Origin of the sequence: Aeromonas sp. s3 (genome assembly GCF_040907805.1) — a bacterium.
Lineage (GTDB): Bacteria > Pseudomonadota > Gammaproteobacteria > Enterobacterales > Aeromonadaceae > Aeromonas > Aeromonas dhakensis.
In genome coordinates this window covers 1-115,018 of the sequence record NZ_JBFOCQ010000021.1, presented here as the reverse complement: position 1 = coordinate 115,018, position 115,018 = coordinate 1, and the positions used below count along the sequence as shown (strand labels likewise).

The following is a 115,018-nucleotide window of genomic DNA, read 5'->3' as shown; positions in this document are numbered from 1 at the left end:
AACGTGGTGGGGTCGCGCGGCTCGGTCGTGCCCTTCTTCCAGAAACGGATCGATCAGGGCGCCACCACCCTGCCCATCACCCACGCCGAGATGACCCGTTTCTGGATCACCCTGCAGCAGGGGGTCGACTTCGTGATGAACAACTTCCCGCGCATGAAGGGGGGCGAGATTTTCGTGCCCAAGCTGCCCTCGGTGCGGATCACCGACCTGGCTACCGCCATGGCCCCTCAGCTGGAGCAGGAGATCATCGGCATCCGCCCGGGTGAGAAACTGCATGAAGTGATGTGCCCGTGTGACGACTCCTACCACACCTTCGAGTTCGACGACTTCTTCATCATCGGACCGACCATCAACTTCAACAATCGCAACAATGACTTCTCCGTCACCGCCTCGGGTGAAAAGGGAACCATGGTAGCCCAGGGATTCGAGTACAACTCCCGTGACAACGCTGATTTTCTGACGGTTGAACAGCTGAAAGCATTGAACAGCAAGGTGGTAATGGAATGATCCCGTACGGCAGACAGTCGATCAGCGAAGCGGATATCGAAGCCGTGGTCGAAGTATTGAGGTCAGATTTTCTGACCCAGGGACCCGTGGTGCCCCGCTTCGAGCAGGCAGTGGCGGATTACTGCAGAGCCCGCTTCGGGGTGGCGGTCAACTCAGGCACGGCCGCCCTGCATATCGCCTGTCTGGCACTGGGTGTGGGCCCGGGTGACTGGGTCTGGACCTCCCCCATCAGCTTTGTCGCCTCGGCCAACTGCGCTCTCTATTGCGGGGCTCAGGTCGACTTCGTCGACATCGAGCCCGATACCGGCAACATGTGCGCCATGGAGCTGGAGCGCAAGCTGGTAGCCGCCAAGGCTCAAGGATGTCTGCCCAAGGTGGTCATCCCGGTACACTTCGCGGGCCTGCCCTGCGACATGCAGGAGATCCATCGCCTGGGACAAGAGTACGGCTTTCGGATCATCGAGGATGCCTGCCACGCTCTCGGCGCCCGCTATCACGGCGAACCCACCGGCAACGGCCGCTACAGCGACATCACCGTCTTCAGCTTCCACCCGGTGAAGATCATCACCACCGGCGAGGGTGGCATGGCGATGACCAATGACCCTGCGCTCGCCAAAACCATGAGCATGTTGCGCAGCCACGGCATCACCCGGGATCCGGCCGACTTCATCAATGAGCCGAACGGCCCCTGGTACTACGAGCAGCAGATGCTGGGCTTCAACTACCGCATGACCGATATCCAGGCAGCATTGGGATTGAGCCAGATGCAGAATCTGGAAAGCTGGATCGCCAAGCGAGGCGAGATTGCCCGTCGTTACTTTGAAGCATTGGCCCCTGAACGTCTGCCCCGTTATTTCGGCGAAGAGCGGCGCAGCGCATTCCACCTGTATGTACACCATGTTGCCCCCGAACAGCGCGGTAACCTGTTCCAGCGACTACGCGATCAGGGCATTGGGGCCAACGTGCACTATATGCCGATCTACAAGCAGCCTTGGCACCAAGAAGGCCACCAGTCAGCCCTACCGATGGCAGAGACTCACTATTACGGAGCCATCACTCTCCCGCTTTTCCCTCATTTAACGACAGCGGAACAACATCAGGTATTTACATTGGTAACTGCCGATGCATAGCAGTACATAGATGCATAGCAGTACATAAAAGAACAAGCAGGCTCTGAGCTTGCCGTCAAAAGGTCCAGATACTCGATATACAGAGAGATAAAATGACGGATACAGCAATCTTGCCAGTTGTGATGGCGGGGGGATCAGGTAGTCGGCTCTGGCCTCTTTCTCGTGAGTTATATCCAAAGCAGTTCATGCCGCTGTTGGGTGAAACCTCAATGCTGCTGGATACCATTGGCAGGGTCAAAGAACTTGCCGCTCACCCCTTCACCGTGGTTTGCAATGAGACCCATCGCTTTATTGTCGCGGAGCAGTTGCGGGCAGCCGGAGTCCAGAACCATATTCTGCTGGAGCCTTCAGCACGCAATACGGCCCCAGCTATCGCTGTGGCAGCCCTGCATGGTATGACGATCGCTGATGACCCCGTGTTGTTGGTGCTGGCTGCAGACCACGCAATCAAGGAGCCGCAGGCCTTCCGACAAGCCATAGAGGCCGCATCCCCCTTTGCAGCCAATGGCAAACTGGTGACATTCGGCATCGTCCCCCAAACACCTGAAACTGGTTATGGCTACCTCAGAGCAGGGGAATCTCTTGGGGGAGGCGTTTCTCGCGTCGACGCCTTCATCGAAAAACCGGATCTGGACACGGCAAAACAGTATCTCTCCTCTGGAAAATACCTCTGGAACAGCGGCCTCTTTATGTTCAAGGCCAGCCGCTATCTTGAGGAGCTTAAACTTTATCGTCCTGATATCTTGGCCGCTTGTGAAAAAGCGTTCAGCACCAGACAACATGACCTCGATTTTATCCGTGTCGGTAGCGCGGCTTTCGAAGAATCGCCGAGCGAATCAGTAGATTATGCGGTGATGGAAAAAACGCATGATGCCGTCGTCGTTACTATGGATGCAGGATGGAGCGATGTAGGCTCTTGGTCCACCCTGTGGGAGGTCCATGAAAAAGACCAGCAGGGGAATGTACTGGAGGGAGACATATTGGCCTTGGAGACGACAGATTGTTATATCAAAAGCAGTAACCGGCTAGTGACCACCATTGGATTGGACAAGCTAGTCATAGTGGAAACCAAGGATGCCATACTCGTTGCCGCGCACGACAAGGTTCAAGACGTCAAGACGCTAGTATCACATCTCAAGAGTATGCATCGCCCGGAAGTCGAGCTCCATCGCGAGGTTTACCGTCCTTGGGGCAAATACGATGCCATCGATACCGGAGAGCGTTTCCACGTCAAACGCATCACAGTCAAGCCTGGTGCCAAGCTTTCTCTGCAACTGCATCACCACAGGGCCGAACACTGGATAGTGGTCTCCGGAACAGCCAGGATGACAATGAACGGTGTCGAGCGTTTCATCACGGAAAATGAGTCCGTCTATATCCCTATTGCAACCGTTCACTCGTTGGAAAACCCGGGTAAAGTCGACTTGGTACTTATCGAAGTTCAATCAGGCTCCTATCTGGGGGAAGACGACATTGTAAGGCTGGGGGAGCACTATCACAAAGATGGGAGCGAGCCATGCTGAGTACCAAGACGATTATCCAGCACAGTGGTTTAGGCTTTGGTACAAGCGGTGTAAGGGGCTTGGTCAGCCAATTGACGCCGGAAGCCTGCCAGGCATTTACGCATGCCTTCATCTCAGTCATGCATGAGCGCTATGCCTTTAACAAGGTAGCGCTAGGCATAGACAACAGGCCCAGTAGCCTCGGCATGGCAAGCGCCTGCGCCGCCGCCCTGCAACAACTTGGCGTTGAGCCCCTCTTCTATGGGGTACTACCAACACCTGCCTTGGCATTACAAGCCATTCATTGCCGCATTCCGGCCATCATGGTGACCGGTAGTCATATCCCACATGACCGAAATGGTCTCAAGTTCTATGGCCCTGGTGGAGAGATCACCAAAACTGAAGAACGACAGATCCTAGAAGCGGATATAGTGTTCTCCAAGATAATGGCACAGCCCACGCTGCGGCCCTCCACAGAGGCAGCAGTGCGCTATACAGAGCGTTACTTGCATTTTTTCAACGAAAACGCACTGGCACATAAACGGATTGGCATTTACGAACACAGCAGTGCCGGACGAGACATCTACCCTACTATTTTCAAGGCCCTCGGAGCAACGGTGATACCATTAGGGCGTAGCAATGATTTCGTCCCCATCGATACAGAAGCCCTAAGCCAGGAAGATGAACAGATAGCCATCAATTGGACCCGCCAATATGGTCTGGATGCTCTTTTTTCCACCGATGGTGACGGTGACAGGCCCATGCTCGCCGACGAGCAGGGCCATTGGATAAAGGGAGACATATTGGGGCTACTCTGTTGCCAATACCTAGGCATACAGAGCGTGGCCATGCCACTTAACTGCAATAGTGCCGTTGAACGATCGGAAATTGTCACACAAGTCATACGCACTCGGATTGGATCTCCTTATGTATTGGAAGCGATGGGGGCCCTCGCAGGCAAAGTAGCCGGTTTTGAAGCAAATGGAGGCTTCATGTTAGGCAGTAGCATTGATCATAAAGGGCGGCATCTTTCGGCCCTCCCCACTCGTGATGCCCTGCTACCAGCATTGGCTGCATTGATCCAGGCAAGAGAAAAAGGGCTTGCTGCCATTTTGGCCACGCTACCAAACCGCTTTACTCATAGCGACAGGATCAAGGTTAATCCGACGGCCTTGATGCAAAAAGCCAGCAATGAGCCCACTTGGCTTTTTCAGTTACTGGGGCTGGCAACAGATACGTATCTTGATATAGATCTGACTGATGGTATAAGAATCCAGCTTACGGGTAACAATATCTTACACTTGCGAGCTTCCGCCAATGCGCCGGAACTTCGCTGTTATGCAGAGGCTAATACCCAAGCTCAAGCTATAACATTAGTAAATAACAACCTGAAGCTTATTAAAAGACTGATCGATATGGAATAGAGATATATTCTCTCAACAAGTCTTAAGTAATTGGTGACTTCGTCGATGATTTTCTAAACTTTTCGACCATAGCCTCACATTAATTTATATTTTCATCAGATTTCAGACAGGGCAAAGGATCATGAATAACATTTTTGACTTTTTGTTAGCTGAAGACCTAATTTCACCAAACAGAAGTATAATTATAAGCCCAGCGTGCAGAGACCTGCATATAGCCGTATACAAAGATACATTAACTGGCATAATCTATCTAGACCCTACTGATGCTGGAAAAACAGCACATTATTATACACAGAAAAACTCGATGGGATGTGGAAAGTATCGCAGTGAAGTGGACTTGCTTGATGCAGAAAGAAGAACGAAAGTTTTATCCTCTCTGATACCTGGACGTCGCTGGCTAGACTTTGGATGTGGCCCTGGTTACCAGTTACGCAAAGATGCTCATCTTTGTTTGTCTGCAATAGGTATAGAGATAAACGAAGGAGATAGGGATCAACTCCGGCAGGATGGCTTCCATATCGAGTCATCTTTGGAACAAGTTACTAATTTTCAGCCTGAAGTGATTAGTCTCTTTCATGTTTTAGAACATCTGCTTTCCCCTCAAGATATATTGGAAGAACTAAAATCGATAGCATCCAAAGGCTGCCAACTAATCATTGAGGTTCCGCACGCCAAGGATTGGTTGTTGTTGAATGGCCCTGAAGAATATCGTCAATTTACTTTCTGGTCAGAGCATCTTGTCTTACATACAAGGGCATCGTTACACCGATTACTTGAAAAAAGTGGTTGGACAGTACAATCGGAAGTAGCTGTACAGCGTTATCCCATATGGAATCACCTGTATTGGCTGACTGATAAAAAGCCCTCTGGGATGGGCAATACGATAATGGATGAATCGGCACGTATACTGCATGAGGCTTATGGTAATTATAATGCCATAAGAAATTGTACTGACACTTTATTGTTTATTGCTCGTTGTTAAGCTTCAGGAAGAAGATAAATGAAATTCACTGCACTTATCCCTGCAAGGGGAGGCTCAAAAGGTGTCATTGATAAAAACATCAGACCTATCATGGGGGCGCCACTCATCAGTTGGAGCATCCGTCAAGCCTTGGCTTGTAACCAGATTAGTCGAGTGATTGTTTCTACTGATTCAGTACACATCGCCAATGTCGCCCAGAGTTGGGGAGCTGAAGTACCAGAACTCAGACCCTCTGAGCTTGCTCAAGATCACACTTCAACTGAAGAAGTCATGCTCCATGCCATGGAGCATTGGTTAGACGCTGATAATGATGAAGTTGTCGTGCTGCTTCAGCCTACCTCACCTTTACGCATGCCGGAAAGCATTGCCAACGCCATAGATCAGTTCTGCCGCGAACGAGCTGATTCACTCGTATCCGTTTGCGAGAGTCATGCTTTTTTCTGGAAATCTCCTTCTTCACCTAGAGCGCTTTACGATTATGAGAATCGCCCCAGAAGGCAGGATATTCGAGAAGCAGATCGTCAGTATCGTGAAAATGGGTCCATATATCTTACTAAAATCCCCTTGCTAAGAGCGAAGAAAAATCGTCTTGGGGGTAAAATAGCTATGTACTCTATGCAAGAATATGAGTCTTGGGAAATAGACTCTCTAACTGACTTTGCTATTGTAGAAACTCTGATACGGGAATATCTTTAATGATCATTGATAGAAATGTTACTCGTTATGTTGTTTTCAGCGATGAAACCATAATGCATGCATTACAAAAAATGAGTCTGAACAAGAGTGGTATCGTTTTTGTTTTGACTCAAAGTGGTGTTCTCGAAGGAGTAATGACAGATGGTGACTTAAGACGCTGGTTACTAGAGGAAACTAACTTCGACTTGTCCTTACCAGTTGCCATAGTTAGCAACCATAATTTTACGAGCGCAGACATAGAAAGTCCTCACGAGAGTATTTCCGCTCTGTTTTCAAGTCGAATTAAATATCTCCCTCTACTCGATAGACAACATCGCTTGATGGCAGTTGCTACACAACACAACCAGCCAATCCAGATAGATAATTTCGTAATAGCAGAAGAAAGTCCGACCTTTATAATAGCCGAGATTGGCAACAACCATAACGGTGACATTGTATTGGCAAAAAAATTGGTAGACTTGGCTGTTGCTAGTGGGGCCAATTGTGCCAAGTTTCAAATGCGCCATTTAGCTTCCATGTATCGTCAAAATACACCCCAAAAAACGGCTGGAGAAGATCTCGGATCAGAGTATACGCTTCAGTTGCTAGAGCGCTTCCAGCTGACTACTAAGGAACTGATTGAAGTATTCGATTACTGCAAAGAGAAAGGCATTATCCCTCTCTGCACACCTTGGGATGCAACCAGCCTTGATGAATTGGAAAACTATGGCATGCCGGCGTACAAAGTAGCCTCGGCAGACCTGACAAATCATGAATTCCTAGAAAAACTGATCCTTACACGTAAACCACTGATTTGTTCTACTGGTATGTCCAGTGAGCAAGAAATAAAAAATGCTATTGCTCTCTTTCAGAGAAATGGTACCCAATTCATAATTTTACATTGCAACTCGACTTACCCTGCGCCCTTCAAAGACATCAATCTAAAATACATAAGTCGCTTACAGGAACTCATTCAAAGTGGCCATGTTGGTTATTCTGGTCATGAACGTGGAATGTCGGTCGCTATGGCAGCAGTTAGTTTGGGAGCAAAGGTTATTGAAAAACACTTCACTCTGGACAGGAACATGGAAGGCAATGACCATCGAGTCAGTTTGCTGCCAGATGAATTCACTATGATGGTTCAGGGGATTCGTGAAATAGAGCTCGCTATGGGACATCGCAAAGCTAGAGAAGTCACTCAGGGAGAAATGATGAATCGAGAAGTGCTTGGAAAGAGTCTAATATGTACCAGGGATCTAAAAATTGGAGAAATTATCACGTCGAACGCTGTAGACATACGTAGCCCCGGAAAAGGATTGCCTCCATATGAAAAAAATAAACTCATAGGTATGGTTGCTCGACGAGATATCGCTGTTGGTGATTTCTTCTATCCATCTGATCTTAATGAAAAGACCACACATGCTCGTCAATATTCATTCAATCGTCCTTTTGGTATCCCAGTCCGCTACCATGACCTGAAAGATATGCTTGGGAAGACCAATCTAGATTTAGTTGAGTTTCACCTTAGCTACAAGGACCTAGATCTTGATCCTGCAGATTATTTAGCATCTGAAGGCTATGACCTTGATGTAATAGTACATAGTCCTGAGTTATTTTATGGAGACCATATAATGGATCTCTGTTCAGAAGATAAAATATATCGTGAACACTCTATTAAAGAATTGCAAAGGGTTATTGATAAAACTCGTCAGATAGCCTCTTACTTTCATCGCGCGACTAAACCTCTAATCATCATCAATGCAGGTGGATTCACTTTAGATAGTTTCATGCCACGTTCAGAGCGCGAGGTTAAATATAAGTTAATCGCGGAAGCTATAAAAAAGCTTGACAGCCAAGGGGTCGAAATTATTCCTCAGACAATGCCTCCTTATCCATGGCATTTTGGTGGGCAACGCTATCACAATCTATTCATGGAGGCCGACGAGATTTCTGACTTCTGTGAAAAACAGGGGATGAGAGTATGTTTGGATATATCACATTCAAAACTTGCCTGTAACCTGAATAAGGATTCCTTTGCAAGATTTATTCGACAAATAGCTCCATATACGGCTCACTTGCACCTTGTTGATGCTAAGGATGTTGATGGCGAAGGGCTGCAAATCGGTGAGGGAGAGATAGACTTTGACGAAGTCTCTGAATTATTGAAGCAACACGCACCAACAGCATCCTTTATTCCTGAAATATGGCAAGGGCACAAAAATAACGGCGAAGGATTCTGGATAGCACTAGAGAGACTCGAGCAATTTAAGCTTTAATGAGGCGGTAGCTATATTACTTCCCAGCGAAACATAACAAAAATCATCTTTTTTTGATATACCATAGATTTATCAAAATCTGATCATTATCCTAATTACTATAGTATGAAAAAAATAGATCTGGGTTCTTAATGAGCCCAGCATTTTCTTGAATCTGCTCATCATCCCAATCCCACCAACATATTCTTTTCAATATTGAAATTTGTTCCTTATTAAAGCGTTGACGAATAACTTTAGCCGGGACTCCCACCACGATGGCATAGTCAGGTACATCACGAGTCACTACAGCACCAGCCCCGACCACAGCACCATCGCCAATTGTCACCCCAGGTAATATAATTGCATTAGCACCAATCCATACATCATTGCCAATCGTAATCTTTTGATTGGAAGACATGTTATACAAATCCAATAGATCGTCATTCTCCCAGATACCAGGAACACCTTCATAACCTAGAATATCATGTTTGGATATATAGAGTAGGGGATGGGATGTAATACAATCGAGAGGGTGATTGAACTCGCCGATTTTAACTGACTCATTAATGGAACAGAAAGCACCAATGCTTTCAAGTAATGAACCTTTGAAACAATGGCGTTCATAGCCGTATGTATACTTTCCAACCTCAACGCCATTGATGCTACGTTTTGAGGTTGTCGATACATCTACATTTTTAAAGACCTGAATGAAGTGTTCCCCCTCCTTTAAGCCAATATCACGCAAATATTGGCTTATTTCTATAAAAAACGAACTAACAATTACTATAAAAGCCTCATTAATGGGCTGTGAATAACTATCCGGAGTAACAACTTCTTTGCCAAGAAAGCACTTTTTCTCAGGACGTGTAGTCATAAAAAAAGTCACTTGTGAATACAACCAAGAATTTTTATTAATAAAATCCTCTGCCGCAGACCCAGTACCATAGATGATTAAATTTCTACCACGAGAGAGTTTTTCTTCAATCATAAGGCGATGTAACATTAGCATAAAGGCTTTCCTTATAGAAAAAAATCTGCCTTCTTATTAACAAAACAATCTAGCTCACCAGACGTTATATTGTATATCTTCTGCCCTCTTCTTTCGGCAAGTCGACGAATATAACCATACTCTAACTTTTGTCGTTCAATAGTTTCTCGCAGTCCATGAAAACCCAATTCCTTATATGCATCGAGTGATATTTTATCATCCACCGAAGTATGTTGGTAAACATGCGGAATAACCTTTCCAGACAATATATCCTCCTTAGTAAAAGCCCACCAAGTATGATCAAATCCAACCAAACAAATTTCTTCATATCCAATATAAAGGGCCAGTAGTATCGCAGGACATAATACATTCTGAGCACAATGCTGCATTTTCGCACTAAAGTCACAGCTTATTATCTCATCTGTAGCAAGCCCAGATGACATATCATAGAAATAGAGGTTCTCCATTTCCGCTTTTTGCCTGTCAAAATAATGTAAAGCATCAGCATTGACTACTAATCTGGTATCAGGAAGTTTAGTCGACAGCACGTTAATTATTGGTTCTAGTAATAAATCACTTTTCAACCAAAAGAGAGGGTCTGCCAATATCCAGAATTTAGGTAATAATTTAACAATCTCATGGCTTTTATAGGCATGATTAACCGCAATACAGTCAAACTGGGCTAACTTGCTTAAATTTATAGTTTTCAGTGAAGGTCCATTGCCAATGATAAAACAACGATCAGTTTTTCGCTTATCTTTAAGTTGCTTATTCTTGTTCAACACATGGCTAGAAATAATACTATCATATGTACTATAATCCATGATGGTGTGTTTAACACCCAACTCACTTAGTTGGCACTGGAGCTCTGTCACATAAGATGACGTAATGATTATCTTACTATCACTCTGCAAATATTCATTTATATTCGTGACCAGATCAATCGTTATACCATTAAACAAGCGACCACTTTTCTTTGGATCATTATCCAAAATAACTCTAGGGACTGTATCACCATAAATACGAACCCATTTATTAAAAAGCTTTTCAGCCAAGCTTGAAGCACCAATCCACACAACACTCATAAAAAACCTTATTCTTTTAAATTAACATTATTAACATACCAGTCCCACGCATTTCGCATGCCTAACTCCAATGTAGTGGTTGCCTGCCAACCCAATTTATTCAATCTTGTTACATCCAGTCTTTTTACAGGAGTACCCTCAAGTTTATTCTCATCAAAACAAAACTCTCCGGTGAAACCACTGATAGCTTTAAGAAGCTCTGCCACTTCACGAATAGAGCAATCAATACCAGTTCCAATATTAATATGAGAACATCTAGGATCAGTCAGTGACTGTAAGTTTTGTTTAGATATAGACATAATATGTAAGCATGCTGCCGCCAAGTCATCGACATGCATGAATTCACGACGGGCGTTGCCACTACCCCAGATCTCTACAAACTTATCGCCTTGTTCAATGGCTCGATAGAACTTTCCTATTAAAGCAGGGATAACATGACTGTACTGAGGGTGAAAATTATCATATGGGCCATAAAGATTGGTCGGCATGGCACAGCGATAATCTCTTCCATATTGCCTATTGTAACTTTCACACAGTTTAATACCGGCAATTTTGGCAATAGCATAAGGTTCATTGGTCGGCTCCAATGGGCCGGTAAGCAGTGCCTCTTCCGAAATGGGTTGTGGGGTCAACTTTGGATAAATGCAACTAGATCCCAGAAATAACATTTTCTGTACATCAGCAAGATGTGCACTGTGAATTAAATTAGCTTCAATCATCAAGTTTTGGTAGATGAATTCGGCTGGGAAACTTTCGTTTGCATAAATTCCTCCAACCTTGGCAGCCGCCACATATATTTCATCTATTTGTTGATGCATCAGAAACCGTTTTACCGCTTGTTGATCTGTCAGATCTAGCTCACCTCGAGTAGCGGTCACCAGTTCAACTGAATCCAGCATCGTAAGTTGCCGACACAAGGCTTGTCCTACCATGCCGAGATGTCCAGCAACAAAGACTCTCTTCTTAGCCATATATTCAGTCCCCCATGGACTCACCAATCTCAAATCCGTGCTTTTTCAACAAGGCATGGCACTGCGCTACTTTCACATCAGCAGCAACCATTTCGGCACACATTTCTCTGACTGTAATACTGGGTTTCCAACCCAGTTTTTCTCGTGCTTTACTCGCATCACCTAACAAAGAATCAACTTCTGCAGGACGGAAATACCGGGGATCAATACGAAGGACCACATCACCAGGACGAACTGCCGGAGCCAACTCTCCCTTGGCTGATACCACCACTGCAACTTCTTCAACACCCTTGCCTTCGAAACGTAATTGCATACCTACATCTTCTGCTGCCCAAAGAATGAACTGACGCACAGAATACTGCTCGCCAGTCGCTATCACAAAGTCTTCAGGTTCTTCTTGCTGTAACATGAGCCATTGTAGTTGTACATAATCCTTTGCATGACCCCAATCCCGTAGAGAATCAATATTCCCCATGTAGAGACAACTATCCAAACCTTGGGCAATATTGGCCAAACCTCTGGTAATCTTTCGAGTAACAAAAGTTTCTCCCCTACGGGGAGATTCATGATTAAAAAGAATACCGTTGCATGCATATAAACCATAAGCCTCACGATAGTTCACCGTGATCCAGTATGCATAAAGTTTGGCAACGGCATAAGGAGAGCGTGGATAGAAGGGGGTGGTTTCTCTTTGCGGTATCTCTTGGACCAGGCCAAACAACTCTGACGTCGAAGCTTGATAAAACCGGGTTTTTTTCTCCAATCCCAACAACCGGATCGCCTCTAGCAGGCGCAGTGTGCCCATAGCATCCACATCGGCCGTATATTCCGGAGACTCAAAGCTGACGGCTACGTGAGATTGAGCCCCCAAATTATATACCTCATCTGGCTGAACCTCTTGAATAATACGGGTCAAGTTAGAGGAGTCCGTCAGATCACCATAATGCAGTACAAAGTTTTGATGTTCAATATGAGGGTCTTGGTAGATATGGTCTATACGTTGAGTATTGAACGATGACGCTCGACGCTTGATCCCATGCACCTGATACCCTTTTTCTAACAGAAACTCGGCCAAATAGGAGCCATCCTGCCCGGTTACACCAGTGATAAGTGCGACTTTCTTATTCATAGATTTCATGCCACTTGATGATCCGTGCTACAGGAGCCTTGTGTTGTAACTTCAAAACTATTTCATCACCATGCTCTCCCTCTACAGAGTTAAATAAAATTTCCACATTGGAGGGGAAATCATGTAAAGACCAGACTTGTCTACCATTAAAGGTACTATCACTCCCCAGAGAGGTAATAAAGAAGTCTGTCACAATACCCGATTTTTCAAGCAGCATGTATATTATGTTAGCCATAATACCGGTACCAAAGATACCAATACGTCTTCCTTTCAGTACTGAAACATCTTGCTCCTTCTCCAAATAACTATGAAAAAGCCGCTTCAATAACGTCATATTTTTATTTGCCAATGCCAAAGCTACGTCTTGTTGGTTTACCCTTTCCAAATCAAGAAGTTCGTAAATAATCCTGGTTTCCCGATTGATTAGGTTATAGTTTTCAATATTACTGCTCAGCCCACCAAGATAGAAATGGGCCACTGTTCTGTCAGAAAAATCCCCACGCTTAAAAAGAATGGTCTTCAACATAATATAGGAATCAGCAGCTATATTAAAAGACCGGGGAAAACCACCATATTCCTGCAGCAGGGCTCGCTTCATGAAAAAGCCTTGATGATGAGGATGGCTAAATTCCTGTTCACCATTACGCAATTCATTTCCATGCAAAATCCACTCAGCATTGGTCGCAGGATCCTTTATAATAACTCTAGCAGCCAAATAATCTAGAGAATCGTCTTTTACAAATTCGGCCAAAATATCATAAATAACATCTGAGTCACAGAGATGATCATCTGAGCTAAGATAATAAATAATTTCACCCGTTGCAGCAGCTAATCCTTTGTTGAAAGCATCATAAACACCGTTATCTGCTTCTGACACTACTTTCGCTATATGTGGAAATGTAGACACTAGGGTAAGTGTTTGATCTGAAGAACGGCCATCGATAATAATATGCTCTATCTGGGAAATGGCTGTTTGTTTAGCCACACTAGATAAGCATCTTTCGATAGTTGCAGCACTATTATATGTTGCTGTAATGATAGAAACTTTCATTCAATTTTCATCCATTAGACCAGTATAAAGTGCATTCTAAAACCAGAGGTCAGCCATGAACACCTGCCGTTTTTCTCAATACACTGATACAATCCATATCCTTGCACTCCCAATCGATGAGTGTTTGCTCCACCACCTCGAAATCATGGTGCTGGGCAATGAAAGCAACATCATCTTTTGAGATCCTGCTACGTCCGGCCGGATTCAGATTCCATTGGTCGAATACTCTCATATTATCCACCAATGCACCAAGATTAGAGTGATGCATTACAACATACCCATGATCTTTCAGTACACGATTGAACTCGCCGAGATAGAAATCCAAGCTTTTATAGGAAAAATGAACCATCGCATCCCAAGAATATATCAGACTTAGAGAGCTGGTTTGCTGAGGTAACTGATCTGTACCATTACATTGCATACTGACATTTGAATATTTAGCAAAGCGCTGGCGGCAGAACTCTATTGCGTCAAAGCTGGCATCAACCAATTGCAGATACTGACAACGTGTATGCACTATCTCTGCAATACGTCCCTTACCACAGGCAAAATCAAGGACATTGCTATAATCCAACACACCTTCCAGCCGGCTCAATACAGGTTGAATGAATCTATTATATTGGGCTTGGGCTGAATTCTCTGCCAATTTATAGTAGGCATCCCATTCATCATCTGCCGGGGTAGCACTCAGTCTGGTTTGAATCAGGTCTAGCACATCAATTTTCTGCTCAGCTCCGATACCTACAATTCTCGTAGGATCAACGCCCTCACTAACAAGATACTCTGTTATCTCTTCTTCAAATAATTGAGACGCAATAATAATTTGCTCAGGTTGTTGCCAATTCATCAAATCCGGTGGTAGAAAAATGAGTTGTTGCTGTTTTTCCAAGGACTTAAATTTTCTATCGACCAGCCAAGATACATGACAAAAAGGAACTGCAGCCAACTGGCGAAGGAAATATTCACCAATTTCTCCAGCACCATAGATAGCAATGTTTGCTCCCTTTATGACGCGATCGAAGGGAAACAGTATGAGATTCATGAGTCAACCCTATTTATTGTAGTTCAATACGGATGGTGTATTGTACAGCCAGGTCACGGGGCGAAACCCAAACAGACCATTTTTCTTATTCACATGCCCATTCAACGCACAAAGCCTGGCCCAACGTTCAGATATCACACCAAAATCATCCGTCCAGTCAGCCCTGATACTGCTGCTGAGTTTTTCTAGCCATAAATAAATGCGTTCTAACTCTGCATCACTTAAATCACTTCGTAGGTCACAGCACCATTCATGTGCCTCAATATCTATGTCCACGACGCCGAGAGTTTGCATGTATTTGATCATTATCTGCCGATACAAGGTCATTTGACGAACACGTTTTATTTTTGAGACTTGGGCATCATGAACTCTGTAATGGACCAATACTTCCGGGATGTTGGCAAATTTAATTCCACGACAAAGCGCCATTCTGGACCAGAGCTCAGTATCCTCAACATCTTCATAATGTTTGTCATATGAAAATTTCTGAAACAACTCGATTTTGCCCATGATTGAGCTATGGCTGAACCCTGATGAACGAAACAACAGCATGAATTTAATAAATGTATCTTCCCGGCGGTGATGCCAAATCTCGCTGCGAGCCCCGAAAAGCTGCACCCAGCTTCCAACAATATCTATTTCTGGGTGAGCGTTGAGAAAAGTCAACTGACAAGAGAAACGATGAGGCTCACAAATATCATCGCCATCCATGCGGGCCAACCATCTGCCCTGGGCTAATGCCACCCCTTCGTTAAGAGAATCTACAATTCCGCTATTTTCCCGGGAAATGATCTTTATCCGTTTATCATGACAAGCTATCCGCCGAACAATTGCAGGTGTCTCATCACTGCAACCGTCATCGATCACCAGCACTTCAAAGTCTGTGAAAGTTTGAGCCTGGATACTAGCAAGTGCTTCTTCGATATATTCTGCACAGTTATAGACAGGCATTAATACAGATAACAGTGGTTTGGTCACGGCATGTGTATCCAAGGTTCAAAGAGTTGTCGTGTGCTTGGCAAAGTGATTCAACGCATTATTCACCGCATCATCCATATCAAAATAGCGATACTCGGCAAGGCGCCCCAAGGCGATCAGTTGTGGGAAATTGGTCAACTCACCACGGCACGCTTGATAATGCTGTTTGGCTGTATCGGTAAATAGCGGGTAATAAGGTTCGAGCCCCCGTTCCGGCTGATAGTCACAGGGATATTCGTAAACGATGCTGGTACCGGGATGTACCTGCCCGCTGAAGTGCTTGAACTCGGTGATCCGCGTGAAGGCTTCTTCATTCGGATAATTGACGGTGGTAACCGGTTGGAATTGTTCCTGCGCCAGATGGCGATGCTCAAAACGCAGTGAGCGGTATGGCAGGTAATTCCCCTCTGCCGGCAGCAGATGATCCAGCATCCCGGTATAGATCAAGGGGCCGTCAAACGGCGCTCCATCCAGCAGCACCCACTTATGTTGCCAGTCCAACCTGACATGCTCTGCCATTGGGGTCGACAGCCTCACTTCAATCAGCGGGTGCGCGAGCATGCGCTCAAACATGGCGGTATAGCCTGCGGCCGGCACCGCCTGCCAGGGGTCGGTGAAATAGCGATCATCCCGACTGACCACCACGGGAACCCGCGCCGTCACCTCGGGGGAGATCTGCTCGGGCGGTACCCCCCACTGTTTGCTGGTGTAGTTGACGAAAGCTTTCTGATAGATGAAATCTGCCAATTCACCCAGCAGGGGATGCGCCTCTTTACGCAGTTCCAGAATAGGCACTCTGGCACCATCACCAAACCGGGTTCGCAGGGCCTCAATCATGGCGCCGGCCTTGTCGGCGGGGAAACAGCGCTCGATGCTGGTCAGGTTGAACGGGATAGGCACCAACTGCCCGTCGATACGTGACAGCACGCGATGCTCGTAAGGCAACCACTCGGTAAACTGCGACAGGTAATCCCACACCTCCTTGCTGTCGGTATGGAAGAGGTGCGGCCCATAGCGATGGATCAGCACGCCATGCTTGTCATACTCGTCGAAGCAGTTGCCCCCTATGTGGTCGCGCTGTTCCAGCACCAGCACCTTCCAGCCAAGCTGGCTGGCCATGCGTTCAGCCATGACGGCACCAGACAGCCCGGCACCAATGACGATTGCCTGATAACTCACGCCGCTTCTCCAAACAGTTGTTGCACTACCCGGGCGGGATGGGCCCGCTGCGCCCACGCCAGTTGATGGCGCTCGTCGAAGAACCAGCCAGGCGCCAGCCCCGCAACCTCTGCCGCCGACAGCTCGATGAGCTGCGTGAAACGGACGACGTCATCCTGCCGCAAAAAGTAGAGCGCGGCAGAGTAGTAGTGATGGGCACGCCCCTGGGCAATGACCACCGGGTCTGCACCGAATGCAGCCGCATTGTCACAGGCGCGCAGCAGGTCGCGCAGCGACTGCTCACGCCGCTCCGCGGATTTGCGGGTCTGCCCACCGAAGCTCTGGGTATGGAAGCGATAACGCCCCAGCAGCTCGGGGATGAAATCCAGGGAGCCCGGATTGAGGGAGAGATTCAGGATGTGCCAGGGATAATCGAGAATGATCTTGCACCCTTCATCGATGGCATCGGCCATGCCGTCATAGCGGCGGAACATGATGGAGCTGGCATTGACGAAGACCCCGAAGCGGATCAGCGCCTCCCGCGTCATCACGGGTTCGAGGTAACGGGCATTGTAGTAATCGTGAGTGAAGAGCTTGATGCGCGCATCAGTCTCATCGTCAAACATCTCCGCCTCGTGATAGCAAAGCGTGCAGCCGGGGTGCGCGTCCAGATAGTCGGCCTGACGCTGCAGCTTGCCCGGCAAGGCCAGGTCGTCGCCATCCACATAGGCAAGGTAGGCCCCTTTTGCTTCGCCAAGCAGCCGCTTCTGGGTTCTGGCCAACCCCATGTTCTGTTCGTTTTGCAGGGCCCGCAGGGCCGGCCACTGCCCTGCCAGCCGCTGCATGATGGACCAGGAGTCATCACTCGAGCCGTCATCGATGGCGATCACCTCGAACTCGAAATCCGTCTGCTGCTCGAGCAGGCTGAGCAGGCAGGGTTCGATGAAGCGCGCCAGATTGTAGACGGGCACCAATACGCTGACTTTCATAGGGAAATCCAAGGGAAAATGAATAGAAAAGAAGCGGATGGGAGAAAATGGGCAAGGCTACCGCACGGTCCCTGTCAACCCTTCTCCCTCTCTGTCAGGTTTTACTGCAAGAGGTATGCCTGACCAAGCTAATCCATTGAAGCTGCTGGATTTATGTGAGCCACACCCGATTATTCACGTCGACTGAGACCACGGCTGCACAGTTGCAGCATGTCGATGCCATCCCAGTGCCATTCGAATGCGAGCGCCTGTCCCGGCGCCACCACCCGGTCAATCCGGCAGGTGGAGGCTGTCGGCAGCGCTGCCTCGACCCCGGCCCTGTCACAGCCGACCCAGACGCAGGTCTGCATGTCCCAGGGCTGCGCCAGCAGCTCATTCAGGGTATCGGCCACAAATTCGGCAACTGTACCTCCTCCGACGTGTGCGAGCCGCAGCGTGCTGGTCGGAGTCAATAAGGTGACGCCGGGCAAGCTGGTCACCTTCATTCCCCCCAGCTCGGCGGCATTTTGTTGACTGTGGATGAGTCGTTCCATCGCCAGGGCGGGATCGGTGGCAAAGGGGGCAAACAGGGCTTCCAGCAGGCGGCGGCGCAGCCCCTCGTCGGGCTCACCCAGCCAGCAGAGGGTGGTTGGCGAGGCGCAGGCCTGCTGGTTGAAACGGGTGCAGTCCTGCTGCAAGGCATCCAGCGTCCGTTGCCACTCTTGCGGATCCAGCCCGGCCAGCCAGCGGCTGTCGAGCACCGCCATCGAGCGGCGATCCGGAAACACCACCTCCTGCGCCGTTGGTGCCAGGGGAATGGCCCGCACCTGGCGAATGGTCTCGTCGCCGCCCCAGATGATGCGCAGCCGGCAGCGCGCCGACAGCCAGGCGGTGATTCCCTCGTCGTGGTCATAGCGAATGAAGCGGGTACGGGCGGCGATCTCTTGCCATTCACCGAAGCTGAACAGTTCGCTGAGGATCGCCAGCATGGCCTCCTGCTGCGGATCGCGGCGTGACGACAGCCGCACCACGCAGGGGTTGCCCATCAACAGAGCCATCAACCAGGAGTAGAAAGCCACCGTCGGCACGTTGGAGGGCACCAGGTGAAAGGTGACCCCAAGCGGCCCCCGTCCCTGCAAGCGCTGTTGTTCTCTGGCCAGCTGGCGGGGCCGCAGCCAGAAACCGAACGCGACCAGATCAGGGTGACGACGACCCTCTTGTTGCAGGCGGGCCGACAGCGCCGCCACGAAGTCGCAGATGACGGGGGCAAAGCAGGGCAGCGGCTGCGGGCAGAAAGTTTGCCAGCCCGCCGTCGGGGCCACGAAGCCGACCGCCGGCCCCTCCTGCCAGAGCACTGTGGTCGCCCCGGACAGGGTCATTGGAAGGTGTCGCTGCATCCCCTCACCTCGGCGCCGTGCTGGCGTCCCGCTACGTGAAAATAACGGCCATGGCGGCCACAAGGGCAGTCATCCTCTCCCAGCAGCACACCGAGATCCTCGCTCAGCAGGCTGTGGCCGGGATAACTGCCGGGGATGGCGGAGAGCACCTGCAGCAGGCCTGGGCTGCCAATCCCGAGTGGCTGATGGGTGAGCGGATCGCGCACCTGTACATCGGCAAACACGGGAGCATGCAGGTGTCCCTGCTCGCACTCGACGAAGATGGAGCCCACCTGCTCCACCATGCCGTAGAAGTTGTGTACCCGACCCAGCCCCAGCTGGTCACGGCAGCGGGCCTTGAAGGCGGGATTGTCCACCGCCAGGTGCTGCAGCTTCTTCCAGCCGCCGCTGTGAAACAGAATGCCTTGTGTCAGCGGCAGTTGCAGACCGCGCTCGCGCAGCGGCTCCAGCAGGCATTGCCAGACCATGAAGGTGAAGCCGAACAGCAGCACCGGCTGGCCGGCATATTTGTCACAGAAGGCCTCGATGACGGGCCAGTTGGGCCGCATCTGCTCGTCAAGGGCATAGGTATGGTCACGGCCGAGGAAGGAGAGCCCCAGCGCACCCGCGCCGCGCGCCGAAAAGCCGCTGCGGTTCTGGATGAGGGCGGGTTGCTCCACCAGCAGCATGGGCAGGCGCTGCTTGCCGACAAACTCCTGCAGGATCTTCACCAGCACCTTGCTCTGCAGGGCGGCGGTCTCCCGGTCCAGCACGATCCGTGATGGTGAACCCGTGGTGCCCGACGAGGTGAGCACCTTGAACACCTCGCTCTGCGGCACGCTCTGCCATTGGGCCAGTTTGAACAGCCGGGCTGCCAGGTAGGGCAGCGCAGCGTAGTCGGTCGCCGCGGCCGTCCAGCCGAAGGCTTGCAGCACATTGTCATAGGCCGTGCAGTGCGCCCGATGGTGCGCAGTCAGCGCGTTGAGCCGCGCCAGCAGCAGCGCCTGTTTGGCGGCCTGGGGCAGCGCGAAGACCGGCGTGCTCAGCAACTGCTCCATCACGCCTCCCCCGCCAGTCTGGCCAGGGCGGCATAGTCAATCTTGTGATTGGCGGTGCGCGGCAGTTGTGTCACCTGCACCACCTGCACCGCCCGCGGCGGGGCCTGCAGCCACTGCGCCAGCTCGCGCTGCAAGCCGTCGGTCGTCTGGTCACTACGGGGTTCGACGGCCACCAGCAGGCAGTCGTCACGCCCGCCGCAGGCCCCCGCCCAGCCCCAGCGATGGAGCTGGCTCTCGACCTCCGCCAGGCTGACCCGCTTGCCGAACAGCTTGAGAAAACGGCTGAGCCGGCCGCAGATGTAGTAGCGGCCCGTCTCGTCACAGCGGGCCAGATCGCCGGTAGCCAGCTCCTGCAGCTGGGCGCCCAGCGCCAGATCCTCGGCCGCACCGGCGTAACCCAGCATGACGTTGTCGCCGCGATAGACCAGCTCCCCCTCCCCGGGCTTGCCCCCCTCCAGCGCGCGCAAGGCGAACTGGCCGCCGGGAATGGCGCGACCGATGGCATCGGGATGAGCGGCCACCTCGGGCGCCGCCAGCCAGGCCATGCGGGCGGTGGCCTCGGTCTGGCCGTACATGACAAAGAAGCGCCGCTCCAGCCGCAGGGCCTGCTCGGCAAACTGCTGCGCCAACGCGGGCTCTAAACGCCCGCCCGCCTGGGTCAGGGTCTGCAACGAGGGGTAACGGGCCCAGTCAAAGCGCAGTCTGGCCAGCATCTGATAGGTAAAGGGCACCCCGGCAAAGCTGCTCACGCAGTGCAGATCGACTTGCTGCCAGAAGTCGCGCTCCAGCACGCTCCCCTCGTGCTGCACCAGGGAGGCGCCCACCAGCAGATGGCTGTTGAGCACCGACAAGCCGTAGGAGTAGTACAGCGGCAGGCTGGTGATGGCCCGCTCGGCCGCGGTCAGCGCCAGATAATCGGCGATGGAGGCGGCGTTGGCCGCCAGATTGCGCCCCGACAACCGCACCCACTTGGCGCTGCCGGTGCTACCCGAGGTTGGTAGCATTACCGCCAGCGCCGGGTGCAGGGCGGGCGTCGCCGCGGCGAGCCGCTCCAGCTGGCCGACATCATTGACCCGCCAGCTCACGCCAAACTGCCGGCAGCTGGCATCGTGCTGGCTCGCTGGGAGGGCCGGGTCTGCCAGCATCACGACATGCCCCAGCTTGAGCGCAGCCAGATAGTGCAGCAGGTGGACGGTGCGGGTGAAAAAGGGCAGATAGATCAGGCTGCGCTCGTCCGGATAGCTGGCCGCCAGCCGCGCCACCCGCAGTGCCAGCTCGCCGTAGGAGAGCCAGCCCTCTTGCGGGTCGCGCCAGGCCGGTGACGGGTTGTCTTCCCGCAGGTGGGCGAGCAGTGCGTGCGCGTGATCCATCAGACCGTCATGCCTCCATCCACACCGATGACCTGACCGGTCACATAGCTTGCCAGGTCGGAAGCGAGGAACAGCGCGACCTTGGCCACTTCGTCCGGGGTGCCGATGCGCCCCATGGCGATACTGGCGAGTCGCTCGGCAAACTTGTCGTCCGGGATGGCGTGGGCCATCTCGGTGTCGATGAAACCGGGGGCGATGGCATTGACCCTGATCCGGTTGGCGGCCAGCTCCTTGGCCAGCGACTGGGTGATGCCGATCACCGCCGCCTTGCTGCCAGCATAGCTGCAAAGGCCGGCAGCACCCACCCGCCCCATCAGGGAGGCCAGATTGATGATGCTGCCGCCACCGCTGCGCTGCATCAGGCGGGCGGCATACTGGCTGCAATAGACCACGCTGAAGGTGTTGTGGCTGAAGGTCTGCTCCAGCTGAGCCTGATTGACCATGCCGAGCAGCCCCTCTTCCAGCATGCCGGCATTGTTGACCAACACGTCCAGCGTTCTGGTCTGGACAAACAGCTGCTGAAAGGCCTGCTTGACTGCTTGCGGCTGCGCCACGTCGACACAAAGCGAGTGACAAGGCACGCCGAACTCGGCGCCGAGCTCATCTGCCAGCCGGCTCATGGCCGCCTCATCGCGCCCCGCCAGCCACAGCTCGGCCCCCTGCGCGGCAAACAACCGGGCAATGGCGAGCCCGATGCCGCGCCCGGCGCCGGTGATCAACACCCGCTTGCCTTGCAGCAGCCCCTGCATCAGAGGGCGACCCCGTATTTGGCGAGGATCTCCCGCGCCTTGGCGACCGAGCTCATGTCGATGATGTCATCGGTATCGAGCAGCACGCCGTAGCAGTCCTCCAGCTGGGCAATCAGGCCCATGTGGGCGACGGAGTCCCACTGGGGAATGCTGTTGTAGGCCAGCTGGTCGCTGACAGTGCCGACGTCGATGCCGAGGGCATCGGCAAAAACCTGTTCCAACGCTGTAGTCATCTGAAAAATCTCCGTAGCCGTTCTCGGGCGGCATAATAGTCGGCGGGCTGCAGTTCGAGGGCGATGAAGTCGCCCTGTTGCCCCTGTTGGCGATAGCCGAGCTGTGCATTGAGGCGCAAAGCGGCGTCGTTGCCGGTGCGCACCAGAGTGCGGATGCAGCCGAGCCCGAAGGTATCGAAGCCCTGATCGAGCTGTGACAGGGCGGCGGCGACAGCCAGCATGGGGTGGCGTACGCTGGAGCGGCCCAGATAGAGGCCGGCATCGGCCACTTGCTGCCCCTGCAGCGATTGCCTCATCTCCCCTTTCAGGTTGACGTAGCCGGCCCGCAGGCCACGGCACCAGAGCACCCAGTGCTGCTGGTCAGCCCGTTCCAGGGTGCTGACGAACCACTGCCGTTGCTGGCGGGGGGAGATGAGCGCCTGCTCCACCATCTGCAACCGCACCTCGTCCAGGTTGCGCCAGCGTCGCAGGGTGGGCAGATCCCAGGGCTGGAGCGGGCGCAATTCGACACCATAACTCATGTTCAATACCAACGACGTCCCATCACTTGCCCATGTTATCGACCATCACCGGGCAATTCCGTAGCAAAGCTCAATAATATAAGATGAAAACTCGGTATAATCTCAAAAATAATCAACGAGTTGTCATCAATTATCCGGCTCGGCGACCACGTCGGGCTCCTCAGGGAGAGAGCATCATGGCCATCGCCATCATCCCGGCACGGGGCGGCAGCAAGCGCATTCCCCGCAAGAACATCCGCCCCTTCTGCGGCCTGCCCATGATTGCCTACGCCATCGGGGCAGCCAGAGACTCGGGCTGTTTCAGTCGGGTGGTGGTCTCCACCGATGACCCGGAGATCGCCGAGGTGGCCCGTCGCCTCGGGGCCGAGGTGCCTTTCCTGCGCGGCGCGGCGCTGGCCGATGACCATACCGGCACCACCCCTGTGGTGATCGACACCATCCAGCGGCTCGACCAGCTTGGCATCCAGGCAGAGCACTACTGCTGCATCTATGCCACAGTGCCACTGATCCAGGCCGCCGACATGCGCGCCGCCCACCACCGCCTGCTCGCCAGCAAGGCCCCCTTCGTCTACACGGTGGCCGAATTCGGTTTCCCGATCCAGCGGGCGGTACGCATGGACGCGCAAGGCAGAGTCACGCCGTTCTGGCCGGAGCAGATGGCGAAACGCTCCCAGGATCTGGAGCCCGCCTATCAGGATGCCGGCCAGTTCTACTGGGGCAGCCGCGCGGCCTGGCTGGGGGGGATCAGCCCGGTGGGGGGAGAAGGGATCGGCCACATACTGCCAAGGCACAGGGTGGTCGACATCGACACGCCGGAAGATTGGCACCTGGCCGAACTGCTCTATCAAGTGCTGGCCCAAGATGACGTTTAAGGTTGCCTTCCGGCTCGATGCCGGCGCCGAGATCGGCTTGGGCCACCTGATGCGCTGCCTGGCCATCGCCGATCGGCTGCACGCCGCCGGGGCCGAGTGCCACTTCCTCTGCCACGATCTGCCGATACACCTGCTGCCGCTGCTGCGACCCCATCACCACCATCCTCTGAGCGCGCTCGATGACGCCGGCCCGCTGCCCGGCTTGCAGCCCGATTGGCTGGTGTTCGATCACTACCAGATTGACCACACAATCGAACACAAACTGGCGGTCCACTGCGGCCGCGTGCTGGTGATCGATGATCTGGCCGATCGGCCGCACCACTGCCAGCTGCTGCTGGATCAGGGGCCCTTGCGCCGCGCCGCCGATTACCAGCCGCTCACCCCCGCCGGCTGCCGGCTGCTGCTCGGCACCGACTATGCCCTGCTGCGCCCCGCCTATCGCCAGCTGGCGCGGCAACATGCCAGTCAGTGGCGACGAGGCCTTGTCTGCTTTGGCGGCGCCGACCCGGCCGGCGCCTGCCTCGTCACCCTCAACAGCCTGGCCCGGCTGCCCTGGGCCCGCACCATCCAGTGGACCCTGGTGGCGGGCGGGGCCAATCCCTTCTGGCCCGAGCTGGAGCAGAGAGTGGCCGAGCTGGCCGACCTCAACCTGGTGCTGCTGCGCCAGAGCGACCAGATGGCCGACCTGATGAGCCGGCACGACTTCGCCATCGGCGCCGCCGGCGGCATGACCTGGGAGCGGGCCTGTCTCGGTCTGCCGACCCTGGCGCTGCCCATCGTCGACAACCAGCAGTTCAACGACCAGGTGATCGCCCGCTTCCAGCTGGCCGAGCGGCTGACCCTGAGCGAGCTGGCCGAGCCTGAGCGGCTGCTGCAGGCCCTGCAACGGCTTGAACAACAATCAGACGACTACCGCCGCCGCGGCCAGCAGCAGGTGGACGGGCTGGGGCTGGATCGGCTCACCGCCCGATTGCTGCAACAATTGGATTATCAGCTGTTACCAGATGGCCAACATTGGCAACTACGCCATGATGGCAAACTGCTGCTCACCCTGACCCTGAACGACCAGCGGCTGACATGGCAGGCCGCCCGACCACTGCAACCAGCGGAGTGGCAAGAGCTGGCACATCGCTTGCAAACAATTTTCTCCCAATTTCCCCTCTATCTTGCCGAGCCACCGCAGATAGCGCCCCCTGCCCCCTGGCAGCCGGCGCCGCAAGGCTGGCAACTTGGCACAGGAGTCTGAACACAGATGCAGATCGCCCATCAATCCATCGGCCCGGCGCAGGCTCCCTACGTGATCGCCGAGCTGTCGGCCAACCACAACGGCAACCTGGATCGCGCACTGGCCATCATGACCGCCGCCAGGGAGGCCGGGGCCAGTGCGGTCAAGCTGCAGACCTATAGGCCCGACACCATCACCCTCAACAGTGACAGGCCAGAGTTCCAGATCCACGGCGGTCTCTGGGATGGTCACAACCTGTACGACCTCTATGAGTGGGCGCACACCCCCTGGGAGTGGCATCAGGCCCTGTTTGCCAAGGGGCGCGAGCTGGGACTGACGGTCTTCAGCAGTCCGTTCGACTTCAGCGCGGTGGATCTGCTGGAATCCCTCGACTGCCCGGCCTACAAGATCGCCTCCTTCGAGCTGGTGGACTTGCCCCTCATCCGCTACGCCGCCCAGACCGGCAAGCCGCTCATCATGTCCACCGGCATGGCGAACGAGGCCGAGATCGCCGCCGCGGTCGAGATGGCGCTCAAGCACGGCAACGGCCAGCTGGCCCTGCTGCACTGCGTCAGCGGTTATCCGGCGCCGGCCGCCGAATACAACCTGCGCACTATCCCTATGTTGCGCCAGCGCTTCGGGGTCGAGGTGGGGCTCTCCGATCACACCCTGGGGTCGGCCACGGCCATCGCCGCCACCGCGCTCGGGGCGACCCTCATCGAGAAACACTTCACCCTGGCCCGCGCCGACGGCGGGCCGGATTGCGCCTTCTCCATGGAACCGGCCGAACTCACCGAGCTGGTGGCCTCGGTCAATACCGCCCATGCCGCCCTCGGGGTGGCCGATTACCAGCTCACCGCCAGTGAACAGGGCAACCGCGCGTTTCGCCGCTCCCTCTATCTGGTCAAGGAGATGGCAGCCGGCGAGGTGCTCACCGCAGAACATATCAAGTCGGTGCGCCCCGCCCTCGGCCTGCCTCCCGCCGATTACGATCGGATCATCGGCAAGCGAGTCAACCGCAGCCTGAGTGCCAATCAACCGCTGAGCTGGGAGTGGATAGACAAGGATGAGTGATGATCTGTTCAACCAGCACGGCAGACTCATCAGCCAGCGCTGGCCCGCCCTCTGGCCCCGCCTGCTGGCACAGGACGTGGAAAGCCTGCCGGCCGAGTTGACCGAAGGGCTCGGCTCTACCCTCAGCCTCCACGGCATCCAGCTCACCAGCCGGCACGACCGGGTGAAAGAAGCCGAACTGCAGGCCGCCAGCCTGCCCGAGCAGCCGGTGCTGCACCTCTACGGCACCGGGCTTGGCGATCTGCCGCGCGCCCTGCTGGGGCGCAGCAGCCTCAAGCGGCTGGAAGTGAAGATCATGAATGGCGCCCTGTTTGCCCTGGTGCTGCGGCTGCTGGATCAGCAGGACTGGCTGACGGACCCCAGGGTAGAGCTGATGATGGCCGGTGACGAAGGCGAGGTGCGGCTGCCCTTCTTCGCCCTACCGCCCGAGCTGCTGCTGGTGGAAGATGCCGCCGCCCGCATCCGCGACCGGCTGGTGAGTGAAATCGACTTGCCGTTCGCCCGGGCCAGGTTCGACGCCGAACACCCCGACGTCACCCGGCGGCTGGCCGAAAACCGTGAACTGGTGGCCGGCGACGGCGACGTGGCCTCCCTGTTCGGTCTGGCCCAGGGCAAGCAGGCCCTGATCGTGGCGAGCGGCCCGACTCTGCAACACAACCTGGCCACCCTGCAGGCCCAGCTGCAGAGTCGTCGGCAGGACTACCTGCTGATCAGCGTCGATACCGCGCTGGCCTTCTTGCTTGACCACGGCATCCGGCCCGACATCGTCGTCACCATAGATGACGCCATCCACGGCAACCGGCTACCCGCCGCCCAGTCGGCCCAGACCACCCTGGTCTATTACCCCACGGTTCCCACGGCAGCCCTGCTGGCCTGGCAGGGGCCGCGCAAGACCGCCTACTCTCGCAGCCCCATGTATCAACAACTGCGACAGACGCTCCCCAAGGGCGTGCTGCACTCGGGCGGCAGCGTCATTCATCCCGCCGTGGATCTCGCCGTGCAGATGGGTTGCCGCCAGGTCATCCTGCTGGGCACCGACTTCGCCTTTCCCGGCGAGCTCACCCACTCTGGCTGGGCCGACGGTGCGCTCGGCCCCAGCGCCGCGCTGGCGCTCAGCTGGACCCTCGACGGCCATGGCCGGCGGGTCAAGACCAATCCGAACTTTTCCGCCTACCGCACCGAGCTCGAGCGCTACATAGCGCGCCACCCCGAGGTGCAATTCTGGAACTGCAGCAGGGAGGGGGCGGAGATCGCCGGCTGCCACTATCACCCGGAGTACGTGCAATGAAAAACGGCCAGATCACCCGCCTCACCGCCCTGGCGCACCAGTTTCGGCTGGGGCAGTCGGTCGCCGCGAGTCAGGCACTGCCGGAACTGCTGCAAGAGGTGCTCACCGAGCAGGGCAACCTGCCGCCCGGACTGGTAGCCGCCCTGCTGCAGTGCCAGGAACGCCAGGACTGGCTGGGACTGGCCGACTACCTCGAATATGAAGTGGTGCACTGCCTGTCGACCCCGGCCGGCGACACCACCACAGGAGACCATTGATGATCAAGGCCATGTCCAACGCCTCCGAGCAGGAGCTGTCACGCCGTCAGACCTTCAGCGAGTTGCTGCACGCCAGCCCGCTGCCCGCGGCAGAGCTGCAGAACAACCTGGGTCTCTACCTCAAGCGCCAGTCGCTCTCCCGCATCCTGTTCATGCACGAGCTGTATCAGAAGATCGTGCCGGTCCACGGCGTCATCATGGATTTCGGCACCCGCTGGGGTCAGAACCTGGCGCTCTTCTCCTCGTTTCGCGGCATGTATGAACCCTACAACTACAACCGCAAACTGGTGGGGTTCGATACCTTCAGCGGCTTCCCTTCCCACGCCCCGCAAGATGGCAGCGACGCCGCCATCCAGCCCGGCGCCTACGGGGTGACGCCAGGCTATGAACAGCATCTAGCCCAACTGCTCGCCGCCCATGAGGCGGAAAGTCCCCTGGACCATATCGTCAAGCATGAGCTGGTGAAGGGGGATGTGACCGAGACGCTGCCGGCCTATCTGGCTCGTCAGCCGGAGACCATGGTCGCGCTGGCCTATTTTGACTTTGATCTCTACGAGCCGACCCGCCGCTGCCTCGAGCTCATCAAGCCGCACCTGACCAAGGGATCAGTGCTGGCATTCGATGAGCTCAACTGGCCCGCCTTCCCGGGGGAGACCCTGGCCCTCAAGGAGGTGCTGGGGCTGGATCGCTACGCCATTCGCCGCACCCCGCACAACCCGGGCCCGGCCTATCTGGTGATCGAGTAGTCCGGTTGCGGGCTGAGGCGACGCAGCAGCCCAGCCTCCAGCAGCATCCGCGCCAGCGGCTCCACCCGCCAGAATGGCGCTCCTATGGTCTCGGCAATCTCGAACAGGGTCAGCTTGCCGTCACTGTAGGCCAGCAGATTCATCATCTCCCGCACCTGCCAGCCCGAATAGCGGGTCGACAAATCCGGGTAGAGCCCCCGCTTGCCGAGCTGGGGCTCGCCCAGCACTGTGACCTCGCAGCGCTCGTCCCGCTCCAGACACTCGATGGCCCGGCGCAGCGCCAGGAAGCCGCCGGCCAGACCGGCCGGCGTCACCAGCGAGAGGTCATCGAGCGAGGTGTGGTACTCGGCATAACAGCCGTATCGGCTGCGCATCACCGAGGTGACCGGCAGATCGATGCCGGGCGCGCACAGCTGCCGCTCGTTGGAACCCCGCTCCAGGAAGCTGTACGCCTTGTAGCCCGGCGCCAGATGGCCGAGCACATGGCGACCGATGCGGTCCGCCAGCGTGTTGCCCTGGCGGGAAGGCAGGAAGGAGTAGCCGCGGTCATCGCCAAGACAGGTCAGGTTGAAGCCGGCCAGGGTACGCTGCTTGAGCTGATCCAGGTGGCGGGAGAGATAGACGATGGCCCCCAGGGTTTCAGGCACCAGCATCAGCCGATAGCTGTAGCGACGTGTGGGCAGTGACGCAAGCCAGGCCATCAGGAATACACCGACACAGGGGCCGGAGAGCTCGTTGTTGGCCATGGAGGGGTGGCAGGTGTAGCTCGACAGCAGGATCTCCTGCTCGCTTTCTCCCGGCAGCACCCAGTCACCATAGGTGAGCGAGCCCGGGGCCAGGGTGGCATCGATCACCACCTGATATTCTCCCTCCGGCAGCGCCTCTCGCAGCCGATGGGGCAGACAGAAGCCCCAACGGCGCTTGTAGTAGGAGGTCACATAGGGAATGGCGTCCGGCTGCTCGGGCAGAGAGTGAAGATGGGGCTGCAGCTCGGCCAGCGAGAGGGTGCAGCGTACCGGCTCCGAGTAACCGACCAGATGCAGGTTGTGATCCTGGAAGTCCACCACTCTGCGTCCATCCGGCCCCATAATGTAGGCCTCCCGCACGTTCCACTCGTCAGGCACGGTCCAATCGAAGCACTCGGTGCCGCTGGCTACTTCATGGATCTGCAGCTCGGGCAGGCAGTGCTCGCGCCACAGGGCCAGCGACTGCCGAACCCCGTCCCCGGTCAGGCTGCGGTTGAGCGGAAACAGCAGGGTGAGCAGCCGATGCAGCTGTTCACCGACTTGTGCCTGGTCGTCCCAGTCGGTGGGCAGATAGCCGCTCTTGGGTGAAAAACTCATGGGGTGGGTGCCTCGATCAATTCGACAATGTGGCCAAGGGGGCTCAGGAAAAACTGGACGTGGACGCCGCCAAACGCGATGGCCGGCTGGCTGGGCCCGAGGGGCAGGTGGCGCTGCGCGCGCAGCCGTTCGGCGCTCTCCTGCAGGTGGCTCACCCGATAGGCAAGGTGGTTGATGACGTTGCGCCGGGTCTTGAGTACCTGGGCGACCGGGCTCTCCTCGCCGGCCGGAGCGACCAGCTCATAGCAGATACCATGGTCGTCGTGCACGAACTGCACCCAGACCCGTTGCAGCGGATCTTCCACCGCCGCCGAGAAGCGGCTCAGCCCCAGCACGTCGCGGCAATAGGCCACACCGCTCGCCAGGTCCGGTACCACCAGTCCGATGTGATCAAACTGCATGGGACTCTCCTCCCGCCCGGATCAGGGCGTATGGGGCTGCCGCCAGCAACTCGCTGGCGGCCAGGATGAAGTCGCGGCACGATACCGCCCAGACCGGCACCCGCTGGCACAGCGTCTGGCGCCAGGCACCCCGCTCCTGCAGCAGGGCCACCAGCCGGGAGAGGTCGATTTCGCTGGCCAGCGACAGGTCGCGCACATAGTAATCCGCCTGCCACTCCCGCACCTGGCCGTCGACGAGCACCCGGCCCGCAAACATCTTGTGATAGCGGTAGGGGACGGCCAGCCGCTGCTCCACGTAGTGGGTGAAGGTGATGCGGTCGGGGTGGCAACCCAGTCCCAGCAGCCAGCCGTCCTGCTCCGCCAGCCAGCCGAACGGGCTCTCCTGACCGAAACAGTCGTGGCACTCCCGGGCCACCAGCGCAGGTCCCTGCGGGCCGCTGATCGCCATGCTGAAGACGGGATCCCGCGTGCGCACCACCCCTTCGCGCTGGCGGAACAGCTCCGTCATCAAGCCCACCTTGCTCGGGGTCTGCGCAGGGTCGAAGCATTCGTCCGCCATCGGGCTGTAACTGAAGGTCGGCACCAGCAGGTGCCCGCCCAGCCACTGCTCGAGGCATGTCCAGAAAGCCGCAATGCCCGCGGCGTTGCCCATGCCGGCAAACTGGGCCACCACCATGGCATCCGAGTGCACCATCAGGGCGCCGCCTCTGGGGATCCCCAGCTCGGTCAGCGCCTGCTCGAGCGCCTGTTTCACACGGCAACCCCTTTGCGCAGCAGGGCTTGCTGGATGTCGGCCAGGCTCTTCAACTCGGCCAGCTCCTGCGGCTCGAACCGCACGGCATAGTGCTGCTCGACCAACAACAGCAGGTTGAAGTGACCCAGAGAGTCCCACTCGGGAAAGCTGCCGAGGGCAGATTGTGCGTTGATGCTGGCCTGGGGGAACTGCTGGTGTGCCAGCGCGATAAGGTCATTCATTGGCATAGAACTCCAAAAACGGGAGAGAAAGAGAGCAGAGATCAAGCGTGAGGAACAGCTCATCCGCCAGCGGCAGCAAGCCCGCTGGAGTGGTTATCGGCCGGGTTGGCAGGCTCGCCAGAAAATCCCGCGCCGGCTGGTTGCGGGTGGTGGCAACCAGGCTGATGACCAGCTCGGTCACGCCTTGCGCCCGCAGATGGTTTGCCAGTTGCGCCAGCAGCCAGTATTCGAAACCGCGCCCCAGCACCCGGCAGCTGATGGCCAGGGTATCCAGCAGCGCCCTACCCTCATCGAGCGGGCGCACCACCAGCAGCGCCGTCATGCCGTGATCGGCAAATCTGTCTCGCAGACTGGCCAGCCAGACCTCGCCCCCCTCGGCGGCCAGCCGGGCCAGCTCCGCCGCCTGATAGCGGCGGCCGGAGAGGTTGAACTGATTGGTCTTCTGGCTGAGCTGTTCGGCTCGCAACTGGTTGCCCGGGGAGAGCATCTGCCAGTCGGCCTGCAGCGCCAATTGCCGCAGGAAGGCGTGCTCGTCGCCCAGTTGCCGGCGCACCGCCTCGGCCTCGGCCTGGGCCTGATAGGAGTGCTGCCGCAGGCCGTCATCCCGGCTCTGGTGGCGACTGCACAGGGCCGGCAGCGTCAGCAGGGCATCCGGCCAGCTCCAGAGGTCAGCCGGCGGGGTAACCACCATCACCTCGGGGCAGTTGGCCTGCACCTCGGCCCGCTCCAGCTCGCTATCATCCCAGAAGACCAGGCTGTCCAGCCCGACATTGAGGCGGGCGGCCAGCCGCCGCAGCCCCTGGGATTTGGGCTCCCAGCCGATTTCGGCGGCGGCGATCTGCGCCCGTGTCAGCACCATGCCCGGATGCTCGTCAAACAGCCGCCACACATCGTCCGCCAGATTCTTGGAGCAGAGCGCCAGCACTATACCCTGCCCGTGCCAGTGGCTGGCTGCCTGCTGGAAGGCCTGGTAGAGCCGGCCCATCCCGTCCTGCCCCAGCAGGACGCCGCCGACACCGTCTTCACCGACCACGCCGCCCCACAGGGTATTGTCGCAGTCGAGCACCAGCACCTTGTGGGCGGGTTGCTGCAACCGCTGCAGCAAGGGGAGAATCCACTGCGCCAGGCTGGCCAGACCGGCCATGGAGAAGGGGCAGGACATCAGATAGAGGTTGCGCCGATCGAAGCAGTGCTGGCGGCCATGCTGTTGCAGCCAGTGCGGCAGGTGCAGGTCGTCTAGGCCGGGTTGCTGCAGGCGCAGGCGGGCCATCTGCTGTTCGAACGCACTGGCCAGCACGGCGAGCACGGCAGGGGCCGGGCCATAGACACAGAGCGGAGCATGGCTGCAGGCCCCCACCAGCAGATGATCCTGCGGGCGGCGCTGCAGATGCTGCAACAGAGGCTGACAGAGCGCGTCGACAAAGGCGGCGACCGCCAGCTGCTGCTCGTCCTGCGCCAGACGGCCCCACTCCTGCAGGGTCCGGGCGGGCACCAGATCTTCCCACAGCCAGATGATGATGTGGGTCCCGGCCGCGGCATCGGCGCCCTGATTCATCAGGGTCTGCAACCACTGGCCATGGGGGGCCACCTGCACTTCGCCATATTCAGCCAGGGGGCGCCAGGCGAGGTTGCCCGGCATCAAGAACGAACTGCCACTGAGATGAAGCATGGTCATGACCTTCCCCCTGCACTACCGGGACCATCCCGGCAACCGACAAATGGGATGATCGTGTTTGATCTTCATGAAAAACAAAAGCTTTTTTGGCCGTATTCAGTAGTTGATGCTGACGTAGGGCACCTCCTCCACCTGCCACAGCTGCTTGAGGTAGACGGTCAGCACGAAGAAGAAGTTGGCCAGCAGGTTGGCGAACCGATAGAGGATGGGGTCGAAGCACACCCCGCTCTCCTCCAACCGCACCAGCAGCCGCACCACCTTCTTGCTGCCGCAGCGGCACAGATGCAGGGTCGGGATCGGCTGCGGCCCTTGCGGCAGCACGAAACCGGTGACCCGGCCGCGGCTCGCCTCGTTGTAGTGATCGTAACGCCCCTTCAGCCACGCCAGATCCTCCTCGAAGATGCCGAGCCGGCCGCGCACCGAGCCGTTGAGGTTGTAGATAAGCCGCTGCAGCGCCGCGAGATCCGCCTGCATGGGCGCAAGCTCGGCATCCGGTGCCAGGAGTGACAACACGGCGCCCACCTGGCAGCAGAGCTCGTCGGTGGCGATCTCGTAGTCACACTGGAACTGGGTTTCGAAGATGAAGGGGTAGCAAAGCTCGCGCTTGTCTCTGGGCTTTTTCGGGTTCATGGGGCAGCCGGATCGGGAAAAAGGCCAGTTTGCCAGCCCCCGCAGGAGCTGGCAAACGGCCGGTCATGGTCCTCGATTCGAAACGGTTCAAACGCTCTTGCTGCTGGCATCCGTCGCCGGCTGGAACTGGCCGATCATCCGCAGCGCATCCAGCATCCGCTGGTTGAAGCTGGTGAAGCTGCCCACCTGGGCCGGATCGCTCTGGCCACGGGCCGCCAGCACCGCCGGCGTCAGCGCCTGCTGCTGGGATGCCGGCAGCAGAGAATCCGCCTGCTGCTGCACCTGATCCAGCTTGGGCAGGTAGTCGGCCAGCGGCTTGAGCATCTCCTGCAGGGAGTGCGCCCCCTGATAGGTCTGGCTCAGCTTGAGGCTCTGCTTGAGCTTGAGCGAATAGGAGGCCAGCTGGCTGTCATCCAGCTTCAGCTCGCCCGCCTTCTTCAACAGGTCGTCGAAATTGCCGGAGAAGAAGCTGCCGGCCAGATCGTCGATCCCCTTGACCAGCTTGCCGATGGAGTCCATCTCCTCGCTGCTCAGGTTGCCCTCCAGCGAGAAGCTGAAGCTCTGGCTCGACTTGAGGCTGAACTGGCTGCCGCTGTCATCCTTCTGGGACTTGGTCTGCCAGCTGTCGTTGAAGCGCAGCACCACCTTGTCGCCATCCTTGGTCTGGATCTCCAGCGAGCCCTGCTGGCGGCTGGCCATCTCGGCCTGCCCCATGTCGGTGGTGGAGACCTTGCCGAAGAACTCCTTCTCGAACTGGTCGAGCCCCTCCTGGATCAGCTTGTAGCTCTGATCCATGCCGGTCTTGATGTCTTCGTTGTCCGCCCAGTCGCCAAGCTGTTTCCTGGCGTCACCAAAGCCCTTGTCCACCCCCTTGCGGGCCTGCTCCATCATGCCGGTCAGGCTGTCGTCCGACTTGCCGTCGGCCCGGGCAGCCCCCAGCCGGCCGGTGACGAACTGCAGCACGTTGTCGGCCACCGACTGAAAGTCGAACAGGGTATCCGGGGTCACCGCCTCCGGCTGATCCTGTGCCTTGGGCGCCTTGTAGCCCTGGCCGTTGATCTCCAGCGCGAACTGCAGCGCCTGCTGCACCAGCACTTGCGCCCATTTCGGCGCCTTGTGCAACGAGACTTCATCCTCGTTGTTGGTCTGCTTTGATTCCGCCTGCTGGGGCGATTTGGGAGCAACACCCACTCCCTTGGGTTGGGCCGCGCCCACTCCGTCGATCTGCATAATGTGTCCTCCCACCATGCCTGTAGATCAGCTATCGGCCTGACTGCACACTTCTTGACCACAAAATGCTGGACAATCCGCAGCGGCCTTTTAAAATCGGGCCCCTTTGGGTGGCCGCAGGCTTCCCCCGATTTCGTCCCGGCCAGACCGGTGTGCATGTGAGGTAAATCATGACCCAATCCCAGCAGGTTTCCGCCGACCCGGCGCCCCTTCGAACCCCGGCCGACTATCAGGCCCAGCTCGACGAGAAGCGCGAGCGCCTCTGCGGGTTGTTTGCCGACTTCACCCTGCCTGCGCTGGAAGTGCACGCCTCCCCCGCCGAACACTACCGGATGCGCGCCGAGTTTCGCATCTGGCACGACGGTGACGACCTGTACCACTGCATGTATGCGCCGGCCACCAAGGAGATCATCCGGGTCGACCAGTTCCCCACCGCCAGCCGCCTCATCAACCAGCTGATGCCGGTGCTGCTGGAGGGGCTGCGCCCGCACCCCGTGCTGCGCCGCAAGCTGTTCCAGATCGACTACCTCTCCACCCAGTCCGGCCAGATCTGCGTCAGCCTGCTCTACCACCGCAAGCTGGAGAGCGAGTGGCAGCAGGCCGCCGAGGCGCTGCAGGCCGACCTGCGGGCTCAGGGGTTCGAGCTGCAGCTGATTGGCCGCGCCCACAAGCAGAAAATCTGCCTGGGGGAGGAGTTCGTCATCGAACGGTTGAATGTGCAAGGCCGCGAGCTGATCTACAAGCAGGTGGAAAACAGCTTCACCCAACCCAACGCCGCCATCAACGAACAGATGCTGGGCTGGGCGCTGGACGTGACCAGGGGGAGCGAGGGTGACCTGCTGGAGCTCTACTGCGGTAACGGCAACTTCTCCATCGCGCTGGCGCAGAACTTTAGCAAGGTGCTGGCCACCGAGATCGCCAAGCCGAGCGTGGATTCCGCCCAGTTCAACATCGCCGCCAACGGCGTCGACAACCTGATCATCCTGCGCATGTCGGCCGAGGAGTTCACCATGGCGATGCGCGGCGAGCGGGAGTTCAACCGCCTCAAGGGGGTGGATCTCTCCGCCTACCAGTGCAACACCATCTTCGTCGACCCGCCCCGGGCCGGCCTCGACGACGCCACCGTCAAGCTGGTGCAGGATTACGACAACATCCTCTACATCTCCTGCAACCCCGAGACCCTGCAGGCCAACATGGCGGTGCTGGGCGAAACCCACGAGATCGCCCGCTTCGCCCTGTTCGATCAGTTCCCCTGGACTCACCATATGGAAGCCGGCGTCTATCTCAAGCGCAAGGCGGGTTGATGCCACAGGGGAGAGCACGTCGCCCTGTCCGAACCACTTCCCCCTGGGTTCACGACATGGAAGCCGGGGTCTATCTCAAACGCAAGGCGGGTTGATGCCGCCGGGGCAGAGCCCCCGCTTGACCAGCAAGACAAGACAGGGCCCGCGGGCCCTGTTTGATTATTTATCCCAGTGCATGGGGCGGCCGGAGCCGCTATGCTGGCGGCACGCGCATCCGCGCCACAGTCTGGGTGTCATGCCGCCATGCAACGCATTCTTTTTGTTGAAGATGATCCCGAGATAGGCCAGCTCATCAGCAGCTGGCTGGCCCGCCACGACATGGAAGTGCTGCTGGAGCCGAGGGGCGATCGGGCGCTGGCCAGGGTCGAGGCCGAGCAGCCGGACCTGGTGCTGCTCGACATCATGCTGCCGGGTCAGGATGGTCTCTCCCTGTGCCGGGATCTGCGCCCGCGCTTTGCCGGCCCCATCGTCATGCTCACCTCCCTCGACAGCGACATGAACCAGATCCTGAGCCTGGAGCTGGGGGCCAACGACTACATCCTCAAGACCACGCCGCCCCCCGTGCTGCTGGCCCGGCTGCGGGTCCAGTTCCGCCAGCAGGGGCAACAGGCCCCGCAGCCCGTGGTCGCCGGTACGCCGCCCCAGCGCCTGCAGTTCGGCCGGTTGCAGATCGACGGGCCGGGCCGGGACGTGCGCCTCGACGGCGACAGTATTCCCCTCTCCACCGCCGATTTCGATCTCTTGTGGGAGTTGGCCTGCCACGCCGGCCAGATCCTGGGTCGCGAGGCGCTGTTTCGCAGCCTGCGCGGTCGTGACTACGACGGCCAGGATCGCAGCATGGACGTGGCCATCTCCCGTCTGCGCCGCAAGCTGGGGGATGACACCAGCAACCCGACCCGCATCAAGACGGTGCGCCAGAAAGGTTATCTACTGGTACCCCAGGCCTGGGAATAAGCCCCGCCGAATGACCTTGATGCTCTCTGCTCCCTTCTCCCCTTGCGGGAGAAGGGTTGGGGATGAGGGGGCAACAAGGCAATGCCCAGACGCAATCCAGGCAAGAGGAGAGCCCGATGCGACGCCTGTTTATCCAGTTCTATCTGCTGCTGATCGGCTGTTTCACCCTGGCCATCCTGCTGGTCGGCATGGTCTATCAGGTCACCGCCGAGCGGGCGGGAGATCGCTATCTGGAGCGGATGATGCAGGGCTCTCTCGGCCTGCTCACCGGCGAGCTGGCCCGCTTGCCGGCCGAACACTGGCCCGCCCGCATGGCGGAGCAGAGCCGCCAGCTCACCCTGCCGCTGCAGATCGGCGCCCTCGCCAACCAACCGCTGGCCAGCGAGGATCAGGCCTTCCTGGAGGCGGGCAACATCGTCATCGTCGAGGAGGATGACACCTTCCTGCAGCGCATTCCGGGCACCGATCAGGTGCTGATCGTCGGCCCCGTCCCCTATCTCTCCTACCTGCACGAGCTGCACTGGGTCGACGTGGGGCTGCTGCTGGCCATCGGCCTCTCGCTGGGGCTGCCGATCCTGCTCTGGCTGCGCCCGCACTGGCGCGGCCTGCAGCAGCTCGAACAGACCGCCCGCCGGGTCGGCGACGGCGATCTCTCCTGCCGCACCCGTTTGCCGCCCGGCAGCAGCCTGGGCCGGGTCGGCCGCACCTTCGACCAGATGACCGAGCAGCTGCAGGCCATGCTGGCCAGCCGCAAGCAGCTGACCGACGCCATCGCCCACGAGCTGCGCACCCCGCTGGTGCGGCTGCGCTATCGGCTCGCCATGCTGGATCCCGCCCCCTCGACCGACGAGCAGCAGGGGCTGGAGCGGGATCTCGGCGCGCTGGACGCCCTCATCGAGGAGATGCTCACCTACGCCAGGCTCGATCGCCCCGAGCTGCCGCTGCAGTGCAGCGAGCTGGAGCTCGGCAGCTGGGCCGGCAGCCGCCTCGCCGACTGGCAGGCGCTGCGACCGGACAAACGGCTCGACTTTGTGCGCCCAGCCATGGCCCTGCCCTGGCGCGGCGACATCCGCCTGCTCGATCGGGCGCTGGAGAACCTCATCGGCAACGCCCTGCGCCACGCCGCCGGCCGGGTGACCCTCAGCATGACGCGCCAGCAGGATCACTATCTGCTGGAGGTGGCCGACGACGGCGCCGGCATCGATCCCGCGCTGGCGCCGCAGATCTTCGAGCCCTTCGTGCGGCTGGATCAGAGCCGCGACCGACGCACCGGCGGCGCCGGGCTGGGGCTGGCCATCGTGCGCAGCATAGCCCGCCACCACGGCGGCGAGGTGCAGCTGTTGCCGAGCAACAGCGGTGCCCGTTTCTGCCTGATGCTGCCTGTACATTTGGATACAAACCGTCACCAGTCACTCACTGAACCACAGGCGGAACAGCCCTAGGATGAAGTCATGGAGAAACGCTCCATGTCATCAACCCGAATGAGGAACTGGAATATGAACAAGCTGATCCCCCTGAGCCTGGCTGCTGTCTTCGCCCTGACCTCCGGCTTCACCATGGCTGCCACCCCGACCAAGGCTGCCGCTCCCCAGGCTACCCAGACCAAGGTCGTGAAAAAACACCACAAGGCTGCCCACGCCAAAGCGCCGGCCGTCAAGGTTGCTCCCAAGACCAAGTAATCGACCAGCAAGCTTCCCGTAATAAAAAGGGGCCCCGACATGGGGCCCCTTCTGTTTTCTGCACGCTTGCCGTGACTCAGCCCAGCATGTAGTCCGCCGGCAGGGCGATGCGGGCAACGCCGGATTCCACCGCCGCCAGCGCCACGGCGCGGGCGACGCGCGGCAGCAGACGGGCATCCATCGGCTTGGGAATGACGTAATCCTTGCCGAAGGCCAGCTCGCTGACGCCGGCGGCGGTCAGCACCTCGGCCGGTACCGGCTCCTTGGCCAGACCACGGATCGCCTCGACCGCCGCAATCTTCATGGCATCGTTGATGCGGCTGGCACGGGCGTCGAGGGCGCCGCGGAAGATGAAGGGGAAGCAGAGCACGTTGTTGATCTGGTTCGGGTAGTCGGAGCGACCGGTCCCCATGATGAGGTCACCACGTACCCCGTGGGCCAGCGCCGGCTTGATCTCGGGGTCCGGGTTGGAGCAGGCGAAGATCACCGGGTTGGCGGCCATCAGCGCTACCGCCTCGGCAGGCAGCACGTCCGGGCCGGAGACGCCGACGAAGACGTCAGCCCCGTCCATCACCTCCATCAGGGTGCGCAGAGGGGTGTCGTTGGCGAAGCGCTGCTTGTACTGGTTGAGATCGGTGCGACCGCTGTGGATGACGCCCTGACGATCCAGCATGAAGATGTTGTGGGGCTTGGCGCCACACTTGATCAGCAGGTCCATGCAGGCGGTGGCGGCGGCGCCGGCCCCCATGCAGACGATGCGGCTGTCGCCAATCTGCTTGCCCTGCACTTCCAGCGCGTTGAGCAGGCCGGCGGCGGTGACGATGGCGGTGCCGTGCTGGTCATCGTGGAACACCGGAATGTCGCAGCGCTCGATCAGCGCCTGTTCAATCTCGAAGCACTCGGGGGCCTTGATGTCTTCCAGGTTGATGCCACCGAAGGTGTCGGCGATGGCGGCGACCGTGTCGATGAACTGGGCACTGGTGTCGTGCTTCACCTCGATGTCGATGGCATCGATGCCGGCAAAGCGCTTGAACAGCAGGGCCTTGCCCTCCATCACCGGCTTGGAGGCCAGCGGGCCCAGATTGCCCAGCCCCAGGATGGCGGTGCCGTTGGAGATGACGGCCACCAGGTTGCCCTTGCCGGTATAACGGTAGGCATCGGCCGGGTTGGCGGCGATCTCGCGCACCGGCTCGGCGACGCCCGGGCTGTAGGCCAGTGCCAGATCGCGGGCGGTCTCGGCGGGCTTGGTGAGGGCGATGGCGATTTTGCCCGGCACGGGCTGGGCGTGATAGTCGAGTGCCTGTTGGCGGAGATCGTGCTGCTGATCGGACATGGGGGACCCCGATACGGTAGTGAATGAGTGGTGCATTGGCTCGCCCACGGGCGAGGGCTGGGGATCATAAAGAAAACCACCGGGCTTTCACAGAGGAAAGTATCGCCAACCCGCCAATGACAAGCCAGTAATTAGCATGTCATACCACTTACCACTACCTATTTAGTTATAGATATGGTTTCAATCCATGACGGGGATTCCCGCCCTGGCCTCCGCCTTCCGGGCGATCGCCTCCGTCATCCCCTGGAAGATGAAGAGGTGGAACGGCAGCATGGCGAGCCAGTAGGCCAGCCCCCAGGCCCCCTGCGGATGCCAGTGGGCCGTCACCTTGAGCCGGGTCAGCCCCGACTCCTCCGGCAGTATGTTGAACTCCAGCCGACCGACACCGGGGGCCCGCATGTTGAACAGCAGATCCAGCCTGCGCCCCTCGTCCACCCCGAGGATCTGCCAGGAGTCCAGCATGTCCCCCTTCACGAAGCGATCCGGGTTGGTGCGACCGCGGGTCAGCGCCGGGCCGCCGATCAGGTGATCCATCCATTCGCGCACCACCCACAGCTGGTTCATGTAGAAGTAGCGCTGCTCGCCCCCCAGCTGCTGCAGTTCCTGCCACACCACCTCCGGCGAGGCGAGACTGAGGGCATCGCCGCTGGCGGTGCGGTCATAGAAGCCGTACTCGGGATGACGCCAGCGCAGGCCGAGCGGGGTATCCTCCCCCTGCTGTTCGGCGCCGAGCCGCTGCTCCAGAGAGAGGCTCTCGGCCAGCGCCTCGTCGAAGCTGAGCAGGGTTTGCGGCAGCAGAGCCCGCAACGGGCCGTCGTCGGCCGGGATGTCGTGCTTGAGGCCGCCCACCAGCGCCTTGGCCACAGGTTGCGGCACCGAGGTCACAAACTGCAGCCACCAGGCGGAGAGGCGCGGGCTCAGGAAGGGGATGGGAATGATGGGGCAGCGCTTGCCGATATGGGCGGCGAACTTCTGCAACTGCTGCTGATAGCTGAGCAGCTCCGGGCCGGCGGCGTTGAAGATCTGGCCGTCCACCCCTTCGGCCTCCACCAGCCCGCCCAGATAGTGCAGCAGGTTGGACAGTGCAATCGGCGGCGTGCGCGAGCGCACCCACTTGGGGGTCACCATCAGCGGCAGGTTGAACACCAGATCCCGCATCACCTCGAACGCCGCCGAGCCGGGGCCAATGATGATGCCGGCGCGCAGCTCCACCGTCGGCACGCCGGCGCCCCGAAACAGCTCACCACAGTGACGGCGGGAGTTGAGATGGCGGCTGTTGCAGGGTTCGGGCTGGATGGCGCCGAGATAGATGATGCGGCGCACCCCGGCGGCGCGGGCGGCGGCGGCGAAGTTCTTCACCCCCTGCTGCTCCAGCCGGTGAAAGTCGGCCCCCGCCCCCATGGCGTGCACCAGATAGAAGACGGTGTCGATGCCTGCCAGCGCAGGCAGCAGGGTGATGGGCTTGAGGCTGTCGGCGAGGCGAAACTCCACCCCGGGCGGCAACCGGCAGGGGCGCCGCGCCCCGGCAATCACCCGATAACCCAGCTCCTGCAGATGGGGCACCAGGTAAGAACCTATGTAACCCGCCGCCCCCATCACCAGACAATTCCTCATTCACTCGCTCCTGCTCTGCATCCCTCGTCAACCACACCACCATAGGGCAAAGCGGGCCCTGACAGAACGCCGACCAATAAAAAAGGCGCCCAGTGGGCGCCTTTTTCAGAATTCTTCAGAAGTAAAATTACTTCTTGGTGGTCATCGCACCGAAACGCTTGTTGAACTTGTCTACGCGGCCGCCGCTAGAAACTTCTTTCTGCTTGCCGGTGTAGAACGGGTGGCACTCGGAGCACACGTCCAGGTTCAGATCTTTACCAACGGTAGAGAAAGTGTTGATGACGTTACCGCAAGAGCACTTGGCGGTGATGGCTACGTAGTCAGGGTGGATACCAGCTTTCATGGACAACCTCAAAGTAATAGGCCGTGTCGCCATCCGATCTTCTGTCGGACACCACACGATTGTTGAACACAGTTTCAAAGGCTGCGAATAATATAGGAAATGCCTGAGATCAGGCAAGTGGCTTCGCAGAAAAAATAGGCAATCTCTGGTGAATTCTTCCCAAACGCTGGATCTGGTTCGTGTGGCTGTGCCGGTGCCGTTACGCCGTCATTTCGACTATCTCTCCCCCCTGCCCTTGCCTACCCCCGGCTGCCGGGTCGAGATCCCGTTCGGCCCGCAAACCCTGGTCGGACTGGTGGTGGATCACCCGGCCGAGAGCCAGGTGCCGCGCAACAAGCTCAAACCCATCAAGCGGGTATTGGATGCGGCGCCAGTGCTGGGGCCGGATATCCTGGCACTGATGAACTGGAGTGCCAGCTATTACCAGCACCCGCTGGGGGAGGTGCTGCCCCACGCCCTGCCGGTGCTGGTGCGCAAGGGGGAGCCCGCCGCCTATCGCGAGCTGGAGTTCTGGTTCGCCACCGAGGCCGGCATGGCGGTCGATCTCAACGAGCTCAAGCGGGCGGCCAAGCAGCAGCAGGCGCTCGCCTTGCTGCGCAAGGGGCCGCAGACCCCCTCCGCCCTCAAGCAGGAGGAGATCCAGAGTGCAGCACTCAGCGCACTGGAGAAGAAGGGGCTGCTGGAGAAACGCTCGCTGGAGCCAAGCCATGAGGGTGACTGGGCCGCCCGCTTCGAGCCGGGCGAGGGGCTGCGTCTCAACGGCGAGCAGGCGCTGGCGGTCTCTGCCGTCACCAGCCAGAGCGACAGGTTCGGCGCCTTTTTGCTGGACGGCATCACCGGCTCCGGCAAGACCGAGGTTTACCTGAGCATCCTCGAGCCCCTGCTCAAGGCGGGCAAGCAGGCGCTGGTGATGGTGCCGGAGATAGGCCTCACCCCGCAGACCATCAACCGCTTTCGCCGCCGCTTCAACGTACCCGTGGTGGCGATGAACTCGGCCATGAACGATCGGGAGCGGCTCGACGCCTGGCTGGCCTGCCGCGACGGCGGTGCCGCCATCCTGATCGGCACCCGCTCCGCCGTGTTCACCCCGTTTCACGACCTCGGCATCATCATCATCGACGAGGAGCACGACGGCTCCTTCAAGCAGCAGGACGGCTTTCGCTACCACGCGCGGGATCTGGCGGTGATGCGCGCCCACCGTGCCGGCATTCCCATCCTGCTGGGCTCGGCCACCCCGTCGCTGGAGACGCTGCACAACGCCCGCAGCGGCAAGTATCACCACCTCAGCCTGACCCGGCGCGCCGGCAACGCCCAGACCGCCCGCCAGGTGATCCTGGACATCAAGAACGTGCGACTGCAGGCCGGCCTCTCCCCCCAGCTGGAGCAGCTGATGGCGGAGCATCTGGCGGCCGGCAACCAGGTGATGCTGTTTCTCAATCGCCGCGGCTATGCGCCGGCCCTGATCTGCCACCAGTGCGGCTGGAGTGCCGCCTGCGAGCGCTGCGACGCCTGGTACACCTGGCACCAGGCCGGGCGACGGCTGCACTGCCACCACTGCGACAGCGTGCGTCCGCTGCCCCACCACTGCCCCGAGTGTGGTAGCAACGAACTGATCGGCTCCGGGGTGGGCACCGAACAGCTGGAGCAGTTGCTCGGCACCGTGTTCCCGCAATATCCGGTGGTGCGCATCGATCGGGACAACACCCGTCGCAAGGGGGAGCTGGAGACCCACCTCGGCGACATCAAGGCGGGCAAGTACAAGATCCTGATCGGCACCCAGATGCTGGCCAAGGGCCACCACTTCCCGGATGTGACATTAGTGGGGCTGCTGGATGTGGATGGCGCCCTGTTCAGCGCCGATTTTCGCGCCGCCGAGAAGCTGGCCCAGCTCTACACCCAGGTGGCGGGCCGCGCCGGCCGCGCCAGCAAGCCGGGGCTGGTAGTGCTGCAGAGCCACCATCCCGAGCACGCCCTGCTGCAGGACCTGACCCAGAATGGCTACGGCCATTTCGCCGACACGGCGCTGAAGGAGCGCCGCCTGCTGGGGCTGCCCCCGTTCAGCTATCAGGGGCTGTTTCGGGCCGAGGCCAACGGCCGCGACGAGGTGCAGCTGTTCCTCGCCCGCCTCGCCGACACCCTGCGCAGCGCCCGCTACCCACATGTGCAGGTGCTGGGGCCCATCAGCGGCTTCATGGAGCGCAAGGCGGGCAAGTTCCGCATGCAGTTGCTGGTACAGGGGCCGAACCGGGCGCCACTGGCCCAGCTGCTGGATTGGGCGGTGAAGGAGCTGGAGGGGTGGCCCGAGACCAAGCGGGTACGCTGGAGCCTCGACATAGACCCCACCGAGCTGAATTGAGTCAGGTGCTGGTTGCTGAGGGTGAAGCGGTCATCAACGTGCAGCGTCAGCGACCGGGTTTGCCATGCGGGCGCAGGGTTCAGACCCGCAGGTCGACCTGCTGCACCCAGCCGCCCTTGCCCTGCTCGGTCACATAGAGGCCGGACTGGCGCAACACCCCCTGATTGCCGTTTTCCCCCAGATGGTTGAAGGGGGTGTCGAGGGGATGCAGCAGGATGGCACCTATCCCCAGCTCCACCAGGGCGATGGGGGACTGGTCCGGCTGCCAGAACTGCAGCGCAGAGAACTGGCTGTCCCGCTCGTCCAGCACCCCGTTGCCATCCTCATCCAGGGTCGCCAGCTCGCCAAAACCGTTGCCGGAGCGGGCGCCGAACAGCTCGCCGCCGTCATCTATGGTACCGTTGCCGTTGCGATCCAGCGCCACGAAGCCGCTCCCCTCACTCAGGCCGGGCAGGCTGTCCGCCTTGCCATCCTGATCGAGGTCGAAATTGACCCGGGCGTCGGTCAGGCCGGCGATTTTTCCATCCAGACTGAGCACCAGCGGATCCTTTAAGGCATTGAGGGTGGTACGGCGCTGGCTGATGTCGAGCTGACGCCAGTCCAGCACAAATCCAAGATCCAGCTGCAGGGTCTGGCCATCCTGGGTCTGCACATTCGCCGCCGCCACCACGTTGAGCTGCTCCTTTTGCAGCAGGCTGTCGGTCACCTCCACCAGCTGATCCGGCTCGGCAGCAGGCTGGGGCCCCTCACCCGTCGGGGCACTCACCCCCTCCGCGCCCTGCTCGGCCGGCTTGATGGGATCCGGCAGCTCTATCTTGTGGCCCAGCATGGCCTCGATCATCAGCTTGATGAGCCGCTGGCGATTGTCGAGCCCGTCGTTGGGCATGCCATCCTGTTCGCTCTTGCCGGTCTCGGTGGACTTGGCCGACGCCGGTTCAGGGGCACTCTGAGCCGCACCGGCGGCGCTGCGGCTGGCCATCTGCAGCGTCAGCAGGCTGCTGCGGGTGAAGGTGAGCTGGCTGCTGCCGCTGGCAGCAACGGGTGTAGAGTCCGCCGGCGCCGTGGCAGGGGACTGTACCTGGCTGGCTGGCGGCACGGGGCCGAGCCGGCGCACCTTGCGGGCCTGGGCCTGCTGTTGCTGGTATTGCACCTCCCCCTGGAGGTCGTAGTGATCGATGCGCATATCTTCGCCCTCGGCGCCATACATCTGGTCAGTTATCGACCAGCTGCCGGGGCGGGCTTAACACCGATTGGCTATATCAGCCGGCAGGCACCTCACCATCGGCACATAACAGCGCCAATGCCAGCAACCTTGCCTGCACCAGTGCCAGCGGTTGTTGATAGCTGTGCGCCATCACCACGGCCCCCTCCAGCAACAGGCAGATGCCGGTGGCTTGCGCCTCGTGGCAATCTAGCCTGGTGCAGACCCAATCCAGCAGCTCCTGCTTGTGCGCCACCACCAGCTTGCGAACCGGGTGACGGGGATCGGCAAACTCGGCGCTGGCGTTGATGAAGTTGCAGCCATAGAAGTCGCTGCGGCCAAACCACTCCCCGAAACCGTCGAACAGGGCGTGCAGGCGACTCTCCCGCCCTTCCTGCCCCTGCAGGCGCGCTTCCAGCAGGGCGAAGAACTCCCGCTCGCGGGACTGCAGCACCTCCTCGATCAGGGCATCCTTGGTGGGAAAATGGCGGTAGAGGGTGCGTTTGGTGCTGCCGGCCTCCGCCCAGATGCGGTCGATGCCGGTGGCGTGAAAGCCATGGCGGTTGAACAGACGGTAGGCCGTCTCCACCAGCTGCTGCCGTTTTTCGCTCATCGCGTTTTTCCCCTTGAAGTACACCGATCTGTCTACCTAATGTGCCTAATCACGGCTGACAAACCAAGAAGGAAACCGTGATGACGAGATGGTATGGCCCCTTGTGGGCAGGAGTGGGGGCGGCACTGGCGATAGGCGTGCTGGGCTGGTTGAACATCAGCTGGCATGCCGCCCTGATCATGGCGCCCTTCGGGGCCAGCTGCGTGTTGCTGTTTTCCCTGCCGACGAGCCCGCTGGCACGGCCGTGGAATGTGCTCGGCGGCCATCTGCTGACGGCCACCGTCGGCTTGCTGGTACAGGAGCTGCCCCTGCCATTGGAGCTGCAACTGGCTCTGGGCGTGGGGCTGGCCATCACGCTGATGCAGGGGCTGGATCTGATCCACCCGCCCGCCGGCGCCAACCCCCTGCTGGTGTTGATGACGGGGCAGCAGTGGCCCTTTCTGTGGCACACGGTACTGCCCGGCGCCCTGCTGCTGATCCTGCTGGGCTACGGCTTCCAGCGGGTCAAATGGCAGCGACGGCTTGGTACCGGCTGAACAGACGAGGGAGACCTGGGCCTCCCTCGTCGTTCATGCTGTCACTCTGGTCATTGCGCCTGCTGGGAGACCCCCTCCAGTCGCACTTCCACCCGCCGATCCGGTGCCAGACAGGCGATCAGCGCCGGTCTTGAGCCGCTGCTGCAGTTGTTGCCGGTGACCGGAGAGGACTTGCCGCGCCCCTCGACCCGCACCTTGTCGGCAAACAGCCCCTTGGCAATCAGATAGTCTGCCACGCTGCGGGCGCGCTGCTCGGAGAGCGCCTGGTTGTAGGCATCGGAGCCGATGCGATCGGTGTGGCCGATCACGGTTGCCACCCCGTCTTTCGGATTGGCCGCCACTATCTGGCTGAACAGGGCGTCGAGCGCCTGGCTTGCAGCCGGCTTCAGGGTCGCCTTGTTGAACTCGAACAGCACGTCCGAGCTCAGGCTGAAGGTCTTGGGCACCACCACCACGGCGGGAGCAGGCGCCGCCGCCGGGGCCGGTGCGGGAGCAGCCACTTCGCCGCCCTGCTGGCCGAAGCGATAGAGCATGGCGAAGGCCAGCAGGCCGTTGTCCATCTCGATGCCGGAACGATCGAGGGAGGTATCCCCGAGCGGGGTGGTGTACTGGTATTCGAGGCGGGCGGCCCAGTCACGGTCGATGGCGTATTCGGCCCCCAGCGCCCCGACGAACACGGCGCCATGCTTGTTGCCGGTATCCTTGATGAAGTCGGTGGCCGTCTGGGCCGACAACTCGCTGTTGGTCCAGGCGTAACCGCCGCCGATCCGGCCGTAGAGATCCAGCGCATCGTTGACCGGGAACCCTATCTTCATTGTGGTCTGGATCATCTGGCTCTTGGCTTCCCCTTCCACCCTCACCCCGCTCAATTCGCCGGACGAGGTGTACTTGCCGAACCAGTCATAACCGAATTCGAAGCCCAGGTTGGGGTTGAGCTGATAGCCGGCAAAGGCGCCCAGCCCGAGCGTATCCTTGCTGGTGCTGGTGTTTTGCAGCGCCCCCAGGGTGTCGGAGACGACCTGCTTCTGATCCACGTCGAAGAACTTGGACCAGCCGGCCTTGCCGCCGACGTACCAGGTGTTGTCCTGAGCGGCAGCCTGCACGGCCCCGCTGACGAGCAGGCCGCTGACCAGCACGGCAAGTATCGATTTGTTCATGGTAAAAGCCTCTGCAATGAGTCGTGATGGGCGCTCTTGCGCCTCTCTTCCCTGATGGGGCAAACCCGGCCCCGCCCATCAGGTTATCCCATCTGTTGTCAGCCTCAAATGACTTGGGACTCAAGAGTGTGAAGCGCCCGGCATTCCCGACCGCAAAACGCCCCATGCAGGGGTATTCGCGGATGCGCCGGCAGCACCATGAAAAAGGGAGGCCGATGGCCTCCCTCTTGCTGCTTGCAACGCACCTAGCTGGCCAGAAACAGCCGATAGGCGGGGTCATCGCTCACCTCTTTCCAGCCGTAGCCAATCTCGTGCAGGTAGTCGTGGAATGACGCAACGTCCTCGTCCGGCAGCTCGAAGGCACAGAGCACCCGGCCATAGTCAGCGCCGTGGTTGCGGTAGTGGAACAGGCTGATGTTCCAGCGACAGCCGAGGGTCTCGAGGAAACGCATCAGGGCGCCAGGCTGCTCCGGAAACTTGAAGCTGTAGAGACGTTCACCGAGGGGCCGGGCCGGGCGGCCGCCAATCATGTAGCGCACGTGGTTCTTGGCCAGCTCGCTCTCGGTCATGTTGACCACCGGATAGCCATTGCCACCGAGCTGATCGATGATCTGACCCAGCTCCTCGTCGCCGCCGCTGAGGCGCACCGAGACGAACAGCGAGGCCTGCTCCGCATCGGCGTAGCGGTAGTTGAACTCGGTCACCATTCGGGGCCCGAGCTGACGGCAGAAGTCGAGGAAGGCCCCCTTGCGCTCGGGGATGGTCACCGCCAGCATGCCCTCGCGCTTCTCGCCGATCTCGCAGCGCTCCGACACGTAGCGCAGGCTGTGGAAGTTGACGTTGGCGCCGGACAGGATGGCCGCCATCCGGCCACCCTTGACCTGCTCCCGCTCGCTGTAGGCCTTGAGACCCGCCAGGGACAGGGCGCCGGAGGGTTCGGCGATGGCGCGGCAGTCGTCGAAGATGTCCTTGAGCGCGGCGCAGATCTGGTCATTGGAAACGGTCACCACCTCGTCCAGATACTGGTTGCACAGGCGGAAGGTCTCCTCGCCGATGCGCTTGACCGCCACCCCGTCGGCAAACAGCGAGACTCGCTCCAAATTGACCGGCTCGCCAGCTTCCAGCGCGGCCTTGAGGCAGGCGGAGCCCTCCGCCTCCACCCCGATCACCTTCACATCCGGCAGCAGCTGCTTGATGTAGACCGCCACCCCGGCGGCCAGGCCGCCGCCACCCACCGGCACGAAGACGTGAGTGAGATGGGTATCCTGCTCCAGCAGCTCCTTGCCGATGGTGCCCTGCCCGGCGATCACCTCGACGTCGTCAAACGGCGGGATCAGGGTGTAGCCCTCCAACTCGGCGAGACGGCGGCTCTCGCCGTAGGCCTCGTCGAAGCTGTTGCCGAACAGCAGCACGTTGCCGCCCTGGCGGCGCACCGCATCGATCTTGATGTCCGGGGTGGTCTTGGGCATCACGATGATCGCCTTGATACCAAGCCTGGCGGCCGACAGGGCGACCCCCTGGGCATGGTTGCCGGCAGAGGCGGCGATGACGCCGCGCTCCTTCTGCTCCTGGGTCAGGGTGGCAATCTTGTGGTAGGCACCGCGCAGTTTGAAGGAGTGGACCGGTTGCAGATCCTCCCGCTTCAGACTGACGTGATTGCCGAGCCGCTCGGAGAGTTTTTTCAGGGTTTGCAAGGGGGTGACCCGCGCCGCCTCGTAGACGGGGGAGAGCAGCACCTTGCGTAGATAATCCGCCGCAGAGACCATGACTTATTCCCCCAACAGGGTGCGATCACGCACCGCGCCTTTATCTGCGCTGGTGGCGAACATGGCGTAGGCGCGCAGGGCAAAGGAGACCTGACGCTGGCGATCGAGCGGCTTCCAGCCACGGGCCTCGACGGCGACGCGGCGGGCAGCCAGCACGCTGTCGGCCACTTCCAGCACCATGCTGCGAGCCGGGATGTCGATGTTGATGATGTCGCCATCCTCCACCAGACCGATAGTGCCGCCGGAGGCTGCCTCCGGCGAGACATGACCGATGGAGAGACCCGAAGTGCCGCCGGAGAAGCGGCCGTCGGTGATCAGCGCACACGCCTTGCCGAGGCCCATGGATTTCAGATAAGTGGTGGGGTAGAGCATCTCCTGCATGCCGGGGCCCCCTTTCGGACCCTCGTAGCGGATCACCACTACTTCACCTGCCTGGACTGTGCCATCCAGAATGCCGGCGACCGCCGTGTCCTGGCTCTCGAATACCCGGGCCGGGCCACGGAAGGTGAGGTTCTCCTCGTCCACCCCGGCGGTCTTGACGATGGCACCATTCAGCGCCAGGTTGCCGGCGAGCACGGCGAGGCCGCCCTCCAGGCTGTAGGCGTTGTCCAGCGAACGGATGCAGCCCTCGGTGCGGTCCAGATCCAGCTCCGGCCAGCGGCAATCCTGGCTGAACGCCTTGGTGGTGCGGATGCCGGCCGGGCCGGCGCGGTAGAAGTCCACCACCTCCTGACTGGGCTGGCGGCTGACGTCATACTCGGCCAGCAGCTCCACCAGCGAGGTGCCCAGCACGTTGCGGGCGTCGCCGTGCACCAGACCCGCTTTCTCCAGCTGGCCCAGGATGGCGATGACGCCACCGGCGCGGTGCACGTCTTCCATGTGATATTTCTGGGTAGAGGGCGCCACCTTGCACAGCTGGGGCACCTTGCGCGACATGCGGTCGATGTCGGCCATGGTGAAGTCGACGCCCGCCTCCTGGGCCGCCGCCAGCAGGTGCAGCACGGTATTGGTGGAGCCGCCCATGGCGATGTCGAGCGCCATGGCATTCTCGAACGCCGCCTTGGTGGCGATGTTGCGCGGCAGGGCACTCGCATCATCTTGTTCATACCAGCGCTTGGCCAGGGTCACGATGCGCTGGCCCGCCAGCTTGAACAGCTGCTCGCGATCGCTGTGGGTCGCCAGCAGCGAGCCGTTGCCCGGTTGGGAGAGACCCAGCGCCTCGGTCAGACAGTTCATGGAGTTGGCGGTGAACATGCCGGAGCAGGAGCCGCAGGTGGGGCAGGCACTGCGCTCCACCTGTTCGCTCTGGGCGTCGGAGACCTTGGGGTCGGCGCCCTGGATCATGGCGTCCACCAGATCCAGCTTGATGATCTGGTCGGAGAGCTTGGTCTTGCCCGCTTCCATCGGGCCGCCGGAGACGAAGATCACCGGGATGTTGATGCGCAGGGCGGCCATCAGCATCCCCGGGGTGATCTTGTCGCAGTTGGAGATGCAGACCATGGCGTCTGCGCAGTGGGCGTTGACCATATACTCCACCGAGTCGGCAATCAGCTCGCGCGACGGCAGGGAGTAGAGCATGCCGCCGTGGCCCATGGCGATGCCGTCATCCACGGCGATGGTGTTGAACTCCTTGGCGACCCCGCCGGCGGCCTCGATCTCGCGGGCGACCAGCTGACCCAGATCCTTGAGGTGGACGTGGCCCGGTACGAACTGGGTGAAGGAGTTGACCACGGCGATGATGGGCTTGCCGAAATCCTGATCGGTCATGCCGGTGGCACGCCAGAGGGCGCGGGCCCCGGCCATGTTACGTCCGTGGGTGGTGGTGGCGGATCTCAACTTCGGCATTGTCTCTACTCCCTGAATGCCCAGCGGGCTCATTATCTTTGGAAATGAAAAAGTGACTCTCGGATCGGGAATCGATCCTGGTGAGGGCACCGCACTGTGCCCTGACCGGAAGCGACTCGGGGAGGCACATCGCCTCCCCTCATTTGTCAGTCAGCCACCGGCGTCAACCAGCCCCACTTGTCTTCGGTCTGGCCGTTGAACAGGCCGAAGAAGGCGTTCTGCATCTGCTCGGTCACCGTGCCGCGGCAACCGGCGCCCACCTGCATCCGATCGACGGAGCGCACCGGGGTCACCTCGGCCGCCGTGCCGGTCATGAAGATCTCGTCTGCGACGTAGAGCGCCTCGCGGGGCAACGCCTGCTCGCGCACCTCGTAACCCAGATCACGGGCCAGCGTCATGATGGTGTCGCGGGTGATGCCGGGCAGGATGGCCGCGGTAGCGGGCGGGGTAAACAGCACGCCGTTCTTCACCAGGAACAGGTTCTCCCCCGCCCCTTCGCTCAGGTAGCCGTTCACGTCCAGCGCCAGCCCCTCGGCGAAGCCGTTGCGCTTGGCCTCGCGGCTGATCAGCTGGGAAGAGAGGTAGTTGCCGCCCGCCTTGGCGCCGGTGGGAATGGTGTTGGGAGCGAGCCGGTTCCAGGAGGTGACACACACATCCACCCCGTTTTTCAGCCCCTCTTCCCCCAGATAGGCGCCCCAGGGAATGGCCGCAACGATCACGTCGGCCTTGGCATCCTTGGGAGGATGCAGGCCAAGGCCCACGTTACCTATGAAAGCCAGCGGGCGCAGGTAACCGCTTTTCAGGCCGTTCTCGCGCACCACGGTGCGGCAGGCCTCGTTGATCTCGGCCTCGTTGTAGGGAACCTCCATCCAGTAGATCTTGGCGGAATCGAACAGGCGGCGGGTGTGCTCCTGCAAACGGAAGATGCAGGTTCCCTTGGGAGTGTCGTAGGCACGCACCCCTTCGAACACCGAGGAGCCGTAGTGCAGGGCGTGGCTCATCACGTGCACCTGGGCATCCTGCCAGGGCACCAGTTTGCCGTTGAACCAGATGTATTGGGGATGAGTGGCGGATTGGGAAGGCTGTGACATTGGCTTGGCTCCTTAAGCTCTGATCCGGGGTTGCTGTTCCAGTGCATCGACCCGGGAGACGTCCACCAGCTTGACCAGCTGGCTCCACAACTGCTGGATGGGACGCACCGACTCGACAGTAACCGTGATCCGCAGTTGTTGGCAATCCTGCTCCATGTTGAGGGCGCAGAGGTTGAAACCGCGGTGGCGCACCACCCGCAGCACCCGCTCCATCACTTCGGGTCTGGGCTGGGCATGGATTTGCAAGGTATTGAACTGACTCATGGGCGTTGCTCCATCATCTGGTGGTTGGCGACTCCTGGCGGAACCAGGGGCCAGACGTTTTCTTCCTCTGAAATGGCCACATGCAGCAGATAGGCGCTCTCACTCGCCAGCAGGCGGTCAAGCGCAGGTGCGACCTCCTCCTTGCATGTGATGGTCTCGCCTGGGATGCCGAAGGCGGCGGCCAGGGCGACGAAATCGGGATTGTCGGAGAGGATGGTCTCGCTGTAGCGGCCGTCGAAGAACAGCTCCTGCCACTGGCGCACCATGCCGAGGCGCTGGTTGTCCAGCAGCACCATCTTCACCTTGAGCTGGGCCCGGCGGATGGTGCCAAGCTCCTGCACGTTCATCATGAAAGAGCCGTCGCCGCTCACCAGCACCACCTCATCTTCGGGGCGCGACATCTTGGCGCCGATGGCGGCGGGCAGACCGAAGCCCATGGTGCCGAGACCGGCGCTGGAGAGGTGGTTGCGCGGGCTGGTGAAGCGCATGTGCTGGGCCACCCACATCTGGTGCTGACCGACATCGCAGGCCACCACGCTGCTCTCCGGCAACCTGGCAGAAAGCTGCTTGAGCAGCGCCGGAGCATAGATGGGCTGGCCGGGATGGTCGTAACGAAAGGCGTACTCGCGGGCCATGTTCGCGCAGTGCTCACGCCATGGGTCGATGGAGAGGGACATGGCGAGACGCGGCAACACTTGTTTGAGATCCTGGGTGATGCCCACTTCGGCGGCGCGGCGCTTGCCAAACTCGGCGGCGTCCACATCCAGATGGATCACCTTGGCCTCGGGGGCGAACTCCTCCAGCTTGCCGGTCACCCGATCATCGAAACGAGCGCCCACCACCAGCAGCAGGTCACACTGCTGCACCGCATAGTTGGCGGCCTTGGTGCCGTGCATGCCGAGCATGCCGAGATAAACAGGGCTGTCGGGGTCGAGCGCGCCTATTCCCTTGAGGGTGGTGACTGCAGGCATGCCGGTGGCGACGGCAAAGTCGCGCAGCTGCTGCTCGGCATTGGCCATGCCCACCCCGCCGCCGACGTAGAGCACCGGGCGCTCGGCGGCGGCCAGCAGGGAGCGAGCGGCCGTCAGCTCGGCCGGATTGAGATGCTCGGGCTCCGCTACCGCAAACAGCGGGCTCTGGGTCGGCGCTTTGGTCAGTTGAACATTGGCCAGTTGCACGTCCTTGGGCAGATCGATCAGTACGGGGCCGGGGCGCCCCTCGCTGGCGATGGCGAAGGCCTCGGCGATCACCTGAGGCAAATCCGCCACGTCCGTCACCATAAAGGAGTGCTTGGTGCAGGAGAGAGACATACCGAGCACGTCCACTTCCTGGAACGCATCGGTCCCCACGGCGGCGCAGGGCACCTGACCGCTGATGGCCACCAGCGGTACCGAGTCGAGCAGCGCCTCCGCGAGGCCAGTCACCAGGTTGGTGGCACCCGGGCCCGAGGTGGCGATGCAGACCCCCACCTGACCGGAGGCGCGGGCATACCCCACCGCCGCCATGGCGGCCCCCTGCTCGTGGCGGCAGAGCTGGTGCGCCAGACCGCCGTCATACAGGGCATCGTAGACCGGCATGATGGCCCCGCCCGGGTAACCAAACACCTGGGTCACACCCTGTTTCTTGAGAGCCTGTACCAAAAACTGCGCGCCGTTCATCTGGAAAATCCTGTCCTTTGGTCGAAAAAAAACCCCCGGGCCGTGAGGCTCGGGGGTCGCTTGTTTCGTTCTGTCCGGTGGTGGGTCTATCCCTTGTTCCGTGCAGCTAAACGAGCCCCGAGCGGTGAGATAATAATCACCACTAGGACCACAATAATGCTGACGAAACGGGAGGCCATGTTCATAGTTACAACCGGAAATCCTGTGAAATTGGGGCGGTTTTTACCGCGAATGGCTATTAGAACTAGCACGGTGAATTTTATTGGGCAAGCGTTTTTTGCCTGACAAGACTCTGATTTTCACTGAGTCCAATCGCGTCAGTTGGAACAAAAAGCTAATAAAAAACGGTTAACCAGCATATACATCAAACCAAGGACGGGATTTATGTCATTAGCTGTGGTTTATAGCCGTGCCAGCCTGGGAATAGCGGCCCCGCAAGTCACGGTGGAAGTGCACCTCTCCAACGGTCTGCCCGCCTTCAACATGGTGGGCCTGCCGGAAACCTCGGTGAAGGAGTCGCGGGACCGGGTGCGCAGTGCCCTGCTCAACGGCAATTTCGAGTTCCCGAGCAAGCACATCACGGTCAATCTGGCTCCCGCCGATCTGCCCAAGGAGGGGGGCCGTTTCGATCTGGCCATCGCCATCGGTATTCTCGCCGCTTCCAAGCAGATACCCGCAAAATACCTGCTTGATCACGAATTTTTAGGCGAGCTGGCCCTGACCGGCGAGATCCGCCCCGTGCTCGGGGTGCTGCCCGCCGTGCTCGCCTGCCGGGATGCGGGGCGTACCCTGCTGGTACCGCGAGAGAACGGCCCCGAGGCCTCGCTGATCCAGGACGCCGAGGTGCGCATCGCCCATCAGCTGCTGGCCGTCACCGCCTGGCTGGCGGGCCAGTACGAACTGCCACTGCCGGATCACCAGACCACGGAGGCCCTGCCCGATGTGCCGGATCTGCAGGATGTGATCGGCCAATCCCAGGCCAAACGGGCGCTGGAGATCGCCGCCGCCGGCAGCCACAACCTGCTGTTCATCGGCCCGCCCGGCACCGGCAAGAGCATGCTGGCGAGTCGCTTGCCCGGCATTCTGCCACCGCTGAGCGAACAGGAGGCGCAGCAAACCGCCGCCATCCACTCCATCGGCGGCCTCACCCCGCGCGCCGGTCACTGGCATCACAGACCCTATCGCACGCCGCACCACAGCGCCTCGGCCGTGGCACTGGTGGGCGGTGGCAGCCACCCAAAGCCCGGCGAAATATCCCTGGCCCACAACGGGGTGCTGTTTCTGGATGAACTGCCGGAGTTCGAGCGCAAGGTGCTCGACTCCCTGCGCGAGCCGCTGGAGACCGGCCACATCACCATCAGCCGGGCCGCCCGCCAGGTCGATTTCCCCGCTCGCTTCCAGCTGGTCGGCGCCATGAACCCCAGCCCCTGCGGCCACTATGGCGATGGCCAGACCCGCTCCAGCCCGGATCAGATCCTGCGCTACCTCGGCAAGCTCTCCGGCCCCTTTCTCGACCGCTTCGACCTGACGGTGGAGGTGCCGCTGCTGCCCAAGGGCAGCCTGACCGGCAAGGCGGAGCGGGGGGAGTCGAGCGGTCAGATCCGCGAACGGGTGCTGGGCGCGCGGGAGCGCATGCTGAGCCGCAACGGCAAGCTCAATAATTTGCTTGATAGCCGCGAAATCGAAGAAATTTGCCGCTTGTCGCCGCAGGATGCCGAGTTTCTGGAGAACGCCATCCAGAAGCTGGGGCTCAGCATCCGGGCCTGGCACCGCATCCTGCGGGTATCGCGCACCATCGCCGATCTGGCGGGGCACGCCGCCATCGAAAGAGAGCACCTGATCGAGGCGCTCGGCTATCGGGCCATGGATCGGCTGCTGTCACGGCTGCGCAGCGGTTGATGGGTCGCAAGCGCACCTGACGGCCCTGCATGGTCTCGCGGGCCATCGGCTGATATTATGGCCACAGATCTGACCACTTGATGGCCCTTTATCGACAGCAAGACGGACCCGACCCATGCCCAACAAGCTGATTGAGCGACTGCGCGGCAGCCTCTCGACCCTGCTCTATTTTCTCAACACCCTGTTCTGGTTTATCCCGATCCTCTCGCTGGGCCTGCTCAAGCTGATGCTGCCCCTCAAGGGCTGGCGCACCTTCTGCAATGCCCTGCTGGATGGCAGCGCCGGCTGCTGGATCGGTTTCAACAACCTGATCCAGAAAACCATCATCAGAACCCCTTTCGATGTGGTCGGAGTGGACAAAGGGCACCGGAATGAGTGGTATATGGTGATTGCCAACCATCAATCCTGGGTCGACATACTGGTACTGCAGCGGGTTTTTAATCAAAAAATCCCCTTCCTGAAGTTTTTCCTCAAGAAAGAACTGATTTGGGTACCTTTTCTCGGGCTGGCCTGGTGGGCGCTGGACTTCCCCTTCATGCAGCGATATTCCCGCAAACTGCTGGAAAAGAAGCCCCATCTGAAGGGAAAAGACATAGAGACCACGCGCAAGGCCTGTGCCAAGTACCGCCACATGCCGGTGAGCGTGATGAACTTCGTGGAGGGCACTCGCTTCACCGCCCGCAAGCATAACAAACAGGCAGCGCCCTATCGCCACCTGCTGCATCCGAGGGCTGGCGGCATTGCCTTCACCCTGGCAGCCATGGGCGATCAGCTGCACAAGCTGGTGGATGTGACCATCGCCTATCCGGGCGGCATCCCCAGCTACTGGGACTTCATGTGCGGTCGGGTCAAGGAGATCAAGGTTCGGGTCCGCTTTCTGCCGATCGAACGCAATCTGGTGGGGGATTACTTCAATGACCCCGAGTTCCAACAAGAGTTTCAGCAGTGGTTGAACGGGATCTGGCACGAGAAGGACCAGACCCTGAACCAGCTGCTGGCAGACAAGACGCCCCAAACTACGCCATGCTAAGCCTGCTCCCGGGTCCGCTGGTGCTGCTCATCAGCGCCAGCCTGACCATACTGTTTACCGCCCTGTGCGCCAGCCTGATCCTGCTGGTGTCGCTGGTCAAACTGCTGCCCGTTCCGCCCCTGGCCCGTGCCTGCAGCCGGCTCAACAACCGCTTCATGCGGCTGTGGCTGGCCTGCAACGCCCTGGTGATCCGCCTCACCACCCGCATCGACTGGCAGGTGGAGGACGACACCCGGCTGCGCAAGGATGGCTGGTATCTCATCATCAGCAACCACATGAGCTGGACCGACATAGTCGTGCTCGGTCACCTGTTTCGCGACCGGCTGCCGGTGCCCAAATTCTTCATGAAGCACGAGCTCATCTACATACCGCTGCTGGGGCTGGCCTGCTGGGGGCTGGACATGCCTTTTATGCGTCGCTACTCACGGGAGTTCTTGCTGCGCAACCCGCATCTGCGGGGCAAGGATATCGAGACCACCCGCAACGCCTGCGAGCAGTTTCGCCACATCCCCACCACCGTCATCAACTTCGTGGAGGGGACCCGCTTCACCGAGGCGAAGCGCGATGCCTCCCGCTCCCGATACCAGCATCTGATGCCGCCCAAGGCGGCAGGGCTAGCCTTCACTCTGGCGGCTATGGGGGAACAGTTCGACAGCCTGATCAACGTCACCATCAGCTATCCGGACAACGTCGAAACTCCCTTCAAGGACTTCCTGATGGGGCGGATGAAGCGCATCCGGGTGCGGATCGAGGAGCTGCCGGTGGACGAGCAGCTGGTGGGGGATTACTTCAATGACAAGCAGTTCAAGCGCGGCTTCCAGGAGTGGCTGAACCAGCGCTGGCAGGAGAAGGACGCCGTGCTGGCGCAGTGGCAGGCGGCCGATGCGGCGGCTCAGACCGAGCCGCAGGCCGCCGAGGCGAGCGCCGAGGCCAGCTCGGGCAGCTGATCCTCGCTGAACACGGCAATGCCGTGGCGGCGCAGCAGGGCAGTGGTCATACCCTCGCCCGCCACGGACTGCCCCTCGAAGCGGCCGTTGTAGATGCGGCCACTGCCGCAGGAGGGGCTCCCCTCCTTGAGCAGAGCGAAGCGAATGCCCTGCTGCTGACAAGTCGCCAGCGCCAGCGCGGCGCCACGGGCAAACTCCGCCGTCACATCCAGTCCGCTTGCGGTCATCACTCGCTCCCCTTGCCGCTCGGCAGGGGGGCGCGGGGTCGGCAGGCCGCCCGCCACCTCGGGGCAGAAGGCCAATGCCCGCCCCTCGGCCCCCAGCGTCTGCAGCCAGTCGCTGACGATGCCCTTGCTCTGGCCGTCGTAACGAACCGGCTGACCCAGCAAGCAGGCACTCACCAATACCTTGTGCACGCTGGTCTCACTCATGCTTTGCTCCCCCGCTGGCTAAAACCTGGGCCCTCGTAGCGCAACGAACATGGACCCAGCAGACAGGCGCTTACCAATACCTTGTGCACACCTGCACCACTCATGCTTCCGCTCCGTGCATCACCTGATCGAACATCACGCAGCAGGGGCTCTCCAGCCGGTAGAGGATGGCGGGACGCTGCTTGCCGGTGCGCTTGCGGCCGGTGTCCACCAGGATATCGGCGCGATGGATCCGCTTGCGAAAGGCGGCCGTGTTCATCGGGGTCTGCAGGATGATTTCGAAGGCCCGCTGCACCTCGGAGAGGGTGAACTCGGCCCCCAGCAGTTGCAGCGGCAGGGTGCTGTAGCGACTCTTGATGCGCAGTCGCTCCAGCCCTCTGGCGATCAGCTGGGTGTGGTCGAAGGCGAGGCTGAGCCCCGGCAGGGCGGCAAGCGGGTGCCAACAGCCGTGGAGAACCTCCACCTCGGGATCCACCAGACAGAGGTAGACCAGGGTGGTGGACCAGCCACGGGGATCCCGCTCCAGGTTGCCCAGGGTGCAGACCTGCTCGCTGTAGCAGTGGCCCAGCCCCCATTCGCTCAGCAGACGATGGCGAGCCGCGTCCAGATCCCGATCCCGGGTCTCGTCGATGCGCAGGGCCGGCAGTTGCCAGCAGTGGGCAAAGGGCGGGCGATCGCGGGTCTCCAGCAGCAGCTCGAGCCGCTCCTCGTTCAACCGCAGCACCACCATATCCAGACTCATTCTCAACATGCCGATCGCCCTGCTCGCCTTCGATTAATGTTTGGTAGATAATATCACACGAATAGTATGTGCAGGAGCCACTCAATGGGAACCGTCGCCAGCCTGGATATTGATGCGCAGAAGGGGTTTACCCCCCTCTGCCCGAACGAACTGCCCGTCGCGGGCGGGGATGATATTGTGGCTGCGCTCAACGCTCAGGCCACCCTCGCCAGCCTGCGGGTCGGCAGCAAGGATTCACACCCGGCCAACGCCGCCTGGGCCGTCAGCGACCCTGCCGGCATGCTGCTGCCGCTGGATATGCCCAACGCCGACCTCACCTGGCCGGTGCACTGCGTGCCGGGCACTCGCGGCTTCGAACTGCTCGACGGCCTGCCGGCCCCGGTCGATTACGACTTCTTCGTCTGGAAGGGGGTCGAGCCGGATCTGCACCCCTACGGCACCTGCTTCCACGATCTGGCCGAGCGTCGCAGCACCGGGCTCATCGAGTTCCTGCAGTCCCGCGGCGTCACGACCGTACTGGCCGGCGGCCTCGCCACCGACTACTGCGTCAAGACCAGCGTACTGCAGCTGCGCCGCGCCGGTTTCCGGGTGATCGTCCACCTCGATGCCTGCCGTGGCATTGCCCCCGAAACGGTCGCTCAGGCCCACACCCAGATGATCGAGGCCGGCGCCGAACTGGCCCAGACCCTTGCCGATGTACAACGCCTGCTGGACGCCTGATATGCCTCCTATTCTCAACAGCCTGCTCGATACCGGCGTCTGCAATCTACAAAAGCGGCAGGGGAGCGCTCTTGCGTTCACCCGCCTGCGGGGAGTCTGATATGCCACCCATACTCAACAGCCTGCTCGATACAGATGCTTACAAGCTGCACATGCAGCAGGCGGTGTTCCATCGCTATCCGGATGCCGAGGTGGTGGCCGAGTTCCACAGCCGCAACGAGGAAGATCTGCTGCCCATGATGGGCCAGATCGAGGAGCAGCTGCGCCTCGCCGGTTCCCTGCGCCTGACCCGGCCCGAGCTCAACTTCCTGGCGGAGCGCCCCTTCTTTACCCCTGATTACCTCGACCACCTGCGCCGCAAGCCGCTGGATGCCTCCCTGCTCAAGGTGTTCGAGCAGGATGGTCGTATCAACGTGCGGGTCGAGGGCCCCTGGCAGGACGTGATCCTGTGGGAGATCCCGGTGCTCGCCATCATCAGCGAGATGCGCAACCGCTTCCGCTACCCCCAGTTTGGCGTCAGCCAGGCGCTGGAGCGGCTCGATCAGAAGCTCGACAAGCTGGAGCGGGAGCTGAGCCGGGAGGAGATGAGCGAGTTCAACCTCATCGACTTTGGCACCCGCCGCCGCTTCTCCCTCGCGGTACAGGATGCGGTGGTGGGCCGCCTCCAGGAGCGGCTGCCGGCGTTTCGCGGCACCAGCAACTACCTGCTGGCCCAGAAGTACGGCCTGCCGGCGGTAGGCACCCAGGCCCACGAGTGGTTCCAGGCCCATCAGCAGCTCGGCTTCCCGCTTGAGCACAGCCAGCGTGCCGCCCTCACCAGCTGGCTGGACGAGTTCACCAACCACCTCGGCATCGCGCTCACCGACTGCATCACCATGGATGCCTTCCTGCGCGACTTCGACTTCGAGCTGGCCAGCCGCTATCAGGGGCTACGCCACGACTCCGGCGATCCCGTGGTGTGGGGCGAGAAGGCCATCAGCCACTATCAGCGGCTCGGCATCGACCCCACCGAGAAGACGCTGGTCTTCTCCGATGGCCTCAATCTCGACAAGGCCGTTGAGCTGCTGCGCCACTTCCGCGGCCGCATCAACACCAGCTTCGGCATCGGCACCAAGCTCACCTGCGATCTGCCCGGCGTCAGCCCGATGAACATCGTCTTCAAGCTGATGGAGTGCAACGGCGGCCCGGTCGCCAAGATCTCCGACAGCCCGGGCAAGACCCTGTGCCGGGACGCGGACTTCATCCGCAACCTCAAGCAGGCCTTCCACGTCGGGGTCTAACGCCTATTTTTGGGGACGTATCTTGCGCCAGTGGCCAGTGGCCCCCTACCATTCTCTCCTCGTCAGGTCCGACTGGTGTCGGGCCTTTCTATTGCCCGAACGACAGCCCACCAAGGAATGCACCATGACCCGCAAATGGATATTCGCCCTCACCACCCTGTTCACCAGCCTGAGCGCTATCGCCACCGAACCGCTGCGGGTCTCCGCCATCCCGGACGAAGCCCCCACCGAGCTGCAACGCAAGTTTGCCCCGCTGGGTGACTACCTGGCCGAGAAGACCGGCCGCGAGGTGGTGTTCGTGCCGGTCAACGACTACGCCGCCGTGGTCGAGGCGCTGGCCGCCGGCAAGCTGGACATGGCCTGGCTCGGTGGCTTCACCTATGTGCAGGCCCATCGCCGTGCCGACAAGGTGGTGCCCCTGGTTCAGCGCCAGGAGGATGCCCAGTTCACCTCCAAGTTCATCGCCAATGCCGACAGCGGCATCAAGACCCTGGCCGACACCAGGGGCAAGGACTTTGCGTTCGGCTCCCCCTCCTCCACCTCCGGTCACCTGATGCCACGCCACTTCCTGGCCGAGCAGGGCATCAACCCCGAGCGTGACTTCGCCCACGTCGCCTTCTCCGGCGCCCACGACGCCACCGTCGCCTGGGTCGCCTCCGGCAAGGTGCCAGCCGGTGCGCTCAACGCCTCCGTGTGGGAGAAGCTGGTGGAAGAGGGCAAGGTCGACACCGCCAAGGTCAAGGTGATCTGGACCACCCCGACCTACTTTGACTACAACTGGACCGTGCGCGGCGGCCTGGATCCGGCCCTGCAAGAGAAGATCAAGCAGGCCTTCCTCAGCCTGGATCCGGCGGTGCCCGCCCAGGCCGAGATCCTCAAGCTGCAACGCGCCAGCCGCTTCATCGAGACCAAACCCGAGAACTACCTGGGCATCGAAGCCGCCGCCACCCAGGCCGGCCTGCTGAAGTGATCGCCGTCACACTGGACGGGGAAGGATTACGGCTCGGCCAGAGCCGCATCCTGCAGCCGTTCAACCTGCAGATAGCGGCAGGTGAGTGCGTGGCCATCATAGGGCCGAGCGGCGCGGGCAAGACCAGCCTGCTGCGGCTGATCGGCACCGAGCTGCGTGGCGAAGGCAGGCTCGCCCTCTGGGAGCAGGATCCCTGGAGCCTCTCCACCCGGGACCGCCAGCGGCTGCGCAGCCGGATCGGCATGGTCTGGCAGCAACCGCCACTGCCCGCCTCCCAGCAGGTGATGACCGCCGTGCTGGCCGGTCGGCTCGGCCAGTGGTCCCTCGGCCGCTCCTTGCTCTCCCTGCTGCGCCCCTGCGACCCAGCAGGGGCGCGGGCCGAACTGGCCCGCCTCGGCCTTGCCGACAAGTGGCAACAGCGCTGCGGCGAGCTCTCCGGTGGCCAGTTGCAGCGGGTCGGCATCGCCCGGGTGCTCTATCAGCAGCCGGACCTGATCCTGGCGGACGAGCCTGTCTCCGCCCTCGATCCCGTGCTCGCCCAGAGCAGCCTGGATGCCCTGCTGGCCCAGGCCCGCGCCCGGGGCAGCACACTCATCGCCAACCTGCATGCAGTCGAGCTGGCGCTCGGCCGTTTCCCTCGCATCATCGGTCTGCGCGAGGGGCGAGTGCAGTTCGACTGTCCGGCGACGGCCGTCACCCCGGCCATGCTGGCCGAGCTCTACGCTGGTGATGACGAGGCGGCCCAGTGCACGCCTTGACCCACCGCTGGCGCCATCCTCTGCCCTGGCTGTTGCTGCTGATCGGCTACAGCCTGTGGCAGCAGGCCGACGGCTGGCTCGGCCTGTTCGACGGCCAGAGCTGGCGGCAGATGGGTAACTTCCTCGCTACCAGCTGGCCACCCCGTTTTGATCGGGACTTTCTCGCCCTGACCCTGACCGCGACCCTGGAGAGCCTGGCCGTCGCCACCCTGGGGCTGGCGGGCGCCCTGCTGCTCGGCGTGCCGTTTGCCCTGCTCGGCTCGCGCGCCCTGTCGCTGGCCGAACTGGGGCCGGTGCCCAGCCCGCTGCGCGGCGCCTTGCGGGCCCTCTCGCGCCTCGTCGCCATCGTGCTGCGCAGCCTGCCCGAGCTCATCTGGACGCTGCTGTTCGTGCGCCTGTCCGGGCTCGGGCCGCTGGCCGCCATCCTGGCCATCGCGGTCAGCTACGGCGGCATGCTGGCCAAGGTTTACAACGAGATCATGGAGAGCGGCGCCCTGCAACCGGCCCGCGCCCTGCTGCTGGGCGGCAGTGGCCGGCTGCAGGCACTCTGGTACGGCGTGCTGCCCGCGGTGCGCCAGGAGCTGCTCTCCTACACCGTCTACCGCTGGGAGTGCGCCCTGCGCGCCTCCGTCATCATGGGCTTCGTCGGCGCCGGCGGGCTCGGCCAGCAGCTCGAGCTCTCCCTGCGCATGTTTGCCGGTGGCGAGGTGGTGACCCTGCTGCTGGCCTTCATCCTGCTGGTGACCCTGGCGGATGGCCTCAGCGCCTGGTTGCGCCACAGCCGCTCCCCCGGCCTGCTGTTGCTGATCTGCCTGGGGCTGGCCGCAACTCTCGCTCTTTATCAACTCGACTGGCGCATGCTGAGCTTCTCCTTCGGGGGGCTGGGCACCTTTCTGGGGGAGTTCTTGCAACCGGACTGGTCATGGCCCTTCCTCAAGACGGTGGCCAGCGGCCTGCTCGATACGGTGCAGATGGCGCTGCTGAGTACCCTCTTCAGCGCCCTGCTGGCCCTGCCGCTGGCCTGCCTCGCTCGCCACTGCTGGCCGCTGCGGCTGTTGTTCAACCTGCTGCGCTCGGTACCCGAGCTCATCTTCGCCAGCCTGCTGGTGATCGCGGTCGGGCTGGGGCCGGTGGCTGGCATACTGGCGCTGACCCTGCACACCACCGGGGTGCTGGCGCGCCTCTTCGTGGAGACCCTGGAGAACGCCGATCCTGCCCCCCGCCTCGCCCTGCAGCTGAGCGGGGCCGGGTCCATTGCCAGCTTCTGGTACGGGCTGTTTCCCCTGGTCACGCGCCAGTGGCTGGCCTATAGCCTCTATCGCGGCGAGATGAACCTGAGGGCCGCCACCATACTCGGTGTGGTCGGCGCCGGCGGGCTGGGGCAGCAGCTCTATGTCTCCCTGAGCCTGTTCCGTTACGATCAGACTGCCACCCTGCTGCTGGCCATCCTGTTGCTGGTCTGGTTGGCGGAGGCCATCAGCCGCCGTACCCGCTTGCCGCGCCCGGCCCCCACTCAGCGGGATTGCCAGATCTGACGCAGGCTCCTGATAAACAAAAAGCCCGCCGGTTTGCACCGGCGGGCTTTTTTCATGGGATCAGACGAGGTCAGTCTTTCTTGGCCAGCAGGAATTTCACCAGCTGGTTGAACTGCTCCTGGGAAGTAATGGATTCGATTTTCACCATGTACTTGCCGTTGACCAGGAAGGCCGGCACACCGCGGATGTTGTAGCTCTCGGTGTTGCGGTCAAACTGGGAGACCATGCCGGAGACGGCGAAGCTGTCGACGGCGCCGTCGAACTCTTCAGCCGGTACGCCGTTGTCCACGAAAATCTGCTTCACGTCGGCGCGGCTCTGCGGGATCTGACGCTGGGTGTGGATCTTGTCGAAGATGGCCGGGGTCAGCTTGCCTTCAACGTTCAGCAGGCTGGCAACGGCGTAGGCACGCTGCATCTCCGGACCCATTTCGCGGCCCAGGAAGGCCACCGGGTTCTTCTTCATCGGCACGCCTTCCGGCAGGTTCTTCTTCAGATCCTCGGCAATCGGCTCGAACTTGGCGCAGTGGGGGCAGTAGTAGGAGAAGAACTCCAGTACTTCCGGCTGGGCGCTACCGGTCTGCTTGACCACATCATAGTTGACGCCTTCCTTGAATTCGGGGGCGGCGTGAACCATGGGCATCATCAGCATGGCAGCAAGGAAAAACAGAATTTTTTTCATGACGTTTCCTGTTAAGGGATCACTGTGAGGCACGCCCGGCGAACCGAAGCAGTGCCAAGCCTATTGCGTCACCACTGCACAGTCAATGATCAAGCAGGGGGTGCGAGTCCCATCCCTCGCGCACCAGGTCGTCAAGCTCTCTCCCCGCCCCCCGCGTCAGCACCGACGCCTTGATAGGCTGCCGCGGGTCTGCGACAGGCATGGCGAACGGCCGACAACCCGCCGCATCACCAGCCCGGCATCAGGGTCAGGGGCGGCGCCTTGAGCGCCTCCAGCTGATCGTGCAGGGTGGCGATCTGCTGGCGCCAGTAGTGCTCGGTATTGAACCAGGGGAAGTGGCGGGGGAAGGCGGGATCCTCCCAGCGCCGCGCCAGCCAGGCCATGTAGTGAACGATGCGCATGGCCCGCAGCGGCTCGATGAGCGCCAGCTCGCGCGGGTCGAACTCCATGAACTCCTCGTAGCCCGCCAGCAGGGTGTCGAGCTGGATCTGCTGCTCGCTGCGCTCGCCGTTCAGCATCATCCAGAGATCCTGGATGGCGGGACCGGTGCGGCAGTCGTCGAGATCGACAAACATGGGTCCGTCGCGCCAGAGGATGTTGCCCGGATGACAGTCGCCGTGCAGGGAGATCTGCGCCACATCCAGGGTCATGGCGTCGCCGACGTGCTTGATCAGCTCGTCGAGCACCCCGAAGAATTGCTTGGCCAGCCCGCTCGGCAGCCACTCGCCGGACGCCAGCAGCTGACGCGGCTCGTGCAGCATGGTCTCCACGTCGAGCCGGACGCGATGGTGAAACGGCTTGCTGGCACCGAGCTGATGGATGCGGCCGAGGTAGCGCCCCACCCACTCCAGCTGGTCGAGATTGTCCACCTCGAACTGGCGTCCCCCCACGCTCTGCCAGATGGCAAACGGGTAGCCCTGATGCTCCAGCAGGGTCTCGCCGGCAAAGGCGAGCGGAGCGGCGACCGGGATCTCCGCCTCGCAGAGGCGAGCGGCAAACTCGTGCTCTTCGAGGATCTGGGCCCGGCTCCAGCGGCCGGGACGGTAGAACTTCACCACGTAGCGGCGACGATCCTCGTCCTGGAACTGGTAGACCCGGTTTTCGTAGCTGTTGAGCTCGATGAGGCCCGAGTCGAGCCGCAGACCGCTGAGGTCCAGCGCATCCATGATGAGGTCGGGAGTGAGATCGGAATAGTTGAAACGCATGTCATCCACCATGAGAAAGGGGCGCCGTTGCGCCCCATTCTATCACTACTGTCCGCCGTTGCCGTGCATGGCGGTGTGCCTTGCCATCACAACCGGCTGATGAACTTGCTGGGCTGGCGCAGGGTTCCCTTGCTGTCGTCCGGCGCCGCCCCTTCGCGTTTGAGCACGAAGCGGATGTCCAGGGTCGGCTTCTTCAGGTTGAAGGGGTCGACGGCCACGCTCACCGGCAGGGTATAGATCTCGCCGGCCTTCAGGGTCACCTCGCGCGGACCAAACCACTCGTGCTCCGGCAGCCCCTCCACATCCAGCTGATAGGTCTGGGGATGCAGGGTCTTGTTGAGGATCTTGAGGGTATAGGTGTTCTCGATGAGCCCCTCGCTGTTCTCGCGGAACAGCTGGTTGCGATCCCGCAGGATGTCGAGCCCCATCGGCATGATGGACATGGCGTTGTAGACGAACACCCCCAGCATGATGGCCATCACCAGGCCGTAACCGATCAGCTTGGGCCGCGCCACATGGGTGGAGTCATTGGCCAGCTTGTGCTCTGTGGTATAGCTGATGAGCCCTTTCGGATAGCCCATTCGTTCCATGGTTTGATCGCAGGCGTCGACGCAGGCGCCACAGTTGATGCACTCGTACTGCAGGCCGTCGCGGATGTCGATGCCGGTCGGGCAGACCTGCACGCAGAGGTCGCAGTCGATGCAGTCCCCCAGTCCCAGCGCCTTGGGATCGGCCTTGCGGGAACGGGCACCCCGGGTCTCGCCGCGCTTGGTGTCATAGCCGACGATGAAGGTGTCCTTGTCGAACATGGCGGACTGGAAGCGGGCATAGGGGCACATGTGAATGCACATGATGGCGCGCATCCAGCCGGCGTTGCCGTAGGTGCAGGCGGCGAAGAGCACCACCCAGAAGATGACCCAGCCGCTGGCCTGCAGGGTGAAGAAGTCAGGCACCAGCTGGAACACATCCTGGAAGTAGGCGACGAAGGTGAGGCCGGTACCCAGCGACAGCAGGAGCCAGGCCAGGTGCTTGGCCCCCTTGCGGGCCAGCTTCTCGCCGTTCCAGGGCGAGGCGTCCAGCTTGCGGCGCTTGTTGGCGGAGCCTTCCAGCTTCTCTTCAAACCAGATGAACATGAAGGTCCACACCGTCTGCGGACAGAGGTAGCCGCACCAGACCCGCCCCAGGAAGGTGGTCACGAAGAAGAGGGCAAAGGCGGCGATCATGAAGACCCAGGCCAGCAGGGTGAGATCCTGCGGCCAGATGGTGGCACCGAAGATGTGGAACTGCTGATGGCCGATATCGAACAACACGGCCTGTCGACCGTCATAGCGCAACCAGGGAATGGCGACGAAGAGCACCACGAAGAACCAGCCCATGGCCTTGCGCATCCGCTGCCAGTAGCCGGTCTGGGCCCGGACATAGATGCGGTTGCCGGGGTTGAACCTGTCGTCGCTGGCTTTGAAGGTATTGGGGTTGAACGTCCCCGTTACATCGCCGGTGACATCCTTGATATCGATCTTGTCCTGGTCGGCCATTGCAACACTTCGCTCCATTAATTAATTGTTATGGGGCGGATTATATCTTAAACAGCCTGCTAATTGTGTGGGTAAAATGTATCTAATGTTCGAGTGGCGTCGCAATTTCAAGCAACAAAAAAGACGTATCGCCAGTTGACGAAACGTCTTTTTAAGAGATTCTTTTGAAAACCATCAAGCTTCCAGCAAGCGCACTCTTTACTTGATGCCGCGGGCCTTGAGCAAGGCTTCCTTGAAGTCGGGCACGTGGTCCTTGGCCAGACCGGGGATCATCGCCTGCTTGTCGGACTCACGCATCTTGAGGTGGTAGATCAGCATGTCGTCGGTCAGCTCGGACAGAGGCCCTTCAAATCCCGCTTCCTCGGCCAGTTTGGCAACAAACTGTACCAGGCTGAGATCCTGTTCCTTGATCCAGGCAGGCTGCAACAACTCCAGCAGCTCTTCGATACGATGACATTGCATAGACGACCTCTTTAATCTGTCTTGTGAAACTCAGGCAACCTTACCCATCAAGGCTACTTCGATACGATCCCGCCCATTATGCTTGGCCTGATAGAGGGCCGCATCCGCTTTTTGTATCAGCTCGCTGATGGAGAGGGTCTGGTCCGGCACCAGGGTCGCCACCCCGAAACTGCAGCTGACCCGACCGGAAACCAGGGACTTCTGATGGGGAATGCTCAAATCCTTCAGCGCCACCCGCACGTTCTCGGCGATCTGCATGGCCCCCTGCATGCTGGTGCAGGGCAGCAGCAGCGCAAACTCCTCGCCACCGTAACGGGCGGCGAGATCGTCCTCCCGCCGCTGCACCTCGGCCAACAGACCCGCCACCTGCTGCAGGCACTCATCCCCCAGCTGATGGCCGTAGAGATCGTTGAACTGCTTGAAGTAGTCCACATCCACCAGCACCAGCGACAGGGGCGCCCTAGCCCGGTGGCAGCGACGCCAGGCGCGCTCGAGGCAGTAGTCGAGGTGGGCCCGGTTGGCGATGCCGGTCAGCCCGTCCAGCCGGGAGGTGAGCTTGAGGTGCTCGGAGACCGCCTTGAGCTCGGCCACCAGGTCGGCGTTGGAGAAACGGTGATAGAGGGAGGCCACCTGATCCCGCCGCAGGCGACGCAGCAGGGTCGGCAGGAAGACGAACAGGTAGCCGGCCAGCATGCTGGAGACGATCCGCTCCTGCTCGTTGCCCGCCCCCAGTTCGAACACCATGGCGAGCCCGAGCGGCAGCACGGCTCCATAGAGGGAGCGGCGACTGCCGAACAGCATGATGGCACTGCCGGTGAGGATCAGGCTGGCGAGCATCATCATGGCGGCGCGGTAGGTATCGGGCAGCTTGTCCATGTAGAGCAGCACGCCGAGGGCCCAGATGATGGAGGTGATGGTCACCCCGATGAAGAGTTCGCGCTCCAGCACCGGCAGCGGGATCTGTGCCAGCCTGGGCTGGCGCCAGCGCAGATGCCAACCCCGGCAGAGCAGCAACAGCATCACGCTCGCCAGCCAGCCGAGCGCCTCGCTGGCGGGCAGGTAGTCGTGGAACAGCAGGCTCCAGCCAAGTGCCAGCAGACCCAGGCAAGGCAGGCTGAATGAGGCGTGGGTATAGAGCTGGGCCATGATGGCCTGCTTTACCTGACGTGTCACACTCTGGGTCAACTGCGTACTCCCTGTACAAGAGCCGCACAGTCTACCACTACCCCTTCGGAGCCAACAATAAAACGTCCGTTATTAAGCGGTTAGTCAGTCGATGATGCCAGACCCCAGCCTGCCGGCAGGGGCGGCTCAGCCGCGCTCCAGCTCGTCGAGGATCGGGCACTCGGGATTCTCGTCCCCGTGGCAGCAGCCGACCAGTCCCTCGAGAGAGCTGAGCATGGCCTGCAGGCCGGCGATGCGGGCGCGCAGATCGACGATCTTCTCCTGCGCCAGCTTCTTCACCTGGGCGCTGGTTCTGTGCTCATCCCGATAGAGCGCCAGCAGCTCCTGACACTCCTCCAGATTGAAGCCGGTCTCCCGTGCCCGCTTGACGAAGCGCAGCTCGCGCAGCGCCCCCTCGGTGTAACTGCGATAGCCGTTGTCACTGCGCACCGGCGCCGAGATGAGGCCGATGCTCTCGTAGTAGCGGATGGTCTTGGCGGTCAGTCCCGTCGCCTTGGCTACCTTGCTGATGTTCATGGATGACTCCTTAACGGTTCGATTCAGTGCTGACATGGTGGCTGGCATGGGCGAGCGCCCGCGGTTGCCAACGCTTCAATAACAGGGAATTGCTCAATACTGTGATGCTGCTCAGGGCCATGGCCGCCCCCGCCAGCTCGGGGCTGAGGTAACCCTGCGCCGCCAGCGGAATGCCGATGATGTTGAACACGAAGGCCCAGAACAGGTTCTGCTGGATGGTGCGCCAGGTCGCCGCCGAGATGTCGATGGCATCGGCCACCAGCCGCGGATCAGAGCGCATCAGGGTGATGGCGGCTGTCTCCATCGCCACGTCCGAGCCGGAGCCCATGGCGATGCCCACATCCGCCGCCGCCAGCGCCGGGGCGTCGTTCACCCCGTCCCCCACCATGGCGACCAGCCCGCGGGTTTGCGCCCGCAGCGCCTCCACTTTCTCCACCTTGCCAGCCGGCAGCACGGAGTCGAACGCCCCGTCCAGCCCCAGCTTGGCGGCGATATGAGCCACCGGCGCCGGCGCATCACCGCTCACCAGCCAGCTGGCGATGCCGCGTTGGCGCAGGGTGGCGATGGCCTCGGGGCTCTCGGGGCGCAAGGTATCGGCCAGGGCCGCTATGCCGGCCACCACACCGTCGATGGCCACCCAGACCCGGGTCGCGCCGTCGGCGGCTTGTTCATCCTGTTGTGGTACGTCAATGCCGAGCTGGGCCAGCAGACTGGCATTGCCGATGGCGACCGAATGATCCACCACCTGGCCGAGGATACCGGCCCCGACCCGCACCTCCACCGCCTCCGGCTGGGGCAGCACGGCATCTTTGCCGGCTGCCTCGCGCATGGCCAGCGCCAGCGGGTGCTCGCTCGCCTGCTGCAGGGCAGCGGCGAGGCGCAGCTGCTCGTCGTTGCCGCTCCAGCTGGCCAGCACCGGCCGCCCCTGAGTGAGCGTACCTGTCTTGTCGAAGATCAGCGCCTTGATGGCGTGGGCCTTCTGCAGGGTATCCACATCCTTGATCAGAATGCCGTGGCGCGCCGCCACCCCGGTGCCGGTGACGATGGCGGCCGGCGTGGCCAGTCCCAGCGCGCAGGGGCAGGCGATCACCAGCACGGCCACCGCCGCCAGCAGCGCCTGACCGAAGTCGTTGCCGATGGCGTACCACACCAGCAGGGTGAAGAGGGCGATGGCCATCACCACCGGCACGAACACGGCGGAGACCTTGTCCACCAACTGCTGCAGCGGGGCCTTGCCCATCTGGGCGCTCTCCACCAGGGCGATGATCTTGCTGAGGCTGGAGTCCTCCCCCACAGTCGTGGCCTCGATCTCCAGCACGCCGGAGCGGTTGATGGCACCGCCCAGCACCTTGTCGCCCTCGCCGCGGGGCACCGGCAGGCTCTCGCCGGTGAGGATCGACTCGTCCAGCTCGCTCTCGCCGCTCAGGATCTTGCCATCCACCGGCACCCGCTCACCCACCAGCACCCGCAGCCGATCGCCGCGCAGCACCTCGTCGATGGCGACGCTCTGCCAGTTCTCACCGCGCCAGACGGTGGCGGTTTCCGGCCGCAGCGCCATCAGTTCGCGAATGGCGGACTGGGTGCTGCGTCTGGCGCGGGCCTCCAGCAACTTGCCGAGGGAGATCAGGGTGATGATGATGGCGCTCGCCTCGAAATAGAGCTGGCCGCTGGCGGCCATCCCCAGGGTCAGCAGCAGATAGAGGCTGTAGAAGTAGGCCGCGCTGGTACCGGTCGCCACCAGCACGTCCATGTTGGCGGAGCGGTTCTTGATGGCGAGCCAGGCACCGCGATAGAAGCGGGCCCCAATCCAGAACTGCACCGGGGTGGCGAGCACCAGCTCCAGCCAGGCGGGCAGATGCCAGGGCAGCAGACCTGCCATGGCCAGCATGCTCGCCAGCAGCGGCAGGGTCAGCAGCGCCGAGACGATGACCCGGGTCTGCGCCTGACGGGCACTGGCGGCCTCCTGCGCTTCCCGCTCCAGCAACTGCTGACGGCGGCCGCTGGCCGAGCCTTGCGCCAGCTGGGCACCAAAGCCGAGGGCTTCGATCTGCTCGCGCAATGCGGCGGGGGTCTGCATCCCGGGAACTAGCACGATACGGGCCTGCTCGAGCGAGAAGTTGACGTCGGCTGAGATGACGCCGGGCAGCGCGGCCAGCATCTTGTTCAGACGGGCCGAACAACCGGCACAGGTCATGCCGCTGACCTGGAAGGAGAGCGTCTCGTGGCCATAGTCATAGCCCTGTGCCTGAATGCTCTCCAGCACAGCCGGCAAACGGTCGGGGCTGGCCAGGTCGATAGCGGCCTGCTCCAGCGCGAAGTTGACGGTCGCCTCGACCCCCTCCAGCTTGTTGAGGGCGGTCGTGATGCGGCTGGCGCAATTGGCACAGCTCATGCCTGTGAGCGGCAGCTGCAGATGGATGGGTAATTGAATATGAGTGGTCATCTTGTTCCTCCCCGGAACCCGTCGGCCAGAACGAGCACCGACCAGCAAACCCTAACCTTTACTGTAAGGGTAAGCTCAAGCCACCTGACTCACTTTTTACAGATGAAAAAACAGCGCCCGTTTGCTGCCAGGGAGCAAACGGGCGCCGCATTCAACTATTACGCGGTGTGACCGGCTCAGATGCCGTACTGGGCGCGGTACGCCTTCATGGCAGCCAGTTGCGTAGCCAGCTCCGGCTGCTCGGCCTGCTTCTCTTCCAGATAAGCGATCAGGTCGCTCATCTGGATGATGGCGATGATGTGGGCGCCGTAGTCACGCTCCACCTCCTGAATGGCGGAGAGCTCGCCCTTGCCCTTCTCCTGACGGTCAAGCGCGATCAGCACGCCAGCCAGGGAGGCGCCGTTGGCCTGGATCAGATCCATGGATTCGCGGATGGCGGTGCCGGCGGTGATGACGTCATCCACCAGCATGATGCGCCCCTTGAGCGGGCTGCCCACCAGATTGCCACCCTCGCCGTGATCCTTGGCCTCCTTGCGGTTGAAACACCAGGGCACGTCCACGTCGTGCTGCTCCACCAGCTGCACTGCGGTGGCGGAGGCGATGGGGATCCCCTTGTAGGCCGGGCCAAACAGCACGTCGAACTCGATGCCGGCATCCATCAGGGCGGCAGCGTAGAAGCGGCCGAGACGGGCCAGATCGCGGCCGCTGTTGAACAGGCCGGCGTTGAAGAAGTAGGGGCTTTTACGACCGGATTTCAGGGTAAATTCACCGAATTTGAGGACCTGCTTCTCCAGGGCGAACTCGATAAATTGACGCTGGTAGGCTTTCATTCTGGCTCCTTGCTTGGCTTGTCGTTGTCTTGTGTGGGGGTATAAAAAAACGCGGTCAATGCCGCGTTTTTAAAATCAGGAGAGCGACTGCTTCTGCAGCGCAATGATGTCGGCGATGCCGCCCTTGGCGAGCGCCAGCATCTCCAGCAACTCTTCGTGGGTGAAAGGCTCGGCCTCCGCGGTGCCCTGCACCTCGATGATGCGACCATCTTCGGTCATCACCACGTTCATGTCGGTCTCGGCGGCGGAGTCTTCGATGTACTCCAGATCGCAGATGGCTTCCCCTTCGAACATGCCGACGGAGACGGCGGCGATCATCTGCTTGAGCGGGCTCTGCTTGATCATGCCCTTCTCGACCATCCAGTTCAGCGCATCCACCAGCGCCACACAGGCACCAGTGATGGCGGCGGTACGGGTGCCACCGTCGGCCTGCAGCACGTCGCAGTCAACTGTGATGGAGTGCTCGCCCAGGGCGGTCAGGTCTACCGCGGCGCGCAGGGAGCGGGCGATCAGGCGAGAGATCTCCAGGGTGCGGCCGCTCTGCTTGCCGGAGGCCGCCTCGCGGTTCATCCGGGAGTGGGTGGAGCGCGGCAGCATGCCGTACTCGGCGGTCACCCAGCCCTGATTCTTCCCTTTCAGGAAGCGCGGCACGCTGGTGTCGACGCTGGCGGTGCAAAGCACGCGGGTGTTGCCGAATTCCACCAGCACGGACCCTTCAGCATGCTTGGTGAAGTGGCGGGTAATGGTGACCGGACGAAGCTGCGCGGCAGTGCGATCGCTGGGACGTGACATGGGACGGACCTCTGGGCTGGCTGAATTGGCGCAGGAGTATAAGTGATCCCAGCCCAAATATCAGCCGCTAAAACCACGCTGTCGGCTGACGGAGCAGGCCTGGCTGAGTATACTGGCCCCACACTTCATCAAGCCCGGAACAATCAATGATTCACAGCATGACCGCCTACGCCCGCAAGGAACTCAAGGGCGACTGGGGCACAGCCGTTTGGGAAATTCGTTCGGTCAACCAGCGCTATCTGGAGACCTACATTCGCCTGCCGGAACAACTGCGCAGCCTGGAGCCGGTTCTGCGTGAGCGCTTCCGCGCCAAGCTGCAGCGCGGCAAGGTGGAGTGCAACCTGCGCTTCGAGGCCGCGCAAGCCGCTGCCAGCCAGCTGCACATCAACGAAGAGCTGGCCAAGCTCATCATCGACAGCGCCAACTGGGTGATGAAAGAGGCTGGCCAGGGTCAGCTCAACCCGGTCGACGTGCTGCGCTGGCCGGGCGTGATGGCTGCCGCCGAGCAGGACATGGACGTGGTTGCCACCGAGCTGCTCGGCGGGTTTGACCAGACCATGGAAGATTTCCTCGCCTCCCGCGCCAGCGAAGGGGCCAACCTCAAGGCGCTGATCGAACAGCGCCTGGCCGGCATTCAGGTGGAAGTGAAGAAGGTGCGCGTGCACCTGCCGCAGATCATCGAATGGCAACGCCAGAAGCTCACCGACCGGCTGGCCGAAGCCAAGGTGGAGCTGGATCCTGCCCGTATCGAGCAGGAGATCGTGCTGCTGGCCCAGAAGATCGACGTGGCGGAAGAGCTGGATCGGCTGGAGATGCACATCAGCGAGACCAACAAGATCATGAAGAAGGGTGGCGCCTGCGGCCGCCGCCTCGACTTCATGATGCAGGAGTTCAACCGCGAGTCGAACACCCTCGGCTCCAAGTCCATCAACGCCGAGGTGACCCAGTCCGCCGTCGAGCTGAAGGTGCTCATCGAGCAGATGCGCGAGCAGATCCAGAACATCGAATGAGATCGGTTCGATAGCGTGAAAAAGCCATTGGAGACAATGGCTTTTTCTTTTTAAGCGGAGCAGGCGAGCACAGGAAGCGTGCAGGCGGTGGGCTCGGCCGCCGGGCCAAGATCCCGCACTATGTCGTGGATCACCGCATCCAGCTGATGAAGGCTGTGATGATGAGGCAGGATGATGAGGTGGGAGTGCTCACCCGAGGTCGCCAGGCAATGACGCTTCCAGGTGCGCTCCGAGGGGCGCGGGAAGACCACGGTAATGGAGTGCGGATGCCGCCAGGCGGGCACCCCCTGCTGATTCAGCCGCTCCACCAGCTGCTGGGCCATGGCCAGGCAGCGCCCGGTCCGCTCACGCCACTGGGCCAGCGTCCGTCCCTTGATGGCGGCCCACATCAGCAGGGGCGTGAAGCCATTGCGCGACCCGCTGATGGTCTGATCGCTGGCCGAGATGTAGTCCACCTCCACGGCGATGCGATCTACAAAACGCCGCCTGGCCAGCACGATGCCGCACGGGATCGGCGACCCCATCATCTTGTGGCCCGAGACACTGATGGAATCGATGCCGTCGGCAAATGAAAAGGCCGGCGCATCGTCCACAAACGGCAGTATCATGCCGCTCAGGGCCGCATCCGCGTGCAGGTAGTAGTCCTGACGCGGGATGCCGATGGCCGACAGCCGCCGTTGAATGGCGCCGATGTCGTCGACCGCCCCCTTCATGGTGGTACCGATATTGGCAAATATGATGGGATGACGCTCGCCATCATCCACTATCTGCTCTGCCAATTTATCGCAGTCTATTTCCCCGCTGGGCAGTGTGGGAATTTCCTTGGCCTTGATCCGCAGCAACCTGATTATTTTGGCAACCGAATAGTGTGTCTCTTGTGAATAATAGAGGGTGCCTTCAGGAAACAACTCTCTGGCAAGATAACAGCCAAACATATTGCCTTCGGTGCCGCCATTGGTCACATAACCCCAGCTCTGCTCTGGCGGGATTGAAAATAGCGATGAGAAATAGTGCATGACCTCTCGCTCAAATTCGAAGGTATTGAGCAAATAATTTCCAGGCGCACCCCAGTCGCCACAGTTATTGATAGAAAACTGTAAAAACTTGTGCAGCTGGGAATAATCAAAGTCGGCAGCCTCCGGATAACCGACATTGAAATATTGATGGGTAAGGCAGAACTGCCAAAACTGCTCGAGCCTGTGCTGATCTTCTGCTGACAGCGTCATGATGGTGTCCGTGGCGAGCGCCATGACCTGGCGCCGCCCTTGCTGAATGATAAGAGCAATGCGTGAAATTGATTGAATATATACAGCCAGTCAGGCCGCCTGGGAGCCGCTCAGGAGCTCCCACCAGGCTGACAGGGTGGGCCTGCGCGCCAGCTCGTCAAAGCCGACATCGACCCCCTGTGCCTTCAGCTCTGCGGTAAAGCGCATGATGCTGAGGGAGTCCAGCCCATACAGCACCAGACTCTCCTCCGGATCCAGCTCCCCCTCCTCCACCAAGCTCTGTACTCGTTCATTCAACCACTCACGGGTCATGAATGTAGGCCTGCTCATGTTATTTCCTCACTGTCTGTCATGGTTATTTCTAGTCGTGATTGTTTAATCACCGCTCCCACCCAATTGCTGAAAACTGGATCGACGGCTGCCAAAAAATAGGTTTCGCCATACCGGTCTGAAATACCGTCCAGAGTCATCTCTGGCCACGACTGATGCCAATTTAATTAAGCGACTTATCGATATAACCATATGGGTTGACGGAATAAATTAACCTTGAAATGAAAATCATTCTCACCTTTAAATATATAAACAACGAAACACGACAAGTTGTCAACGCCATGAATGAGATGAAAGAACTGACCGCGATGCAGGCGGCTTGCTGGATGGGACGCAGCGCGCATGCCCATCTGGGGGGCGTCAGTGCCCACCTCTACGCCGAGTTTGACGGCCCGGCCCTCGATCTGGCGCGCCTGCACGGTGCGCTGGAGCGTCTCTATCAGGCGCACCCCATGCTGCGCCTGACCGTCACCCGGGACGGCGCTCAAACGCTGGGGGATCCTGCCCCGGCCGTGCTGGAGATAGATGATTTCCGCTCCCTGAGCGGCCAGCCACTGGCCGATGCCCTGGCCCGCAAGCGGCAGGAGTGGACCCATCAGCAACTCGATCTGAGCCGGGGTCAGGCGGCCCGCTTCTCCGTCACCCGGCTGGCAAACCAGCGCCAGCGGCTGCACATCGACACCGACATGATGGCCGTCGATCCCTCCAGCGTGCGGATCCTGCTCGCCGATCTGGCCCGGTGGTACGAAGAGCCGGCGTGGACGCCGCCGCCGGCCCCCTCGTTTTTTGCCTGGCACGAGGCGGTGCAGACGCGCCTGCGTGAGCGTCGGGAACAGGATCGGCAGTGGTGGCGACAACAGCTGCCAACGTTGGCGCCGGCGCCCACCCTGCCGACCGTTCCGCAGCAGACTCCCCCCACCAGCGAGCGCCTCAGCGCCACCCTGGATGCCGCCACCTGCCAGGCCCTCACCACCCTGGCACGGCAGCGGCGCCTGACCCTCTCCAGCCTGATGCTGGGCCTCTTCGCCCACGCCCTGGGCAAGGCCACCGGCGACAGACATTTTCGCCTCAATGTCCCCTTCTTCTGGCGCGAGCCCGTGCTTGGCAACGAGCAGCGGATCGCCGGCGAGTTCGCCAACCTCACCCTGGTGGACGTGGACCTTGACCAGGCCGGCACGCTGGATGCGCTGTGCCGGCAACTGGCGGCCCAATGGCACCAGCGCCTCGGCCACGGCGCCTATTCCGGCGTGGCGGTGATGCGCGACCTCTCCCGCCACCACGGCTCGGCCCAGCTGGCCCCCATCGTCTTCACCGCCGCCCTGGATCTGGAAGGGGGCTCGCTGTTTGACGAACGGGTGCACAGGGTCTTCGGCGCCATGAACTGGGTCATCTCCCAGGGCCCCCAGGTGGCGCTGGATGCCCAGCTGGTGCGCCTGCGCGGCGAACTGCTCATCAACTGGGACGTCCGCCTCGATGCCCTGCCGCGCCCCTGGATCACCGCCCTCTTCGACGATCTGGTGGCACATCTGCGCCAGCTGGCGCGGGATCCCGCCCTGCTCGACGCCCAGTTGCGCCGCCGCCGAGAGGCCCCCCTGACGTCGCTGCAGCAGGCCTACCTGCTCGGGCGCACAACCCAGTTTCCGCTCGGAGGGGTCGCCATGCAGGAGTACCGGGAGTACCGCGGCAAGATGGAGCCGGCGCTGCTGCGCGCCCGCCTGCGGGAGATGGTGCAGCGCCACGATGCGCTGCGTACCCGCATCGATGCCGACCGCCTGGTACAGATCGTCGATGACGAGGCGCGCCTCAATCTGCACGAACAGGACCTGCGTCAGCTGACCGAAGAGGAGGTGGCTCCCAGGCTCGCTCGCCACCGGGAGGCATACAGCCATGCCCTGTTCGACCTGACGCAGTCCCCCTGGGAGCTGACCCTGCTGCACCTGCCGGGAGACGAGCTGGTCGCCTTCGTGCGCATCGATGCCCTAATCCTGGATGGACACGCCATCGCCACCCTGATGCGCGAACTGTTCGAAGGAATAGTGGCCCCCGCGCTGCCCTCTCCGCCCGCTCACGAGCCCACGGCGGCGCAGCGGGAGCAAGCCGGGGACTACTGGCGGCGCAAGCTGGCCAGACTGGAGGGGCCACCGCGCCTGCCATGGACCCAGCCGCTCGAAGGTCTGCGCAGTGCCCGCTACGCACGCCAGCGGCAACACATACCTGCCGGGCAGGCGGCCGCGCTCTACAAGCTGGGTGCCCGCCAGCACCTGTTCAAGAACACCACCCTGATGGCCGTCATCCTGGAGGTGCTCTCCCGCTGGCGCGACGAGGGGGATCTCTGCGTGGCCGTGCCGGTGGCCCCGCCACCCGGCGGGCCGCTGACCAACCGATCCAGCTTTATCGCTCTCACCTGGCAGCCCGCGGAGGGCACCCTGCTGGAGCGGGCCCACATCCTGCAGCAGGACGTCATGGAGGGGCTGGATCGGCTCGCCTTCTCCGGGGTCGATATCGCCCGCCAGCTGGTGGAGACCCATGGCGGCGGGCCCGCCCTGCCCGTGGTCATCACCAACGGACTGGCCTGGCCGGTGGCCGCGCCAGAGAGCCCCATGCAGTGGCAAGGGGGGCTGACCCAGACACCCCAGGTCGCCATGGACATCCGCATCAGCCAGCAGGCCGACGGCACTCTGGTGCTCGACATCGACTACGCCAGCGAGGCTCTGGAGGCCGCGCTGGTGAGCGATCTGCTCGCGGCCATGGCGCGTGCCGTGGCCCGGCTGGTGGAGGGAAAGGCATTTCACCTCCCGGATCTGGCCACCCCCACCCATGCCCGTCACAACAGCCTGCCGGACGCCGCCTGCCACACCGACTTCCTGCAGCGCATCGCCGATCGCCTGTTCCATCCGCAGCACGAGGCGGTGGCCCTGATCCAGGGGGAGCGACAACTCAGCTACCGGGAGCTTGGTCACGGCGTGGGGTGCGTGATGCATGCCCTGAGCGAGGCCGGCATCAAGGCCGGGCAGGTCGTCGCCATCTGCCTGCCGCGCAGCCCAGAACACACCATGGTGACCCTGGCCTGCGCCCTCAGCGGCATCATCTGGGTGCCCGTCGATGCCGCCTCGCCAGCCGAACGCCGCCGCTATCTGCTGGACAACTGCTGCCCCGACCTGGTGGTGGCAGAGCCAGGCGCAGAGACCGGCCACCCCACGCTGACCCCGGCCCCCCTGCTGGCCGGCTCCGACGCCCCCCTCGGCACGCCCTGGGCGGGGAGAAGTACCTACACCACGCCGGCCTACTACCTCTATACCTCCGGCACCACGGGGCGCCCCAAGTGCGTGGTGCTGAGCAACCAGGCCACCGCCAACGTGATCGGCAGCACTCTGCTGCGTTGGGGCATTACAGAGCAGGACAGGTTTCTCTCCGTCACCCCGCTGCACCACGACATGTCGGTCTTCGACGTGTTTGGCTGCCTGACCGCCGGCGCCACCCTGGTGCTGCCGGAGCCCGGCGCCGACAAGGATGCGGTGCACTGGGGCCGACTCATCGCGCGCCATGGCGTCACCCTCTGGTGTTCGGTGCCGGCCATGCTGGAAATGCTGCTCGCCTGCCACCCGGTCGACACGCTGCAGAGTCTGCGGCTCGTCGCCCAGGGAGGGGATTACATCAAGCCGGGCATCATAGAGCGCCTGCGCACCGGCCTGCCTGCCACCCGCCTCTTCTCCCTCGGCGGGCCGACTGAAACCACCATCTGGAGCATCTGGCATGAGATAAGCGCCGACGATCGGCAGCGCATTCCCTATGGCACACCACTGCCGGGCAATGCCTACTGGCTGCTGGACGAGCGCGGTGAACACTGCCCGCTCGGGGTGGCGGGCCGCATCCATACCAGCGGCGTCAACCTGGCCCTCGGCTACCTCGAACAGGGGCAGCTCGTCCAGACCGACTTCGTCACCCTCACCGATGACAGGGGCCAGCCGGTGCGTGCGTTTCGCACCGGCGACCGGGGCCGCTACCGCCGCGACGGCACCCTGCTGTTCGACAGCCGGGTCAACGGTTACATCAAGGTGCGCGGGGTGCGTGTCTCGCTGCCCGACGTCGAGAGTGCCCTCATCACCCATCCGGCCCTCGCCCAGGTGCTGGTGGTGGAGTACGGCGACGAGCAACAAGGAGAGCTGGGGATCGGGCTGCTCTACGTCTGCGCCACCGGCCACCGGCTGGACCCGGCCGCCCTGCGCGAGTTTGCCCGGGCGCAGTTGCCGGCCTCCCATGTGCCGACCCGCGCCCTGGCCGTCGCGCAGCTGCCCCTCACCGCCAACGGCAAGCCGGACAAGCCCGCCGCACGCCACCTGCTGGCGCAACCCGCCCCCCGTCACGGGGTACTCGACATCTATCTGGAGGTGCTGGGCGCGGCACCGGGCAGTGCCGACAGCCGGCAACCCTTTACCGCACTGGGGTTGCGGCCCCAGCACCTGAAGACCATTTCGGCCCGGCTGCGCGAACGCTTCGCCGTGGAGCTGTCACCGGGCCAGCTGCTGGCCTGCCGCACGGCAGCCGACGTCGAGGGGCTGCTGGCCAGCGTGCACACCTGACCCTGCGCCCCGGCATGGCCGGGGCGCATCACCTTTCCTTTGGGAGTGTTTATGGAGACCACACACGTGGATATCGCCGGGGTCGGCATCGGCCCCTTCAACCTGGGGCTGGCGGCCCTGCTGGACCGGCATCCCGAGCTGAGCGGGGTGTTTCTGGACCGCAAACCGGCCTTCAGCTGGCACCAGGGGCTCCTGCTGCCGGGCACCACGCTGCAGGTGCCCTTCCTGGCCGATCTGGTCACCCTGGCCGATCCGACCCATCCGCTGAGCTACCTCAACTATCTGCACCGGCACGACCGGCTCTACCCCTTCTACTATTACGACCACTTCCAGATCCCGCGCCGCGAGTATGACCACTACTGCCGCTGGGCCGCCGAGCAGCTCCCCGGCTGCCGCTTTGGCGAAGAGGTGGTGGCGGTGCATTACGATGCGGGCAAGGAGCGTTTCTGCCTCGAGAGCCGCGACGCCGACGGCCAGCCCCACCACTACCAGAGCCGTGATCTAGCCATCGGCATCGGCACCCGCCCGGCCCTGCCAGCCTGGGCGCAGGGGATCGATCATCCCAATCTGCTGCACTCCGCCGACTTCCTGCACGCCAGGGAGCGCCTGGCCGCCTGCCGCCGGGTGACCGTGGTCGGCTCGGGGCAGAGTGCGGCTGAGTGCGTGCTGGCCCTGTTCCAGACGCTCACGCCGGAGCGGGTGGCCGCCGGGGCGGCCATCCAGTGGATCACCCGGGCCCCCGGCTTCCACCCCATGGAGTACTCCAAGCTGGGGCAGGAGTGCTTCACCCCCGGCTACATGGACTATTTCCAGCGCATCCCGCGGGAGAAACGGCGCGCCATCGTGGCCGGGCAGGGGATGCTCTACAAGGGGATCAGCTTCGCGACCATAGGCGCCCTGTTCGACCTGCTCTACGAGCGATCCATCGGCGGCCAGACACCCGGGCTGACCCTCTTCTCCAGCTGCAATCTGGAGGCGGCCGAAGTCCTGAGCGACGGCGCCCTGCGTCTGACCTGCCACCACACCCAGCTCGATCAGCGTTGTACCCTCGAGGCCGATGCCGTGGTGGCCGCCACCGGCTATGCCCACGCCTGGCCCGCCTGGTTCGAACAATTGAAGGGCGAGGTGCTGGCCGTTGATGAACAGGGGGACTGCATAGTGCAGGAGGACTTCACTGCCCGCCGCGCCGATCGGGGCACTGGCCGGGTCTTCATCCACAACGCCGACATCTTCCAGCAGGGGGTAGGCTCGCCGGATCTGGGGCTCGGGCCCAACCGCAATGCCTGCATCCTCAATCAGCTGCTGGGGCGCGCCCACTACCACCTGCCCGCCCGCACCACCTTCCAGCACTACGGTCTGCCGACCGACTGAGTCAAACAGTGAGCCCCCTTGCGGGGGCTCACGCCATCACACCTGTGGGGCCAGGGCCGCGAGCGGGCTGGCAGTCCCCTCCCGCACCAGCTGTTCGAGCAACCGGTCAAGCAGGGCACAGAGAGTCTGTATCTGGGCCGGGCTGTAGCGTCCGTCCCGGTAGGTAATGACCAGCCGCAGCCGCCGCTCATCGTCCAGCACATCCTCCATGATCTCGAACTGCAGGCCGAACATGGTTTCGGTCTTGTCCGCATCGATCTGGCGGTAGCGCAGCCCCTCGCCCGCCGGGGTCGGCAGACGGCCGTTGAGGGCGTTGCTGGCGTGGATCTGGATGTAGACGTCGAACAGCAAGCCGTCGGCCGGCGTCATGCCCAATCCCTGCTGGATCTGTTCGAGCGGCACGTCCGCGTAGCACAGTGAGTCGTTGATGGTGCGGGTCACCTGACGCAGCAGATCGCCAAACCGGGTGGTCGCGGCAAACGACACCCGATGCGCCACCATGGTGGTGAAATAGCCCACCGAGTCGAAGAAGGCGGGATCGGTGCGCCCCGAGGTCGAGGTACCGATCAGGATCTCCTCGGCCTGACCCAGCTGGTGCAAGGAGAGGGCGATGGCCGTGTACATCAGGGTAAAGAGGGAGGCATCGTGGGCGCGGGCCAGCTCATAGAGCCGGGCCAGCGTGCCCCCGGCCGGCTGCCACTCGTGCCAGCGGGCGGCCCAGGTTTCCCCCTGCAGGGGCATCACCGGCAAGGGAGGACGGCGGGAAGCCGGCACGGCGCCGTGCAGCAGACGGGTCCAGTAGGCCAGGTGCGTCTCGTTGATCCCATCCGCCGCCTGCCGGCGGGCAAAATCGTGAAACGCCGGCGCCGGTGCATCCCAGCGGGGGGCAATTCCGGCGGCGCGAGCCAGGTAAGCCTGGGCCAGCTCCCCCATCATCAGGTTGATGGACCACTCGTCCACCACCATGTGGTGTACCAGCAAGGAGAGCTGCTGGCGCCCCGTGGCCGGATCGCGCAGGAAACGGATCCGCAGTGGCAGCTCCCGGGTCAGGTCGAAGCGATGGGCCGCGGCGTCGGCCAGGGTCATCCCCTGCGACTCGGCACTGCCCCAGAACCAGCGATAGCCAGCCAGCTGATCGGCCGGGAGAATACGTTGCCGCACCTCGCCATCCTGCGTCATGAACAGGGTCCGCAAACTGGCGTGGCGCTCGATAATATCGGCAAAGGCCTGGGCAAACAGGGACTCGTCCACCTCGTCAATAAAGTCGAGGGCAAAGGGAAGATTAAAAATGGTGCCAAAGTCGTGGGCTTCATAAGCCCGCCACAGAGAGGCCTGCGCCAGGGCGAGCGGAGCCGGTGCCCTGTTATTTGCCGGGACGGCTTCCGGCAATGAAGCCTGCTCTGATATCACGGCCTTGCGTGCCAGGGCAGCCGCCGTCGGCGATTCGAAAAAGTCGTTGAAGCGGCACTCGATACCGTGCTCGCTCAGTAATTTCCCAATAATTCTGGTCGCCAGCAGGGAGTGGCCACCATTATCAAAAAAGTCATCATCCGGTCCCATATCGGGCGATGACAAGGCACGGCGAAATTCCTCAAGAATAATCCGTGAAATATTCTTGCCGACATAATGAACAGGGACACAAGAGGCTGGTTCGGCAAGGTGTGCCGGGGATGATAGCAGCAGCGGTACTTGCCCGGCCTGACCGCTAGCCAACCGATCGTAGTGCTGCTTCAACGCCGCCATCAGGGTCTGTGGCGAACCCTGTTCCGCAAGCACAGGATGCAGCACCAGCGCCAGTATCACACTACTTTCTGCGTTGATAATCAATGCCTTGAAAGGCGGCTGGCGGGTACTGTCCCAGGGGGCCTGCTGCACTCGCCGTACCAGCTCATCCACCTCGTCAGCCGCCAGACGATGAAATTCCAGACAGGGATACCAGCCATTTATCTGATATTTAAATAGATCTCCATCGGCACTGAAAAAATAACGGGTATTGAGTTCCGGCTGCTCCTTTATTAATAACTCAACACTCAATATCAACAGCGAAATATCAATATCGTCAGGGAGCGGCCAACACATCGCCTGTTTAATTATCTGCTCGGGCTGCTGTTGTTGTAACAACCAGCAGCTCTCTTCATGGGCACTGACAGGCAGCTCAAGCAGCCCCTCATTATGGAATTGCAGCAAAAGCCATCTCCTTCTCTGTGGAAATATAACCCTGTGAATTACGTCTGTTTTATTTGAAATAACCACGGACGCATGCCCCTCCCCCCTAATTGGCGGGAAAGGCATTGCGATATATCGATGAACACGATACCGTGCAAATGATTACCATAATGATTTTCATTCTCAAATAAAAATAACACGAGGTTCAGGAGAGAAATCGTGGAAATGGGCACAGGCTCCTTCCAGGCGCAGTTGCATCGTCTGTATCAGGAACATCACGGATGGCTCTGCTCGCTGCTGAGACGCAGGTTGGGCAACAGCTGCGACGCCGCGGATCTGGCGCACGACATCTACCTTCAGCTGCTGCGCAAGGGACACATCCCCACGGCGGCCGAGTGCCGTCGCCATCTGATGCAGATCGCCAAGGGCAAGGTGATCGATCTCTATCGCCGGCGTGCGCTGGAGGCCCGCTACCTCGAGCAGCAGAGCTACCAGCCCGACGCTCAGGCCCCCTCGGAAGAGCTGCGCGCCATGCAGCGCGAGGCGCTGGGAGCCGTCGCATCGGCCCTGCAACGCCAGTCCCCCAAGATCCGCCAGGCCCTGCTGCTCTCCCGCCTCGGCGGCCTCGGTTATCAGGACATCGCCAGCCAGCTGCAGGTGTCCATTTCATCGGTCGAGAAGTATATCGCCCAGGGCATGCAAAGCTGCCATCGCAGCCGGCCCGGCGGCGGCATCTGACCCGGATGGGGGAAATAAAAAGATTCATTTGAGGTTTTTTGTCCCCCATACGGAAAACCACAGAGATCCGGTCGCTCGTTGCGGCCACCATCACTTCACCGTGGAGAAATAGCCATGAAGGCAGACGATGTGCAGTGCCCCGAGGCCAATGCTGGCGGGCCCATCAGCCGCGTGCTGGCCCCCATTCGCGGCCACCTGATCGCCGCCGCCCTGCTGGCGGCCATCGGCGCCATGCTGACCCTGGTCCCGCTGGCCGGGATCGCCCACCTGGCGGGCCTGATGCTGGCAGATGCCGCCGTGCCAGGCGACGCAATCACTGCAGTACTCGGGATCAGCCTGGCCTGCCTGTTTGGCGGCATGATCCTGCTCAGCGCCGGCGATCTGGTGGCCCACCTGGCCGACAACCGCATCACCGGACAGTTGCGCCTGGCCCTGACCCGGCGCCTGGCCCGGGTGCCCCTCGGCTGGTTCACCGCCCGCGCCTCGGGGGAGGTCAAACAGGCGATGCAGGACGACATCGGCACCCTGCACAGCCTGACGGCCCACTTCTACACCACCCTGGGCCGCTGTAGCGGCGCTGTGCTCATCTCCCTGCTCTACCTCTTCGCCATGGACTGGCGGATGGCCCTCATCGCCCTCTCCCCCTTCCCGCTCTTCTTCCTGTTCTCCGCCCGCGCCCACCGCGCCAGCGCCGCCAACATGCAGCAGTTCGGCGCCGGCATGGCCCGCATCAACAACGCCGTGGTGGAGTTCGTGAGCGGCATCCCCGTGGTCAAGGCCTTCGGCGTGCAGGGCCGGCTGCACACCAGCTACCGCAACGCCATCGATGATTTTGCCCGCGCCTTCACCGACTTCACCCGTCCGCTGGTCGCGGCCATGGCCAACGCCAACGCCATCATGGCCCCCGCCTCGGTCTTGGGGGTGGTGCTGGCCGGCGCCGTGGTGATGGTGCGAGCGGGTGCCATGACACCGGCCGAGGTGCTGCCCTTTGTGCTGGTCGCGCCGGGGCTGTGCGCCCCCCTGATGCTGCTGAGCTACCTCAAGCACGATCTCGGCAGCGCCACCGCGGCCGCCGAACGGCTCCACGGCCTGCTCGCCACCCCGGTATTGACGGAGCCCGCCGCCGGCACCGGTTTGCAGCCGGCCGACAACACCCTGCGCCTCGAGCAGGTGAGCTACCGCTACGACGACCAGACCCCGGTGCTCAGCGAGCTGACCGTCACCCTGACGCCGGGCACGGTCACCGCCATCGTCGGCGCCTCCGGGGCCGGCAAATCGACTCTGGCCAGGCTGCTGCTGCGCTTCTTCGACCCGAGCGAGGGGCGCATCACCCTGGGCGGGGTGGACCTGCGCGATCTCGAGAGCCGCGAGCTCTATCGCCACATCGGCTTCGTACTGCAAGAGGTGCGCCTAGTGCACGCCAGCCTGCACGACAACATCGCCCTCGGCCGCCCCGGCGCCAGCCGCCAGGAGGTCGAGGCCGCCGCGCGCCGCGCCAACATCCACGACCGCATTCTGGCCCTGCCGCGGGGCTACGACGCCGTGGTCGGTGAGGACGCCAACCTCTCCGGTGGCGAGCTGCAACGGGTCAGCATCGCCCGCGCCCTGCTGCTCGACCCGCCGGTGCTGGTGCTCGACGAGGCCACCGCCGCCGCCGACGCCGACAACGAGGTGAAGCTGCAACAGGCGCTCTCCACCTTCGCCCGCGGCCGTACCCTGGTCGTCATCGCCCATCGGCTCGACACCGTGATGCACGCCGACCGGATCCTGGTACTCGACAACGGCGTCCTGTGCGAACAGGGGCGCCACCACGAACTGCTGGCCCGCCGCGGCCGCTATGCCCGTCTGTGGGAACAGGGGGGATACGACACTCCCACCCAGACCCATATCCCTCATCAGGAGGCCGTCTCCACATGCTGAACACCTTCCTGCGCCTGCTCGGCGACGATGCCGTCCTGCTGCGCCGCTACGGCCTGCTGGCCCTGCTCTACGGCCTGCTCTGCGGCCTGACCCTGGTCTGCCTGATCCCGGTGCTCACACACCTGCTGCGGGCCGAGACCGACGCCGCCACCGGCTGGCTGCTGGTGCAGCTGATCGGCGTGCTGCTCTGCTGGAACCTGCGCCGCCGGGTGGAAAAGGCCGGCATCGCCGTGGGGATCGCGGTGCTGCGCACCGGCCGCCACGCCCTGGGCGAACACGTGGGCAGCCTGCCCATCGGCTGGTTCACCCCGGCCAACACCGCCCACCTCAACCACCTGGCCTCGCAAGGCATGATGGAGCTGGCCCAGCTGCCGGCCCACGTCTTCACCCCCCTGCTCGGCGGGGTGATCACCCCGCTGGTGGTGCTGGTGGCCCTGTTTGCCCTCGATGTGCAGCTCGGCCTCATCGCCCTGATCGCCCTGCCGCTGCTGGTGGCGGTCTTCCTGCTCACCACCCGCCTCAACCAGCACGCCGACCAGACCTTCCACCAGCATGCCGCCGATACCAGCCAGCGCATGGTGGAGTTTGCCCAGGCCCAGTCGGTGCTGCGCGCCTTCAACGGCGAGCAGGGGGGCACCCGCTTCCTCGAGCAGGCCATCGCCCAGCAGCAAGCCTCCGGCAGGCAGCTGATCCGGCTCACTGCCCTGGCCTCGGGGCTCAACGTCTGGGCAGTGCAGGCCTGCTTTGCCACCCTGTTGCTGGTGGCCGCCCAGCACCTGGGCGGTGCCGACAAGGAGAGCCTGATCGCCGCCCAGCACCTGGGCGGTGCCGACAAGGAGAGCCTGATCGCCGCCCTGGTGACCCTGGTGCTCATCAACCGCTTCATCGATCCCCTGCTCGACGTGGCCGGCTACAGCGACGTGCTGCGCGGCGCCCGTGCCCAGCTGGCAACCCTGCAGACCATGTTCGACTACCCGGCCCAGCCGCAGCCGGCCACTCCTGCTACCCCGCTGGATGGCTCAGTGGAACTGCGCGGGGTGCACTTTGGCTATGACCCGGCCCACCCGCGGGTGCTCAAGGGGGTGGATCTGGCGGTGGCGCCCGGCAGCATGACGGCGCTGGTCGGTGCCTCGGGCTCGGGCAAGAGCACTGTGCTGCGGCTCATCGCCCGCTTCTTCGACGTAGGCGAGGGTGCCGTGCTGGTGGGAGGGGTGGACGTGCGCGCCATGAGCGGTGAGACCCTGGCCAGTCACATCAGCCAGATCTTCCAGGATGCCTATCTGTTCCAGGGCACCATTGCCGACAACATCCGCATCGGCAAGCCCGAGGCCAGCGATGCCGAGCTGCTGCACGCCGCCCATCAGGCCGGGGTGAGCGAGATAGTCGAGCGCCTGCCGCTCGGGCTCGACACCCAGGTTGGCGAGGGTGGTGCCCGCCTCTCGGGGGGCGAGCGCCAGCGGATCGCCATCGCCCGCGCCCTGCTCAAGGACGCCCCCATCCTGCTGGTGGACGAGGCCACCGCCGCGCTGGATGCGGAGAACCAGGCCGCCATCACAGAGACGCTGGCCCGGCTGCGGGGCAAACGCACCCTGATCGTCATCGCCCACCAGCTCTCGACCGTGGCCATGGCCGATCAGATAGTGGTGCTCGACGATGGCATGGTGTGCGAGCAGGGCCCCCACGCCGTGCTCAGTCGCCAGCCGGGGCGCTACGCCCACTTCCTGGCGCAGCGCGCCAGCGCCAAGGGGTGGCGCCTGACCGGAGAGGACGCGTGAGGGCGCTCCTGCTGCCGGCGACCCTGCTGGTGCTGGCCGCATGCTCCCTGCTGATCGGGGCACGCCCCCTCCCGCTGGCGGAGCTCTTCGCCGGGGATGGCCTGCTCACCCTCACCGCCAGTCGCCTGCCGAGGCTGGCGGCGGTGCTGTTGACCGGCGCCGGGCTGGCGGTGGCCGGCGTCATCCTGCAGCAGATAGTGCAGAACCGCTTTGTCGAGCCCGCCACCTCCGGCGGGCTCGACGCCGCCAAGCTCGGCATCCTGATCGCCCTGACCCAGCTGCCCGCCGCCGGCACCACCGGCCGCATGCTGGTGGCGCTCGCCTTCTGCTTTGCCGCCAGCCTGCTGTTCATCGTCATCGTGCGCCGTATCCGCTTCAAGAATACCGTGCTGATCCCGGTGATCGGCCTCATGTATGGCAGCGTGCTGAGCGCCCTCGCCGAGTTCTACGCCTACCAGCACAACATACTGCAGAGCATCCAGGGCTGGATGCTGGGGGACTTTTCCAAGGTGGTCGAGGGCAACTACGAGATCATCTACCTCATCCTGCCCATCACCCTGCTGACCTATCTCTACGCCCACCGCTTCACCGTGCTCGGCATGGGGGAGGAGGCCGCCGCCAGCCTGGGGCTCGGGTACTCGGCCACCGCCACCCTCGGCCTGCTGCTGGTGGCGGTCACCGTGGCCGCCACCGTCATCACGGTCGGCGCCATCCCCTTCGTCGGGCTGGTGATCCCCAATCTGGTGGTGCTGCGCCACGGCCAGCACCTGAGAAAGATCCTGCCGCTGGTGGCTCTCTATGGTGCCCTGCTGCTGCTGGCGTGCGACCTGCTGAGCCGGCTGCTGATCCACCCCTTCGAGGTGCCCATCGGACTCACCGCCGGCAGCCTCGGCGGCGTGCTGTTCCTGCTGCTAATCCTCTGGCAGCGCCGATGAGAGAGACTCTTATGCGTTACGGGATCTGGGGACTGCTGGCCCTGCTCGCCGCGACCTTTGTGCTGTTCGGGTCGGATCTCGACACCGGCTACATCATCCCCCAGCGGCTGCTGCGCCTGGCCGCCATCACAGTCGCCGGCGTCTGCATCGCGGTCTCGGCCATCAGCTTCCAGACCCTGGCGGGCAACCGCATCCTGACCCCCGCCATCATGGGGTACGAGGCGGTCTATCTGTTGCTGCAAGCCCTGCTGGTGCTGCTGCTCGGCAGCCAGAGCCTGCTGCTGCTCGGACGCGAGGAGAACGGCGTGCTGTCGCTGCTGCTGATGCTGGGATACTCGGCCATCATCCACCGCTGGCTGTTCCGGCCCGGGCAGACCGACCTGTTCCAGCTGCTGCTGACGGGGCTGGTGCTGACCATGGTGTTTAGCACCCTGACCCAGTTTGTCCAGCTCAAGACCAGTCCCGGGGAGTTCGCCATCCTGCAGGGGTTCGGCTATGCCTCGTTCAACCGGGCCCAGCCGCTGGAGCTGCTGATAGGGGGCGGTCTGGTCGCCCTGGTCTGTCTCGTCATCGCCCGCCGCCAGGCCGAGCTCGACGTGCTGGCGCTCGGGCGCGAGCAGGCCAGCTCGCTCGGGGTGGATTACCGGCGGGCGGTACGCCTGCACCTGGCGCTCATCGCCGTGCTGGTGGCCGTCTCCACCAGCCTGGTCGGCCCCACAGCCTTCATGGGGGTGTTCGTGGCCAACATCAGCTATGCCCTGGCGCGCACCTTCCGCCATCGGGTCACCCTGCCGCTCGGCTGCGCCATCGCCATCGCGCTCTTCATCCTGGCCCAGTTCCTGGTGGAGCAGATCTTCAACTACCGCACCACGGTCAGCATCCTCATCAACCTGGTGTGCGGCACCTACTTCCTCGCCCTGATGGTCAAAACCAGAGGCTCGCCATGATCTCCCTCGAACAGGTTCACCAGCGCTACGGCGATCGCGCCGTCCTGCGCGACATCACAGTCGACTTCCCGGCCGGTCGGGTCACCTCGCTGATCGGCCCCAACGGCGCCGGCAAGAGCACCCTGCTGATGGCCATGGCCCGCCTGCTGCCCATCAGCCAGGGGCGGATACGCCTGGGGGGCACCGACCTGCACCGCTTCACCGCCCGTGACTACGCCAAGCGGGTCGCCACCCTGCGCCAGTCGCCGGACGTGGGGCTGCGACTGACGGTCGACGAGCTGGTCGCCTTCGGCCGCTTCCCCTACAGCCAGGGCAACCTGACCCGGGAAGACCGCATCGCGGTCGACGAGGCCATCGACTTTCTCTCCCTCGCCCCCTTGCGCCGGGCCTACCTCGACGAGCTGAGTGGCGGGCAGCGGCAGCTGGCCTACCTCGCCATGACCGTCGCCCAGCAGACCGACTGCCTGCTGCTCGACGAGCCCCTCAACAACCTCGACATGAAGCACGCGGTGCAGCTGATGCAGGCGATCCGCCGCCTCAGCGACGAGCAGGGGCGCACCCTGATCCTGGTGGTGCACGACATCAACTTCGCCGCCAACTATTCCGATCACATCGTCGCCATGAAGGGGGGCGCGCTTGCGGGCAGCGGCCCGGTCGCCGAGATGGTCACCCCGGCCAACCTGGAGGCGCTCTACGACCTGCGTTTCGACATACTGCCGAGCCAGCGCGGCCTGCTGTGCAACTACTTCAACCCAACCCCGTCTGGAGAATTGTTATGAGTATCAATACGCTCACCGCCGTGCTGCTGGCCGCCATCGCAGGGCTCACCGGCTGCGACGCCCCCAGGGAGCAGGCCGCCACCGGGGCCGACGGCACCGTGGTCACCGTGACCCACCAGCTCGGCACCACCCGGGTCGTCACCCCGCCCAAGCGGGTGGTGGCCTTCGACATGAGCGAACTCGATACCCTGGATCAGCTGCAGGCCCCTGTGGCCGGCATCGCCAAGGATTACGTGGCGCACTTCCTGCAGCGTTATCGGGACGACCCGGCCGTGATGGACGTGGGCACCACCATCCAGCCCAACCTGGAGCGGCTGCACAAGCTCAAGCCGGATCTCATCCTCATCTCCCCCCTGCAGGCCCAAAGCTACGAGGCGCTGAGCCAGATAGCCCCGACCCTGCACTACGACATCGACATGACCAACCGCGACGGCCGCATCCTGGAGGCCGCCAAGGCCCACCTGCTCACCCTCGGCACCCTGCTCGGCCAGGAGGCGCTGGCCAAAGAGAAGGTGCAGCAGATGGACGCCAAGATCGCCGAGGTGCAGGCACTGACGCGGGATCGCCCGGAAAAAGCGCTGATCGTGCTGCACAACAACGGCGCCTTCACCGCCTTTGGCACCCAATCCCGCTACGGCTTCTTGTTCGACACCCTGGGGGTCAAGCCGGCCGGATTGGAGCGGGACACCGGCATGCACGGCCAACCCATCTCCAACGAGTTCATCCAGCAGGCCGACCCGGACATCCTGTTCGTCATCGACCGCACCGCCGTGATGGAGCGACGCACGGCCATCGACGCCGGTACCCTGGACAACCCGCTACTGCGCCAGACCAAGGCGTGGCGCAGCGGCAAGGTACGTTTCGTCGACCCCGAAACCTGGTACCTCTGCACCGCCAGCTTCACCTGCCTGAACCGCATCGCCGACGAGGTGATGGCCGCCTATCGCAGCTGATCCCCCGTGCCCGGCCAACGCCGGGCATCAATACGCAAATGAGAGTTATTTTTATTTGAGGGTTTGAGAGTGTCATCCGGAAAGCATAAGGAGACAAAAACGCACTCCTCACCCTGAAAGGAATCCTGCATGCAGACATCGCACTCATCCTCCCTTGCCGTGCCGCGCCACGGACTCTCCCGCCTGACGCTGGCCATCCTGGCCGGCCTGCAACTGGGCACCGCCTGGGCCGCCCCGGCTCCCCGTGAAGAAGCCGCCCCCCGTCCCGACGAAGTCGTCGTGGTGGAGGGTCGCAAGGCCTACGCCGGCGGCCAGGTCGCCGCCGACAACCGGGTCGGCCTGCTCGGCAACAAGCCCTTCCTGGAGACGCCGTTCAACACGGTGAGCTACACCGAGGAGTACATCGAGGATCGCCAGGCCCAGGACATAGGCGCCGTGGCCGGTGCCACCAACCCCTCGGTCTATGTGCCAAGCAAGCGCAGCCTGTTCGAGACCTTCTACATCCGCGGCTTCAACACCAACGCCAACGACATCACCTTCAACGGCCTCATCGGCATGGCACCGAACATGCGCAGCTCCACCGAGATGGCCTCGCGGGCCGACGTGCTCAAGGGGCCTTCGGTACTGCTCAACGGCATGCCGCCGGATGGCAGCGTGGGCGGCAACATCAACATAGTGCCCAAGCGCGCCGGCAAGACCCCCCTGGCCAAGGTCACCGCCAGCTATGAATCGGACGGCCTCGGTGGCGTGCACCTGGACCTGGGTCGCCGTTTCGGCGACGAGCAGCAGTGGGGGGTACGCTTCAACGGCGTCTATCGGGACGGGGACACCGCGGTCAACGACCAGCAGCACAAGATGGAGCTCACCTCGGTCGGGCTGGACTGGCGCGGCGAACGGGCCCGCGCCTCGGCCGATCTCTACCGTCAGCACGAGCGGGTGGACGGGGTGAACTACTTCGGCATCTTCTCGGTCGCCAGCCAGGTGACCCAGCTGCCCGAGCCCAAGCGTGGTGACTACTCCCTGGCGCCGGCCTGGGCCTACACCATCAACGACACCAAGGCCGCCGTGCTGCGCGCCGAATATGATCTGACCGACAACCTCACCGCCTTCATCGCCTGGGGCCAGCGTGACGGCGGCTACAGCGCCCTCATCACCCGCAACACCCTGCTCAATGACGCCGGCGACATCAATGCCATGGCGGCCCGCTCCGAGCGGGACGGCACCCAGCGCTCCGGCGAGGCGGGTCTGCGCGGCACCTTCGGCACCGGCCCGGTCGATCACGCCTGGTCGCTGGCCGCCACCCGCTACACCTCGGAGCAGACCTTCCGGGACAAGATATTCTTCAACCACGCCATGACCAACTACGACCGGCTGGACTTCGGGCCCGCGCCGGATCTCGCCGGGTACGGTGCTGTCACCTCGCGCAGCGAGGCGACCCTGGCGAGCGTGGCGCTGGTCGATACCCTCTCCTTCCTCGATGGCGACCTGCAGTGGACCCTGGGGGCCCGCCGCCAGACGGTCGAGAGCAGCAACTTCAACGGCAGCGGCGACCAGACCGCCCGCTACGAGGAGAGCCGGGTCTCGCCCGCCACTACCCTGCTGGTCAAGCTGCGCGACGATTTCGCCGTCTACACCAACTACATCGAGGGGTTGAGCCAGGGGGGCGCGGCACCGAACACCGCCAGCAATGCCGGCGAGATCATGAAGCCCTATCAGACCAAGCAGTATGAGGTCGGTGCCAAGCTGGATCTGGGCCACTTCGCCCATACCCTGAGCCTGTTCCAGATCGCCAAGCCGAGCGCCTACACAGACCCCAGCTCCAACGTCTACGGGGTCTACGGGGAGCAGCGCAACCGCGGCATCGAGTGGGATCTGTTCGGTGAGCTCACCCCCGAGCTGCGCCTGCTGGGCGGGGCCTCCTACACCCAGGCTGAGCTGACCAAGGCGCTCAACGAGAGCAACGTCGGCCACCAGGCCACCGGGGTGCCCAAGTGGATGGCCAAGCTCGGCGCCGAGTACGATCTGGCCGCCGTGCCGGGGCTGACCCTGACCGGCAACACCCAGTTCATCGGCGAGCGCTTCGTCACCGATGACAACCGCCTCTCGCTGCCCTCCTACACCACCTTCGACCTGGGGGCCCGCTACACCATGCGGATCGCCGATCACGCCCTGACCGTGCGGGCCGCGGTGCAGAACCTCACCGGTCGCGACTACTGGATCGGCTCCTGGTCCGGCGGCGACGGCAGCGGCCTCTCCGGCGGCCTGGGGGCGCCACGCACCTTCCAGCTCTCCACCTCGCTCACCTTCTAAGCAGCAGAAAAGCCATTGTCAAAATGGCTTTTCTTTTATGTGCCTCGGATGCCGGCCCGGCCGGCTTGCGCCAGATCGGATTTTCACGCCGCACCGACAGCATCTGACTCACTTGTGCGGTATGCTGTCACGCTCACGATCAACCATGACCTCTGTTGAGGCCTGCCTTATGAAATACCTAGTAGTTCAAACCAAACAGATAGGGGATGTACTGATCTCCACCGCGCTGTGCAACAACCTCAAGCAGAATGACCCAAGCGGCGAGGTTCACTATCTGGTCATGGATTATTGCGCGGGTATGGCGCAGGGCAATCCCAATATCGATCGGCTCATCATCATCGAGAAGGCCAGGCGCAACGAGTGGCGCTACATGAAGGATCTGCTGCTGGCCATTCGCCGCGAACGCTACGACGTGGTGGTCAACAGCCAGGGCCAGATGATCGGCCTGCTCAGCTGCCTCTTCTCCGGTGCCCGCCTGCGCATCGGCTTTGACTCCTTCCCCTGGCGGCTCGGCCACAACCGTATCGTCCGTTTTCGCAAGGACACCGAGTTTCAGGGCAACAGCACCCTGGTCGACGACCGCTTCTCGCTGCTCAAGCCGCTCAAGCTGGCCCGCGAGGATCGCAACTACTACCTCTGGCTGAGTGAAGAAGAGAAACAACAAGGAAGGGATGCCCTGCTGGCCGCTGGCGTCGACCTGAACCGCCCGCTGATCGCCATGGGCGTCAACTCGCTAGGACACTACAAGCGCTGGCCCATCGACTGTTTCGCCAAGGTCGCCCAGTGGCTGATCGAGCAGCACAATGCCCAGATCCTGATCTACTGCGGGCCGGGGGAGGAGGAGTACAACCGCGGCCTGAAACCGCTGCTGCCCGCCGCCTTGCAAGCCAGCGTCTTCGACCACATCAAGACCCGCTCGGTACGAGAGTTGGTGGGGCTGTTCGCCCACTGCCGGCTGTTTGTCGGCAATGATACCGGCCCCCGCCACATGGCGCAGGCCATCGACCTGCCCCTGCTGACCATAGTGGCCCCCGGTGGCGACAAGATCATCGCCAACCCGGTCAACCACCCCCGCTATCAGGCCATCGATGTGTTCGATGCCAAGGGGCCCGGCTTCCAGCTGCCGCAGAACGCGGAGAAGGACTTCATCGACGAAGCCCTGCTGCGCGCCATCACTCCCGAGCTGGTGATTGAACGGCTGACAGCGCTGCCTGATTGGCAAGCAGCCACGCCCTGAAAGTACGCTCGAATTCGGCCAGATCGAGGGAGTTGATATCCTGCTCCCTGGTATTGGTCGAGAACAGCACTGTGGCTGACGGGGAGTTGGGGTGCCACTCCAGGAAGTTCTCGTTGCCGCCCCCTATGTCCGGGTTGTAGAGGCCAAGAATGGGCTTGTGCAGCCCGGCGGCGATGTGCACCGTCGCCGTGTCCACCGAGATCAGCCCCTGACACTGGCGCAGCTGGGCGAACAGCCCGGCCAGCGAGGGTACATCCGGTGACAGCAGCAGGCGCTCCGGTTGACTCAGGCCGGCCCGGATCCCGGCCACCTCCTCTTCCATGCCCGGCGGATAGAGCAGGCAGATGGCGCAAGAGCCAGCCGCCAGCATCTGCTCAATCATCTGGCTGATAAGCTCGGGCCGCAGACGGCGGGAGCTGCCACTGCCATAAGGGTTGAAACAGAGGACCGGCTCGGCCGGCCACCAGCTGGCCAGCGCATCGGGTGGGCTCATGGTCGGGACTATGTACTGCTGATCCGGATTGCTCACGCCGAGCCGCTGCAGCAGCAGGGCAAACTTGTCGGAGAAGTGCATACCGCTGGAGGCCTTGCCCAGCTTGAGGTTGACCGCCTGCAGGGCATCGTCCATGCCGGCGACCCAATCCGCCCTCACCTGACTGATGAAGTAGATGTCCTTCATTTTCAACATCTTGCCAAAATGCACCAGGCACTCCACCTCCCCCAGCGAATGGGCCAGCCGCTTGAGCTGGCCATAGCCCGGCCGTTTGGGCACCTCTATCACCTTGTCCATGCCGAAATGATCGCGAAACAGGGGCGCCATGGCCGCGGTCGTGACGATCCACACCTCCCGCTCCGGGCTGGCGCGCTTGACCTCGCGGGCCACCCAGGACGAGACGATGGCATCGCCCAGTTTGGCATCCCAGCGCAGCAACACTATCTTCCCCTTGCGCTCGTGCAGCGGAGCCGGCCGCTTGCGATCGAACAGCAGCTGCCCCAGCTTGCGGCGAAGAATGTCACGCTGGAGTTGCAGATCGTTGATTAATGACATGAATCCACCAGAAGGGCCGTTGAATTGGGAGAAGGATAATACCAGCCTGACGCGGCTAGAGCGCCATCAGGGCATCGACCTGACGACTGATCTCGGCCGGCGACAGGGCCGCCAGCTGATCCGTGGTCGAGCGCAGGATGATGTTGCGACCCGCCAGCGGGATGAAGGCATCGCGCCAGCGCTCGTTGTTCATCAACACCAGGGTGGGCACCCCGAAGGAAGAGGAGATATGGATGATGGAGGTATCGGTGGAGATGACCCCTCGCGCATCCTTGATGATCTTGGCGGCATCGAGAATGGTGTCGGGAAACAGCGCTCTCATGTCTTGTCGTGAACAGACCACGGGCAGCCTGGAGAAGACCAGGTAGGAGACCCCCTCATAGGCAGGCAACTGCGCCAGGATGCCGTCAATCTGCGCCTCCGTCATCGAGTTGCCGACCTGGCTGCCCGTCAGGTTGACCAGCAGATAACGGCCATACGCACGGGTATCCAGCTGCTCATTGCAGGGGGACGGTATGCAGACCGGCACCCCGGTCTGCTCGCCGGTCACGCTGAGCATGCGATAGACGAAGTGATCCCGGCTGGGACGTGACGACACTATGGTGGCCTTCTGGTTGAACAGCGGCAGCAACTTCTGCTGCCCTTCGCTCTTGAAGCGCAGGGGCAACGACTGCAAGCGCCCGTTGGCCAGCAACAGCAACTTGGCCATGGCGATATCGTCAGGCTCGTCAAACAGATTGATCACCAGGTCATATCGCCGCTGCCTGAGTTCACGCAGCTTGCACCACATGCTCACCGGCAACAGGGTGTCGTTGAGGGTGATCACGTGACATTCGTCGATCCCGGCGACCGATGCCGCCAGCAGCTGGTTGCGCCGGCTGCACACCAGCTCGAGGCGCGCGGCGGGGTACATCTCCCTGAGCCGAGCGATGGCGGGCAGGGTAAGAATGAAGTCGCCGATGGCGTCATAACCGACCACCAGCACTCTCTCCACCTGCGCTCCGGCAGGGCATGGGGCGGCGTCAGGCTCTCTGCCAATCAGCCATCTGGCAATGGAATGGGTAAGCAACTTTTTGAGGTTCATGGGTCATCCAGCATGTGTGGCCGCTGCTTTGGCAAGGCCTGCAGGGTGCCGACCCGCCGTCGGCACACTCCGCCCTATTTCAGATAGTGGCCGTAGGCCCTGTCATCTATGGTGGTGGTGAACAGATCCACATCCAGACAGCTGGGTTCCACCCCGGATGCGGTCAGGCCATTGAGCTGCAACCGGCCGGTTAGATAGTCGGAAGGCATCCGCAGCGGATAGGCGCACTGCAACAGCTTCTTGGCCCCGGTCAGGCTCAGCACATACCCTGCGGTAGAGAGCACACCTCGTTTGGAGGTGCGACTGGGGGTCAGGTATCTGGCAAGTCGATAACCACCCGGCAGGGATGATAGGAACGGCCAGCGTTTGGCTTTACCATGGTGCAGGAAGACGATTTCCGATCTGCAGGAGTGCACTATGGCCTCGATGATGGCTTTGCTGTGCATGTGCAGGTAGATGTCATCCTCCAGCACCACGCAACGCTCAATGCCCTCGGCGACGATGCGCTCATAAAGCCGGATATGGCTCATGGCACAACCTATCTCGCCAAAGCTCAGCGCATGGCCACACACCTTTTTGGCCAGTTCAAAATCCACCTTGGCCAGTTCGGCACTGCTCAACGCCTTCCCGTCGGTTGCGTCTACAAATTCGAAATCTATGCCCAAATGCGCCATCTGCTGTACAACCATGGCCCTGCGTTCAACGCTACGAGTCAGACTGATGACAAAAACTGGAATCATGACGTACGGGTATCCTTTTTCAACTCATGGGCAAACCAGATGAAAACCAGGCTGAGCGTGTACAGATAGAGCTCCCCTTGATGCTCAAACGGCACATCGCTCAATGAATTAACTGAAAACGCCAGCGGCACCAGCACCCCGGCGGAAATCTTGCTGATATTGGTCGCGGCAAGATAGATAGGCCATCCCAGAAAAACCAGCAGCGCGACAAAGCCGATGCCACCCCGGATCACCAGGTTCTGCATGTACTGGTTATGGGAATGAGCCAGCGACGGATGCAAAATTAGTTGGGAAATCTGATGATTGCTGACCTGAGTCTGCTTCAGCGCATCAAAGCCATCGGTACCCACCCCGACGACCGGCGAATCCAGAAAGCCCAGCCAGGCGCTCTGCCAGGCAATCACCCGCAGGCCCCAGGATGACTCATAAGAGCCGTTCTCTGCCGATTGAAGATCCGACACAGCTTCGGCAACCCGCTCCTGTACCAGTTGATTGGCCTGATAGATGGCACCTGACGTGGCCATGCAGAGCACGGCGACGGCAATGTATTTCCAGGGTTTGAAGTAGGCCTTGTAGCAGATGACGTAGGCAAGGATGATCCCGAAGGCGAGCCAGACCCCCCGACTCTGGGAGAGATACAGCGCAAACAGGGCAGCGAGCAGGCCAACCAGAGCCCCCCCTCTCAGCCAGGCGGCCAGTTGCCCCTGCTGAAAGACAAACCAGTTGAGAATCGCCAGGGCAAGTGCCGCCTGCGAGAAGAGAATGGCATTGGTGAAGCCCTCCACCCTGACGATACCGTGATGGTACTGCCAGAAGCTGAGGATCCCGAGCCCGACGCCACCCAGCACGATGGCCAGGTACCCCAGCATCAGCAGCACGGGTTTGCGCGGCATCATCAGCGCGAAGACAGCGACATAAAACAGCCCTCGCATCACCCCGTACTGATCGCCATGGATCAATCGGTTCACGAAGATCATGACGGCGTACACAAGCAGACCCAAGAGAACCCGTCGATCCCTGAGCCCAACATCCCGCTGCTTGCCGACAAAGTAGTTCAACAGACCGAAGATCCCGGTCACCGCCAGCAGGTTGGATTGCATGCTCTGGCCGGCTGGCACCAGAAACAGGCCGCAAAAGGCAAAGATGATGGTCAGTCCGAACAGGGCTGTCGTCACCTTATCGAGCAAAACGAGGCTTCTGCTGAGCATCAATCACGACTTCCTGAAGACATAGTTACCCCGGATCTTGCGCCATAGGCCAAACACATCGGTACGGGGGAAGATGGCAATGCGGCGGATCCGGAAGGGGTCCTGGTGCATGGCTCTGGGCCCGCTGTTGGTGGCCACGGCAAAACGGTAGCCCGCCGCCATCGCCTGCGCCTTGGCGCTCTCATCCATATCCCCATAAGGGTAGGCGAACGACAGCAAAGGGTGGCCAAGCAGAGTCTCGAGTTGCCGCTTGTTCTCTTGTATTTCATGGGCTTGCTGCTCGGGTGCAAGCTTGCTCAACCTGGGGTGGGTCAGGGTATGGCCGCCGATCTCCACATGGCCGGAGGCCACCAGCGCCTTGAGCTGCTCGCCATTCATCAGGTCCACCCGGGTGTCCGGGTTGCTCGCCTGCTCCACGTCCCAGCGGTTATACCCTTCCCCCGTGACCACGTATACCACGGCTTTGTAACCATATTTTTCCAGCAGCGGCAGCATGCGGGTCAGGTTGTCCTGATAGCCGTCGTCAGCCGTGATCATCAGGTATCTCTTGCCGTATTGCAGACGATGGATGAACCCCTTGTCCGCCAGGTCGCGAAAGGTCAGGGTCTCATAACCCAGCCACTTCATCAGGCGCAGGTGCTTCTCGAACATGGCGATCGGCATCCAGGTACCATGCACCCCCTTCTCGCTCTCGTGTTCGATAAAGCGGTGGTACATGATGACCGGCATCTCGCGGCGCAGGGTTTCGACCACCGCATCCTGATAGATGGACTCCAGCCCGGAGACGACTCCTGCCAAGCCATACTCGGCCTGAATGCGCTGACGGATAACGTCGGAGACGCTGCCGCTGGCCAGGGCCGGGGCAATCTGCGTCTTCAGCGCGGCAAAATCGATAGCCAGATCCCTGGGGCCTATGTCGCCGAAGTTGCTGGCCAGCGCCTCATCCAGATTCTGCCCGGTCACCAGGCCGATGGCCTTGGCCTCGCCGATGGCAAACGCCGGACGACCGCACAACAGGGCTTCCATCGCTACCCGACCGGCACCGATCACCAGATCGCATTGCGCCATCAGGGCAGGGACATCCTCTACGTAACCGACGAAATCGACCCGGTCACGAAAACGCACGAAGCGCTCGGGCAGCTGGCTGCCACTCACCACCTTCACCTGGCAGGCATCCAGATCCAGCACTTCATCCAGCAACCGGTAGCAGAGCTCCCCCTTGGGGCCGCTGAGCCGACCTATGATGGCGATCACCGGCTTGGCGTTGTCCGGAGCCGACACGGGCTGGAACTTGTCGGTCTCGATACCGTTGCGCAGCACCTGTACGATGGCCGGATCCACCCCCAGGTTGTCGATGATCTGGCTGGCGATATCTTCGCACACTGCCACCGCCCGAAAACCGAGGGCATGAAAAGCCTTGCGGGAGGCATGCACCGGCTGGCGCCCGTGTACCGTGGTGATCATGGGAGTGCCGGTCAGCTTGCAGGCCACATAGCTGCTCCAACCGGAGGCGCGCGAGTGGGCGTGCACCAACTGGATATGATGCTTCTTGATCAGGTAGACGAGATAAAACACGTGCCAGAAGCGGCGCAGTATGCTGCGCTTGTTGAATCGCAGCTTGAATACCTGGCCCAGCGTGGGCTTGGTCAGGGTGTCCGATACGTAGAAAACCTGGTGGCCACGCCGGGTCAATTCGTTACCGACCGTGGTGGCATAGACCTCAGCTCCCGTCACTTCGAGCTGGGAGAGTGCCATCAATATATTCATGGGAGGGTATCCGAACGACGGGTGGCCAGCAGCCACCCGTCAGAGGGGGATCAAGCCCGGTTCAACCAGGCCATGTAGTCGGCCACGCCTTCGGCCACGGTCTTGAATTCGGCGTCATAGCCGACACCGCGCAGCTTGGTCATGTCCGCCTGGGTGAAGCTCTGATAGCGGCCCTTGAGGTGATCCGGGAAGGGAATGTACTCGACGGCGCCCTTCTGGTGATGCTTGATCACCGCCTCGGCCACGTTCTGGAACGGCTCGGCCCGGCCGGTACCGCAGTTGAAGATGCCGGAGTGCTGCGGATTCTGCCAGAACCAGAGGTTCACCTTGCAGACGTCATCCACATAGATGAAGTCGCGCATCTGACCGCCGTTGGGGAAACCGTCGCAGCCTTCGAACAGCTTGGGATTTTCGCCCTTCTTCACCTGGGTGTTGAGGTGGAAGGCAACCGAGGCCATGGAGCCCTTGTGCTGCTCGCGCGGGCCATAGACGTTGAAGTACTTGAGGCCGACTACCTGAGAGTTGATCTCCGGCATCCAGCGGCGCACATACTGGTCGAACAGCTGCTTGGAGTAGCCGTAGACGTTGAGCGGCTGCTCGAACTTGGGATCTTCGATGAAGTTGTCGTTGCGCCCGCCGTAGGTCGCGGCGGAAGAGGCATAGATGAACGGAATTTCCCGCTCGATGCAGTAGTGGAACAGATCCTTGGAGTACTCGTAGTTGACCTCCATGATGAACTTGCCGTTCCACTCGGTGGTGGCGGAGCAGGCACCTTCGTGGAAGATCACCTCGATGCCGTCCCACTCTTCAAACTCGTCACCGGAGACGATCCGCGCCTGGAACTCATCCTTATCCATGTAATCGGCAATGGTCAGATCGACTAGATTGACGAACTTGGTGCCGTCGGTCAGATCATCGATGACCACGATGTCGGTCCGTCCTTGAGCGTTCAGCTGCTTGACCAGATTGCTGCCGATAAAGCCAGCACCGCCAGTTACTACGATCATGGAGTTTGCCTCGCGTACGTTGATGGTCACATGTGACTGCCTGTTAAAGCTGTGTATAGTGAGCCAATTTAAAATTGCCGAAAAGTTTATCACGGGCCGCAGGGGGATTCGACCTTGACGAGATCGCCCCCGGGACCCGGCAGAGGGAGCAGCGATGAAAACCAGAGACAGGATCATTCACAGCGCCACCGAGCTGTTCAACGATCAGGGTGAGCGCAACATCACCACCAACCACATTGCCGCCCACCTCGGCATCAGCCCGGGCAACCTCTATTACCACTTCCGCAATAAAGAAGACATCATCCACTCCATCTTCGACCAGTACGCCCGTCACCTGAGCGAGAGCTTCACGCCGGCCCGCAGCGACGAGATCAAGCTGGAAAACCTGATGGGCTATCTGGATGCCATCTTCTATCTGATGTGGCAGTTCCGCTTTTTCTACGCCAACCTGCCGGACATTCTCAGTCGCGACGAGCCGCTGCAGCAGAAGTACCTCAAGGCCCAGGAGCAGCTACGCGCCGCCGTGGTGGCCCTGCTCAGAAGCCTGCGCGAGGGCGGCATCATAGACGTCAGCGACGAGGATCTGCCGGATCTGGGCCAGACCATCAAGATGGTGGTGACCTGCTGGATCCCGTTCCAGATCGCCCAGGCTCCCAGCACCCGCATCACCAAGCCGCTGCTCTATCAGGGCGTCTTGCGGGTGCTGTTTCTGCTGCGCCCCTATGTGCAGCCGCAGGTGGCCGAACAGATCCGCCAGCTGGAGCAACATTACCGTCAACTGGCCCAACCAGCTGGGTGAGATCTGTTTCACATTTGTTGAACATCAGCACAATAATTTGAATTCGCCGCAACAGATTGCAGTAAAATGTCGTCCTCTGTTGATACGCAGCTGAAATAGCCAATGAGGATCGAGGATGTCTAACGGATTCTATCGTCACCTGACCGAGCAGCTTGAGCAGGTCCAGGCTGAAGGATTGTACAAGCAGGAACGCGTCATCACCTCGGCCCAGCAGGCCCGGATTGCGGTGGGCGGCAAACAGGTGCTGAACTTCTGTGCCAACAACTATCTGGGGCTGGCCAACCACCCCGATCTGATCGAGGCGGCCCACCAGGGGCTGGACAGCCACGGCTTCGGCATGGCCTCGGTCCGTTTCATCTGCGGCACCCAGGATCAGCACAAGGCGCTGGAGCAGAAGCTGTCAACCTTCCTCGGCACCGAAGACACCATCCTCTACTCTTCCTGCTTCGATGCCAACGGCGGTCTGTTCGAGACGCTGTTCGGCGCCGAAGACGCCATCATCTCCGATGCCCTCAACCACGCCTCCATCATCGACGGGGTCCGGTTGTGCAAAGCCAAGCGCTATCGCTACGCCAACAATGACATGGCCGAGCTGGAAGCCCAGCTCAAGCAGGCCGATGCCGATGGTGCCCGCTTCAAGCTGATCGCCACCGACGGCGTCTTCTCCATGGATGGCGTCATCGCCGACCTCAAATCCATCTGCGATCTGGCTGACAAGTACGATGCGCTGGTGATGGTGGATGACTCCCATGCCGTCGGCTTCATCGGTGAGAACGGCCGCGGCACCCACGAATACTGTGGCGTGATGGAGCGGGTCGACATCATCACCGGCACCCTGGGCAAGGCGCTCGGCGGCGCCTCCGGCGGTTACACCTCCGGCAAGAAAGAGGTGATCGACTGGCTGCGTCAGCGCTCCCGCCCCTACCTCTTCTCCAACTCGCTGGCCCCCTCCATCGTCGCCGCCACCATCAAGGTGATCGACATGCTGGCCGACGGCCACGATCTGCGTGCCCGCCTGAAGGAGAACAGCCAGTACTTCCGCGAGCGGATGAGCGCCGCCGGTTTTACTCTGGCTGGCGCCGATCACGCCATCATCCCGGTGATGCTGGGGGACGCCAAGCTGGCAGCCGAGATGGCGAGCCGCATGCTGGCCGCCGGCATCTATGTGGTGGGCTTCTCCTTCCCGGTCGTGCCCAAGGGCCAGGCCCGCATCCGCACCCAGATGTCCGCCGCCCATACCCGCGAACAGCTGGATCAGGCCATCGATGCCTTTATTCGCATCGGCCGCGAACTCGGCATCATCTGATTTGAATCAAGGGGCCCGGCGCCCCTTTTTTCTGCGTTCATCGTGAAGGAACAACCATGAAAGCACTCTCCAAACTGCACAAAGAAGTCGGCATCTGGATGACGGACGTACCGGCCCCAGAACTCGGCCACAACGACCTGCTCATCAAGATCCGCAAGACTGCCATCTGTGGCACCGATATCCACATCTACAACTGGGACGAATGGTCACAGAAGACCATCCCGGTGCCCATGGTGGTCGGCCACGAATACGTCGGTGAAGTGGTCGCCGTGGGCCAGGAAGTGCGCGGCTTCGCGGTCGGTGACCGGGTCTCCGGCGAAGGCCACATCACCTGCGGCCACTGCCGCAACTGCCGTGCCGGCCGCACCCACCTGTGCCGCAACACCATAGGCGTCGGTGTCAACCGCCCCGGCGCTTTTGCCGAGTACCTGGTGATCCCGGCCTTCAACGCCTTCAAGCTGCCGGACAACATCCCGGATGAGCTGGCCGCCATCTTCGATCCGTTCGGCAACGCGGTGCACACCGCCCTCTCCTTCGACCTGGTGGGTGAAGACGTGCTGATCACCGGCGCCGGCCCCATCGGCATCATGGCAGCCGCCGTCTGCCGACATGTGGGTGCCCGTCACGTGGTGATCACCGACGTCAACGAATACCGGCTCGAGCTGGCCCGCAAGATGGGCGCCACCCGCGCCGTCAACGTGGCCAAGGAGCAGCTCTCCGACGTGATGAGCGAGCTTGGCATGACCGAGGGGTTCGACGTGGGGCTGGAGATGTCCGGCGTCCCCTCCGCCTTCCAGGACATGATCGACAAGATGAACCACGGCGGCAAAATCGCCATGCTCGGCATTCCCCCCGCCACCATGGCCATCGACTGGGGCAAGGTGATCTTCAAGGGACTGTTCATCAAGGGGATTTACGGCCGCGAGATGTTCGAGACCTGGTACAAGATGGCGAGCCTGATCCAATCCGGGCTCGATCTCTCCCCCATCATTACCCATCGCTTCCACATCGACGACTTCCAGCAGGGCTTCGATGCCATGCGCTCCGGCCAGTCCGGCAAGGTGATCCTCAGCTGGGACAAATAAGCCTTTCAGCACGTCAATCAGATGAAACCCGGTGAAAACCGGGTTTCTTTTTTGCAGGCCGGCCTCGCCAGTTTGTGATCCGACGAAGAAACTTTGCACGCAGAGTGCTTAACACTTCACACACAAGCGTTTAAATGGCTGTAACTATTCGGTTATAATCCAGTCGTTTTCTAGGGATAATAAAAGCCTGCTGGGAGTACATGAGCGTGTTGAAAAAACTGAGCTATTTGCTGGCGGTCGGGATGACGGCCGCCAGTTTGTCCGGTGCCGTGCTGGCTGCCGATGATATGTCGCCGGAAGCCATTGCCGAGCGCATCAAGCCGGTCGGTCAGGTCTATACCGCCAAGGATCTGGAAGGGATTGCGACCGCAGGCGCAGCCCCTGCGGCGGCCGCGTCATCCGGCCCGCGCGATGGCGAGACCGTGTTCAAGGGCGCCTGCTTCGCCTGTCACGATGCCGGCATCGCCGGCGCGCCCAAGCGCGGCGACAAGGCTGCCTGGGAGCCTCGTATCGCACAAGGCATTGAAACACTTAAGAAACATGCCATTGCCGGCTTCGCAGGCAAGACCGGCGTCATGCCACCCAGAGGGACTTGCGCCACCTGTAGCGATGAAGAGATCGAAAACGCCATTCACTACATGATCGACAAGCTCTAAGTGATTGAAAGGGCCGCATATGCGGCCCTTTCAATCTGATGACTTCCGACTACTCTTTGAAGGGTAGATAAATCGGGAGTCACTCATGTCAGCGCAACCCACAGCACCACATTACTCGACTCCCTTGCTGGCGTTGGTTTCCGCTATTATGGATTTCCCCGCCCCCTCCGTCGCCACCGCCAAAGATTACGACACCCTTATCCAGCAGCTGAACCAGCTCTGTCCGTTGCAACATTTCGGCATGCTCGGCCTGTCGGAAGCCGGACTGCACTGGGTGTGTGAATACCAGATCCCCGACAGCTTCAAACTGCAGCTGGGGCTGGAAGAGTCACGCATCACGGATCAACTGGCCCAGCTGGACGAAGCCGAGGGTTGGTGCACCCTGCCGGTCGAACACGGTCAGATCCAGTGGTTGCTGGCCTGCTGCCAGCCCAAGGAGCTGCCGACACTGCGCCTGTTGCTGGAGTGCCTGGCCAAACGGCTGAACGAGACCCAGGCTGGCTCCCAGCTGTCAGAGCTGGCCTCGCCGCTCATTCGCAAGGATCCGGACTGGCAGAGAAAGATCGAGAGCATCAACCGCATCATTCGACTAGCCAATACCCTGCCCAGCCAGGCGCTCTTCTCCCAACTCGAGGCTGTGTTGCGCCAGATGCTCGCCATTCAGGACATGCTGCTGGTACGCATCGACAGCCACCGGCTCGAGAAGATCTACCCGGAACTGCCCCACCACAGCGACGAATTCATCACTGGGCTCTGCCACAGCACCAACAACATTGAGCAGCACAAGGAGCAGCTTTACTGGTACAGCCAGCCGCTGCGTCTACAGCAGCAGTACTTCGCCCACTTTCTCATCAGCCTGCAACAACCGCTGGAAACCGACGACCGGCTGTTTCTCGACTTCCTGCGCAGCCAGCTGACCCTGCTGCTGGAGCTGAGACGGATCCGCCAGCAGCTGCACGACATCAACTCGGAAGACTCCATCAACCAGCGGTTGCAGCAGTTGCGCCAGACCAACCTCAGACTGCAGAAGCAGCTGAAGCAGCACCAGGAGCTGGAACGCCGGCTGCAGTTCGATGCCCTGCACGACCCGCTGACCCAGCTACCCAACCGGGCGTTGTTGATGAACCACCTCAACCACGCTATGACCCACTTTCACCGCTACAAGTCGCCCGGGTTTTCGCTGATCTTCATCGATGTGGACCACTTCAAGCAGGTCAACGACACTCTCGGCCACAGCGCCGGCGACCAGCTGCTCAAGGAGATGAGCCGCCGCCTGCAAACCTGCATCCGGCAAAACGACATGGTGGCCAGACTGGGGGGGGACGAGTTCGTCATCTATCTGGACAGCAGCAAAACCGAGGAAGATATCAGCCCGGTGCTCAACCGCATCATCAGCCGCCTCTCCTATCCCTTCCGGCTGATGGGCAACGAACTCGGCATCACGGTGAGTCTCGGAGTGGCCAGCGTGTCGGAACAGACATCCGACATCAGCCAGCTGCTTCATCAGGCCGATCTGGCCATGTACCAGGCCAAGCGCAACGGCCGCAGCCGCATTGTCAGCTATTCGGAGGAGTGTTCGGCCCAGACCTGGGCCTCACCGGAGGAGATGCTGGCCAGAGCGCTGCGGGCAGGCCGCATCGTGCCCTATTTCCAGCCGGTGATCCGGCTCAAGGACAGCCGCCTGACCGGGCTGGAGGTCATGGCACGCTGGATCACCGAAGAGGGGGTACTCAAGGACGCATTCGACTTCATCCCGCTGGCGGAGCAGTGTGGCCTCATCCAGGAGCTGGATTACCAGATCCTGCGCCACACCTGCCAGCAGTTGAAGGAGTGGCTGCCGCTCTCCGGTCAGAGCAAGTTCAAGGTGGCCATCAACCTGTCCGGCAAGCATCTGGTCAGCCATGAACAGATCATGCAACTGGTCGAGATCATCGAATCCGAGGGGATCTCCCCCGGCTATCTGATTTTCGAATTCAACGAGCGCGAGTTGTCACGGCAGGATTCCGATGCCCTCACCTCCCTGCACGAGCTGAGGGCCAAGGGCATTCAGATCAGCCTGGATGACTTCGGTACCGGCTTCTCTTCCCTCAATGCCCTGTTCCACTTCCCGGTGGACTACATCAAGGTGGATGACAGCTTCACCCATCGCATGCTGCAATCTCCCAAGGATCTGGCGCTCATTCGCGCCATGCGCGACATCTGCCAGGATCTGGACTTCACCCTGGTGGTGGAAGGGATAGAGAACCAGCAGCAACTGCAGAAGCTGATCGACCTGGGCTGCCTGATGGGCCAGGGGCGCTACATTTCACCACCCATGCCGGGCGCCGACATCACGCCCCTGCTGACCCAGAGCAAATAAGCGGAGCGACTCAATCCTTCTTGAACATGGCGCGCAGATTGGCTACCGCCATCTGCCCCTTCTGCTGACGCTCCTCCGCACTCACCTTCTTCTGGTTTTCCCACTCCAGGTCATCCTGCGGGAGTTCCAGCAGGAAGCGGCTCGGCTCCGGCCGCACTGACTCGCCAAACTGGCGCCGCTCCTTGCAGAGGGTGAAGGTCAGCTCGGTCTGGGCCCGGGTGATCCCCACATAGGCAAGGCGCCGCTCTTCCTCCACGTTGTCCTCGTCGATGCTGGTCTGGTGCGGCAGCAGACCCTCCTCCATGCCCACCATGTAGACATAGGGAAACTCCAGCCCCTTGGAGGCGTGCAAAGTCATCAGCTGCACCTGATCCGCCTCATCCTCCCCCTCGTTGCGCTCCATCATGTCGCGCAGAGTGAGACGGGTCACGACTTGAGCGAGCGTCATCGACTCTTCCAGTTCGTCCCCCTCCAGCATCTCGCTGATCCAGCGATAGAGGGTGGAGACGTTCTGCATCCGCATCTCGGCCGCCTTGGGGCTGGGGGAGGTCTCGTAGAGCCACTCCTCGTAGTGGATCTCCTTGATCATGTCCCGCACCGCCTCCACCGGGTTGCCGCGCAGGGCCTGATCACCGAGCCGCACCAGCCAGTTGGTGAAAGCCTGCAGGGCGGTGAGGCCACGACCGGATAGGTGCTGTTCCAGCCCCAGCTCGAAGCTGGCGGCAAACAGGCTCTTGCCGCGCTGATTGGCGTACTGGCCCAGTTTCTCGAGCGTGGTGGGACCGATCTCGCGCCGCGGCAGGTTGACCACTCGCAGGAAGGCGGTGTCCTCGTCCGGATTCACCAGCAACTTGAGGTAGGCCATGATGTCCTTGATCTCGGTGCGGGAGAAGAACGAAGTGCCCCCCGAGATGCGGTAAGGAATGCGGTTGGTCATCAGCGCCTTCTCGAAGATGCGCGACTGATGGTTGCCCCGATAGAGGATGGCGTAATCCTTGAAGCGGGTGCGATTCATGAACTTGTGGCCCATCAGCTCGGCGGCGATGCGCTCCGCCTCGTGCTCCTCGTTCTTGGCAAACAGCACCTTGAGCTTTACCCCCTCGTCCAGCTCGGAGAAGAGCGCCTTGTCGTAGACATGGGGGTTGTTGGCGATCAGGATGTTGGCGCACTTGAGGATGCGCCGCTTGGAGCGGTAGTTCTGCTCCAGCTTGATGAGCCGCAGATTGGGGAAATCTTCGTTCAGCAGCACCAGGTTCTGCGGCTTGGCCCCACGCCAGGAGTAGATGGACTGGTCGTCGTCCCCCACCACGGTGAAGCGAGCCCGCTCGCCGACGATCTGCTTCACCAGCTCGTACTGGCTGGTGTTGGTGTCCTGGTATTCGTCGACCAGCAGATAGCGGATCTTGTTCTGCCAGCGCTCGCGCACCTCCTGGTTGCTCTTGAGCAACAGGGTCGGCATCACGATGAGGTCGTCGAAATCCAGCGCGTTGTAGGCCACCATCTGGCGGTGGTAGCGCTCGTAGAGCTGGGCCATCAACACCTCTTCCGGCCCGCGAGCGATGCGCATGGCCCGGGCAGGCAGGATAAGGTCGTTCTTCCAGTTGGAGATCTGGCTGATGAGGGCCGAGAGCTTGTCCTTGTCGTTGTCGAGCTCTTCCTCGGTCAGCTCTTTGAGCAGCGCCAGCTGATCGGTGTCGTCGAACAGGGAGAAGTTGGCCTTGAGGTTCAGGCTCTTGTGCTCGCGGCGAATGATCTCGAGCCCCAGGGTATGGAAGGTGGAGACCATCAGCCCCCGCGCCTCCTTGCGACCCAGGGTCTGGCCGACCCGCTCCTTCATCTCCCGCGCCGCCTTGTTGGTAAAGGTGACCGCCGCTATGTTGCGCGCGTTGTAGCCGCACTGCTGCACCAGATAGGCAATCTTGTTGGTGATGACGCGGGTCTTGCCCGATCCGGCACCCGCCAGCACCAGGCAAGGGCCGGAGACATACTTGACCGCTTCGTTCTGATTGGGGTTGAGCTTCATGGGCCGGACCTCTTGGCTTATGATGAGGGGCGGCATTGTAACAGAAATCACCCGGCCAGCCCCATCGAGCAATAGCTCGCCAGATGCCTTGTGTTCGGCGGCGGTTTTCAGGATCATGACCGACTTTTCGAGATGATGACCACTTTTCCAGACAGTGAGGGGAGCATGAACCAGCAACAGCACGACCGGCTGCGCAGCCAGTTTCCGGCCTTGGCTCAGGAGGTCAACGGCCACCCGCTGGTCTATCTGGACAATGCCGCCACCACCCAGAAGCCGCAAGCCGTGCTGGATGCGATCAATCACTACTATCGGGCCGACAACGCCAATGTGCACCGTGCCGCCCATGCCCTGAGCGGCCGGGCCACCCGCGCCTTCGAAGATGCCCGCGAGACTGTCGCTCGCTTTATCAATGCCCCTCGCAGCCACGAGGTGATCTGGACCCGCGGCACCACGGAGGCGATCAACCTGGTGGCCCATAGCTGGGGAATGAGCGAGCTCAAAGCGGGGGATGAAATCATCCTCAGCACCCTGGAGCACCACGCCAATATCGTCCCCTGGCAGCTGGTCGCCCAGCGCACCGGCGCCGTGATCCGGGTCATCCCCCTCGATGAGCGGGGCGATCTCGACATAGCTGCCTATCTGGCCATGCTGGGACCACGTACCCGACTGGTGAGCGTGGCTCACGTCTCCAATGCCCTCGGTACCGTCAATCCAGTTGAGCAGATAGTGGCGGCCGCCAAGGCGGCCGGTGCCCTGACCCTGATCGACGGCGCCCAGGCAGTGGCTCACCTGGAGCTAGATGTGCAGGCCATCGGCTGCGACTTCTATGCCTTCTCCGGCCACAAGCTCTACGGCCCGACCGGCATCGGCGTGCTGTGGGGCCGAACTGAGCTGCTGGAGCGGATGCCGCCCTGGCAGGCTGGCGGTGAGATGATCGACAGGGTCAGATTCAGTGGCACTACCTTCAATAACCTGCCCTTCAAGTTCGAGGCGGGTACCCCCCATATCGCCGGAGCCATCGTCCTGGCTGCCGCCATCGACTTTGTGATGGAGCAAGACCGGAGGTTGCTGGCCAGCCATGAAGCTGTGCTGACCGACTATCTGGTCGCCGGCCTGCGGCAGGTGCCGGGGCTACATCTGGTCGGCGAACCCGGTCAGCGTGCCGGCGCAGTCTCCTTTCTGCTAAGGGATATCCACCCGCAGGATGCCGCCACCCTGCTCGATATGCAGGGGATCGCCCTGCGGGTCGGCCATCACTGCGCCATGCCGCTGATGGAATCGCTCGGTATTGGCGGCACTATGCGTGCCTCGCTGGCCTGCTACAACAACCGGGACGATGTGGACGCCCTGCTGGCCGCCCTGCACAAACTCAGTGACTTCTTCTAAGGCAGATAATCCAATGAACAGCCTCGTAACCTATACCCGGATCGGCCTTGAGCCCGACGCCGATACCATCCGCCAGCAGTTTGCGGCGGCGAACGGCTGGGAGAACCAGTACCGCCTCATCATCCAGCTCGGCAAGCTGCTACCCGCCTTGCCCGCAGAGTGGCAACAGGAAGAACACCGCTTGAAAGGGTGCGAAAGCCAGTCCTGGCTAAAGGGAGAAAAAAGTGAGGACGGCAACTGGCACTTTGCCTGCGACTCCGATGCCCGCATCGTGCGTGGCCTCATCGTCATCGTGTTGGCGGCGCTCAACCATCAGGCTGCCGACGCTATCCAGGATTTCGATATGGATACCTATTTCAGCGAGCTAGGGCTCGAGAAACACCTGAGCCCGTCGCGGGGCAACGGGCTCAGAGCGATCGTGTTAGCGATCCGGGAGCAGGCAATCTAACCCACCTTGTTCAGTGGTCGATCAGGCCTCACCAATCGACCCTGTGTCTTCATTGCCGGCCTCTTTCTCGGCACGGGCTCCCCGTTCGGCAATCTTCTTCAATACTCGGGAGGCGGCGACCAAGCCAAAGGTGGCCGTCACCGGCGTCACGGCGCCAAAGCCAGAGGCGCAATCCATCTTCATATTGCCGTCGCTGGCCGCCTTGGCCTGACAGGTGCCACCATTGCCGTCCGGATAACTCAGCTGCTCGGTTGAGAAGACACACTCCACCCCGAACTTGCGCGCCGGATTCTTGCTGAAGTTGTGTAGCCGGCGCAGGTCAGAGCGCACCTTGGCGGCCAGCGGATCCTGAATGGTCTTGGCCAGATCGGCCACGGTGATCCGGGTCGGGTCCATCTGCCCGCCTGCACCGCCCGCCACTATCACCGGGATCTTGTTGCGCTTGCAGAAAGCAATCAGCGCCACCTTGGCCTTGACCGAGTCGATGGCATCCACCACATAGTCAAACTCCCGCTTGATATGCTCGCCCAGGTTGTCGGCGGTAACGAAGTCATCCACCTCGATCACCTCGCAATCCGGGTTGATGGCACGGATGCGCTCGGCCATCACCTCCGTCTTGAGGCGACCAACCGTCCCTTGCATGGCGTGGATCTGGCGGTTGGTGTTGGTGATGCAGATGTCGTCCATGTCGATCAGGGTGATCTGGTTGATGCCGGCACGGGCCAGCGCCTCAGCCGCCCAGGAGCCGACGCCGCCGATCCCGACCACGCAGACTCTCGCCTGGCTGAAGGAACCAAGTGCACCCTGACCATAAAGACGGGCTATGCCCCCGAATCGCTGTAGATACTCTGCTTTCATACCACCACCTTGCTTGAGGGCGGCCATTATAGCGACAACCATGGGCGGCGGCGAATTTCAGATAAACATGAAACGGGATGGAGCAACGAAATCGGGCTAACCGAGATGAGATAGAGAGATCGTAGAGACGAAAAAAAGCCCAGTCTTTCGACTGGGCTTCTTGTTAGTGGCGGAGCGGACGGGACTCGAACCCGCGACCCCCGGCGTGACAGGCCGGTATTCTAACCGACTGAACTACCGCTCCGCATTCGGTTAGCTTTCGCTAAATCTTTTGCCGCTTCTTTATGAGGTGTCATCCTCGCAGCCGGTCATGTCTTTCACATCACCGTTTAATTGGGTGCCTGGCAGTGTCCTACTCTCGCATGGCGAATGCCACACTACCATCGGCGCTACAGCGTTTCACTTCTGAGTTCGGCATGGGGTCAG

At 61.5% G+C, this 115,018-nt stretch carries 101 protein-coding genes and 1 tRNA gene (1 of these 102 cut by a window edge); 46 read left to right on the top strand and 56 right to left on the bottom strand.

Features of this window, described 5'->3' with window-relative positions; all coding sequences use genetic code 11:
* The 7 genes from pseB to AB5Y98_RS11180 all read left to right on the top strand — a co-directional run.
* Positions 1 to 507, top strand: partial view of a UDP-N-acetylglucosamine 4,6-dehydratase (inverting) gene (gene pseB / locus AB5Y98_RS11210; RefSeq protein ID WP_042050070.1) — the 3' portion only. Its footprint begins 498 nt before the window's first position; 507 of the gene's 1,005 nt are visible here — the last part of the coding sequence; its start codon lies beyond the left edge, outside the window; the stop codon is at positions 505 to 507.
* Positions 504 to 1,637, top strand: coding sequence for a UDP-4-amino-4,6-dideoxy-N-acetyl-beta-L-altrosamine transaminase (gene pseC, locus AB5Y98_RS11205; RefSeq protein ID WP_336291281.1), 1,134 nt, complete (start codon positions 504 to 506; stop codon positions 1,635 to 1,637). Before pseB ends, pseC begins: the two co-directional genes overlap by 4 nt.
* A 92-nt stretch (positions 1,638 to 1,729) precedes the next feature.
* Positions 1,730 to 3,160 (top strand): mannose-1-phosphate guanylyltransferase/mannose-6-phosphate isomerase, encoded by a 1,431-nt coding sequence (locus AB5Y98_RS11200; RefSeq protein ID WP_368231919.1) that lies wholly within the window; start codon positions 1,730 to 1,732, stop codon positions 3,158 to 3,160.
* Positions 3,154 to 4,563 (top strand): phosphomannomutase, encoded by a 1,410-nt coding sequence (locus AB5Y98_RS11195; RefSeq protein ID WP_017781243.1) that lies wholly within the window; start codon positions 3,154 to 3,156, stop codon positions 4,561 to 4,563. The genes AB5Y98_RS11200 and AB5Y98_RS11195 overlap by 7 nt, the downstream gene beginning before the upstream one ends.
* Positions 4,564 to 4,684: 121 nt before the next feature.
* Positions 4,685 to 5,545, top strand: coding sequence for a class I SAM-dependent methyltransferase (locus AB5Y98_RS11190; RefSeq protein WP_080632839.1), 861 nt, complete (start codon positions 4,685 to 4,687; stop codon positions 5,543 to 5,545).
* Between the two features lie 18 nt (positions 5,546 to 5,563).
* The gene (locus AB5Y98_RS11185; protein ID WP_368231918.1) at positions 5,564 to 6,241 is read left to right on the top strand and encodes an acylneuraminate cytidylyltransferase family protein; all 678 of its coding nucleotides are present in this window, start codon (positions 5,564 to 5,566) and stop codon (positions 6,239 to 6,241) included.
* Positions 6,241 to 8,496: an N-acetylneuraminate synthase family protein gene (locus AB5Y98_RS11180; protein ID WP_026140866.1), complete on the top strand. Its 2,256-nt coding sequence runs from the start codon at positions 6,241 to 6,243 to the stop codon at positions 8,494 to 8,496. The genes AB5Y98_RS11185 and AB5Y98_RS11180 overlap by 1 nt, the downstream gene beginning before the upstream one ends.
* Positions 8,497 to 8,587: 91 nt before the next feature.
* Here the strand turns inward: AB5Y98_RS11180 and AB5Y98_RS11175 are convergent, their stop codons facing one another.
* From AB5Y98_RS11175 to AB5Y98_RS11105, 15 genes are all read right to left on the bottom strand, one after another.
* Positions 8,588 to 9,484: a CatB-related O-acetyltransferase gene (locus tag AB5Y98_RS11175; protein WP_368231917.1), complete on the bottom strand. Its 897-nt coding sequence runs from the start codon at positions 9,482 to 9,484 to the stop codon at positions 8,588 to 8,590.
* A gap of 11 nt (positions 9,485 to 9,495) precedes the next feature.
* Positions 9,496 to 10,548 (bottom strand): hypothetical protein, encoded by a 1,053-nt coding sequence (locus AB5Y98_RS11170; protein ID WP_157835331.1) that lies wholly within the window; start codon positions 10,546 to 10,548, stop codon positions 9,496 to 9,498.
* Positions 10,549 to 10,556: 8 nt separating this feature from the next.
* Positions 10,557 to 11,519 (bottom strand): GDP-L-fucose synthase family protein, encoded by a 963-nt coding sequence (locus tag AB5Y98_RS11165; RefSeq protein ID WP_368231916.1) that lies wholly within the window; start codon positions 11,517 to 11,519, stop codon positions 10,557 to 10,559.
* A 4-nt stretch (positions 11,520 to 11,523) separates the two neighbouring features.
* Positions 11,524 to 12,648 (bottom strand): GDP-mannose 4,6-dehydratase, encoded by a 1,125-nt coding sequence (gene gmd, locus AB5Y98_RS11160; protein WP_017781250.1) that lies wholly within the window; start codon positions 12,646 to 12,648, stop codon positions 11,524 to 11,526.
* The gene (locus tag AB5Y98_RS11155; RefSeq protein ID WP_080632841.1) at positions 12,641 to 13,699 is read right to left on the bottom strand and encodes a glycosyltransferase family 2 protein; all 1,059 of its coding nucleotides are present in this window, start codon (positions 13,697 to 13,699) and stop codon (positions 12,641 to 12,643) included. The genes gmd and AB5Y98_RS11155 overlap by 8 nt, the downstream gene beginning before the upstream one ends.
* Before the next feature lie 49 nt (positions 13,700 to 13,748).
* Complete coding sequence (locus AB5Y98_RS11150) at positions 13,749 to 14,741, bottom strand: class I SAM-dependent methyltransferase (RefSeq protein WP_368231915.1); 993 nt, start codon at positions 14,739 to 14,741, stop codon at positions 13,749 to 13,751.
* A gap of 9 nt (positions 14,742 to 14,750) precedes the next feature.
* Positions 14,751 to 15,719, bottom strand: a complete 969-nt coding sequence (locus tag AB5Y98_RS11145; protein WP_368231914.1) for a glycosyltransferase family 2 protein — start codon at positions 15,717 to 15,719, stop codon at positions 14,751 to 14,753.
* A gap of 18 nt (positions 15,720 to 15,737) precedes the next feature.
* On the bottom strand, positions 15,738 to 16,898 hold the full coding sequence (gene glf / locus AB5Y98_RS11140; RefSeq protein WP_368231913.1) for a UDP-galactopyranose mutase: 1,161 nt from the start codon (positions 16,896 to 16,898) through the stop codon (positions 15,738 to 15,740).
* Positions 16,895 to 17,878, bottom strand: coding sequence for a glycosyltransferase family 2 protein (locus AB5Y98_RS11135; protein ID WP_368231912.1), 984 nt, complete (start codon positions 17,876 to 17,878; stop codon positions 16,895 to 16,897). The genes glf and AB5Y98_RS11135 overlap by 4 nt, the downstream gene beginning before the upstream one ends.
* Positions 17,879 to 18,036: 158 nt before the next feature.
* A complete protein-coding gene (locus AB5Y98_RS11130; RefSeq protein ID WP_368231952.1) occupies positions 18,037 to 19,224 on the bottom strand; it encodes an acyl-CoA reductase in 1,188 nt (395 codons plus the stop codon).
* Positions 19,221 to 20,279, bottom strand: coding sequence for an acyl-protein synthetase (locus tag AB5Y98_RS11125; RefSeq protein WP_368231911.1), 1,059 nt, complete (start codon positions 20,277 to 20,279; stop codon positions 19,221 to 19,223). Before AB5Y98_RS11125 ends, AB5Y98_RS11130 begins: the two co-directional genes overlap by 4 nt.
* Entirely contained in the window at positions 20,279 to 21,649 is a 1,371-nt protein-coding gene (locus tag AB5Y98_RS11120; RefSeq protein ID WP_368231910.1) for an AMP-binding protein, read from the bottom strand. Before AB5Y98_RS11120 ends, AB5Y98_RS11125 begins: the two co-directional genes overlap by 1 nt.
* Complete coding sequence (locus AB5Y98_RS11115) at positions 21,649 to 22,398, bottom strand: SDR family NAD(P)-dependent oxidoreductase (RefSeq protein ID WP_135318745.1); 750 nt, start codon at positions 22,396 to 22,398, stop codon at positions 21,649 to 21,651. Before AB5Y98_RS11115 ends, AB5Y98_RS11120 begins: the two co-directional genes overlap by 1 nt.
* The gene (locus AB5Y98_RS11110) at positions 22,398 to 22,631 is read right to left on the bottom strand and encodes an acyl carrier protein (protein ID WP_017779504.1); all 234 of its coding nucleotides are present in this window, start codon (positions 22,629 to 22,631) and stop codon (positions 22,398 to 22,400) included. Before AB5Y98_RS11110 ends, AB5Y98_RS11115 begins: the two co-directional genes overlap by 1 nt.
* Positions 22,628 to 23,164, bottom strand: coding sequence for a GNAT family N-acetyltransferase (locus AB5Y98_RS11105; protein ID WP_081588899.1), 537 nt, complete (start codon positions 23,162 to 23,164; stop codon positions 22,628 to 22,630). Before AB5Y98_RS11105 ends, AB5Y98_RS11110 begins: the two co-directional genes overlap by 4 nt.
* A 164-nt stretch (positions 23,165 to 23,328) precedes the next feature.
* On the opposite strand from AB5Y98_RS11105, the gene pseF reads away from it, so the two are divergent.
* The 6 genes from pseF to AB5Y98_RS11075 are packed head-to-tail and all read left to right on the top strand — an operon-like array spanning position 23,329 to position 28,614.
* A complete protein-coding gene (gene pseF, locus AB5Y98_RS11100) occupies positions 23,329 to 24,024 on the top strand; it encodes a pseudaminic acid cytidylyltransferase (RefSeq protein WP_139431099.1) in 696 nt (231 codons plus the stop codon).
* Complete coding sequence (gene pseG, locus AB5Y98_RS11095; RefSeq protein ID WP_368231909.1) at positions 24,014 to 25,270, top strand: UDP-2,4-diacetamido-2,4,6-trideoxy-beta-L-altropyranose hydrolase; 1,257 nt, start codon at positions 24,014 to 24,016, stop codon at positions 25,268 to 25,270. The genes pseF and pseG overlap by 11 nt, the downstream gene beginning before the upstream one ends.
* A gap of 6 nt (positions 25,271 to 25,276) precedes the next feature.
* Positions 25,277 to 26,323, top strand: coding sequence for a pseudaminic acid synthase (pseI, locus tag AB5Y98_RS11090; RefSeq protein ID WP_213344184.1), 1,047 nt, complete (start codon positions 25,277 to 25,279; stop codon positions 26,321 to 26,323).
* The gene (locus AB5Y98_RS11085) at positions 26,316 to 27,611 is read left to right on the top strand and encodes a motility associated factor glycosyltransferase family protein (protein ID WP_010635734.1); all 1,296 of its coding nucleotides are present in this window, start codon (positions 26,316 to 26,318) and stop codon (positions 27,609 to 27,611) included. The genes pseI and AB5Y98_RS11085 overlap by 8 nt, the downstream gene beginning before the upstream one ends.
* Positions 27,608 to 27,868: a hypothetical protein gene (locus tag AB5Y98_RS11080; protein WP_010635733.1), complete on the top strand. Its 261-nt coding sequence runs from the start codon at positions 27,608 to 27,610 to the stop codon at positions 27,866 to 27,868. Before AB5Y98_RS11085 ends, AB5Y98_RS11080 begins: the two co-directional genes overlap by 4 nt.
* Positions 27,868 to 28,614, top strand: coding sequence for a crotonobetainyl-CoA--carnitine CoA-transferase (locus tag AB5Y98_RS11075; protein ID WP_017779498.1), 747 nt, complete (start codon positions 27,868 to 27,870; stop codon positions 28,612 to 28,614). The genes AB5Y98_RS11080 and AB5Y98_RS11075 overlap by 1 nt, the downstream gene beginning before the upstream one ends.
* Here AB5Y98_RS11075 and AB5Y98_RS11070 read toward each other — a convergent pair.
* From AB5Y98_RS11070 to AB5Y98_RS11040, 7 genes are all read right to left on the bottom strand, one after another.
* A complete protein-coding gene (locus tag AB5Y98_RS11070) occupies positions 28,596 to 29,957 on the bottom strand; it encodes a DUF4910 domain-containing protein (protein WP_368231908.1) in 1,362 nt (453 codons plus the stop codon). The two genes, AB5Y98_RS11075 and AB5Y98_RS11070, sit on opposite strands and share 19 nt — an antisense overlap.
* Positions 29,954 to 30,358 carry a VOC family protein gene (locus AB5Y98_RS11065; protein WP_368231907.1) on the bottom strand — a complete coding sequence of 135 codons (405 nt, stop codon included), beginning with the start codon at positions 30,356 to 30,358 and terminating at the stop codon, positions 29,954 to 29,956. Before AB5Y98_RS11065 ends, AB5Y98_RS11070 begins: the two co-directional genes overlap by 4 nt.
* Positions 30,348 to 31,112 (bottom strand): AAC(3) family N-acetyltransferase, encoded by a 765-nt coding sequence (locus AB5Y98_RS11060; protein ID WP_368231906.1) that lies wholly within the window; start codon positions 31,110 to 31,112, stop codon positions 30,348 to 30,350. Before AB5Y98_RS11060 ends, AB5Y98_RS11065 begins: the two co-directional genes overlap by 11 nt.
* Entirely contained in the window at positions 31,109 to 31,333 is a 225-nt protein-coding gene (locus AB5Y98_RS11055; RefSeq protein ID WP_017781268.1) for an acyl carrier protein, read from the bottom strand. Before AB5Y98_RS11055 ends, AB5Y98_RS11060 begins: the two co-directional genes overlap by 4 nt.
* Positions 31,326 to 33,008, bottom strand: coding sequence for an HAD-IIIC family phosphatase (locus AB5Y98_RS11050; protein ID WP_368231905.1), 1,683 nt, complete (start codon positions 33,006 to 33,008; stop codon positions 31,326 to 31,328). Before AB5Y98_RS11050 ends, AB5Y98_RS11055 begins: the two co-directional genes overlap by 8 nt.
* A 96-nt stretch (positions 33,009 to 33,104) precedes the next feature.
* Positions 33,105 to 33,638, bottom strand: a complete 534-nt coding sequence (locus AB5Y98_RS11045) for an ATP--cob(I)alamin adenosyltransferase (RefSeq protein WP_279973355.1) — start codon at positions 33,636 to 33,638, stop codon at positions 33,105 to 33,107.
* Positions 33,639 to 33,725: 87 nt separating this feature from the next.
* Positions 33,726 to 34,868 (bottom strand): DUF5610 domain-containing protein, encoded by a 1,143-nt coding sequence (locus AB5Y98_RS11040; protein WP_279451938.1) that lies wholly within the window; start codon positions 34,866 to 34,868, stop codon positions 33,726 to 33,728.
* Positions 34,869 to 35,038: 170 nt separating this feature from the next.
* Here AB5Y98_RS11040 and trmA point away from each other — a divergent pair, with 170 nt between their 5' ends.
* The 4 genes from trmA to AB5Y98_RS11020 all read left to right on the top strand — a co-directional run bounded on the left by trmA (position 35,039) and on the right by AB5Y98_RS11020 (position 38,805).
* Positions 35,039 to 36,172, top strand: a complete 1,134-nt coding sequence (trmA, locus tag AB5Y98_RS11035; protein WP_054543722.1) for a tRNA (uridine(54)-C5)-methyltransferase TrmA — start codon at positions 35,039 to 35,041, stop codon at positions 36,170 to 36,172.
* Between the two features lie 243 nt (positions 36,173 to 36,415).
* The gene (gene rstA, locus AB5Y98_RS11030) at positions 36,416 to 37,126 is read left to right on the top strand and encodes a two-component system response regulator RstA (protein ID WP_019840333.1); all 711 of its coding nucleotides are present in this window, start codon (positions 36,416 to 36,418) and stop codon (positions 37,124 to 37,126) included.
* Positions 37,127 to 37,242: 116 nt separating this feature from the next.
* Complete coding sequence (gene rstB, locus AB5Y98_RS11025; protein ID WP_368231904.1) at positions 37,243 to 38,568, top strand: two-component system sensor histidine kinase RstB; 1,326 nt, start codon at positions 37,243 to 37,245, stop codon at positions 38,566 to 38,568.
* 54 nt (positions 38,569 to 38,622) lie between these two features.
* A complete protein-coding gene (locus AB5Y98_RS11020; RefSeq protein WP_010635722.1) occupies positions 38,623 to 38,805 on the top strand; it encodes a hypothetical protein in 183 nt (60 codons plus the stop codon).
* 76 nt (positions 38,806 to 38,881) lie between these two features.
* On the opposite strand, the gene AB5Y98_RS11015 is transcribed toward AB5Y98_RS11020, so the two are convergent.
* From AB5Y98_RS11015 to rpmE, 3 genes are all read right to left on the bottom strand, one after another.
* Positions 38,882 to 40,138 carry a malic enzyme-like NAD(P)-binding protein gene (locus tag AB5Y98_RS11015; RefSeq protein ID WP_005306781.1) on the bottom strand — a complete coding sequence of 419 codons (1,257 nt, stop codon included), beginning with the start codon at positions 40,136 to 40,138 and terminating at the stop codon, positions 38,882 to 38,884.
* A 180-nt stretch (positions 40,139 to 40,318) separates the two neighbouring features.
* Positions 40,319 to 41,752, bottom strand: a complete 1,434-nt coding sequence (locus AB5Y98_RS11010) for a DUF2867 domain-containing protein (RefSeq protein ID WP_368231903.1) — start codon at positions 41,750 to 41,752, stop codon at positions 40,319 to 40,321.
* A gap of 127 nt (positions 41,753 to 41,879) precedes the next feature.
* The gene (gene rpmE / locus AB5Y98_RS11005) at positions 41,880 to 42,095 is read right to left on the bottom strand and encodes a 50S ribosomal protein L31 (RefSeq protein ID WP_005306787.1); all 216 of its coding nucleotides are present in this window, start codon (positions 42,093 to 42,095) and stop codon (positions 41,880 to 41,882) included.
* Positions 42,096 to 42,243: 148 nt separating this feature from the next.
* On the opposite strand from rpmE, the gene priA reads away from it, so the two are divergent.
* The gene (priA, locus tag AB5Y98_RS11000) at positions 42,244 to 44,451 is read left to right on the top strand and encodes a primosomal protein N' (protein WP_368231902.1); all 2,208 of its coding nucleotides are present in this window, start codon (positions 42,244 to 42,246) and stop codon (positions 44,449 to 44,451) included.
* A 79-nt stretch (positions 44,452 to 44,530) separates the two neighbouring features.
* Here priA and AB5Y98_RS10995 read toward each other — a convergent pair whose 3' ends face one another.
* Positions 44,531 to 45,658 carry a hypothetical protein gene (locus AB5Y98_RS10995; RefSeq protein WP_368231901.1) on the bottom strand — a complete coding sequence of 376 codons (1,128 nt, stop codon included), beginning with the start codon at positions 45,656 to 45,658 and terminating at the stop codon, positions 44,531 to 44,533.
* Between the two features lie 52 nt (positions 45,659 to 45,710).
* Positions 45,711 to 46,265: a TetR/AcrR family transcriptional regulator gene (locus tag AB5Y98_RS10990; RefSeq protein ID WP_368231900.1), complete on the bottom strand. Its 555-nt coding sequence runs from the start codon at positions 46,263 to 46,265 to the stop codon at positions 45,711 to 45,713.
* A 137-nt stretch (positions 46,266 to 46,402) separates the two neighbouring features.
* Here AB5Y98_RS10990 and AB5Y98_RS10985 point away from each other — a divergent pair, with 137 nt between their 5' ends.
* Entirely contained in the window at positions 46,403 to 46,801 is a 399-nt protein-coding gene (locus AB5Y98_RS10985; protein ID WP_368231951.1) for an HPP family protein, read from the top strand.
* Between the two features lie 50 nt (positions 46,802 to 46,851).
* On the opposite strand, the gene ompA is transcribed toward AB5Y98_RS10985, so the two are convergent.
* From ompA to ilvG, 6 genes are all read right to left on the bottom strand, one after another.
* Positions 46,852 to 47,958, bottom strand: a complete 1,107-nt coding sequence (gene ompA / locus AB5Y98_RS10980; protein WP_368231899.1) for a porin OmpA — start codon at positions 47,956 to 47,958, stop codon at positions 46,852 to 46,854.
* Between the two features lie 245 nt (positions 47,959 to 48,203).
* Positions 48,204 to 49,724 carry a threonine ammonia-lyase, biosynthetic gene (ilvA, locus tag AB5Y98_RS10975; protein ID WP_368231898.1) on the bottom strand — a complete coding sequence of 507 codons (1,521 nt, stop codon included), beginning with the start codon at positions 49,722 to 49,724 and terminating at the stop codon, positions 48,204 to 48,206.
* Positions 49,725 to 49,727: 3 nt separating this feature from the next.
* A complete protein-coding gene (gene ilvD / locus AB5Y98_RS10970; RefSeq protein ID WP_368231897.1) occupies positions 49,728 to 51,569 on the bottom strand; it encodes a dihydroxy-acid dehydratase in 1,842 nt (613 codons plus the stop codon).
* Positions 51,570 to 51,715: 146 nt separating this feature from the next.
* Entirely contained in the window at positions 51,716 to 52,660 is a 945-nt protein-coding gene (locus tag AB5Y98_RS10965; RefSeq protein WP_368231896.1) for a branched-chain amino acid transaminase, read from the bottom strand.
* A gap of 12 nt (positions 52,661 to 52,672) precedes the next feature.
* Complete coding sequence (gene ilvM, locus AB5Y98_RS10960; protein WP_005306810.1) at positions 52,673 to 52,924, bottom strand: acetolactate synthase 2 small subunit; 252 nt, start codon at positions 52,922 to 52,924, stop codon at positions 52,673 to 52,675.
* The gene (gene ilvG / locus AB5Y98_RS10955; RefSeq protein WP_368231895.1) at positions 52,921 to 54,582 is read right to left on the bottom strand and encodes an acetolactate synthase 2 catalytic subunit; all 1,662 of its coding nucleotides are present in this window, start codon (positions 54,580 to 54,582) and stop codon (positions 52,921 to 52,923) included. The genes ilvM and ilvG overlap by 4 nt, the downstream gene beginning before the upstream one ends.
* A 384-nt stretch (positions 54,583 to 54,966) precedes the next feature.
* Between ilvG and AB5Y98_RS10950 the strand changes: the two genes are divergently transcribed.
* From AB5Y98_RS10950 to AB5Y98_RS10940, 3 genes are all read left to right on the top strand, one after another.
* Positions 54,967 to 56,481, top strand: a complete 1,515-nt coding sequence (locus AB5Y98_RS10950) for a YifB family Mg chelatase-like AAA ATPase (RefSeq protein WP_368231894.1) — start codon at positions 54,967 to 54,969, stop codon at positions 56,479 to 56,481.
* Positions 56,482 to 56,596: 115 nt separating this feature from the next.
* Positions 56,597 to 57,511, top strand: coding sequence for an acyltransferase (locus tag AB5Y98_RS10945; RefSeq protein ID WP_017784243.1), 915 nt, complete (start codon positions 56,597 to 56,599; stop codon positions 57,509 to 57,511).
* The gene (locus AB5Y98_RS10940; protein WP_042005577.1) at positions 57,505 to 58,458 is read left to right on the top strand and encodes an acyltransferase; all 954 of its coding nucleotides are present in this window, start codon (positions 57,505 to 57,507) and stop codon (positions 58,456 to 58,458) included. Before AB5Y98_RS10945 ends, AB5Y98_RS10940 begins: the two co-directional genes overlap by 7 nt.
* Here the strand turns inward: AB5Y98_RS10940 and AB5Y98_RS10935 are convergent.
* Positions 58,404 to 58,889 carry a DUF523 domain-containing protein gene (locus tag AB5Y98_RS10935; protein WP_017764912.1) on the bottom strand — a complete coding sequence of 162 codons (486 nt, stop codon included), beginning with the start codon at positions 58,887 to 58,889 and terminating at the stop codon, positions 58,404 to 58,406. The genes AB5Y98_RS10940 and AB5Y98_RS10935 overlap by 55 nt on opposite strands.
* 100 nt (positions 58,890 to 58,989) lie before the next feature.
* Positions 58,990 to 59,640, bottom strand: coding sequence for a DNA mismatch repair protein MutT (locus AB5Y98_RS10930; RefSeq protein ID WP_094698587.1), 651 nt, complete (start codon positions 59,638 to 59,640; stop codon positions 58,990 to 58,992).
* A 75-nt stretch (positions 59,641 to 59,715) separates the two neighbouring features.
* Here AB5Y98_RS10930 and AB5Y98_RS10925 point away from each other — a divergent pair, with 75 nt between their 5' ends.
* The 5 genes from AB5Y98_RS10925 (at position 59,716) to phnE (ending at position 64,894) form a co-directional block, all read left to right on the top strand.
* Positions 59,716 to 60,351 (top strand): nicotinamidase, encoded by a 636-nt coding sequence (locus AB5Y98_RS10925; RefSeq protein ID WP_005306831.1) that lies wholly within the window; start codon positions 59,716 to 59,718, stop codon positions 60,349 to 60,351.
* 101 nt (positions 60,352 to 60,452) lie between these two features.
* On the top strand, positions 60,453 to 61,631 hold the full coding sequence (gene pncB, locus AB5Y98_RS10920) for a nicotinate phosphoribosyltransferase (protein ID WP_017787023.1): 1,179 nt from the start codon (positions 60,453 to 60,455) through the stop codon (positions 61,629 to 61,631).
* Between the two features lie 124 nt (positions 61,632 to 61,755).
* Positions 61,756 to 62,601: a putative selenate ABC transporter substrate-binding protein gene (locus AB5Y98_RS10915; RefSeq protein ID WP_201881129.1), complete on the top strand. Its 846-nt coding sequence runs from the start codon at positions 61,756 to 61,758 to the stop codon at positions 62,599 to 62,601.
* On the top strand, positions 62,598 to 63,359 hold the full coding sequence (locus AB5Y98_RS10910) for a phosphonate ABC transporter ATP-binding protein (protein ID WP_368231893.1): 762 nt from the start codon (positions 62,598 to 62,600) through the stop codon (positions 63,357 to 63,359). The genes AB5Y98_RS10915 and AB5Y98_RS10910 overlap by 4 nt, the downstream gene beginning before the upstream one ends.
* Positions 63,347 to 64,894 carry a phosphonate ABC transporter, permease protein PhnE gene (phnE, locus tag AB5Y98_RS10905; protein WP_368231892.1) on the top strand — a complete coding sequence of 516 codons (1,548 nt, stop codon included), beginning with the start codon at positions 63,347 to 63,349 and terminating at the stop codon, positions 64,892 to 64,894. Before AB5Y98_RS10910 ends, phnE begins: the two co-directional genes overlap by 13 nt.
* 70 nt (positions 64,895 to 64,964) lie before the next feature.
* On the opposite strand, the gene AB5Y98_RS10900 is transcribed toward phnE, so the two are convergent.
* The 9 genes from AB5Y98_RS10900 to rph all read right to left on the bottom strand — a co-directional run bounded on the left by AB5Y98_RS10900 (position 64,965) and on the right by rph (position 74,541).
* Positions 64,965 to 65,573: a thiol:disulfide interchange protein DsbA/DsbL gene (locus AB5Y98_RS10900; RefSeq protein ID WP_005306845.1), complete on the bottom strand. Its 609-nt coding sequence runs from the start codon at positions 65,571 to 65,573 to the stop codon at positions 64,965 to 64,967.
* 227 nt (positions 65,574 to 65,800) lie between these two features.
* On the bottom strand, positions 65,801 to 66,790 hold the full coding sequence (locus AB5Y98_RS10895; protein ID WP_029306114.1) for a serine/threonine protein kinase: 990 nt from the start codon (positions 66,788 to 66,790) through the stop codon (positions 65,801 to 65,803).
* 74 nt (positions 66,791 to 66,864) lie between these two features.
* Positions 66,865 to 68,313, bottom strand: a complete 1,449-nt coding sequence (gene ccoG / locus AB5Y98_RS10890; protein ID WP_005306854.1) for a cytochrome c oxidase accessory protein CcoG — start codon at positions 68,311 to 68,313, stop codon at positions 66,865 to 66,867.
* Positions 68,314 to 68,511: 198 nt separating this feature from the next.
* Positions 68,512 to 68,775 carry a YihD family protein gene (locus AB5Y98_RS10885; protein ID WP_005306857.1) on the bottom strand — a complete coding sequence of 88 codons (264 nt, stop codon included), beginning with the start codon at positions 68,773 to 68,775 and terminating at the stop codon, positions 68,512 to 68,514.
* Between the two features lie 30 nt (positions 68,776 to 68,805).
* Entirely contained in the window at positions 68,806 to 69,960 is a 1,155-nt protein-coding gene (locus tag AB5Y98_RS10880; RefSeq protein ID WP_010635699.1) for a GGDEF domain-containing protein, read from the bottom strand.
* A 126-nt stretch (positions 69,961 to 70,086) separates the two neighbouring features.
* Positions 70,087 to 70,476 (bottom strand): Cu(I)-responsive transcriptional regulator, encoded by a 390-nt coding sequence (gene cueR / locus AB5Y98_RS10875; protein WP_010635698.1) that lies wholly within the window; start codon positions 70,474 to 70,476, stop codon positions 70,087 to 70,089.
* A 10-nt stretch (positions 70,477 to 70,486) separates the two neighbouring features.
* On the bottom strand, positions 70,487 to 72,919 hold the full coding sequence (locus tag AB5Y98_RS10870; protein WP_368231891.1) for a heavy metal translocating P-type ATPase: 2,433 nt from the start codon (positions 72,917 to 72,919) through the stop codon (positions 70,487 to 70,489).
* A 176-nt stretch (positions 72,920 to 73,095) separates the two neighbouring features.
* A complete protein-coding gene (gene pyrE / locus AB5Y98_RS10865; RefSeq protein ID WP_010635696.1) occupies positions 73,096 to 73,749 on the bottom strand; it encodes an orotate phosphoribosyltransferase in 654 nt (217 codons plus the stop codon).
* 75 nt (positions 73,750 to 73,824) lie between these two features.
* Positions 73,825 to 74,541: a ribonuclease PH gene (gene rph / locus AB5Y98_RS10860; RefSeq protein WP_010635695.1), complete on the bottom strand. Its 717-nt coding sequence runs from the start codon at positions 74,539 to 74,541 to the stop codon at positions 73,825 to 73,827.
* Between the two features lie 146 nt (positions 74,542 to 74,687).
* Here rph and AB5Y98_RS10855 point away from each other — a divergent pair, with 146 nt between their 5' ends.
* Entirely contained in the window at positions 74,688 to 75,551 is an 864-nt protein-coding gene (locus AB5Y98_RS10855) for a YicC/YloC family endoribonuclease (RefSeq protein WP_054543738.1), read from the top strand.
* 50 nt (positions 75,552 to 75,601) lie between these two features.
* Here AB5Y98_RS10855 and AB5Y98_RS10850 read toward each other — a convergent pair whose 3' ends face one another.
* Positions 75,602 to 76,801: a histidine decarboxylase gene (locus AB5Y98_RS10850; RefSeq protein WP_336291237.1), complete on the bottom strand. Its 1,200-nt coding sequence runs from the start codon at positions 76,799 to 76,801 to the stop codon at positions 75,602 to 75,604.
* A gap of 66 nt (positions 76,802 to 76,867) precedes the next feature.
* Positions 76,868 to 77,107: a phosphopantetheine-binding protein gene (locus AB5Y98_RS10845; RefSeq protein ID WP_231570561.1), complete on the bottom strand. Its 240-nt coding sequence runs from the start codon at positions 77,105 to 77,107 to the stop codon at positions 76,868 to 76,870.
* Between the two features lie 290 nt (positions 77,108 to 77,397).
* On the opposite strand from AB5Y98_RS10845, the gene AB5Y98_RS10840 reads away from it, so the two are divergent.
* Together AB5Y98_RS10840 and basC are read left to right on the top strand one after the other, a co-directional pair.
* A complete protein-coding gene (locus tag AB5Y98_RS10840; RefSeq protein WP_368231890.1) occupies positions 77,398 to 81,687 on the top strand; it encodes an amino acid adenylation domain-containing protein in 4,290 nt (1,429 codons plus the stop codon).
* A 66-nt stretch (positions 81,688 to 81,753) separates the two neighbouring features.
* Entirely contained in the window at positions 81,754 to 83,058 is a 1,305-nt protein-coding gene (gene basC / locus AB5Y98_RS10835) for a putative histamine N-monooxygenase (protein WP_322111693.1), read from the top strand.
* A 36-nt stretch (positions 83,059 to 83,094) separates the two neighbouring features.
* Here the strand turns inward: basC and AB5Y98_RS10830 are convergent, their stop codons facing one another.
* Positions 83,095 to 85,245, bottom strand: a complete 2,151-nt coding sequence (locus AB5Y98_RS10830) for a condensation domain-containing protein (protein ID WP_216988871.1) — start codon at positions 85,243 to 85,245, stop codon at positions 83,095 to 83,097.
* Between the two features lie 204 nt (positions 85,246 to 85,449).
* On the opposite strand from AB5Y98_RS10830, the gene AB5Y98_RS10825 reads away from it, so the two are divergent.
* The 9 genes from AB5Y98_RS10825 to AB5Y98_RS10785 all read left to right on the top strand — a co-directional run bounded on the left by AB5Y98_RS10825 (position 85,450) and on the right by AB5Y98_RS10785 (position 96,818).
* Complete coding sequence (locus AB5Y98_RS10825) at positions 85,450 to 85,962, top strand: sigma-70 family RNA polymerase sigma factor (RefSeq protein WP_362818408.1); 513 nt, start codon at positions 85,450 to 85,452, stop codon at positions 85,960 to 85,962.
* A 114-nt stretch (positions 85,963 to 86,076) separates the two neighbouring features.
* Positions 86,077 to 87,882 (top strand): ABC transporter ATP-binding protein, encoded by a 1,806-nt coding sequence (locus AB5Y98_RS10820; RefSeq protein ID WP_368231889.1) that lies wholly within the window; start codon positions 86,077 to 86,079, stop codon positions 87,880 to 87,882.
* The gene (locus AB5Y98_RS10815) at positions 87,876 to 89,657 is read left to right on the top strand and encodes an ABC transporter ATP-binding protein (protein WP_368231888.1); all 1,782 of its coding nucleotides are present in this window, start codon (positions 87,876 to 87,878) and stop codon (positions 89,655 to 89,657) included. Before AB5Y98_RS10820 ends, AB5Y98_RS10815 begins: the two co-directional genes overlap by 7 nt.
* Complete coding sequence (locus AB5Y98_RS10810) at positions 89,654 to 90,592, top strand: ABC transporter permease (RefSeq protein ID WP_368231887.1); 939 nt, start codon at positions 89,654 to 89,656, stop codon at positions 90,590 to 90,592. Before AB5Y98_RS10815 ends, AB5Y98_RS10810 begins: the two co-directional genes overlap by 4 nt.
* A gap of 11 nt (positions 90,593 to 90,603) precedes the next feature.
* Positions 90,604 to 91,539 (top strand): iron chelate uptake ABC transporter family permease subunit, encoded by a 936-nt coding sequence (locus AB5Y98_RS10805; protein WP_368231886.1) that lies wholly within the window; start codon positions 90,604 to 90,606, stop codon positions 91,537 to 91,539.
* A complete protein-coding gene (locus AB5Y98_RS10800; RefSeq protein ID WP_005306907.1) occupies positions 91,536 to 92,318 on the top strand; it encodes an ABC transporter ATP-binding protein in 783 nt (260 codons plus the stop codon). Before AB5Y98_RS10805 ends, AB5Y98_RS10800 begins: the two co-directional genes overlap by 4 nt.
* Positions 92,315 to 93,271: a siderophore ABC transporter substrate-binding protein gene (locus AB5Y98_RS10795; protein WP_368231885.1), complete on the top strand. Its 957-nt coding sequence runs from the start codon at positions 92,315 to 92,317 to the stop codon at positions 93,269 to 93,271. The genes AB5Y98_RS10800 and AB5Y98_RS10795 overlap by 4 nt, the downstream gene beginning before the upstream one ends.
* Positions 93,272 to 93,400: 129 nt before the next feature.
* A complete protein-coding gene (locus AB5Y98_RS10790) occupies positions 93,401 to 95,581 on the top strand; it encodes a TonB-dependent receptor (protein ID WP_368231884.1) in 2,181 nt (726 codons plus the stop codon).
* A 169-nt stretch (positions 95,582 to 95,750) separates the two neighbouring features.
* On the top strand, positions 95,751 to 96,818 hold the full coding sequence (locus AB5Y98_RS10785) for a glycosyltransferase family 9 protein (RefSeq protein ID WP_017779455.1): 1,068 nt from the start codon (positions 95,751 to 95,753) through the stop codon (positions 96,816 to 96,818).
* On the opposite strand, the gene AB5Y98_RS10780 is transcribed toward AB5Y98_RS10785, so the two are convergent.
* From AB5Y98_RS10780 to rfaD, 6 genes are all read right to left on the bottom strand, one after another.
* Positions 96,754 to 97,866, bottom strand: coding sequence for a glycosyltransferase family 9 protein (locus AB5Y98_RS10780; protein WP_368231883.1), 1,113 nt, complete (start codon positions 97,864 to 97,866; stop codon positions 96,754 to 96,756). The genes AB5Y98_RS10785 and AB5Y98_RS10780 overlap by 65 nt on opposite strands.
* Positions 97,867 to 97,921: 55 nt before the next feature.
* Positions 97,922 to 98,950: a glycosyltransferase family 9 protein gene (locus AB5Y98_RS10775; RefSeq protein WP_368231882.1), complete on the bottom strand. Its 1,029-nt coding sequence runs from the start codon at positions 98,948 to 98,950 to the stop codon at positions 97,922 to 97,924.
* Between the two features lie 74 nt (positions 98,951 to 99,024).
* Positions 99,025 to 99,690 (bottom strand): glycosyltransferase family 25 protein, encoded by a 666-nt coding sequence (locus AB5Y98_RS10770; protein WP_368231881.1) that lies wholly within the window; start codon positions 99,688 to 99,690, stop codon positions 99,025 to 99,027.
* Complete coding sequence (locus AB5Y98_RS10765; RefSeq protein ID WP_368231880.1) at positions 99,687 to 100,901, bottom strand: O-antigen ligase family protein; 1,215 nt, start codon at positions 100,899 to 100,901, stop codon at positions 99,687 to 99,689. Before AB5Y98_RS10765 ends, AB5Y98_RS10770 begins: the two co-directional genes overlap by 4 nt.
* The gene (locus AB5Y98_RS10760) at positions 100,902 to 102,665 is read right to left on the bottom strand and encodes a polysaccharide deacetylase family protein (protein WP_368231879.1); all 1,764 of its coding nucleotides are present in this window, start codon (positions 102,663 to 102,665) and stop codon (positions 100,902 to 100,904) included.
* 50 nt (positions 102,666 to 102,715) lie between these two features.
* The gene (gene rfaD, locus AB5Y98_RS10755; protein ID WP_005306938.1) at positions 102,716 to 103,672 is read right to left on the bottom strand and encodes an ADP-glyceromanno-heptose 6-epimerase; all 957 of its coding nucleotides are present in this window, start codon (positions 103,670 to 103,672) and stop codon (positions 102,716 to 102,718) included.
* Between the two features lie 154 nt (positions 103,673 to 103,826).
* Between rfaD and AB5Y98_RS10750 the strand changes: the two genes are divergently transcribed.
* The 5 genes from AB5Y98_RS10750 to AB5Y98_RS10730 all read left to right on the top strand — a co-directional run bounded on the left by AB5Y98_RS10750 (position 103,827) and on the right by AB5Y98_RS10730 (position 109,877).
* Positions 103,827 to 104,471 carry a TetR/AcrR family transcriptional regulator gene (locus AB5Y98_RS10750; RefSeq protein ID WP_005306940.1) on the top strand — a complete coding sequence of 215 codons (645 nt, stop codon included), beginning with the start codon at positions 103,827 to 103,829 and terminating at the stop codon, positions 104,469 to 104,471.
* Between the two features lie 115 nt (positions 104,472 to 104,586).
* Positions 104,587 to 105,777 carry a glycine C-acetyltransferase gene (locus AB5Y98_RS10745; protein WP_368231878.1) on the top strand — a complete coding sequence of 397 codons (1,191 nt, stop codon included), beginning with the start codon at positions 104,587 to 104,589 and terminating at the stop codon, positions 105,775 to 105,777.
* 56 nt (positions 105,778 to 105,833) lie between these two features.
* Positions 105,834 to 106,862 (top strand): L-threonine 3-dehydrogenase, encoded by a 1,029-nt coding sequence (gene tdh / locus AB5Y98_RS10740; RefSeq protein WP_005306946.1) that lies wholly within the window; start codon positions 105,834 to 105,836, stop codon positions 106,860 to 106,862.
* Positions 106,863 to 107,062: 200 nt separating this feature from the next.
* Positions 107,063 to 107,518 carry a c-type cytochrome gene (locus AB5Y98_RS10735; protein ID WP_336291228.1) on the top strand — a complete coding sequence of 152 codons (456 nt, stop codon included), beginning with the start codon at positions 107,063 to 107,065 and terminating at the stop codon, positions 107,516 to 107,518.
* 85 nt (positions 107,519 to 107,603) lie between these two features.
* The gene (locus tag AB5Y98_RS10730) at positions 107,604 to 109,877 is read left to right on the top strand and encodes an EAL domain-containing protein (protein WP_336291227.1); all 2,274 of its coding nucleotides are present in this window, start codon (positions 107,604 to 107,606) and stop codon (positions 109,875 to 109,877) included.
* 10 nt (positions 109,878 to 109,887) lie between these two features.
* On the opposite strand, the gene rep is transcribed toward AB5Y98_RS10730, so the two are convergent.
* Positions 109,888 to 111,900 carry a DNA helicase Rep gene (gene rep, locus AB5Y98_RS10725; protein WP_010635671.1) on the bottom strand — a complete coding sequence of 671 codons (2,013 nt, stop codon included), beginning with the start codon at positions 111,898 to 111,900 and terminating at the stop codon, positions 109,888 to 109,890.
* A 165-nt stretch (positions 111,901 to 112,065) separates the two neighbouring features.
* On the opposite strand from rep, the gene AB5Y98_RS10720 reads away from it, so the two are divergent.
* Positions 112,066 to 113,286: a cysteine desulfurase gene (locus AB5Y98_RS10720; protein WP_368231877.1), complete on the top strand. Its 1,221-nt coding sequence runs from the start codon at positions 112,066 to 112,068 to the stop codon at positions 113,284 to 113,286.
* A gap of 13 nt (positions 113,287 to 113,299) precedes the next feature.
* A complete protein-coding gene (locus AB5Y98_RS10715; protein ID WP_368231876.1) occupies positions 113,300 to 113,734 on the top strand; it encodes a SufE family protein in 435 nt (144 codons plus the stop codon).
* A gap of 21 nt (positions 113,735 to 113,755) precedes the next feature.
* Here AB5Y98_RS10715 and tcdA read toward each other — a convergent pair whose 3' ends face one another.
* Positions 113,756 to 114,592, bottom strand: coding sequence for a tRNA cyclic N6-threonylcarbamoyladenosine(37) synthase TcdA (gene tcdA, locus AB5Y98_RS10710; RefSeq protein ID WP_368231875.1), 837 nt, complete (start codon positions 114,590 to 114,592; stop codon positions 113,756 to 113,758).
* Positions 114,593 to 114,759: 167 nt separating this feature from the next.
* Positions 114,760 to 114,836, bottom strand: a tRNA-Asp gene (locus tag AB5Y98_RS10705).
* Positions 114,837 to 115,018 lie beyond the last annotated feature (182 nt).

Excerpts from the sequence above, each read along its gene's own strand:
- pseC (WP_336291281.1), top strand. The coding sequence starts at position 504 with ATGATCCCGTACGGCAGACAGTCGATCAGCGAAGCGGATATCGAAGCC.
- AB5Y98_RS11200 (WP_368231919.1), top strand. The coding sequence starts at position 1,730 with ATGACGGATACAGCAATCTTGCCAGTTGTGATGGCGGGGGGATCAGGT.
- AB5Y98_RS11195 (WP_017781243.1), top strand. The coding sequence starts at position 3,154 with ATGCTGAGTACCAAGACGATTATCCAGCACAGTGGTTTAGGCTTTGGT.
- AB5Y98_RS11190 (WP_080632839.1), top strand. The coding sequence starts at position 4,685 with ATGAATAACATTTTTGACTTTTTGTTAGCTGAAGACCTAATTTCACCA.
- AB5Y98_RS11185 (WP_368231918.1), top strand. The coding sequence starts at position 5,564 with ATGAAATTCACTGCACTTATCCCTGCAAGGGGAGGCTCAAAAGGTGTC.
- AB5Y98_RS11180 (WP_026140866.1), top strand. The coding sequence starts at position 6,241 with ATGATCATTGATAGAAATGTTACTCGTTATGTTGTTTTCAGCGATGAA.
- AB5Y98_RS11175 (WP_368231917.1), bottom strand. The coding sequence starts at position 9,484 with ATGCTAATGTTACATCGCCTTATGATTGAAGAAAAACTCTCTCGTGGT.
- AB5Y98_RS11170 (WP_157835331.1), bottom strand. The coding sequence starts at position 10,548 with ATGAGTGTTGTGTGGATTGGTGCTTCAAGCTTGGCTGAAAAGCTTTTT.
- AB5Y98_RS11165 (WP_368231916.1), bottom strand. The coding sequence starts at position 11,519 with ATGGCTAAGAAGAGAGTCTTTGTTGCTGGACATCTCGGCATGGTAGGA.
- gmd (WP_017781250.1), bottom strand. The coding sequence starts at position 12,648 with ATGAATAAGAAAGTCGCACTTATCACTGGTGTAACCGGGCAGGATGGC.
- AB5Y98_RS11155 (WP_080632841.1), bottom strand. The coding sequence starts at position 13,699 with ATGAAAGTTTCTATCATTACAGCAACATATAATAGTGCTGCAACTATC.
- AB5Y98_RS11150 (WP_368231915.1), bottom strand. The coding sequence starts at position 14,741 with ATGAATCTCATACTGTTTCCCTTCGATCGCGTCATAAAGGGAGCAAAC.
- AB5Y98_RS11130 (WP_368231952.1), bottom strand. The coding sequence starts at position 19,224 with ATGACCCTGTCCGGGGCGACCACAGTGCTCTGGCAGGAGGGGCCGGCG.
- AB5Y98_RS11125 (WP_368231911.1), bottom strand. The coding sequence starts at position 20,279 with ATGGAGCAGTTGCTGAGCACGCCGGTCTTCGCGCTGCCCCAGGCCGCC.
- AB5Y98_RS11120 (WP_368231910.1), bottom strand. The coding sequence starts at position 21,649 with ATGGATCACGCGCACGCACTGCTCGCCCACCTGCGGGAAGACAACCCG.
- AB5Y98_RS11115 (WP_135318745.1), bottom strand. The coding sequence starts at position 22,398 with ATGCAGGGGCTGCTGCAAGGCAAGCGGGTGTTGATCACCGGCGCCGGG.
- AB5Y98_RS11110 (WP_017779504.1), bottom strand. The coding sequence starts at position 22,631 with ATGACTACAGCGTTGGAACAGGTTTTTGCCGATGCCCTCGGCATCGAC.
- pseF (WP_139431099.1), top strand. The coding sequence starts at position 23,329 with ATGGCCATCGCCATCATCCCGGCACGGGGCGGCAGCAAGCGCATTCCC.
- pseG (WP_368231909.1), top strand. The coding sequence starts at position 24,014 with ATGACGTTTAAGGTTGCCTTCCGGCTCGATGCCGGCGCCGAGATCGGC.
- pseI (WP_213344184.1), top strand. The coding sequence starts at position 25,277 with ATGCAGATCGCCCATCAATCCATCGGCCCGGCGCAGGCTCCCTACGTG.
- AB5Y98_RS11085 (WP_010635734.1), top strand. The coding sequence starts at position 26,316 with ATGAGTGATGATCTGTTCAACCAGCACGGCAGACTCATCAGCCAGCGC.
- AB5Y98_RS11080 (WP_010635733.1), top strand. The coding sequence starts at position 27,608 with ATGAAAAACGGCCAGATCACCCGCCTCACCGCCCTGGCGCACCAGTTT.
- AB5Y98_RS11075 (WP_017779498.1), top strand. The coding sequence starts at position 27,868 with ATGATCAAGGCCATGTCCAACGCCTCCGAGCAGGAGCTGTCACGCCGT.
- AB5Y98_RS11070 (WP_368231908.1), bottom strand. The coding sequence starts at position 29,957 with ATGAGTTTTTCACCCAAGAGCGGCTATCTGCCCACCGACTGGGACGAC.
- AB5Y98_RS11065 (WP_368231907.1), bottom strand. The coding sequence starts at position 30,358 with ATGCAGTTTGATCACATCGGACTGGTGGTACCGGACCTGGCGAGCGGT.
- AB5Y98_RS11055 (WP_017781268.1), bottom strand. The coding sequence starts at position 31,333 with ATGAATGACCTTATCGCGCTGGCACACCAGCAGTTCCCCCAGGCCAGC.
- AB5Y98_RS11050 (WP_368231905.1), bottom strand. The coding sequence starts at position 33,008 with ATGACCATGCTTCATCTCAGTGGCAGTTCGTTCTTGATGCCGGGCAAC.
- AB5Y98_RS11045 (WP_279973355.1), bottom strand. The coding sequence starts at position 33,638 with ATGAACCCGAAAAAGCCCAGAGACAAGCGCGAGCTTTGCTACCCCTTC.
- AB5Y98_RS11040 (WP_279451938.1), bottom strand. The coding sequence starts at position 34,868 with ATGCAGATCGACGGAGTGGGCGCGGCCCAACCCAAGGGAGTGGGTGTT.
- trmA (WP_054543722.1), top strand. The coding sequence starts at position 35,039 with ATGACCCAATCCCAGCAGGTTTCCGCCGACCCGGCGCCCCTTCGAACC.
- rstA (WP_019840333.1), top strand. The coding sequence starts at position 36,416 with ATGCAACGCATTCTTTTTGTTGAAGATGATCCCGAGATAGGCCAGCTC.
- rstB (WP_368231904.1), top strand. The coding sequence starts at position 37,243 with ATGCGACGCCTGTTTATCCAGTTCTATCTGCTGCTGATCGGCTGTTTC.
- AB5Y98_RS11020 (WP_010635722.1), top strand. The coding sequence starts at position 38,623 with ATGAACAAGCTGATCCCCCTGAGCCTGGCTGCTGTCTTCGCCCTGACC.
- AB5Y98_RS11015 (WP_005306781.1), bottom strand. The coding sequence starts at position 40,138 with ATGTCCGATCAGCAGCACGATCTCCGCCAACAGGCACTCGACTATCAC.
- AB5Y98_RS11010 (WP_368231903.1), bottom strand. The coding sequence starts at position 41,752 with ATGAGGAATTGTCTGGTGATGGGGGCGGCGGGTTACATAGGTTCTTAC.
- rpmE (WP_005306787.1), bottom strand. The coding sequence starts at position 42,095 with ATGAAAGCTGGTATCCACCCTGACTACGTAGCCATCACCGCCAAGTGC.
- AB5Y98_RS10995 (WP_368231901.1), bottom strand. The coding sequence starts at position 45,658 with ATGTATGGCGCCGAGGGCGAAGATATGCGCATCGATCACTACGACCTC.
- AB5Y98_RS10990 (WP_368231900.1), bottom strand. The coding sequence starts at position 46,265 with ATGAGCGAAAAACGGCAGCAGCTGGTGGAGACGGCCTACCGTCTGTTC.
- ompA (WP_368231899.1), bottom strand. The coding sequence starts at position 47,958 with ATGAACAAATCGATACTTGCCGTGCTGGTCAGCGGCCTGCTCGTCAGC.
- ilvA (WP_368231898.1), bottom strand. The coding sequence starts at position 49,724 with ATGGTCTCTGCGGCGGATTATCTACGCAAGGTGCTGCTCTCCCCCGTC.
- ilvD (WP_368231897.1), bottom strand. The coding sequence starts at position 51,569 with ATGCCGAAGTTGAGATCCGCCACCACCACCCACGGACGTAACATGGCC.
- AB5Y98_RS10965 (WP_368231896.1), bottom strand. The coding sequence starts at position 52,660 with ATGTCACAGCCTTCCCAATCCGCCACTCATCCCCAATACATCTGGTTC.
- ilvM (WP_005306810.1), bottom strand. The coding sequence starts at position 52,924 with ATGAGTCAGTTCAATACCTTGCAAATCCATGCCCAGCCCAGACCCGAA.
- ilvG (WP_368231895.1), bottom strand. The coding sequence starts at position 54,582 with ATGAACGGCGCGCAGTTTTTGGTACAGGCTCTCAAGAAACAGGGTGTG.
- AB5Y98_RS10950 (WP_368231894.1), top strand. The coding sequence starts at position 54,967 with ATGTCATTAGCTGTGGTTTATAGCCGTGCCAGCCTGGGAATAGCGGCC.
- AB5Y98_RS10945 (WP_017784243.1), top strand. The coding sequence starts at position 56,597 with ATGCCCAACAAGCTGATTGAGCGACTGCGCGGCAGCCTCTCGACCCTG.
- AB5Y98_RS10940 (WP_042005577.1), top strand. The coding sequence starts at position 57,505 with ATGCTAAGCCTGCTCCCGGGTCCGCTGGTGCTGCTCATCAGCGCCAGC.
- AB5Y98_RS10935 (WP_017764912.1), bottom strand. The coding sequence starts at position 58,889 with ATGAGTGAGACCAGCGTGCACAAGGTATTGGTGAGTGCCTGCTTGCTG.
- AB5Y98_RS10930 (WP_094698587.1), bottom strand. The coding sequence starts at position 59,640 with ATGTTGAGAATGAGTCTGGATATGGTGGTGCTGCGGTTGAACGAGGAG.
- AB5Y98_RS10925 (WP_005306831.1), top strand. The coding sequence starts at position 59,716 with ATGGGAACCGTCGCCAGCCTGGATATTGATGCGCAGAAGGGGTTTACC.
- pncB (WP_017787023.1), top strand. The coding sequence starts at position 60,453 with ATGCCACCCATACTCAACAGCCTGCTCGATACAGATGCTTACAAGCTG.
- AB5Y98_RS10915 (WP_201881129.1), top strand. The coding sequence starts at position 61,756 with ATGACCCGCAAATGGATATTCGCCCTCACCACCCTGTTCACCAGCCTG.
- AB5Y98_RS10900 (WP_005306845.1), bottom strand. The coding sequence starts at position 65,573 with ATGAAAAAAATTCTGTTTTTCCTTGCTGCCATGCTGATGATGCCCATG.
- AB5Y98_RS10895 (WP_029306114.1), bottom strand. The coding sequence starts at position 66,790 with ATGGTGGATGACATGCGTTTCAACTATTCCGATCTCACTCCCGACCTC.
- ccoG (WP_005306854.1), bottom strand. The coding sequence starts at position 68,313 with ATGGCCGACCAGGACAAGATCGATATCAAGGATGTCACCGGCGATGTA.
- AB5Y98_RS10885 (WP_005306857.1), bottom strand. The coding sequence starts at position 68,775 with ATGCAATGTCATCGTATCGAAGAGCTGCTGGAGTTGTTGCAGCCTGCC.
- cueR (WP_010635698.1), bottom strand. The coding sequence starts at position 70,476 with ATGAACATCAGCAAGGTAGCCAAGGCGACGGGACTGACCGCCAAGACC.
- AB5Y98_RS10870 (WP_368231891.1), bottom strand. The coding sequence starts at position 72,919 with ATGACCACTCATATTCAATTACCCATCCATCTGCAGCTGCCGCTCACA.
- pyrE (WP_010635696.1), bottom strand. The coding sequence starts at position 73,749 with ATGAAAGCCTACCAGCGTCAATTTATCGAGTTCGCCCTGGAGAAGCAG.
- rph (WP_010635695.1), bottom strand. The coding sequence starts at position 74,541 with ATGTCACGTCCCAGCGATCGCACTGCCGCGCAGCTTCGTCCGGTCACC.
- AB5Y98_RS10855 (WP_054543738.1), top strand. The coding sequence starts at position 74,688 with ATGATTCACAGCATGACCGCCTACGCCCGCAAGGAACTCAAGGGCGAC.
- AB5Y98_RS10850 (WP_336291237.1), bottom strand. The coding sequence starts at position 76,801 with ATGGCGCTCGCCACGGACACCATCATGACGCTGTCAGCAGAAGATCAG.
- AB5Y98_RS10845 (WP_231570561.1), bottom strand. The coding sequence starts at position 77,107 with ATGAGCAGGCCTACATTCATGACCCGTGAGTGGTTGAATGAACGAGTA.
- AB5Y98_RS10840 (WP_368231890.1), top strand. The coding sequence starts at position 77,398 with ATGAAAGAACTGACCGCGATGCAGGCGGCTTGCTGGATGGGACGCAGC.
- AB5Y98_RS10825 (WP_362818408.1), top strand. The coding sequence starts at position 85,450 with ATGGGCACAGGCTCCTTCCAGGCGCAGTTGCATCGTCTGTATCAGGAA.
- AB5Y98_RS10820 (WP_368231889.1), top strand. The coding sequence starts at position 86,077 with ATGAAGGCAGACGATGTGCAGTGCCCCGAGGCCAATGCTGGCGGGCCC.
- AB5Y98_RS10815 (WP_368231888.1), top strand. The coding sequence starts at position 87,876 with ATGCTGAACACCTTCCTGCGCCTGCTCGGCGACGATGCCGTCCTGCTG.
- AB5Y98_RS10805 (WP_368231886.1), top strand. The coding sequence starts at position 90,604 with ATGCGTTACGGGATCTGGGGACTGCTGGCCCTGCTCGCCGCGACCTTT.
- AB5Y98_RS10800 (WP_005306907.1), top strand. The coding sequence starts at position 91,536 with ATGATCTCCCTCGAACAGGTTCACCAGCGCTACGGCGATCGCGCCGTC.
- AB5Y98_RS10795 (WP_368231885.1), top strand. The coding sequence starts at position 92,315 with ATGAGTATCAATACGCTCACCGCCGTGCTGCTGGCCGCCATCGCAGGG.
- AB5Y98_RS10790 (WP_368231884.1), top strand. The coding sequence starts at position 93,401 with ATGCAGACATCGCACTCATCCTCCCTTGCCGTGCCGCGCCACGGACTC.
- AB5Y98_RS10785 (WP_017779455.1), top strand. The coding sequence starts at position 95,751 with ATGAAATACCTAGTAGTTCAAACCAAACAGATAGGGGATGTACTGATC.
- AB5Y98_RS10780 (WP_368231883.1), bottom strand. The coding sequence starts at position 97,866 with ATGTCATTAATCAACGATCTGCAACTCCAGCGTGACATTCTTCGCCGC.
- AB5Y98_RS10775 (WP_368231882.1), bottom strand. The coding sequence starts at position 98,950 with ATGAACCTCAAAAAGTTGCTTACCCATTCCATTGCCAGATGGCTGATT.
- AB5Y98_RS10770 (WP_368231881.1), bottom strand. The coding sequence starts at position 99,690 with ATGATTCCAGTTTTTGTCATCAGTCTGACTCGTAGCGTTGAACGCAGG.
- AB5Y98_RS10760 (WP_368231879.1), bottom strand. The coding sequence starts at position 102,665 with ATGAATATATTGATGGCACTCTCCCAGCTCGAAGTGACGGGAGCTGAG.
- rfaD (WP_005306938.1), bottom strand. The coding sequence starts at position 103,672 with ATGATCGTAGTAACTGGCGGTGCTGGCTTTATCGGCAGCAATCTGGTC.
- AB5Y98_RS10750 (WP_005306940.1), top strand. The coding sequence starts at position 103,827 with ATGAAAACCAGAGACAGGATCATTCACAGCGCCACCGAGCTGTTCAAC.
- AB5Y98_RS10745 (WP_368231878.1), top strand. The coding sequence starts at position 104,587 with ATGTCTAACGGATTCTATCGTCACCTGACCGAGCAGCTTGAGCAGGTC.
- tdh (WP_005306946.1), top strand. The coding sequence starts at position 105,834 with ATGAAAGCACTCTCCAAACTGCACAAAGAAGTCGGCATCTGGATGACG.
- AB5Y98_RS10735 (WP_336291228.1), top strand. The coding sequence starts at position 107,063 with ATGAGCGTGTTGAAAAAACTGAGCTATTTGCTGGCGGTCGGGATGACG.
- AB5Y98_RS10730 (WP_336291227.1), top strand. The coding sequence starts at position 107,604 with ATGTCAGCGCAACCCACAGCACCACATTACTCGACTCCCTTGCTGGCG.
- rep (WP_010635671.1), bottom strand. The coding sequence starts at position 111,900 with ATGAAGCTCAACCCCAATCAGAACGAAGCGGTCAAGTATGTCTCCGGC.
- AB5Y98_RS10720 (WP_368231877.1), top strand. The coding sequence starts at position 112,066 with ATGAACCAGCAACAGCACGACCGGCTGCGCAGCCAGTTTCCGGCCTTG.
- AB5Y98_RS10715 (WP_368231876.1), top strand. The coding sequence starts at position 113,300 with ATGAACAGCCTCGTAACCTATACCCGGATCGGCCTTGAGCCCGACGCC.
- tcdA (WP_368231875.1), bottom strand. The coding sequence starts at position 114,592 with ATGAAAGCAGAGTATCTACAGCGATTCGGGGGCATAGCCCGTCTTTAT.